At 47.9% G+C, this 115343-nt stretch carries 114 protein-coding genes, 4 tRNA genes and 1 riboswitch (2 of these 119 cut by a window edge); of the genes, 90 read left to right on the top strand and 28 right to left on the bottom strand.

Annotated features, from left to right (window positions below):
• The 8 genes from AC5FXQ_RS10320 to AC5FXQ_RS10285 all read left to right on the top strand — a co-directional run.
• Positions 1-130, top strand: the final stretch of a protein-coding gene (locus AC5FXQ_RS10320) for a DUF2752 domain-containing protein (protein WP_493602355.1). The gene continues 200 nt to the left of window position 1, outside the view; the window shows 130 of its 330 coding nt (coding positions 201-330); its start codon lies off the left edge, out of view; it ends in the stop codon at positions 128-130.
• Positions 131-133: 3 nt separating this feature from the next.
• Positions 134-520, top strand: a complete 387-nt coding sequence (locus AC5FXQ_RS10315) for a TM2 domain-containing protein (RefSeq protein WP_007653518.1) — start codon at positions 134-136, stop codon at positions 518-520.
• Positions 521-849: 329 nt separating this feature from the next.
• Positions 850-3855, top strand: a complete 3006-nt coding sequence (locus AC5FXQ_RS10310) for a SusC/RagA family TonB-linked outer membrane protein (RefSeq protein WP_493602354.1) — start codon at positions 850-852, stop codon at positions 3853-3855.
• A gap of 13 nt (positions 3856-3868) precedes the next feature.
• The gene (locus tag AC5FXQ_RS10305; protein ID WP_493602353.1) at positions 3869-5281 is read left to right on the top strand and encodes a RagB/SusD family nutrient uptake outer membrane protein; all 1413 of its coding nucleotides are present in this window, start codon (positions 3869-3871) and stop codon (positions 5279-5281) included.
• Positions 5282-5433: 152 nt separating this feature from the next.
• Positions 5434-7113, top strand: a complete 1680-nt coding sequence (locus AC5FXQ_RS10300; RefSeq protein WP_493602352.1) for an amidase — start codon at positions 5434-5436, stop codon at positions 7111-7113.
• Between the two features lie 107 nt (positions 7114-7220).
• Positions 7221-9623, top strand: coding sequence for a prolyl oligopeptidase family serine peptidase (locus tag AC5FXQ_RS10295; RefSeq protein WP_493602351.1), 2403 nt, complete (start codon positions 7221-7223; stop codon positions 9621-9623).
• A 581-nt stretch (positions 9624-10204) separates the two neighbouring features.
• Positions 10205-13348, top strand: a complete 3144-nt coding sequence (locus tag AC5FXQ_RS10290) for a SusC/RagA family TonB-linked outer membrane protein (protein ID WP_493602350.1) — start codon at positions 10205-10207, stop codon at positions 13346-13348.
• 22 nt (positions 13349-13370) lie between these two features.
• The gene (locus tag AC5FXQ_RS10285; RefSeq protein WP_493602349.1) at positions 13371-14870 is read left to right on the top strand and encodes a RagB/SusD family nutrient uptake outer membrane protein; all 1500 of its coding nucleotides are present in this window, start codon (positions 13371-13373) and stop codon (positions 14868-14870) included.
• Between the two features lie 219 nt (positions 14871-15089).
• Here AC5FXQ_RS10285 and AC5FXQ_RS10280 read toward each other — a convergent pair whose 3' ends face one another.
• Positions 15090-15908: a phosphatase PAP2 family protein gene (locus AC5FXQ_RS10280; protein WP_493602348.1), complete on the bottom strand. Its 819-nt coding sequence runs from the start codon at positions 15906-15908 to the stop codon at positions 15090-15092.
• A gap of 310 nt (positions 15909-16218) precedes the next feature.
• On the opposite strand from AC5FXQ_RS10280, the gene metK reads away from it, so the two are divergent.
• Positions 16219-17523 (top strand): methionine adenosyltransferase, encoded by a 1305-nt coding sequence (gene metK, locus AC5FXQ_RS10275; RefSeq protein WP_493602347.1) that lies wholly within the window; start codon positions 16219-16221, stop codon positions 17521-17523.
• Between the two features lie 93 nt (positions 17524-17616).
• On the opposite strand, the gene hpf is transcribed toward metK, so the two are convergent.
• From hpf to AC5FXQ_RS10255, 4 genes are all read right to left on the bottom strand, one after another.
• Positions 17617-17919 carry a ribosome hibernation-promoting factor, HPF/YfiA family gene (gene hpf / locus AC5FXQ_RS10270; RefSeq protein WP_493602346.1) on the bottom strand — a complete coding sequence of 101 codons (303 nt, stop codon included), beginning with the start codon at positions 17917-17919 and terminating at the stop codon, positions 17617-17619.
• A gap of 25 nt (positions 17920-17944) precedes the next feature.
• Positions 17945-18823 carry a tyrosine-type recombinase/integrase gene (locus AC5FXQ_RS10265; RefSeq protein WP_493602345.1) on the bottom strand — a complete coding sequence of 293 codons (879 nt, stop codon included), beginning with the start codon at positions 18821-18823 and terminating at the stop codon, positions 17945-17947.
• A 74-nt stretch (positions 18824-18897) separates the two neighbouring features.
• Positions 18898-19092 carry a 30S ribosomal protein S21 gene (gene rpsU / locus AC5FXQ_RS10260; RefSeq protein WP_007653500.1) on the bottom strand — a complete coding sequence of 65 codons (195 nt, stop codon included), beginning with the start codon at positions 19090-19092 and terminating at the stop codon, positions 18898-18900.
• A 163-nt stretch (positions 19093-19255) separates the two neighbouring features.
• Positions 19256-20395 carry an acyl-CoA dehydrogenase family protein gene (locus AC5FXQ_RS10255; RefSeq protein ID WP_493602344.1) on the bottom strand — a complete coding sequence of 380 codons (1140 nt, stop codon included), beginning with the start codon at positions 20393-20395 and terminating at the stop codon, positions 19256-19258.
• 327 nt (positions 20396-20722) lie between these two features.
• On the opposite strand from AC5FXQ_RS10255, the gene AC5FXQ_RS10250 reads away from it, so the two are divergent.
• The 14 genes from AC5FXQ_RS10250 (at position 20723) to AC5FXQ_RS10185 (ending at position 34783) form a co-directional block, all read left to right on the top strand.
• Positions 20723-21469 (top strand): tyrosine-protein phosphatase, encoded by a 747-nt coding sequence (locus tag AC5FXQ_RS10250; RefSeq protein ID WP_493602343.1) that lies wholly within the window; start codon positions 20723-20725, stop codon positions 21467-21469.
• Between the two features lie 22 nt (positions 21470-21491).
• The gene (locus AC5FXQ_RS10245) at positions 21492-22502 is read left to right on the top strand and encodes an NAD-dependent epimerase/dehydratase family protein (protein WP_493602342.1); all 1011 of its coding nucleotides are present in this window, start codon (positions 21492-21494) and stop codon (positions 22500-22502) included.
• Between the two features lie 70 nt (positions 22503-22572).
• Positions 22573-23970 carry a tetratricopeptide repeat protein gene (locus tag AC5FXQ_RS10240; protein ID WP_493602341.1) on the top strand — a complete coding sequence of 466 codons (1398 nt, stop codon included), beginning with the start codon at positions 22573-22575 and terminating at the stop codon, positions 23968-23970.
• Positions 23970-24758: a phosphosulfolactate synthase gene (locus AC5FXQ_RS10235; protein ID WP_493602340.1), complete on the top strand. Its 789-nt coding sequence runs from the start codon at positions 23970-23972 to the stop codon at positions 24756-24758. The genes AC5FXQ_RS10240 and AC5FXQ_RS10235 overlap by 1 nt, the downstream gene beginning before the upstream one ends.
• A gap of 83 nt (positions 24759-24841) precedes the next feature.
• Positions 24842-25789 carry a polyprenyl-phosphate transporter gene (locus AC5FXQ_RS10230; protein WP_493602339.1) on the top strand — a complete coding sequence of 316 codons (948 nt, stop codon included), beginning with the start codon at positions 24842-24844 and terminating at the stop codon, positions 25787-25789.
• A gap of 2 nt (positions 25790-25791) precedes the next feature.
• Positions 25792-26535 (top strand): shikimate dehydrogenase family protein, encoded by a 744-nt coding sequence (locus tag AC5FXQ_RS10225; protein ID WP_493602338.1) that lies wholly within the window; start codon positions 25792-25794, stop codon positions 26533-26535.
• A gap of 90 nt (positions 26536-26625) precedes the next feature.
• Entirely contained in the window at positions 26626-27027 is a 402-nt protein-coding gene (locus AC5FXQ_RS10220; RefSeq protein ID WP_493602337.1) for a YkvA family protein, read from the top strand.
• A 232-nt stretch (positions 27028-27259) separates the two neighbouring features.
• Entirely contained in the window at positions 27260-27838 is a 579-nt protein-coding gene (locus AC5FXQ_RS10215) for an RNA polymerase sigma factor (RefSeq protein ID WP_493602336.1), read from the top strand.
• Positions 27822-29528, top strand: coding sequence for an outer membrane beta-barrel protein (locus tag AC5FXQ_RS10210; RefSeq protein ID WP_493602335.1), 1707 nt, complete (start codon positions 27822-27824; stop codon positions 29526-29528). The genes AC5FXQ_RS10215 and AC5FXQ_RS10210 overlap by 17 nt, the downstream gene beginning before the upstream one ends.
• A 90-nt stretch (positions 29529-29618) precedes the next feature.
• Entirely contained in the window at positions 29619-29786 is a 168-nt protein-coding gene (locus AC5FXQ_RS10205; RefSeq protein ID WP_493602334.1) for a hypothetical protein, read from the top strand.
• A gap of 19 nt (positions 29787-29805) precedes the next feature.
• The gene (locus AC5FXQ_RS10200) at positions 29806-30264 is read left to right on the top strand and encodes a hypothetical protein (RefSeq protein WP_493602333.1); all 459 of its coding nucleotides are present in this window, start codon (positions 29806-29808) and stop codon (positions 30262-30264) included.
• 125 nt (positions 30265-30389) lie between these two features.
• Entirely contained in the window at positions 30390-30758 is a 369-nt protein-coding gene (locus tag AC5FXQ_RS10195) for a hypothetical protein (RefSeq protein WP_493602332.1), read from the top strand.
• Positions 30759-30945: 187 nt separating this feature from the next.
• Positions 30946-32973 carry an excinuclease ABC subunit UvrB gene (gene uvrB / locus AC5FXQ_RS10190; RefSeq protein WP_493602331.1) on the top strand — a complete coding sequence of 676 codons (2028 nt, stop codon included), beginning with the start codon at positions 30946-30948 and terminating at the stop codon, positions 32971-32973.
• 136 nt (positions 32974-33109) lie between these two features.
• Positions 33110-34783 carry a M28 family metallopeptidase gene (locus tag AC5FXQ_RS10185; RefSeq protein WP_493602330.1) on the top strand — a complete coding sequence of 558 codons (1674 nt, stop codon included), beginning with the start codon at positions 33110-33112 and terminating at the stop codon, positions 34781-34783.
• A 186-nt stretch (positions 34784-34969) separates the two neighbouring features.
• Here the strand turns inward: AC5FXQ_RS10185 and AC5FXQ_RS10180 are convergent, their stop codons facing one another.
• The 3 genes from AC5FXQ_RS10180 to AC5FXQ_RS10170 form a co-directional block, all read right to left on the bottom strand.
• Positions 34970-37174: a B12-binding domain-containing radical SAM protein gene (locus tag AC5FXQ_RS10180; protein ID WP_493602329.1), complete on the bottom strand. Its 2205-nt coding sequence runs from the start codon at positions 37172-37174 to the stop codon at positions 34970-34972.
• Positions 37175-37589: 415 nt separating this feature from the next.
• Positions 37590-37823, bottom strand: coding sequence for a DUF2798 domain-containing protein (locus tag AC5FXQ_RS10175; protein WP_493602328.1), 234 nt, complete (start codon positions 37821-37823; stop codon positions 37590-37592).
• A gap of 51 nt (positions 37824-37874) precedes the next feature.
• Entirely contained in the window at positions 37875-38051 is a 177-nt protein-coding gene (locus AC5FXQ_RS10170) for a hypothetical protein (RefSeq protein ID WP_159439839.1), read from the bottom strand.
• A 143-nt stretch (positions 38052-38194) separates the two neighbouring features.
• Here AC5FXQ_RS10170 and AC5FXQ_RS10165 point away from each other — a divergent pair, with 143 nt between their 5' ends.
• Entirely contained in the window at positions 38195-38479 is a 285-nt protein-coding gene (locus AC5FXQ_RS10165) for a hypothetical protein (RefSeq protein WP_493602327.1), read from the top strand.
• An 81-nt stretch (positions 38480-38560) separates the two neighbouring features.
• On the opposite strand, the gene AC5FXQ_RS10160 is transcribed toward AC5FXQ_RS10165, so the two are convergent.
• The gene (locus tag AC5FXQ_RS10160) at positions 38561-39688 is read right to left on the bottom strand and encodes a DUF5074 domain-containing protein (RefSeq protein WP_493602326.1); all 1128 of its coding nucleotides are present in this window, start codon (positions 39686-39688) and stop codon (positions 38561-38563) included.
• A gap of 22 nt (positions 39689-39710) precedes the next feature.
• Positions 39711-41624, bottom strand: coding sequence for a TonB-dependent receptor plug domain-containing protein (locus AC5FXQ_RS10155; RefSeq protein WP_493602325.1), 1914 nt, complete (start codon positions 41622-41624; stop codon positions 39711-39713).
• Between the two features lie 103 nt (positions 41625-41727).
• Positions 41728-41930, bottom strand: a riboswitch (cobalamin riboswitch).
• A 247-nt stretch (positions 41931-42177) separates the two neighbouring features.
• On the opposite strand from AC5FXQ_RS10155, the gene AC5FXQ_RS10150 reads away from it, so the two are divergent.
• Positions 42178-42777: a DNA-3-methyladenine glycosylase gene (locus tag AC5FXQ_RS10150; RefSeq protein WP_493602324.1), complete on the top strand. Its 600-nt coding sequence runs from the start codon at positions 42178-42180 to the stop codon at positions 42775-42777.
• Positions 42778-42817: 40 nt separating this feature from the next.
• Here AC5FXQ_RS10150 and AC5FXQ_RS10145 read toward each other — a convergent pair whose 3' ends face one another.
• From AC5FXQ_RS10145 to AC5FXQ_RS10120, 6 genes are all read right to left on the bottom strand, one after another.
• Complete coding sequence (locus AC5FXQ_RS10145) at positions 42818-45484, bottom strand: TonB-dependent receptor plug domain-containing protein (protein ID WP_493602323.1); 2667 nt, start codon at positions 45482-45484, stop codon at positions 42818-42820.
• 230 nt (positions 45485-45714) lie between these two features.
• On the bottom strand, positions 45715-46449 hold the full coding sequence (locus AC5FXQ_RS10140) for an EcsC family protein (protein WP_493602322.1): 735 nt from the start codon (positions 46447-46449) through the stop codon (positions 45715-45717).
• Positions 46450-46551: 102 nt separating this feature from the next.
• A complete protein-coding gene (locus AC5FXQ_RS10135) occupies positions 46552-46737 on the bottom strand; it encodes a hypothetical protein (RefSeq protein WP_493602321.1) in 186 nt (61 codons plus the stop codon).
• 85 nt (positions 46738-46822) lie between these two features.
• Positions 46823-47026 (bottom strand): hypothetical protein, encoded by a 204-nt coding sequence (locus tag AC5FXQ_RS10130; protein WP_493602320.1) that lies wholly within the window; start codon positions 47024-47026, stop codon positions 46823-46825.
• 147 nt (positions 47027-47173) lie between these two features.
• Complete coding sequence (locus tag AC5FXQ_RS10125) at positions 47174-47608, bottom strand: hypothetical protein (protein WP_493602319.1); 435 nt, start codon at positions 47606-47608, stop codon at positions 47174-47176.
• A gap of 292 nt (positions 47609-47900) precedes the next feature.
• A complete protein-coding gene (locus AC5FXQ_RS10120) occupies positions 47901-49097 on the bottom strand; it encodes a THUMP-like domain-containing protein (RefSeq protein WP_493602318.1) in 1197 nt (398 codons plus the stop codon).
• A gap of 134 nt (positions 49098-49231) precedes the next feature.
• Between AC5FXQ_RS10120 and AC5FXQ_RS10115 the strand changes: the two genes are divergently transcribed.
• Both AC5FXQ_RS10115 and ahcY read left to right on the top strand, forming a co-directional pair.
• The gene (locus AC5FXQ_RS10115) at positions 49232-49921 is read left to right on the top strand and encodes a DUF4397 domain-containing protein (protein ID WP_493602317.1); all 690 of its coding nucleotides are present in this window, start codon (positions 49232-49234) and stop codon (positions 49919-49921) included.
• A gap of 162 nt (positions 49922-50083) precedes the next feature.
• A complete protein-coding gene (gene ahcY, locus AC5FXQ_RS10110; RefSeq protein ID WP_076420904.1) occupies positions 50084-51391 on the top strand; it encodes an adenosylhomocysteinase in 1308 nt (435 codons plus the stop codon).
• A 61-nt stretch (positions 51392-51452) separates the two neighbouring features.
• Here ahcY and AC5FXQ_RS10105 read toward each other — a convergent pair whose 3' ends face one another.
• From AC5FXQ_RS10105 to AC5FXQ_RS10090, 4 genes are all read right to left on the bottom strand, one after another.
• Positions 51453-52190 (bottom strand): glycosyltransferase family 2 protein, encoded by a 738-nt coding sequence (locus AC5FXQ_RS10105; RefSeq protein WP_493602316.1) that lies wholly within the window; start codon positions 52188-52190, stop codon positions 51453-51455.
• Between the two features lie 114 nt (positions 52191-52304).
• Positions 52305-53045, bottom strand: a complete 741-nt coding sequence (locus AC5FXQ_RS10100; protein ID WP_493602315.1) for a LytR/AlgR family response regulator transcription factor — start codon at positions 53043-53045, stop codon at positions 52305-52307.
• 30 nt (positions 53046-53075) lie between these two features.
• Positions 53076-56048, bottom strand: coding sequence for a two-component regulator propeller domain-containing protein (locus AC5FXQ_RS10095; RefSeq protein WP_493602314.1), 2973 nt, complete (start codon positions 56046-56048; stop codon positions 53076-53078).
• 229 nt (positions 56049-56277) lie between these two features.
• Positions 56278-57819 carry a glycosyltransferase family 2 protein gene (locus AC5FXQ_RS10090; RefSeq protein ID WP_493602313.1) on the bottom strand — a complete coding sequence of 514 codons (1542 nt, stop codon included), beginning with the start codon at positions 57817-57819 and terminating at the stop codon, positions 56278-56280.
• 270 nt (positions 57820-58089) lie between these two features.
• Between AC5FXQ_RS10090 and AC5FXQ_RS10085 the strand changes: the two genes are divergently transcribed.
• From AC5FXQ_RS10085 to nadD, 4 genes are read left to right on the top strand one after another with little or no spacing between them, the layout of a single operon-like run.
• Entirely contained in the window at positions 58090-58683 is a 594-nt protein-coding gene (locus AC5FXQ_RS10085; protein ID WP_007653448.1) for a sigma-70 family RNA polymerase sigma factor, read from the top strand.
• A 25-nt stretch (positions 58684-58708) separates the two neighbouring features.
• On the top strand, positions 58709-58990 hold the full coding sequence (locus tag AC5FXQ_RS10080; protein WP_007653447.1) for a zf-HC2 domain-containing protein: 282 nt from the start codon (positions 58709-58711) through the stop codon (positions 58988-58990).
• A 6-nt stretch (positions 58991-58996) separates the two neighbouring features.
• Positions 58997-59581 (top strand): guanylate kinase, encoded by a 585-nt coding sequence (gene gmk, locus AC5FXQ_RS10075; RefSeq protein ID WP_493602312.1) that lies wholly within the window; start codon positions 58997-58999, stop codon positions 59579-59581.
• Positions 59578-60150 (top strand): nicotinate (nicotinamide) nucleotide adenylyltransferase, encoded by a 573-nt coding sequence (nadD, locus tag AC5FXQ_RS10070; RefSeq protein WP_493602311.1) that lies wholly within the window; start codon positions 59578-59580, stop codon positions 60148-60150. The genes gmk and nadD overlap by 4 nt, the downstream gene beginning before the upstream one ends.
• 81 nt (positions 60151-60231) lie before the next feature.
• Here the strand turns inward: nadD and frr are convergent, their stop codons facing one another.
• The 3 genes from frr to AC5FXQ_RS10055 all read right to left on the bottom strand — a co-directional run bounded on the left by frr (position 60232) and on the right by AC5FXQ_RS10055 (position 62222).
• On the bottom strand, positions 60232-60795 hold the full coding sequence (gene frr, locus AC5FXQ_RS10065) for a ribosome recycling factor (protein WP_493602310.1): 564 nt from the start codon (positions 60793-60795) through the stop codon (positions 60232-60234).
• Positions 60796-60854: 59 nt separating this feature from the next.
• A complete protein-coding gene (gene pyrH / locus AC5FXQ_RS10060; RefSeq protein WP_493602309.1) occupies positions 60855-61640 on the bottom strand; it encodes a UMP kinase in 786 nt (261 codons plus the stop codon).
• Between the two features lie 84 nt (positions 61641-61724).
• Positions 61725-62222: an acyl-CoA carboxylase biotin carboxyl carrier protein subunit gene (locus AC5FXQ_RS10055; protein ID WP_076420894.1), complete on the bottom strand. Its 498-nt coding sequence runs from the start codon at positions 62220-62222 to the stop codon at positions 61725-61727.
• Positions 62223-62309: 87 nt separating this feature from the next.
• Between AC5FXQ_RS10055 and AC5FXQ_RS10050 the strand changes: the two genes are divergently transcribed.
• From AC5FXQ_RS10050 to hscA, 53 genes are all read left to right on the top strand, one after another.
• On the top strand, positions 62310-64862 hold the full coding sequence (locus AC5FXQ_RS10050) for a M1 family aminopeptidase (RefSeq protein ID WP_493602308.1): 2553 nt from the start codon (positions 62310-62312) through the stop codon (positions 64860-64862).
• Between the two features lie 154 nt (positions 64863-65016).
• A tRNA-Tyr gene (locus tag AC5FXQ_RS10045) sits at positions 65017-65099 on the top strand.
• A gap of 40 nt (positions 65100-65139) precedes the next feature.
• A tRNA-Gly gene (locus AC5FXQ_RS10040) sits at positions 65140-65212 on the top strand.
• Between the two features lie 112 nt (positions 65213-65324).
• A tRNA-Thr gene (locus AC5FXQ_RS10035) sits at positions 65325-65396 on the top strand.
• A 69-nt stretch (positions 65397-65465) separates the two neighbouring features.
• Entirely contained in the window at positions 65466-66653 is a 1188-nt protein-coding gene (gene tuf / locus AC5FXQ_RS10030) for an elongation factor Tu (protein WP_493602307.1), read from the top strand.
• Between the two features lie 108 nt (positions 66654-66761).
• Positions 66762-66834, top strand: a tRNA-Trp gene (locus AC5FXQ_RS10025).
• Positions 66835-66862: 28 nt separating this feature from the next.
• On the top strand, positions 66863-67054 hold the full coding sequence (gene secE / locus AC5FXQ_RS10020) for a preprotein translocase subunit SecE (RefSeq protein WP_007654324.1): 192 nt from the start codon (positions 66863-66865) through the stop codon (positions 67052-67054).
• A gap of 9 nt (positions 67055-67063) precedes the next feature.
• Positions 67064-67621, top strand: coding sequence for a transcription termination/antitermination protein NusG (nusG, locus tag AC5FXQ_RS10015; protein WP_493602306.1), 558 nt, complete (start codon positions 67064-67066; stop codon positions 67619-67621).
• Between the two features lie 12 nt (positions 67622-67633).
• Positions 67634-68077: a 50S ribosomal protein L11 gene (gene rplK, locus AC5FXQ_RS10010; RefSeq protein WP_007654322.1), complete on the top strand. Its 444-nt coding sequence runs from the start codon at positions 67634-67636 to the stop codon at positions 68075-68077.
• Between the two features lie 16 nt (positions 68078-68093).
• Positions 68094-68786, top strand: coding sequence for a 50S ribosomal protein L1 (gene rplA, locus AC5FXQ_RS10005; protein WP_007654321.1), 693 nt, complete (start codon positions 68094-68096; stop codon positions 68784-68786).
• 4 nt (positions 68787-68790) lie between these two features.
• A complete protein-coding gene (rplJ, locus tag AC5FXQ_RS10000; RefSeq protein WP_493602305.1) occupies positions 68791-69315 on the top strand; it encodes a 50S ribosomal protein L10 in 525 nt (174 codons plus the stop codon).
• A 42-nt stretch (positions 69316-69357) separates the two neighbouring features.
• Complete coding sequence (gene rplL, locus AC5FXQ_RS09995) at positions 69358-69738, top strand: 50S ribosomal protein L7/L12 (protein WP_007654319.1); 381 nt, start codon at positions 69358-69360, stop codon at positions 69736-69738.
• A gap of 151 nt (positions 69739-69889) precedes the next feature.
• Entirely contained in the window at positions 69890-73768 is a 3879-nt protein-coding gene (rpoB, locus tag AC5FXQ_RS09990; RefSeq protein ID WP_493602304.1) for a DNA-directed RNA polymerase subunit beta, read from the top strand.
• A 102-nt stretch (positions 73769-73870) separates the two neighbouring features.
• Positions 73871-78196 (top strand): DNA-directed RNA polymerase subunit beta', encoded by a 4326-nt coding sequence (gene rpoC / locus AC5FXQ_RS09985; RefSeq protein WP_493602303.1) that lies wholly within the window; start codon positions 73871-73873, stop codon positions 78194-78196.
• A gap of 6 nt (positions 78197-78202) precedes the next feature.
• Positions 78203-78520 carry a DUF3467 domain-containing protein gene (locus tag AC5FXQ_RS09980; RefSeq protein WP_116541570.1) on the top strand — a complete coding sequence of 106 codons (318 nt, stop codon included), beginning with the start codon at positions 78203-78205 and terminating at the stop codon, positions 78518-78520.
• A 105-nt stretch (positions 78521-78625) separates the two neighbouring features.
• Complete coding sequence (rpsL, locus tag AC5FXQ_RS09975; RefSeq protein ID WP_007654317.1) at positions 78626-79042, top strand: 30S ribosomal protein S12; 417 nt, start codon at positions 78626-78628, stop codon at positions 79040-79042.
• A 19-nt stretch (positions 79043-79061) separates the two neighbouring features.
• Positions 79062-79529 (top strand): 30S ribosomal protein S7, encoded by a 468-nt coding sequence (gene rpsG / locus AC5FXQ_RS09970; RefSeq protein ID WP_007654316.1) that lies wholly within the window; start codon positions 79062-79064, stop codon positions 79527-79529.
• 3 nt (positions 79530-79532) lie between these two features.
• Entirely contained in the window at positions 79533-81635 is a 2103-nt protein-coding gene (gene fusA, locus AC5FXQ_RS09965) for an elongation factor G (RefSeq protein WP_493602302.1), read from the top strand.
• Positions 81636-81647: 12 nt separating this feature from the next.
• Positions 81648-81953: a 30S ribosomal protein S10 gene (rpsJ, locus tag AC5FXQ_RS09960; RefSeq protein WP_007654312.1), complete on the top strand. Its 306-nt coding sequence runs from the start codon at positions 81648-81650 to the stop codon at positions 81951-81953.
• 174 nt (positions 81954-82127) lie between these two features.
• Positions 82128-82745: a 50S ribosomal protein L3 gene (gene rplC / locus AC5FXQ_RS09955; RefSeq protein ID WP_493602301.1), complete on the top strand. Its 618-nt coding sequence runs from the start codon at positions 82128-82130 to the stop codon at positions 82743-82745.
• Position 82746: 1 nt separating this feature from the next.
• Complete coding sequence (gene rplD / locus AC5FXQ_RS09950) at positions 82747-83373, top strand: 50S ribosomal protein L4 (RefSeq protein WP_493602300.1); 627 nt, start codon at positions 82747-82749, stop codon at positions 83371-83373.
• A gap of 1 nt (position 83374) precedes the next feature.
• Positions 83375-83662, top strand: a complete 288-nt coding sequence (rplW, locus tag AC5FXQ_RS09945; RefSeq protein ID WP_493602508.1) for a 50S ribosomal protein L23 — start codon at positions 83375-83377, stop codon at positions 83660-83662.
• Positions 83663-83672: 10 nt separating this feature from the next.
• Positions 83673-84497, top strand: coding sequence for a 50S ribosomal protein L2 (rplB, locus tag AC5FXQ_RS09940; RefSeq protein ID WP_493602299.1), 825 nt, complete (start codon positions 83673-83675; stop codon positions 84495-84497).
• 3 nt (positions 84498-84500) lie between these two features.
• The gene (rpsS, locus tag AC5FXQ_RS09935) at positions 84501-84779 is read left to right on the top strand and encodes a 30S ribosomal protein S19 (protein WP_076420878.1); all 279 of its coding nucleotides are present in this window, start codon (positions 84501-84503) and stop codon (positions 84777-84779) included.
• Position 84780: 1 nt separating this feature from the next.
• Positions 84781-85176: a 50S ribosomal protein L22 gene (rplV, locus tag AC5FXQ_RS09930; RefSeq protein ID WP_493602298.1), complete on the top strand. Its 396-nt coding sequence runs from the start codon at positions 84781-84783 to the stop codon at positions 85174-85176.
• Positions 85177-85180: 4 nt separating this feature from the next.
• Positions 85181-85933: a 30S ribosomal protein S3 gene (gene rpsC / locus AC5FXQ_RS09925; RefSeq protein WP_007654291.1), complete on the top strand. Its 753-nt coding sequence runs from the start codon at positions 85181-85183 to the stop codon at positions 85931-85933.
• Between the two features lie 30 nt (positions 85934-85963).
• Positions 85964-86386: a 50S ribosomal protein L16 gene (gene rplP, locus AC5FXQ_RS09920; RefSeq protein ID WP_493602297.1), complete on the top strand. Its 423-nt coding sequence runs from the start codon at positions 85964-85966 to the stop codon at positions 86384-86386.
• A gap of 3 nt (positions 86387-86389) precedes the next feature.
• Positions 86390-86590 carry a 50S ribosomal protein L29 gene (gene rpmC / locus AC5FXQ_RS09915; RefSeq protein WP_076669271.1) on the top strand — a complete coding sequence of 67 codons (201 nt, stop codon included), beginning with the start codon at positions 86390-86392 and terminating at the stop codon, positions 86588-86590.
• Between the two features lie 15 nt (positions 86591-86605).
• Positions 86606-86863, top strand: coding sequence for a 30S ribosomal protein S17 (gene rpsQ / locus AC5FXQ_RS09910; RefSeq protein WP_493598041.1), 258 nt, complete (start codon positions 86606-86608; stop codon positions 86861-86863).
• 1 nt (position 86864) lies between these two features.
• A complete protein-coding gene (gene rplN, locus AC5FXQ_RS09905; protein ID WP_076420876.1) occupies positions 86865-87233 on the top strand; it encodes a 50S ribosomal protein L14 in 369 nt (122 codons plus the stop codon).
• Between the two features lie 20 nt (positions 87234-87253).
• Positions 87254-87577, top strand: a complete 324-nt coding sequence (gene rplX, locus AC5FXQ_RS09900) for a 50S ribosomal protein L24 (protein ID WP_493602296.1) — start codon at positions 87254-87256, stop codon at positions 87575-87577.
• 1 nt (position 87578) lies between these two features.
• Complete coding sequence (gene rplE / locus AC5FXQ_RS09895; RefSeq protein ID WP_493602295.1) at positions 87579-88133, top strand: 50S ribosomal protein L5; 555 nt, start codon at positions 87579-87581, stop codon at positions 88131-88133.
• 5 nt (positions 88134-88138) lie between these two features.
• Entirely contained in the window at positions 88139-88408 is a 270-nt protein-coding gene (gene rpsN, locus AC5FXQ_RS09890; RefSeq protein ID WP_007654283.1) for a 30S ribosomal protein S14, read from the top strand.
• Positions 88409-88497: 89 nt separating this feature from the next.
• Complete coding sequence (rpsH, locus tag AC5FXQ_RS09885) at positions 88498-88896, top strand: 30S ribosomal protein S8 (RefSeq protein WP_493602294.1); 399 nt, start codon at positions 88498-88500, stop codon at positions 88894-88896.
• 14 nt (positions 88897-88910) lie between these two features.
• Positions 88911-89465: a 50S ribosomal protein L6 gene (gene rplF / locus AC5FXQ_RS09880; RefSeq protein ID WP_493602293.1), complete on the top strand. Its 555-nt coding sequence runs from the start codon at positions 88911-88913 to the stop codon at positions 89463-89465.
• A gap of 8 nt (positions 89466-89473) precedes the next feature.
• Positions 89474-89824, top strand: a complete 351-nt coding sequence (gene rplR, locus AC5FXQ_RS09875) for a 50S ribosomal protein L18 (protein ID WP_040573759.1) — start codon at positions 89474-89476, stop codon at positions 89822-89824.
• 5 nt (positions 89825-89829) lie between these two features.
• Positions 89830-90348: a 30S ribosomal protein S5 gene (gene rpsE, locus AC5FXQ_RS09870; protein WP_040573757.1), complete on the top strand. Its 519-nt coding sequence runs from the start codon at positions 89830-89832 to the stop codon at positions 90346-90348.
• Positions 90349-90353: 5 nt separating this feature from the next.
• Entirely contained in the window at positions 90354-90533 is a 180-nt protein-coding gene (gene rpmD / locus AC5FXQ_RS09865; protein WP_007654273.1) for a 50S ribosomal protein L30, read from the top strand.
• Between the two features lies 1 nt (position 90534).
• A complete protein-coding gene (gene rplO, locus AC5FXQ_RS09860; protein ID WP_007654272.1) occupies positions 90535-90981 on the top strand; it encodes a 50S ribosomal protein L15 in 447 nt (148 codons plus the stop codon).
• 5 nt (positions 90982-90986) lie between these two features.
• On the top strand, positions 90987-92303 hold the full coding sequence (gene secY, locus AC5FXQ_RS09855) for a preprotein translocase subunit SecY (protein ID WP_493602292.1): 1317 nt from the start codon (positions 90987-90989) through the stop codon (positions 92301-92303).
• A gap of 3 nt (positions 92304-92306) precedes the next feature.
• A complete protein-coding gene (gene map / locus AC5FXQ_RS09850; RefSeq protein ID WP_493602291.1) occupies positions 92307-93080 on the top strand; it encodes a type I methionyl aminopeptidase in 774 nt (257 codons plus the stop codon).
• Entirely contained in the window at positions 93081-93299 is a 219-nt protein-coding gene (infA, locus tag AC5FXQ_RS09845) for a translation initiation factor IF-1 (RefSeq protein ID WP_007654265.1), read from the top strand.
• A gap of 5 nt (positions 93300-93304) precedes the next feature.
• The gene (gene rpmJ, locus AC5FXQ_RS09840; protein WP_007654264.1) at positions 93305-93421 is read left to right on the top strand and encodes a 50S ribosomal protein L36; all 117 of its coding nucleotides are present in this window, start codon (positions 93305-93307) and stop codon (positions 93419-93421) included.
• Between the two features lie 9 nt (positions 93422-93430).
• A complete protein-coding gene (rpsM, locus tag AC5FXQ_RS09835) occupies positions 93431-93808 on the top strand; it encodes a 30S ribosomal protein S13 (RefSeq protein WP_007654263.1) in 378 nt (125 codons plus the stop codon).
• A gap of 9 nt (positions 93809-93817) precedes the next feature.
• Positions 93818-94210 (top strand): 30S ribosomal protein S11, encoded by a 393-nt coding sequence (rpsK, locus tag AC5FXQ_RS09830; protein WP_007654262.1) that lies wholly within the window; start codon positions 93818-93820, stop codon positions 94208-94210.
• 22 nt (positions 94211-94232) lie between these two features.
• Positions 94233-94838, top strand: coding sequence for a 30S ribosomal protein S4 (gene rpsD, locus AC5FXQ_RS09825; protein WP_493602290.1), 606 nt, complete (start codon positions 94233-94235; stop codon positions 94836-94838).
• A gap of 37 nt (positions 94839-94875) precedes the next feature.
• Positions 94876-95865: a DNA-directed RNA polymerase subunit alpha gene (locus AC5FXQ_RS09820; RefSeq protein WP_493602289.1), complete on the top strand. Its 990-nt coding sequence runs from the start codon at positions 94876-94878 to the stop codon at positions 95863-95865.
• A 70-nt stretch (positions 95866-95935) separates the two neighbouring features.
• The gene (gene rplQ / locus AC5FXQ_RS09815; RefSeq protein WP_493602288.1) at positions 95936-96448 is read left to right on the top strand and encodes a 50S ribosomal protein L17; all 513 of its coding nucleotides are present in this window, start codon (positions 95936-95938) and stop codon (positions 96446-96448) included.
• Between the two features lie 76 nt (positions 96449-96524).
• A complete protein-coding gene (gene carA, locus AC5FXQ_RS09810) occupies positions 96525-97631 on the top strand; it encodes a glutamine-hydrolyzing carbamoyl-phosphate synthase small subunit (protein ID WP_493602287.1) in 1107 nt (368 codons plus the stop codon).
• 20 nt (positions 97632-97651) lie between these two features.
• Positions 97652-98929 carry a phosphopyruvate hydratase gene (gene eno / locus AC5FXQ_RS09805; protein WP_493602286.1) on the top strand — a complete coding sequence of 426 codons (1278 nt, stop codon included), beginning with the start codon at positions 97652-97654 and terminating at the stop codon, positions 98927-98929.
• A gap of 101 nt (positions 98930-99030) precedes the next feature.
• On the top strand, positions 99031-99330 hold the full coding sequence (locus AC5FXQ_RS09800) for an FtsB family cell division protein (protein WP_493602285.1): 300 nt from the start codon (positions 99031-99033) through the stop codon (positions 99328-99330).
• Between the two features lie 168 nt (positions 99331-99498).
• A complete protein-coding gene (locus AC5FXQ_RS09795) occupies positions 99499-100065 on the top strand; it encodes a helix-turn-helix domain-containing protein (RefSeq protein ID WP_493602284.1) in 567 nt (188 codons plus the stop codon).
• 111 nt (positions 100066-100176) lie between these two features.
• Positions 100177-102036: a Fe-S protein assembly chaperone HscA gene (gene hscA, locus AC5FXQ_RS09790; protein WP_493602283.1), complete on the top strand. Its 1860-nt coding sequence runs from the start codon at positions 100177-100179 to the stop codon at positions 102034-102036.
• Positions 102037-102101: 65 nt separating this feature from the next.
• Here the strand turns inward: hscA and AC5FXQ_RS09785 are convergent, their stop codons facing one another.
• Both AC5FXQ_RS09785 and AC5FXQ_RS09780 read right to left on the bottom strand, forming a co-directional pair.
• A complete protein-coding gene (locus AC5FXQ_RS09785; protein WP_493602282.1) occupies positions 102102-102443 on the bottom strand; it encodes a hypothetical protein in 342 nt (113 codons plus the stop codon).
• Between the two features lie 3 nt (positions 102444-102446).
• Complete coding sequence (locus AC5FXQ_RS09780) at positions 102447-103514, bottom strand: Ldh family oxidoreductase (RefSeq protein WP_493602281.1); 1068 nt, start codon at positions 103512-103514, stop codon at positions 102447-102449.
• A 189-nt stretch (positions 103515-103703) separates the two neighbouring features.
• Between AC5FXQ_RS09780 and AC5FXQ_RS09775 the strand changes: the two genes are divergently transcribed.
• Positions 103704-106091, top strand: coding sequence for a hypothetical protein (locus AC5FXQ_RS09775; protein ID WP_493602280.1), 2388 nt, complete (start codon positions 103704-103706; stop codon positions 106089-106091).
• Positions 106092-106168: 77 nt separating this feature from the next.
• Here AC5FXQ_RS09775 and AC5FXQ_RS09770 read toward each other — a convergent pair whose 3' ends face one another.
• From AC5FXQ_RS09770 to AC5FXQ_RS09760, 3 genes are all read right to left on the bottom strand, one after another.
• Positions 106169-107107: a Ppx/GppA phosphatase family protein gene (locus AC5FXQ_RS09770; protein WP_493602279.1), complete on the bottom strand. Its 939-nt coding sequence runs from the start codon at positions 107105-107107 to the stop codon at positions 106169-106171.
• Positions 107108-107194: 87 nt separating this feature from the next.
• Positions 107195-108058: a hypothetical protein gene (locus AC5FXQ_RS09765; protein ID WP_493602278.1), complete on the bottom strand. Its 864-nt coding sequence runs from the start codon at positions 108056-108058 to the stop codon at positions 107195-107197.
• A 90-nt stretch (positions 108059-108148) separates the two neighbouring features.
• Complete coding sequence (locus AC5FXQ_RS09760; RefSeq protein WP_493602277.1) at positions 108149-109039, bottom strand: class I SAM-dependent methyltransferase; 891 nt, start codon at positions 109037-109039, stop codon at positions 108149-108151.
• A gap of 101 nt (positions 109040-109140) precedes the next feature.
• Between AC5FXQ_RS09760 and dapF the strand changes: the two genes are divergently transcribed.
• The 5 genes from dapF to AC5FXQ_RS09735 all read left to right on the top strand — a co-directional run.
• Entirely contained in the window at positions 109141-109926 is a 786-nt protein-coding gene (gene dapF, locus AC5FXQ_RS09755) for a diaminopimelate epimerase (RefSeq protein WP_493602276.1), read from the top strand.
• A gap of 2 nt (positions 109927-109928) precedes the next feature.
• Positions 109929-110447 (top strand): GNAT family N-acetyltransferase, encoded by a 519-nt coding sequence (locus AC5FXQ_RS09750; RefSeq protein WP_493602275.1) that lies wholly within the window; start codon positions 109929-109931, stop codon positions 110445-110447.
• 235 nt (positions 110448-110682) lie between these two features.
• Positions 110683-114048, top strand: coding sequence for a preprotein translocase subunit SecA (gene secA / locus AC5FXQ_RS09745; protein WP_493602274.1), 3366 nt, complete (start codon positions 110683-110685; stop codon positions 114046-114048).
• A 137-nt stretch (positions 114049-114185) separates the two neighbouring features.
• Complete coding sequence (gene deoC / locus AC5FXQ_RS09740; protein WP_493602273.1) at positions 114186-114857, top strand: deoxyribose-phosphate aldolase; 672 nt, start codon at positions 114186-114188, stop codon at positions 114855-114857.
• Positions 114841-115343 carry the 5' portion of a sporulation protein gene (locus tag AC5FXQ_RS09735; RefSeq protein WP_493602272.1) on the top strand. Its footprint extends 10 nt past the window's final position, so only the first 503 of its 513 coding nucleotides appear in the window; its start codon is at positions 114841-114843; the stop codon falls past the right edge of the window. Before deoC ends, AC5FXQ_RS09735 begins: the two co-directional genes overlap by 17 nt.

The following is a 115343-nucleotide window of genomic DNA, read 5'->3' as shown; positions in this document are numbered from 1 at the left end:
CAGAGGCGACCTGGCGTCTTCCTGGGAGGCCCACCCGCTGGGCTTGCCTGCTCTGCTTATGTTGTGCTGGCGTGTGTTGGAGCTGTTAGTGCAATCGCGCAAGTTTTACCTGTATCATTCTAAACTATAAACTATGGCCAATGTATTTAATTTAATGCCTGAGCTTGAGCCCGATGAAATGGCTTATGTGCAAGGCCTGCTGAACGCTATGTCGGACTACGAAGCGCAGCAGTTCGTTTCTGTTTACAGATCCCGTCGACGTGAACCGTTGCTTGTGCTCATTACTGCTGTTATCGGGTTTTTTGGAGTAGCCGGCGTGCACCGTTTTGTATTAGGGCACATAGGGATGGGGCTGCTATACCTGTTCACAGCCGGTCTGTGTTTTATAGGTACCATTGTAGATGTGATAAATTACAAGCGGCTGGCATTTGAGTATAATATCAAGGAAGCGCAGCAGGCACATGCGATCGTGATGGCGCAATCAGGCAACTACGGGGGCTCCGGCGGATACGGAGTTTAGCTTTTGTTACGGTTGCTACTATTGTTGTTATAACACCTTCCGTATGAAGCAAGCTTTTTACTAAAAAAAAGAGACCACCTGGAGAGGTGGTCATGCATTGGTTATTCCTTCCAAAGACTACTGTTTTATCAAATGATGTGGCCTTCAATGTGTTGTAAGCGTCATTTTGTGGCTTTCAACGCTGTCTGAAGGCTTTTAAAGGGCAGAAAAAAATATTACGAAGAATCTTTGTTAAGGTTTTGTTAAATGTTTTTAATGCCTATATTTGGAGATAAAACTATTCTATTATCTAATCTATTTTCAACAACCTAACAAAACAAGTGTAGTTTATGAAGAAAGTATTACTACTTAACTTCTTGTTTTTGTTTGCGCTTTTGGGCCAAGTAGCGGCACAGAGTCGGACAATAACAGGTAAAGTTACAGGGGCAGGGGACGGAGCACCTCTACCTGGTGTATCTGTAGCTGTAAAAGGTACCACTACCGGTACAGCTACAAATGGGGATGGTACCTTTAGTGTTAATGTATCAGGAGATGCAAATACTTTGGTATTTCGTTATATTGGTTACATTACAAAAGAAGTTGCAGTAGGATCTGGCAATACGGTAAACGTATCCTTGGATCTGGACAATAAGCAATTAGCTGAAGTTGTAGTGACTGGTTACGGTACCCAAATTAAAAGTGAAGTAACGGGGGCTGTAACAACAGTAGGTGCTGCTAAATTGGAAGACAGACCAGTTGCATCTGTTGATCAGTTGTTGCAAGGTCAAGTTGCTGGCCTACAGTCGGTTACAGGTTCTGGTCAGCCAGGTGCAAACCAGCAGATCCGTATCAGAGGTATTGGTTCAATCAACGCTGGTTCGAACCCGCTTTATGTAATTGATGGTGTGATTGTTAACTCTGGTGACGTATCCCGACTAACCACTTCAGCTAACCAGCTTGCGGGTCTTAACCCAAATGATATCGAAAGTGTGACAGTATTGAAAGATGCTGCTTCTACTTCAATCTACGGTTCTAGAGGTGCAAACGGTGTAATCGTAATCACAACGAAAAGAGGTAAGGCTGGGAAAACAAAGTTTAACTTCTCAACTGAGCGTGGTTATACAGACATTGCCAAGAGACCAGAAGCTGGTGAATTCCTGAATGCTGAAGAGTGGTTAGCTTTGACGCGTGAGGGCCTGGTGAACGCAGGTTATAACCAAGCTACTATTGATGGTTTTATGCCAGGTTTGGGTGAAGGTTCAGGTGTAGACACTGATTGGTTTGACTTGGTTACAAGAAGAGGAAACCAGCAGACTTATAACCTTTCTGCTTCAGGTGGTAATGAGAAAACTCAGTTCTTTATTTCAGGTAGCTTATTTGAACAGGAAGCTCCGGTAATCGCTTCAGATTTCAGAAGAATCTCTGGCTCTTTGAACCTGAACCACAAGATAAATGAGAAAATCTCTTTCTTCAATACCCTCAACATCTCTAACATCAACCAGAAGTCGCCATCTAACGGCGGTGCTTTTGCAAACCCTGTGTTAGCAACGGCATTCTTGTTCCCTACAAAAAATCCTTATAATGAGGACGGAACATTGAACATCAGCCGTGACGGTAACACAAACTTCAACAGTGTATTTAACCCGTTGTACCTGGCTGAGAACGATAGCAGAGACCTGAGAAACACAAAAGTTATCGGTTCCATTGGCGCTGAATACAACATCATCAAAAACCTGAAGTACACTAGCCGTGTAGGTATAGATTACTTTAACATTGAAGAATCTCTCTACAGAAATCCTTTCCATGGTGACGGTAGAACATCTTCTGGTGGTGGTTTCGATTACTATACCCGTGTATTCAACTGGATTACAACAAACCAGTTAAACTACCGCTTCCAGGTTCCTGGCGTAGAGAAGCTTACAGCAGATGCAACAATAGGCTACGAAGCTCAGAAATCACGTCAGTATAACCTGTCAGCTTATTCAACAGGTTATCCTCCAACCACAGCATTACCATCTTCTGTAGTAGCAGCAACGCCTGTCACTGCAAGTGCTTCTGGTAGTGACTATACGTTTGCCTCTGTTCTGTCTAGCTTAAACCTGAGTTATGCAGATAAATACATCCTGAGCGGTACTTTCCGTAGAGATGGTTCTTCAAGATTTGGTTCTAATAACAGATATGGTAACTTCTGGTCAATAGGTGCTAGCTGGAATGTGCATGAGGAAGCATTCCTGCAGAATCTTGATATCTTGTCTACATTGAAACTGCGTTCTTCTTATGGTGTGAACGGTAACGGTGATATAGGTAACTATACTTGGAGACCTCTGTTCGGTTACGGTATAAACTACAACCAGCAGCCTGGTGGTGCATTCAACAACATTGGTAACATCGACCTTACTTGGGAGTTGAACAAGCCTTTCAACGTTGGTGCAGACTTTGGTTTATTCGGTGAGAGATTCACTTTCACAGCTGACTATTATGTAAGAACGACAAGTGACTTGTTGCTAAATCGTCAGATATCCAGAACTTCTGGTTTCAACTCAATCCTACAGAATATTGGTGAGATGAAGAACAGTGGTTTTGAATTAAGCATTGGTGGTCATCCAATCGACGGTGCTTTCAAGTGGAACACGAACTTCAATATAGCCTTTAACAAAAACGAAATCACAAAGCTTCCTGATGGCAATGATATCATCGATGGAGCCTTCATGATTAGAGAAGGTGAAGACTACAGAAGTTTCTATGTGCGCCAATGGGCAGGTGTAGATCCGACAACGGGTAACCCACAGTGGTGGAAGGATGCTGAGAAGACTGAGAAAACATCTGATTACAATGCAGCTGAGCGTGTACTTTATAACAGCGCTACGCCTAAATTCTTCGGAGGCTTTAACAATACCTTCTCTTTCAAAGGATTCACGCTAGATGCCTTGATAGTTTACAACTTTGGAAACTATGTACGTGATGGATGGGAGTTCTATCTACAGGATGGTTCATACCCACTTGCTAACAAGTACCGCAAGAACCTTGATAGATGGCAGAAAGAAGGAGACATCACCGATGTGCCTAAGTACGCCTACAACGTTCAGAACAACTCAAACGCATTCTCTACAAGATTCCTTTATAAAGGTGACTACCTTCGCCTAAGAAACGTAACGCTCGGATATGATTTGAAAAACGAGTGGGTACAGAAGGTTGGTCTGACAAGAGCTAACGTTTATGTTCGTGGTACTAACCTTTGGACCAAAATCTATGACGATAACTTGCCAATCGATCCTGAAGCAGGTGTGAACAGTTCTAGTAACGCAGATATTCCGATTTCAAAATCTGTTACATTCGGTTTAAATGTTAACTTTTAATTTTTAGTAAGTCATGAATAAGAAATTAATATATATGTCTTTGCTTTCAGCAACTATGTTGCTGGGGTCTTGCAAAGATGAATTCCTTGACCAAACGCCATATACAGCTGTACCGGTTGCAACAGCAATAACAAATGCTGAAGAGTTGCAAGCAGCTGTGAATGGTATGTATGCATCTATGCGTTCTTTCGAAGGACTGGGACGTAATATTCCGATATTGGGTGACCTGAAAGCTGATAACATCTGGATATCTACGCAAAACAGAGGAAGTTACCTAGGACAGAATGCATATACAATGACCGGCTCTGCAGCTGAAGCTACAGAAATGTGGAGAACTTTGTATACTTCAATTTTGAGGGCGAACACTGTTATAAACGCAGAGTTAGTAGCAACATCTCCTGCAAACCAGACAACAATAAATCAGTTGAAGGGAGAAGCATTGGCAGTAAGAGCACTTAATCACTTTGAACTTGTAAAGCATTTTGCACAACCTTACACTGTAAATCCTAACGCAGAGGGTGTGCCAATTGTAACAGTTTTTGACCAGAATGCTAGCCCAAGCAGAAACACTGTGGAGCAGGTGTATGCTCAAATCATAGCTGATTTGAACGAAGCCTTCACACTCATGACTGCTAACAAAAACGCTTCATATATGACAAAATATGCTGCTAAAGCCTTGCAGGCGAGAGCATATTTGTATATGGGAGATTATGCAAAAGCTCGTGAAGCTGCATTAGAGGTTGTGACCAATGGAGGTTTCACGCTTGTGCCTGCAGCTAGCTATGTAGGATATTGGGCAAACCCTGCTCCAGTGACTAACAAAATGGAGACCATTTTTGAAATCTCTAATGATGGAGTTAACAACCAAGGGACAAATGCTCTAGCATACTTCTATGACCAAGCTGGTTATGGTGACATGTTGGCAACAACAGAACTTTATAATCTTTATGAAGAAACTGATGTTAGAAAGAGTGTAATTACAGCTGGTAAGCGTGGTAATGATAACCCTGCTTATATTGTTACAAAGTATTCTAACACAGCGAATGCAGCCAATAAAGACAATGTTAAGATCATTCGTTATGCTGAAGTACTGTTGACACTTGCAGAAGCTCAAGCAAGAACTGGCAATGAAGATTTAGCGTTAGCTCGTTTGAACCAAGTAGCAACTGCTCGTGGCGCATCAGCTTATGCATCTTCAGGCCAGCAACTAATCGAGGATATCCTTACTGAAAGACGTAAAGAACTTGCTTTCGAAGGGCATCGCTATTGGGACTTTATGCGCCTCAATCGTGTAATATCTCGCACAAACCAACATCCTGATGGAGCAAGATTAATCGAGCTTGGTAACTACAGACGTATTCAGCCTATCCCACAAGGGGAGCTGGATGCGAACCCTAATATTACGCCTAACCCAGGATATAATTAGGATGTAATAATTCTTTAATTAACTCCCAGCCCATTTAATGGGCTGGGAGTTTTTTTTATATTTAAAGTAAGAATCTTTTGAATCAGATATGGAAGTTCTATTTAATTTGATTTTGAGAAAAAGATCTAAGGAAAGTATACCAATTATAAGTTATGATGCGTCAAAAAAATAAATCCCGGTATCTTGTGCTAGGTGTAGTTTGCTTCATGTCAGGTGCTTTTGTTACGAAGCTTTCTGATGATAAAATCACAGTGGATATACTTCGGAATGCGCAGCAAATGATTGGGCTGAAGTTTACAGATGCACAGCTGGATTCAGCTACAGCCAGCGTCGCTGAGTTCAGGAGCAGTTACCAGCGCATCAGAGAACAACCCTTGTCAAACGATGTAGCCCCTGCTTTACAGTTTAATCCTATACCTGTGGGGTTTGAGTTTGAGCAGAAGCGGGAGAAGTTTGAAGTAGAGCGTCGGAAAGGCATAAAGCTGCCTGCCAACAGAGAGGAGCTTGCTTTTTATTCGGTACCACAGTTGGCAGAATTAGTGCGTACACGGCAGATCAGCTCAGAGGAACTCACCAGATTCTTCCTAGATCGGTTGAAGCAGCACGGGCCTACCTTGCAATGTGTGACCAGCCTGACAGAGGAATTGGCACTGGAGCAGGCCCGACGTGCTGATCAGGAGATTAAAGCAGGAAAGTATAAAGGCATGTTACACGGTATACCTTATGGCGTGAAGGACCTGCTGGCTACGAAGAGGTATAAGACCACATGGGGCTCTGTTACTTACAAAGATCAGCAACTTGACCTGGACGCTACTGTTGTGGAGCGGCTCGAGCAGGCTGGTGCTGTGTTGGTAGCTAAACTGACATTAGGCGAACTGGCCATGGGCGATGTATGGTATGGCGGTAAAACGCGATCTCCCTGGGATTTGAATAAAGGTTCAAGCGGCTCCTCAGCCGGATCAGCAGCAGCAGTGGCCGCAGGCTTACTGCCCTTTGCTATCGGAACCGAGACACTGGGTTCTATTGTGTCGCCCTCGACCGCCTGCGGTACCACAGGACTGCGCCCTACCTTTGGTCGTGTGAGCCGACATGGTGCCATGGCGCTGAGCTGGTCTATGGATAAGATCGGGCCAATCGCCCGCTCCGCCGAAGACTGCGCCATCGTGTTCAATGCCATTCACGGTCCAGACGGAAAGGACCTGACCATCGTGAATGCTCCTTTTAACTACAATAAGAACATTGATGTGCGAAAGCTGCGGGTAGGATATCTGCAAAAAGACTTTGAACGAGACTATCCTTTCAAGGAGAATGATAAAGCCACACTGGAAGCACTTCGAAAAGCAGGTATAGAGCTCGTGCCGATTGAACTGCCAAACCTGCCAGCGCGTGATCTGACCATGACGATCTCGGTGGAAGGGGCAGCCGCCTTTGACGAACTAACCCGTAGCGGCCGTGACAGCATGATGGTGCAGCAGCACAAAAATGCCTGGCCAAACATTTTCAGAGCTGGACGCTTTGTTACCGCCGTAGAGTATCTGCAGGCTCAGCGGGTGCGCTCACTCATCATACAGCAAATGCACGAGAAGCTGAAAGGTATAGATGTATACCTGAGCCCATCTTATGCAGGTAGTAACCTGGTGATGACAAACCTGAGCGGCCATCCATGTGTCGTGCTGCCGAATGGTTTCCAGAAAAATGGAATGCCTACCACAATCACCTTTATGGGACAGCTCTATGGCGAAGCGAAAGTGCTGGCTTTGGCCAAGCTATACCAGGACCTGACAAACTTTGACGAACAACGCCCACCTATGGCGCTTAGCAGCAATAAGTAAGGTATAGTTCCTCGTCTGCAAGAAGAGGATGCTTCGTTTGGCATGTTTAAGATTTATAGCTTAATTTTAGCTTTAACTACAACCTAATCTAAAACACAACATCTATTATGCTTCTTAAGAAGAAAGCCCTCCTCCTGATGACCTGGCTTGTACTGGCTGGTGGTACCGCTGTACAGGCGCAGGAGAACAGCAGTAAGCTGAGTGTGGAGAAGATCATGCGTGACCCTACCTGGATCGGCACCTCGCCCAGCAATGTGTTCTGGTCGGAGGACGGCAAGAAGATCTATTTCAGCTGGAATCCTGATGCCAACCGCAGAGACTCACTTTACAGTGTGTCAGCAAACGGTGGCAACCTGCAGAAGGTAAGCCCGCAGGAACGCCGTGCCTTGCCAGGCACCTGGAATGCACGCTATAACAGAGCCAAAACACAGAAGGTATACGAGAAGAACGGTGACATCTATTTGCTTGATATCAAGAGCGGTAAAGCGCAGCAGATCACCAATACGGTAGAGCGCGAGAATAGCCCATCGTTCAGCCACGACGAGAAAAAGGTAGCCTTTGTGAAAGACGGCAACCTATACCTGTGGACGATTGCCAATGGCCAGCTGGCGCAGCTTACCGACTTCAAAAAAGGTAACAAACCAGGAGAGGAGGGCAAGAACCCGCAGCGTGAGTGGCTGAAAGAGCAGCAGCTGGCTTTACTGCAGATCGTGCGCGAGCGTGAAGCAGACAAAGAGGCAGCCAAAAAGCAGCAGAAAGCTGACAGTCCGGCCCGACCAAAAGAAATTTATATCGGTGATAAATCGGTTGATAACATCGTGCTGAGTCCGGACGAGCGCTACATCAGCTACCGCATGGCTACAAGACCTAAAAATGCTAAGGTCGCAATCGTACCTGATTTTGTCACTTCATCAGGGTATACCGAAGATATCAACACACGCACAAAAGTTGGAGATGCGCAGGCAACCTATGAGTCGTTTGTGTATGACATCAGCCGTGACACTACTTATGCGCTGCAGGTAGGTGGCATTGAAGGTATAAACGACCAGCCAGCTTACATCCGCGACCGCGATATGAAGGCGAGTACAGCTAAAGAGCCTGCCACCAAGGCTGCTAAACCAGAAGCACGAGCCGTGACCATGTTTGGCCCTATCTGGTCAGACAACGGCAAGCATGCCGTGATGGTAGCCCGCGCAGCCGACAACAAAGACCGATGGATACTGAAAGTAGACCCTGCCACGGGCAAACTGAGCACACTCGACCGCCAGCGCGATGAAGCCTGGATCAATGGACCAGGTATAGGCTATGGCACCGGGGATATCGGTTTCATGCCAGACAATGAGCATGTATGGTTCCAGTCAGAAGAAAGCGGTTACTCGCACCTGTACACTGTGAACCTGAACAATGGCAGCAAGAAAGCCCTTACAAGTGGTAAGTTTGAGGTTTCCGGTCCTCAGATCTCTAAAGACAAAAAGAGTTGGTATTTCACAGCGAACAAGGTACACCCAGGCGAGAAGCATTTCTACAAGCTGCCGCTCAATGGCGGGGAGATGACCCAGCTGACTTCTGGAACAGGTGCACACGAAGTAACCCTGTCACCGGACGAGAAGACAATGGCCATACGCTACTCTTACAGCAACAAGCCATGGGAGCTGTATGTGCAGGACAACAAAAAAGGAGCTAAGCCGCGCCAGGTGACATCTTCGCTTACTGAGGAGTTCAAGGCCTACAACTGGCGCGAGCCGGAGGTGATCAGCTTCAAAGCAAGTGATGGGGAAGACGTGTATGCCCGACTGTATCGTCCGGAGAAGGCGGTGGCTAACGGACCTGCCGTAATCTTTGTACACGGTGCAGGCTACCTGCAGAATGCGCACAAGTGGTGGAGCTCTTACTTCAGAGAGTACATGTTCCACAACTTCCTGGCCGACAATGGCTATACCGTATTGGATATCGATTACCGCGGCAGCGCCGGCTACGGCCGTGACGTGCGCACTGGCATCTATCAGTTTATGGGTGGTAAAGATTTGAGCGACCATGTAGATGGTGCCAAGCTGCTAGTGGACAAGTATAACGTGGATCCGAAGCGCATCGGCATTTACGGTGGTTCTTATGGCGGTTTCATCACGCTGATGGCGATGTTTACGGAGCCGGATGTATTTGCAGCCGGTGCAGCCTTGCGATCAGTTACAGACTGGGCTCACTACAACCATGGCTATACCTCCAACATCCTGAATGTACCGCAGCTCGATAGCCTGGCTTATGCCAAGAGCTCGCCGATCTACTATGCGGAAGGCTTGAAAGGAGCGCTCCTGATCTGCCACGGTATGGTGGATACGAACGTGCACTTCCAGGATGTGGTACGCCTGACGCAGCGCCTGATCGAGCTAGGTAAAGACAATTGGGAACTGGCTGTATATCCGGTAGAGGATCACGGCTTTACGGAGCCAGCCAGCTGGACCGACGAATACAAGCGTATCTACAAACTCTTCGAGGAGAATCTGAAGAAGTAAAGAGATTGTTTCAGCTAATTAAAAGCGTGAAGTGCGAAAGTGCTTCACGCTTTTTTTATGGCATCTGGTCTGCTTTTCTAAATGCGCAACTAATGTGATTTTGCACGGGCTTTATACATGCAGTAAGCAATTCAAGTAGTGTAAGTATATCAGGATAAATGAAAAAGGTAGCTGGTTCCAACAACTATTTCCTATGCTGCAGGCATCCTAAATAGGCAGCAAAAAGTTGCGCAGGTAAAAAATATCCAATTGGGTTTTAGGCTTATTGTAGGTATACGAGAGGTTTTCGGTCGTTTTTTCAATTTAGAGATGAAGGTAAAAGTGCAGGTAGTTCTTATTTAAATGTAATGAGGTGATTTTGAGTTGGAAAATTTATATTTGAATGATGTTTGTATAGGGTTTTTGTATATTATTTAATATTAGGTGTTTACATTCTTGTTAGGCGTGGTAAAAAGGTAAAAAATGTGTTTAGTAAAGATAGGGCCATGTTTTTTTTAATGTCAGTTTACATTAAGTATTTGATGTTGTAACTTTAGGTATCTAATCAAACACAATTTTACCAATTTACCTAATCTTACTTTATGAGAAAAGTTCTATTTATGGGCTTGGTGATGTTGTTCGCCCTGGTGAACCAGGCGTGGGCGCAAAGCCGAACCATCTCAGGTCGGGTAACCGATGCTGGGACAGGACAACCACTACCAGGTGTAGGTGTGGCAGTGAAAGGTACTACCGTAGGAACGTACACTGGAGTTGAAGGTGACTTCACCGTGAACGTGAACGGAGACGATGCTACCCTGATAGTTTCCTACTTGGGTTATGTTAAGCAGGAAATCAGCACGACTGGTCGAACTACAATCAATGTGCAGCTACAGGAAGACAGCAAAACGCTGTCGGAAGTAATGGTGGTTGCATACGGTACTGCGGATCAGAAATCATTTACGGGTTCCGCTTCCGCTATCAAGTCTGAGTCGATTGAGAAACTACAGGTAAACGACGTGACCAAAGCGCTGGGTGGTTTAACACCAGGTGTACAGGTTGTGCAGAACAGCGGTCAGCCAGGTTCTACTGGTCAGATCCGTATCCGTGGTATTGGTTCAGTTGCCTCTTCTTCTACTCCGCTTTACGTTGTGGATGGTGCACCTTACTCTGGTGACCTGAATGCCATCAACCCGAACGACATCGAGTCGATGACAGTGCTGAAAGATGCGAGTGCTGCTGCTCTTTACGGTTCACGTGCAGCCAACGGTGTAGTGGTGATTACTACAAAAGGCGGCAATGCTCCTAAGAAGCCAACCATCACTTTTGGTGCCACCTATGGTATCTCTGACTTCGCTGTAAAAGATTACAAAACAGTTAATCCACAGCAGTTCTATGAGTTAACCTGGGAAGCCCTGCGTAACGATGCAAAGGCAAACAAAACCCTGTGGGAAGGCAAGTTTGCTTCTCCTGAAGAGTACGCCTCAAAGAACGTTGTAAGCCAGATTGCAGGCGGATCGGCAAACGGCCAGCAGTACAACCCTTACAGCGATGCAGAGCCAATTGGCCTTGACGGTAGACTGAAAGGAGGACTTACACCAGCCTGGGAAGACGACTGGAGAGACGCACTTTACAGAAAGGCTACCCGTCAGGAGTACGATTTCGGTATTCAGGGTGGTAACGAAAAAACCAACTACTACTTCTCCGGTAACTACCTGAATCAGGAAGGTGCTTTCATTACTTCCGGCTTTAAGCGCTATACTTCCCGTCTGCGCGTAAGCTCACAGGTTACCGACAGAATCAAGTTTGGGGTGAATGCCCTGATCGCTAATACAGACCAGAATGCCCCTACTTCTAGCGGTACCTCTTTCAGAAACGTGGTATCATGGGGTAGAAACATTGGATCTGTTTATCCAATCTACAGAAGAAGAAGTGCTGATGGTACGTTTATTTCTAACCCATCTGAGTTCGACTTTAACGCAACCCGTCCTTACGGAGGTAACAGCAACCCGGTAGGTACAACAGAACTGGACATGCTGAAGCGCAATGTGCTTACCTGGAGCCTGAACACTTTTGGTGAAGTTACACTTCCGCTTGACCTGAAATACAAGACTACTTTTGCGCTGACAGGCGACAACACCAAAGACTTCACGTTCTACAACCCGAACTTTGGTGACGGTGCGGGTGTAGGTGGTCGTGGTACGCAGTGGAGAAGCTCTTTTGTAGAGTACACCATCAACCACATCCTAAGCTACAGCAAAGCATTTGGTCAGCACCAGATCGACGCCTTGGGAGGTTTTGAGGCGTTCAACTACCAGTACGACTACATGTATGGTCAGAAGACCAACTTCCTGGCACTGCCTGGCTATACTGAGCTGGACAATGCTTCTACTATCACTGATCTGAGCAGCCAGTCTGACAGACGCTCACTGTTGAGCTACCTGGGTCAGGTGAACTACAACTTCATGGACAAGTACTACCTGTCTGGCTCTTTCCGTCGTGACGGTTCTTCACGCTTCCACACTGACCACCGTTGGGGTAACTTCTTCTCTATCGGCGGTTCTTACAGAATCTCGCAGGAAGACTTCATGAGCGCACTGCCTTGGGTAAACGATGCGAAACTGCGTGCCAGCTACGGTACTTCCGGTAACGAAGGCCTGTTGACTTCTGGTGGCGGTGTTGACTACTACGCTTACAGAGGCTTGTATACCTCAGGCTACAGCGACCTGGGTGCTCCTGGTATCATCCTGGACAAACTGGAGAACCGTATCCTTTCATGGGAAAAGCAGGCTGCCTTTAACGTAGGTATCGATGCAACAATCTTCGACAAACTGGATGTTTCCTTCGACTACTACAGCAGAACTTCCGAGGACCTGTTGTTCAACAAGCCGCTGGTTCCTTCAAGTGGCTTTACGTCAGTGTTTGACAACCTGGGAGCCATGCGAAACAGGGGTGTGGAACTGAACGTGGACGCGAGAATCATTGACGGAGACAACTTCAAATGGTCTGCCAACGTGAACGCTGCACACAACAGAAACGAGCTGACAGAGCTGCCACAGGAAACTATCCTGATGGGTACAAAGCAGCTGAAAGTAGGTCGTTCTATCTACGACTTCTTTATCCAGGATTTCGCTGGTGTTGATCCAAATACTGGTCTGAGCCTGTGGTACAAAGACGTAAAAGACGCTGAAGGCAACGTGGTTGATAAAGTGACTACATCCAACTACAACGAAGCGAGCCGTTACTATGTAGGCACAGCGCTGCCTGATTTGACGGGTGGTGTAACCAATAACTTTGCTTACAGAAACTTCGACCTGAGCGTGTTCTTCACTTACAGCGTTGGTGGCGAGATATTAAACACGGACTACAGCAACCTGATGCACGGTGGCGACAGACGCGGAACCAACTGGCACGCAGACATCCTGAACAGATGGACACCTGAGAACACCAACACAGATGTGCCAAGAATGGGAACTTCTCAGGCGCTGAACACGAACGCTACCTCATCCAGATTCCTGGTAGATGCTTCGTACCTGCGTCTGCGCAACGTGACGCTGGGCTATACACTGCCTCAGAACCTGCAGGATAAAGTTGGCCTGAAGAATGCCAGAATCTTTGTACAGGGCGACAACCTGTGGACGCTGTTCAAAACGCCAGGTCTGGACCCAGAGCAAAGCATTGATGGTATCACAAACAGCCGCTTCCCAACACAGAAAACTGTATCGGTAGGTGTGCGTGCAACTCTGTAAGAACTTATTTTAGTAGAGAAAAATGAAGATTAAGAACATAAAGTTTGTTGCAGCTATTCTTGGAGCCACACTGAGTTTAACTGCATGCGAGAAAGATTTCCTGGAGGCTGTGCCTTCTAACAGTGTGCCTGCTGAACAGGTAAACACTACCAAAGAAGGTATGGAGGCTGCGCTGACAGGTATCATCCGTTTGATGCGCCAGGCACCGGTAAACCAGGGAGCCGTGAGCCACGACAGCTACGGTGTGCCGTCGCTGATGCTGACCTTCGATGTGATGGGGCAGGACATAATGGCCAATACCAACTGGTATGTGTATCAGTATGAGCTTGATAACAAGCTGGTTACTTACCGTGGTACCCGTATTCTTTGGGGCCATTCCTACAACCTGATCGCCAACGCGAACAGCATCATTGCTAACGCTAAAAACCTGGGCGATGCTACTGAGCAGGAGAAAGCAAGATTTGAGGCAGAGGCAAAAGTGATCAGAGCGTTTTCGTACTTCAACCTGGCGCGTGTGTATCAACACACTTACCTGAAGGATAAAAATGCACCGGCTGTTCCGCTGATGCTGGAGCCTACTACGCCATCGGTACAAGGTAAAGAAAGAGCAACGCTCGAGCAGGTATACACCCAGATAGTGACTGACCTGACTGAAGCCGAGCAAGCGCTGACCAGCGCGAGACCAAGCAAGAGCCGCATCAACAAGAATGTAGCGCAGGGTATGCTGGCCAGGGTATACCTGGAGATGGGTCAGTGGGATAAAGCAGCTGAGTTTGCCCGTAAGGCACGCACTGGCTATCCGCTGATGACGCCTACTGAATACCAGGCTGGTTTCAACAACTATGGCAACGCAGAGTGGATCTGGGGCTTGCCGCAGTCTGCTGACCAGAACAACGCCTATGCATCATTCTATTCTTTCATCGATGGCCGCTATACGGTGCTGGATGACGGAAGCCGCGAGTACGTTCGCAGAGGGTATAATAATTTCCGTGCAAACGACAAATTCGTAGAGCTGTTTGATGAGAATGACGCACGCCGCGAATTCCAGGAAGACACAGAAGCCTTCACACTTAACAACAAAGGTGAGAAGATCTGGAGCTACGACCGCTTCACGATCACCAAGTTCAAGGACCTGGCTAACCTGGGCGGACACATTCCATTGATGCGTTCTGCAGAGATGCTATTGATTGAAGCAGAGGCGCAGGCAAGGCTGAACAATCCGGTGGAAGCGCAGTCGCTACTGCTTGAGCTGCGTCAGCAGCGTTACGAGGCAGGTACAGTTGTGCTGCCTACGCTGGCTATCGGCGATGCGCTGCTGGAAGAGATTTTTGTGGAAAGAAGGAAAGAGCTGTATGGCGAAGGCTTTGGCTTGTTTGACATCAAGCGTCTGCAGAAGCCACTGGTGCGTGAGGGTAACCACACCGCTGTGCTAGGTGTAACGCCTGCCAACTCTGATCTGTTTATCCACCAGCTTCCGCAAGGCGAGATGGATGCGAACCCGAATGCTGAGCAGAACCCATAGTTCTCGCTCTTGATAAAAAGAAAGGCTGCCTCAATCGAGGCAGCCTTTTTTATTTCGGGTGTTTTGCTTCGTGTGCAGCTGCGGCAAATTACACCTTTGCATGCTCTAAAGTATTGTAGGTCAACGTGTCACTGAGTAAGTGTTCGCCGACCCGCATACGCAGGTAGCCTGCTGCAGTGGCGTAATACCGGGCCTCTGAGGGAATCTTTATGTTGCAGTTTAGAAGGTATAGCTCAGGTTGGCCCCCTGCGAGGCAGTTCCGGCAAAGGTCGGAATAATGGTTGGGCTAAGCGATAGGCCGCTGCTGTTGGACTTCTTGTGAAGTTGTGGTACCAGCACACCAACCGCTGCTCCCACTGCATAGCCTAGCAGGTTATCGCTCAGAAAATGTTTACCCGCTCGCAGGCGCAGATAGCCAACAGCTGCAGGCACTGCGGCCGCTCCCAGCCACACATAGGTACGGGCAGGCGAGTCTGGGTTGAAATCATGATATACTTTGGCGAAAAAGAATGAGGCCGCCGCCGCTGCTGTCGTATGGCCAGCATAAAAGGAGTTACGGGCATTGGCGCGCATTTTTTCGCCCATCTCTACATCCGGACTGTACACCAAGGGGCGTGTACGGGGGGCAAAGGCACTGGTCATCGTGAAGATTGCACCTGTCACAGCCATAGTCTGCACGTAGAGTCCAAACACCTGGCCGGCATTGCTGCGTACATCGTCATCAAAAGCTAGGAGAAAAGGAAGCGCAAATGATCCGTAGAAAGGAAAATCACTTATTTTCTTTGCCTGCTCTGAATCATACCCGACTGAAAAGCGATCGAAGCTGTTCACCTGGTTTCTGTTCAGGTTAGCGATTTGTTGCTCTGTCAGCCCCTCTTTGTCCTGCATGCGGGTGAGGCCGTAATAGCTGAGGCCCATACCTGCAGCCGTTATAGGGGCGTCTACTGCAAATTTGGTTTTATAAGGAGAGTTATCTTGAGCCAGGCTGACCTGTGTTGTCATGGCCAGGCACCATATCATCAGAATATACTTTTTCATCGTTGAGTCTTAAATGTGCAATTTTAATGAATGAAACGAGGCTATATATAAAAGGTTTTCTATAGCTATTTTTAAGTTGCAGTGCCTTGTGACTATATTTTTTCTTCCTGCAGACACTGTGACAGATCAAATACTTTTTATATGTTAGATACAATTTACAGAGAGGATTGTTTAGTAGCGCCAATAGATTCCAAATGCAAGTATATCTTGTGTAAATGATCGTTTTTATTGTGGCGGAATTGGCGTAGCTTTGCAATCGCTGTCGTTGCCGGCAGTTGGTTTATACTTTGTACCTAAACCCACTATTGAGATGCCATATTTGTTCACCTCCGAGTCTGTATCAGAAGGACACCCGGATAAAGTAGCGGATCAGATTTCTGATGCCCTCCTAGATGAATTTTTGAAGCAGGACCCACAGTCTAAAGTGGCTTGCGAAACGCTGGTAACGACAGGACTTGTTGTGCTGAGCGGCGAAGTGAAGACCGAAGCATACGTGGATGTGCAGAAGGTTGCCCGTGATGTTATTAAGCGCATTGGCTATACCAAATCAGAATATATGTTCGATGCCGACGCCTGTGGTGTTATCTCGGCTATACACGAGCAGTCCCCAGACATCAACCAGGGTGTGGAGCGCACCAATCCTGAAGACCAGGGTGCTGGTGACCAGGGTATGATGTTTGGCTATGCCACCAATGAAACTGACAACTACATGCCTCTGGCGCTGAGCATTTCGCATCTGCTGCTGGAGGAGCTTTCTGCTATCCGCAAGGAAGGCAAAGAGATGACCTACCTGCGTCCGGATGCAAAGTCTCAGGTGACCATTCGCTACAGCGATAACCACGTGCCGGAGAAGATCGATACAATCGTTATCTCCACGCAGCACGACGAATTTGTTTTGCCGGAAGGCGACAGCAACGAGGCCAAACTATCAGCTGAGAAGCAGATGGTGCAAAAGATCAAAGAAGATGTGGACAGCATCCTGATCCCGCGTGTACTGAAGCAGTTGCCGGAGCGCATCCAGAAGCTGTTCAACAACGAGATCACTTACCACATCAACCCAACAGGTAAATTCGTGATCGGCGGCCCACATGGCGACACAGGTCTGACTGGTCGTAAGATCATTGTGGATACATACGGAGGCAAGGGAGCACACGGTGGTGGAGCTTTCTCGGGTAAGGACTCTTCTAAAGTAGACCGCTCTGCAGCGTATGCAGCACGCCATATCGCCAAAAACCTGGTGGCTGCCGGTGTAGCTGATCAGGCGCTGGTGCAGGTAGCTTACGCAATCGGTGTGGCCAAGCCGGTTGGTTTGTATGTGACTACTTATGGTTCTACCAAAGTAAAAGACGCCAGCGGTAGCGTGATGAGCGACGGCGAGATTGCTGAGAAGGTGAACAAGCTGTTCGACATGCGTCCATACGCCATTGTGCATCGCTTTGGACTGCAGAACCCGATATTCTCTGAAACAGCTGCTTATGGTCACATGGGCAGAACGCCAGGTATGAAGAAGGTGGAAGTTTCGGTGAACGGCACCAAAGAAGTAAAAGAGTTCGAAACCTTTACGTGGGAGAAACTTGACTACGTGGATAAGATCAAGGCAGAGTTCGGTTTGTAATGCTTATACCTTAGATCATAAAAAAGGCCTGCTGAGCGATCAGCAGGCCTTTTGCTTTATACCCGGATCAGGTATAGCAAGTAGCAGTATGGCTTAATGATGGGCCATTTGTTTCTCCTTGAATTTTTTCAGTTGTCTGCGCATCGCTTCAACAGCTGCATCGGCGGCCGCTTCAAAAGATGGAGCATCTTCTTTTGAGAAGAGGGTGGAGCCTGGCACAAATAGTTTGATCTCTACTGTTTTATTGTCTGTTCCGTCGTTGTTGTTATGTTTAAGAAACACCTCGCCTTCTACAATGCGGTCGTAGAATGTTTCCAGTTTGTCTACTTTCTGCTGGATGAAATCGGTCAGCTGTCTGTCAGCCTCGAAGTGGATTGAATGCATCTGTAGCTTCATAATCGTAACATTTTATGGTTAAACTTTATGCTTTTGGATGAGCCTTCTCGAAAATCGATTTCAGCTTCTCTATCGAATTGTGTGTGTATACCTGTGTAGCGGCCAGGCTGGCGTGCCCCAGCAGGTCTTTGATGGCATTCAGGTCTGCACCATTGTTTAGCAGGTGGGTGGCGAAGGAATGTCGCAGCACATGTGGGCTGTTATGTTCGGAGGTGGTGACCAAGCTGATGTACTTTTTAGCGACACGATAAACGAACTTCGGATACAGTGGACGTTCTTTATTAGTAACGAGCAGCCTTTCCGAATTGTTATTGCCAAACAGGCTTTTCTTGTGCTCCAGATACTGCCTGATAGCAGCTACCAGCGTATCGTTCAGCGGGATGATGCGCACCTTGTTTCCCTTGCCGAGTACACGCACTGTTTTGGCGTGCAGGTCTACGTCTTCGTGGTCTATACCAATCAGTTCAGCGAGTCGCATGCCGGTGCCATACAGGAACTCCAGTATCAGGCGGTCGCGCTGCCCTTCAAAGGTGTCCTCAAAGGTAAAGCTGTCCAGGAAGTGGTTAAAAGGCTCTTCTGGCACAAAGGCAGGCAGCTTTTTCGAAACTTTGGGAGCTTTGATGCGCAGCATCGGGTTGGCGCTGATGCGCTGCTGGCCTAACAGGAATTTATAGTAGGAGCGGAGGCAGGCAATTTTGCGGTTAACAGAACGTGCCTCCAGGTTTTTGTGCACGAGCGTGAGTATCCAGGATCGTATGATGGTATGGTCTGCCTCGGCGGGATCAGTGATCTGGTAGGTGTCCTGCAGGTACTGCGCGAACTGCCCCAGATCGGTGTGATAAGAAGTAAGAGTGTGCGGACTGTACCGCTTTTCGTACTCGAGATACTTAAAAAATAATTCCATACCTTGGTGTAAAGGACAGATGTGCCTGCCATTTATACCAAGGTATGGAAAAATAAAATATCTTTAAAGAAAGACTAGTAGTTTTCGTTAGCGAAAAGCTGCTGCTTGTACTTCGCTCTTTCTTTTTGCTTTCTCTTAGAAACAGATGGTTTTTCGAAGAACGTTCTCGCTCTCAGCTCTTTCAGAACACCAGTTCTCTCGAATTTCTTCTTGAATCTCTTCAAGGCACGGTCTACAGACTCGTTATCTTTTACGTTTACAATAATCATATTTTTGCTCGCTTCTTCTGATATTTAGGGTTGCAAATTTAATCAATGTTTATCTTAAAAATCAATAGGTTGAGCAAAATATTTACGCAACCCAGTGAAAAAAAGGTGCCTGCATAGCCAAAACAGCTTGCAGGCACTATTTTGTTCGGGCAAAGATAGCCTTTTATTTCAGGATAGCTCTGGAGATAACAAGCTTTTGGATCTCACTTGTTCCCTCACCGATGGTGCAAAGCTTGGCATCGCGGTAGTATTTTTCGGCCGGGTAGTCTTTCGTGAAGCCGTAGCCACCAAAGATCTGCACACCTTCGTTTGCCACACGCACTGATACCTCAGAGGCATACAGTTTCGCCATGGCAGATTCCTTGTTCACATTCAGGCCGCGGTTCTTCATGTCGGCTGCCTGGTAGGTGAGGAGAGCCGCTGCTTCGATCTCGGTAGCCATGTCAGCCAGTTTGAAGGCAATGCCCTGGAAAGCGGAGATTGGCTTGTTAAACTGCTGGCGCTCCTGTGAGTAAGCTAGTGCTGCCTCAAATGCACCCTGTGCTATACCTAGCGAAAGCGCTGCGATGGAGATACGGCCACCGTCCAATACTTTCATCGCCTGGATAAAGCCTTCGCCCACATTGCCCAGGATCTGGTCTTTGTGTACACGGCAGTCTTCAAAAATCAGCTCAGTGGTTTCAGAGGCACGCATACCCAGTTTGTCTTCTTTGCGGCCAGCGCTGAAGCCCGGTGTGCCTTTTTCAATGATAAACGCTGTCATGCCATGGGAGTCACCTACCTCGCCAGTGCGCACAATCACCACAGCCACATTGCCGGTTTTACCGTGTGTGATGAAGTTCTTGGCACCGTTGATCACATAATAGTCGCCGTCCTGTACCGCCACGGTACGCATGTTACCGGCGTCAGAACCAGTGTTCGGCTCCGTCAGGCCCCAGGCACCGATCCACTCGGCTGTGGCCAGTTTTGGAAGGTATTGCTTCTTCTGCGCTTCGTTGCCGAACTGCAGGATATGACCGGTGCAAAGCGAGTTGTGCGCCGCCATGGAAAGACCGATAGAACCGTCGATTTTGGAAAGCTCCGCAATAGCGGTCACATATTCCAGGTAGCCAAAGCCGGAGCCGCCGTACTCGGTTGGCACCAGCACGCCCATGAGGCCCAGTTCGCCCAGCTGCTTGAACACCTCCACCGGAAACTCCTGACTCTCGTCCCACTCCATCATTTTCGGTTTGATGTTCTTGGCGCCGAAGTCACGGATCATATCGGCAATCATGCGCTGGTTTTCTGTATAGTTAAATTCCATTTAAGTTTTTTGTGTTAAAGTCGCGTGTATTAAACTGAAATTTGAATAAAGGGTTTACAAAACTAAACAAATAAGCCTGATTGGCAAATTCGGAGTTTTAGTTTGAATTAACCGATGTCAGAACAGTGGTTGTGTCTTAAGCCTGGATCAACTCAAGTAGCTCAAGCCCATCAGGAATTGGTGCGTTCAGCGTGATCTTCTTTTAATAAACCCAAACGCGCTGCGTTTATTTTGATAGCGTATAATATTTGCGTTATTTTGATGTTGCGTTGCCGTGTTTGGCAACGTTTGTGTTTTGTGCCGGGTACATACGGTTGAATTGAGCAAATGATAAAGTTTTTCCAGAATCTGTTTGGCAAGGAAGAAGTGCAGGTCGAAACGATGAGTACCATCGGCGTGGACATGCACTCCCATATACTGCCAGGTATAGACGACGGCGCCGCCACCGTGGAGCAGTCGCTGGAGCTGGTGCGCGGCATGCAGGAACTAGGCTACCGCAAGCTGATCATGACGCCCCACATCATGAGCGACTTCTACCGCAACACACCCGAGATTATCCGCACCCAATTGAAAGTGCTGCAGGATGCCGTAACGGCCGAAGGCATCGAAATGGAACTGGCCTGCGCTGCCGAGCACTACCTCGACGAGGCCCTGCTGCAGAAGCTCGAGGACAATGAGGAGCTGCTCACGTTTGGCGACAACTACCTGTTGTTCGAAACCTCTTTCCTGAACGAGCCGCTCAACCTGCGCGAGGCCATCTTCCGGATGCAGTCGCTGGGCTACAAGCCGGTACTGGCCCACCCCGAGCGCTATACCTATTTCTATGGCAAGTTCGACGACCTGGTGAGATTGCGTGAACAGGGTGTGCTGTTGCAGCCAAACCTGAACTCACTCACCGGCTATTACTCGCCGGGCGCCAAGATGGTGATCGAAAAACTTATTGACGCCGGCCTGGTTGACTTTCTGGGTTCCGATGCGCACAGCCTGAAGCACGTTGCCAACCTGCAGAAAGTGCTTTGCTCGAAGTACCTGGTGAAAGCTCTCGAGCTTCCGCTACTCAACAGTAAATTATAATCCCTTAACTTCTCCTATACCCATGTCGATGGTTTTCGTGACAGGCGGCAGTGGCCTGATTGGCAGCTATCTTATACCGGCACTCGTCGCGCAGGGCCACCGTGTGCGTGCGCTGTACCGGGGGCAGGTGCCGGCTGTCGCGCAGGCCGGCCAGGTAGACTGGGTGGAGGGCGACATACTGGATATTGCCTTGCTCCGGAAAGCGCTTAAAGGAGTAAGCTATGTGTTTCATAGTGCTGGTTTGGTGTCCTATGCGCCACAGGATGCCGAGCTACTGCAACACGTGAACGTAGAGGGTACCGCTAACATAGTAGATGCCTGTCTGGATGCGGAGGAGGAAGTTAAGTTGTGCCATGTAAGCTCGATCGCGGCTATCGGCCGAAGCAAGGAAGCGACTTTGCTAAACGAAACCAGCAAGTGGAGCGCCGGTGAGAAGCAGTCAGCTTACGCCGAGTCGAAGCACTATGGCGAACTGGAGGTATGGCGAGGTATAGCGGAAGGCCTGCAGGCCGTGATCGTGAACCCCTCCGTCGTACTGGGCCCAGCCGACTGGAACCGCAGCAGCACACGCCTCTTTAAGTATGTATACCAGCAACGACCTTTCTATACCCCGGGCAGCGCCAATTTTGTAGATGTGCGCGATGTGGTGGAAGCCATGCTGCGCCTAACATTCTCAGATGTTTCAGGTGAACGGTTTATATTGAATGCGGGGCAGCTCACTTATAAGGAGTTCTTTGCGGAGGCTGCCCGATGCTTCGGTAAAAAGGCTCCCTCCTTCAGAGTCTCTCCGGCACTGGCCGAAGTGTTGTGGCGGCTGGAGCATGCCCGCGCCTGGCTCACAGGAGGCCGCCCACTGATTACCAAAGACACGGCACGCGTCACTGCCAAGAGCCACTTGTTTGACAACCAGAAAGTTCGGGAAACAACAGGTATGGAGTTCAGGCCACTGACCGAGTCCATCACCTGGACGTGCCAGGGTTTGCTGCAAATAGCACAGAATCAGAGAGGTCCGGAACTGACCCGCGCAAACTAAACTATTTGCAGATTATAAATGTAGTTAAAAGACAAGAGCTGCCGTTTTTGCAGTTTGTGGGATATAGGAGATGAAAGAGAATTTTGACGAGCACAGCGAGGATTCTGAACTGATCATCCGGTTCGAGCAGATGCTGGGGACAAACGAGACCGTTTTTTTTGACCTGACCGATTTTGAATATATCATAGACCACTATACCGCCAACTTTGATTATAAGAAAGCGTTGCTGGCCTGTGATTCTGCTATAGCACAATATCCTTTTTCGACAGGGCTTCAAATAGACAAGGCGCAGTTGCTGGCAATGTCCGGCAACTTCGATGATGCTATGGTGCTCATCGATCAGGTAGCCGAGGTGGAGCCGCAGAACCCTGACGTGCTCCTGACCCGGGGCATCATATTCACGCAGCGCGGCGAGTACCGTGATGCCGTAGACCATTTCAAAAAAGCGCTGGCCTTTGCTGAGGACCGCGACGATATATACTTCAACATTGGCCTGACCTACCAGAGTTGGGGCAAGTTCAGCTCGGCTGTAAAGTACTATAAGAAGTGCATTGAGCTGAACGTGGAGAACGAAGCTGCCATGCAGGAGATCATCTACTGCATGGAGATTACAGGCACGATGCGTGAAGAGCTTCCCTTCTTCCAGGCGTTTATCGATAAAGACCCCTACTCATATGTTGCCTGGTTTAACCTGGGCAATGTGTACAACAAGCTGGGGTCTTACGAAAAAGCCATCGCCGCCTACGATTATGCCACTATCATCAAGCCCGATTTTATCACGGCCTATAACAATATGGCCAACGCTTATGTGTTTATAGGCGAGTACACCAAAGCCATTGAAGCCTTTAACGGTATGCTGGAGCATGGATCGCCATCGGCAGAGGTGTTCTGCAACATCGGCGAGTGCTACGAGAAAATGCAGCAGTGGGACCTGGCACGCCGCTATTACCAGAAGGCCATTGACCTGGATCCTGAGATGGATGAGGCCTGGTTTGGGATAGGTGTAGTACTGGATGCGCAGGGCAAATGGTATGAATCGGTGCACTTCTTTAAGAAGGCTGTTACGCTTTACGACGACAGTGTAGACTATTGGGTGGCCCTGGCTTCAGCAGAGTATCATGTAGGCCATGTGGTGTCGGCGCTGGAGAGCTATGCGCGTGCCGCCGAGATTCAGCCGGAGGACAAAGACATTTACCTCAACTGGTCGATCATACTGTACGAACAGGGGAATTTCGAAGAAGCGACAGAAATTATTCTCAATGCGATAGAATTGCAGCCTGACGAGGCTGAGCTGTATTATAGGGCTTGCGCCTATATGCTTTCGGCAGGAAAATACCGCGAAGCATACAATTATTTGGAAAATGCGTTAATTTTGGACTTCGATAAACATAAGCTGTTGTTTGAGTTCTTCCCTGAGCTGGAGTCGCAGCGCGCATTATCCCGATTAATTGACCAATACCGCAAGTAATGAACAGCAACTATATTTTAAATGGCCTGCCGGAGCGTGAAGTGAAACCTCGTGACCGTGGTTTCACCATGGCGATGGACAAAGGCCTGAGTATACGTGAAGTAGAGGATTTCCTGGATGTAGCAGGTGAGTACGTAGACATTGTAAAACTGGGCTGGGCTACTTCATATGTAGTGCCTAATCTTCAGAAGAAGCTTGATGTTTACCGTGCAGCCGGTATACCAGTATACTTTGGCGGCACTTTGTTTGAGGCGTTCATCGCCCGCAACCAGTTCGACGATTACCGCCGTGTGCTCGACAAGTATAACATGACGTTTGCTGAAGTATCGGATGGGTCGATTGAGATGAATCACGAAAAGAAGTGCGGTTATATCCAGACGCTTTCAGAGCAGGTGACTGTATTGTCAGAAGTCGGTTCTAAAGACGCAGAGAAGATTATCCCGCCGTACATGTGGATCAGACTGATGCAGGCTGAGCTCGATGCAGGTGCTTGGAAAGTGATCGGTGAAGCCCGTGAAGGTGGTAACGTAGGTCTGTTCCGCTCTACCGGTGAGGTACGCAGCGGTCTGGTAGAAGAGATTCTGACCAAGATTCCGTTTGAGAAAATCCTGTGGGAAGCTCCTCAGAAAGCACAGCAGGTATGGTTTATCAAGCTGTTGGGAGCTAACGTGAACCTGGGCAATATTGCCCCAAGTGAAGTTATTCCGCTCGAAACAATCCGTTTGGGCCTGCGCGGCGATACGTTCAACCACTTCATCAACAACGGACAGCCAATAATAGACGCTTAATACATAACAGATAGTGAAAAATTGCCCATTGGTAACCCCGGCGGGCAATTTTTTTGTGCTTAGCCAAACCAGTTACAAAAAGCATGAGACGACGATCTTTAAAAGAATACCTGTTGCTGTTTTCGAAAGGTATGGGCATGGGGGCTGCGGATGTGGTGCCAGGGGTGTCAGGCGGCACGATCGCCTTTATCACGGGCATTTACGAAGAGCTGCTTAACTCCATCCGCTCCGTCAACGGCGAGGCGCTACGCCTGCTGGCCCGCTTCGACTTCAAAGGTTTCTGGCAACATATCAATGGCACCTTCCTGGTGGTATTGGTGGGAGGTATCCTGTTTTCGATCGCATCACTTTCACGTTTGGTGGTATACCTGCTCGAGAACCACACCATTTTGCTTTGGGCATTCTTTTTTGGACTGATCGTGGCCTCGGCCCTGGTGGTGGGCAAAAAGATTACTAAGTGGCGCCCGATTGTGGTGTTGTCAGGTATGGTGGGCGTGGCCATTGCCTACTGGGTCACCATTGCGGTGCCTATGCAGACGCCGGAGGCTTACTGGTTCATCTTCCTTTCGGGTGCCATTGCCATTTGCGCCATGATCTTGCCCGGACTTTCCGGCAGCTTTCTGTTGCTGCTGATGGCCAAGTATGAGTTCATGATGAATGCGCTGAAAGAGCTCAAGCTTGATATGATTGCAGTGTTTGGTATAGGTTGTGTAACAGGCTTGCTGGCTTTCTCGCATGTGCTCAACTGGATGCTCAAGAACTACTACAACATCACAGTAGCTATGCTCACGGGCTTTATGGTTGGTTCGCTGAACAAGGTATGGCCCTGGAAGGAAACTGTGCAGACCTACACAGACCGCCATGGAGTAGAAAAACCGCTCCTGCAGGACAACGTGCTGCCGTCGACTTTTGCTGAGCTAACTGGTGAGGAGCCATACCTGCTCTATGCCATAGCCCTGGCTATCTTCGGCTTCCTGCTGGTATACCTGATCGACCGCCTCACCGACGACAATACAGTAGACAGAGTATAGCCATGCGCAAATTCGGACTGATCGGTAAAAAGCTCGGGCACTCTTTCTCAAAGCGCTTCTTCACTGCGAAGTTTGCAAAGGAAGGTATAGCAGATGCTGCCTATGAGCTATATGAACTACCCGATATAGCTGAGTTTCCTGATCTGCTTTCCCGCGAGCCTGAGCTGGTCGGGTTGAATGTAACGGTGCCATACAAGGAAGTCGTTATCCCATACCTGCACGAGCTAGACGAAAGCGCTGCCCGTATTGGCGCCGTGAACACCATCAAAATAGAGGATGGCAGAACAAAAGGCTATAATACTGACTTTATTGGCTTTCGGGATACGCTGCAGCAGTTCTATCCGGCTGGTGAAGGCACCAAAGCACTAGTGCTGGGCACGGGCGGTGCTGCAAAGGCAGTGTGGGCAGCCCTGAATGCACTGGCTATACCTTATACCTCGGTTTCACGGAATCCCGCTGAAAATCAGCTGCATTACGACGCTATAACACCGGAAGTACTGCAGGTTTATACCTTGATCATCAATACGACCCCGCTCGGTATGGCCCCTGAAACGGATAGCGCCCCCGCTATACCTTACGAGGCACTTACTGCGGGGCACTATCTCTACGACCTGATATACAATCCTGAAGAAACCCGTTTTTTGCTAAATGGTCGATTGGCTGGGGCACATACGATTAATGGCCTGCCTATGCTCTATGCACAGGCCGATGCTGCCTGGGAAATCTGGGCAAACGAAAAGTTCTAATAAAATATTGCGTTTATTTCATGTTATCGTGAAACTTTCTGGTGGGGCTGCTGCGTAAGGAGAATTAAATCACTCCCTTACCTTACACCCATGATGCAGTTGACCTACCTTCGCCAGAAAGCGCATGAGATAAATGCGGAGATATACGCTTTATACCTGTCTGCCCGTCACCCGGAGGTGAGATGGTATGTACCCCTTCTGTTGGCTTTTGTCATCGGCTATGCAATCTCGCCCATTGATCTGATTCCTGACCTGGTGCCGGTATTTGGCTTCCTGGATGATGTGGTATTGGTGGTGCTAGGTATACATACTGCCTACCAGTTAGTGTCCAAAAATATACTGGGGCAGGCCCGCCTGCAGGCTTATGAAGTATTGAGTCAGGAAGGCGAGGGGGCTACAGGTGCTTACCAGATCATTGGTTATACCTGGGTGCTGATCGCTGCGCTTGTTTCCATCATACTCTACAAACTTTTGTTTTTAACACTGCTTTAAACCTTCTCTCACCTTGAACAAACCCAGCGAAGGCCTTCCCAATTCGGGGAGGCCTTCGCTGTTTATACACTGTTTTACTGTTGTTAGAATAATTAATTTTAATATATTTACCATGCAATTGTTATTGGTGCGCTTTTATGCCACTCACCAGAGGTGAAAAAATTATTTTTTTGTGCTTGCAACCATTGCCTCGCTATGGGAATCATAGGAGTGAAGCTAAAAGAAGAGGCGTTTGAAGCTTTTTACAAAACCCAAATCAGAAGAGGATAAACTCATAGAGGGATGCATTGCCGGCAAGCGGGACATGCAGCGACTGCTCTATGACCTTTACTCCCGCAAGATGATGGCAGTTTGTATGCGATACGCCCCTACGAGCTTTGAGGCAGAGGATATGATGCAGGAAGGTTTTGTAAAAGTGTTTGCCAACATTCAGAATTTTAAGCGGGACTGTCCGTTGGAGTTCTGGGTGCGTCGCATCATGATTAACACGGCCCTGAAACAGCTGCGGCAGAAGTCGCTCATGACCGTTTCACATGAAACGGAAGAAGCGGGTAATATCGCGTCGGAGGACGTCAACCTGACGGGTTACTCGATGGACGAACTGCTCAGCATGATCCAAAGCCTCGCTCCACGCTACCGCATGGTGTTCAACCTGTACGCCATCGAGGGTTACAATCACAAAGAAATAGGGGAGATGCTCGGCATTTCCGAAGGTACATCTAAGTCACAGTATTCACGTGCACGGGCCATACTGCAAGGTATGCTCGAGCGCCAGGATAAAACATATCAAGAGCATGTCATCAGCCAATAACCATAAGCGAAACACCCTGGAAGACGAATTCCAGCGTCGCCTTTTCGATGCGGAGGCCAGGCCTGCACCGGACCTTTGGGCCCGTATAGACCACGACCTGACAGTGCAGGAAAACAAAGATTACAAGAAGCGGGCACTGTTCTACCGGCAGCTTGCCGCAGCCTGCTTCGTACTGTTTGCACTAACTGGTGCATTGCTGGCCTATTATTATAATGGCAGCCTGAATCAGGGAGGTGTACAGCCAGGTATAGCCGCTTTGCCGGCAACGAAGCCCGCTAATGCACCCGTAACCGTAGAGGAAGCCATGAGCGCCTATGCAGCACAGCAGGAAGAGGCTTCTGCCATGGCTTATACTCTTCAGGAAACCACTACTAAGAGAGTGACAGATGCAGCTGGTATGCGCCAGGGCAAACAGCCAGTTACTGCTGAAGCCTCCGAATTCAGCAACGAACCCCAGGCCGGTGACTACTTCAATGTGGCACCGGGCTACAGTCCATACCTGGGCTACACACCAATGCCAGGCCGTAGCAGAGGCTATGTGTCAGGAGGTTTTCCTGGCAACAACTCTGGCGCTACACAAGGAAGTCTTTTTGCCCCCGGCAACCGCTACACCCAGATCATTACTTGGGAGAGCGTGACCATTACATTCGGCAACAATACACCAGCTACAGGGCAGCAGTTTCCTTCAGGAAATCAATCAATGGCAGCCAAGCCAAAGTCTTTTGCTGAAATGAGCGAAGCTTATCAGACCAGTCGTCAGCAAGCGCAACAGTCAGCAGAGGCAGCACAGGGAGCACTTGCCAGCCAAACAACGAAAACTGTGGATGCATCAACAGGAGCAAATAGCCGCTGGAGCCTGAACCTGGCCTACGCACCATCTGTGTTCGAACAGAACATCGGCCTGCCGGATCCACTTGCCATGCCAAGCTCCAACAGAAGGGATATGTTCAGCATCGCAGCGTCAGGACCAAGTGTGAACGCTTCACAAGAGTCTTTCCAGAATATGACAGCTGCACGCGAAGAGTTTGAGGAGAGCACGCAACCGGCTTACTCGTATGCGGTAGAGGCCAAAGCGGGTTTCAAATTGAAAGAAAAACTGAAGCTGCTGACAGGTATAGGGTATAGCGAGAGCAGGACACGCTCTAAGTCGAATTACATCGTGCGCCAGTTCTGGGTGAAGCCCCGCTCCAACGAGCGCTATGAGCTCAGCCCATCCACTTTCTTTGTGTCTTCGCTGAACGACGGCTTCTCTTCTGACTCAGTGAGTGTGGCCCGCACAGGGGATGCATATGCTACCGAGTACAAGTACCGCCACCTGACAGTACCATTGGGCCTACAGTACGAGCATGGTATCAACAAAGACTGGTTTATGTATGTAGCTGCAGGTGCGGCTGCCAACTTCCTGCTGGAGTCCAGCGTGACGTCTTCTAACCAGGAGGTGCAGTCGGTAAGCTACGCTGCCAACGACAGCGAATCCCCTTTCCGCAACGTGCAGTTTTCCGGCAATGCTTCTGTGGGTGTAGGCAAGCGCATCACGCCAAACCTGACGCTGGCACTCGGACCGGAATTGCGCCACTACTTCAGCACCCTGGTAGCTGACCCTGACAAAGCCGCCGCGCCGCAGGGCAGGCCTTATGCGATCGGTATGAACATGAGCCTGAACTACCAGTTGAACAGCTCCCGAAAATAATTTCTGATTTTTTTTGAAGCCTTGCAACCCTTCGGCTCCAATGGGAATCATGTAAGTGTAGAGTGATTGGTTGATTTAAATAAAAGCGCTATGCAAATGATGCTGTTCATGAGATCCGTTCTTCAAACACTGTTGGCCCTGGTGGCTGCCGGCCGCGAAAATATATCTGGGTGGTATGTATTGCTGGCGCTCTTATTTCTTTCTGTGCTGCTTTCGGGCTGTGCAATTCAAGACAATTCCTTTTTAGGCGGCTTATAAATCAGCGCCTTTCCACGCTATGAAAAGAGTATTAGGGCTTGCGGCGATGGCCACTGTCCTGTTGGGGCTGGCGACAGGCTGCGCTAAATCAGATGAAGACATGCAACCGGTTACAAAGGAGAGCGGGCTCCGCGAGTCCGTGCAGGGCAAGTGGCGAATAGAGCGCGTGAACAACAAACTATGTCGCAGCGGTACTTGTACCTCTGTGATGTATACAGGCACTGCGAACGATTACTTTGAGTTTAAGCCTGACAGTGCTTATCTGCAGCGGGCGAGCATGCAGAGTTCCAACAGTGTGTACCGCGATAGTTTCAAAGCGGACTATTCACAGCCAAACTCGTTTGTGTTGAGCAACTTTGGGTGGTCGGCCCGTTTCAGGCTTATACACCGCGATCAAAGTTTGCTGGTGCTGGAGGGAATCTATTACGGTTCTGACCCAAGTGCCATATTTACAGATACTTACTATTTATACAGATAAAGGGGCTCCTAACATGGGGCATAGGTGCTGGCAAATGAAGAAGACTACTCCATTGACTAGTCCGGCAACCAGTGCCCGTGTTGGGTAGCCCTGCTCACCAAGCACCATTAGTACAACATAAAACTATGAAGAGTGTCCTGTCCATCATTGTGCTATACCTGCTGCTGGCGCTGCTGCTTGTAAGCTGTGCTGACCAGGAAGAGGCAGTTCCGGCCTGCCTGCAGGTAGAGGTGGTAGGACCTGACTGCGAAGCCGGTTGGTATGTGCTCCAGATCATGGATGCCGACGGTACAGGCGAACAGCGCAGGAACCAGTACATTGGGCAACTGCAGAGCGGCTTTGTCACCACCGATAACCTGCCCGAAGACTTAAGGCACTCGGGTAAAGTAACCTACTTATCACTTGAGCGCAACACTGAATACGGACCGCGTTGCACCGCAATCTACATGATGTTCCCTCCGGTGCGGGTAAAGCAGGTTTGCTCAGATGAATAGAACAGTTTTTACAGTGCCTAATTTTTATTAATTGTTAGGAATAGTTAAACATGCAAAAGCCTGCTCTCAGAGCAGGTTTTTTGTTTTCAGAGAAATCCTGCTCTGCCTGCTATTATATTGACAAAAGCTAAACTTACAGCCCATTTTTCATGTTATAGTATATCTTTACAAGTTGTAAAACCAACGAATGGATTTTAAGCTAACATCAGAATTTCAACCAACCGGCGATCAGCCAAAAGCGATTGCCCAACTCACAGAAGGTGTCAACAAAGGGGAGCCCGCACAGGTGCTGCTGGGTGCCACGGGTACGGGCAAAACCTTTACCATGGCCAATGTGATCAAAAATACAGGTAAGCCAACACTGGTGCTGTGTCATAACAAGACCCTGGCTGCGCAGCTTTACGGCGAGTTCAAGCAGTTCTTTCCGGACAATGCCGTCGAGTACTTTATTTCCTACTACGACTACTACCAGCCGGAGGCCTACATCGCTTCTTCGGATGTGTTCATCGAAAAGGACCTGCAAATCAATGAGGAAATCGAAAAGCTGCGTCTGCACACTACTTCCGCTTTGCTTTCGGGGCGCCGCGATGTGATCGTGGTGGCCTCGGTGTCGTGTATCTACGGTATCGGTAATCCGGAGGAGTTCGGCAAGAATGTCATCTATCTGGCACCGGGCCAGCGCTACAGCCGAAACAACCTGCTCTATACCTTTGTGCAGATACTTTACAGTCGCACTGAGGCTGAGTTCACACGTGGAACATTCCGTGTGAAGGGCGACACCGTAGATATCTTCCCGGCCTATGCTGACTTCGCCTACCGCCTCTACTTCTTCGGCGACGAACTGGAGCAGATCCACCGCATAGACCCGCAGTCGGGCAAGAAGATAGCCGATGAGAAAGCCATTACCTTATACCCGGCCAACCTCTTCGTGACAGGCAAGGACACACTGCAGCAGGCTATACATGAGATCCAGTACGACATGGTGGCCCAGCACGATTACTTTCTGAAAGAAGATCGTCCGGTCGAAGCAAAGCGCATCAAGGAGCGTACTGAGTTTGACCTGGAGATGATTCGGGAACTGGGCTACTGCTCTGGTATAGAGAACTACTCCCGCTACTTCGACCGCCGTTCGCCGGGTGCGCGTCCTTTCTGCTTGCTCGATTACTTCCCGGACGATTTCCTGATGGTGATCGACGAGAGCCACGTGACGATACCACAGGTACGAGCCATGTGGGGCGGCGACCGCTCCCGCAAGGTGGCTTTGGTGGAGTATGGCTTCCGTTTGCCGGCTGCCATGGATAACCGTCCGCTCACTTTCAACGAGTTTGAGAGCCTGATGCACCAGGTAGTGTTTGTGAGCGCTACACCGGGCGATTACGAGATACAGAAATCAGAGGGCGTGATCGTGGAGCAGATCATTCGCCCGACTGGCCTTTTGGATCCGGAGATCGAGATAAGGCCAAGTGCGAACCAGGTGGATGACCTGCTGGACGAGGTGGACGAGCGTATCAAGCGCAATGAGCGTGTGCTGGTGACGACCCTAACCAAGCGTATGTCCGAAGAGCTGACCAAGTACATGGACCGCCTCAACATTAAGGTGAAGTACCTGCACTCGGAGGTGAAGACACTGGACCGTGTGGAAATTCTGCGCGAGCTGCGACTCGGTGAGATTGACGTGCTGGTGGGCGTGAACCTCCTGCGTGAGGGCCTTGATTTGCCGGAAGTAAGTTTGGTAGCCATCCTTGATGCCGATAAAGAAGGCTTCCTGCGCGATCAGCGCTCGTTGATCCAGACCATGGGCCGTGCTGCCCGTAACGAGCGGGGCCGTGTGATCATGTATGCCGACCGCATTACAGGCTCTATGCAGCGAGCTATTGACGAAACAAACCGTCGCCGCGCTACGCAGATCGCTTACAATATCGAGCATGGCATTACACCACGCACGATTCTGAAGACCAAAGATGAGATATTTGAGCAGACATCAGTAGCCGATTCAAAGAAGAAAGAGGTGAAGATGTACGCTGGTCCGGAGGAGGTTTCGCTGGCGGCAGAACCGGTGATTCAGATGATGAAGCGCGACGAACTCGAGAAGCTGATCAAGAAAACCGAGAAGCAGATGGAAGCTGCCGCCAAAGACCTGGACTTCCTGCAAGCCGCCAAGTACCGCGACGAGCTGGCCGAACTAAGGCAGTTGCTTAAGTCGAAGCGGGACTGATAAGTTTTAAAGTCGAAAGGCACTCATGGAGGTAAGTTGTGGGTGCTTTTTTTCTTAAGCAGGATTCTGTACTTTAACACTTCAGTTGCTACTATACCTTAGCCGCTACTGCCAATTCAATCAACCTAAATTCATTATGATAAAAAAGATCAGACCCTTAATACTGCCTGTCCTCATGGCCGGTATGTTTTCTGCCTGCCAGTCTTCCAGCCCTGAAACAGGAGAAGCCGGGGCCGAAACCGTAGCCGCACTTACAACGAAAAGCTACGAGCGATACCTGACAGCCCTTGCCGCCGATGAAATGGAAGGCCGCAAGCCGTTCACTTCAGGTGAGCAGAAAACGCTGGACTACCTGGAGCGGGAGTTCAAGGCGCTGGGTCTGGAGCCGGGCAATGGCAATAGCTATTTTCAGGAGGTGCCGATGGTGGAGGTGAATACTACGGCCAGTCCAAACATGACCATCAAGGGCAAGCAGCAGGAGCTGAAGCTGGAAGGACGTAACGACTACGTGATCTGGACCCGCCGCACCGACGAGGCTATCAATATTGACCCGACTGAGATGGTGTTTGCTGGTTTTGGTATAGTGGCGCCGGAGTATAACTGGAACGACTATACCGGTCTGGATGTGAAAGACAAGATTGTGGTGATCTTAGTGAATGACCCGGGCTTTTATACCCAGGATCCGGCTGTATTCAAAGGCAAAGCCATGACCTACTACGGCCGCTGGACCTACAAATTCGAAGAAGCCGCACGACAGGGAGCAAAAGGAGCCCTGATCATCCACGACACTGAGCCGGCTGGCTATGGCTTTCAGGTAGTGCAGAACAACTGGAACACCTCCAAGATGTACCTTGACAGCCGTGGCCGCGAAACCTACAAGTGCGCCATGGAAGGCTGGATCACCACACCAATAGCTGAGAAACTCTTCGCCGCTGCAGGTATGGATTATAAGTCTGTACTCAGCAAAGCGTCTAAGCCAGGAAACAAACCTTTCCCGCTTAACCTGCAAGCCAGCACTACGCTGAAAGTAAAGACCCGCTACGATAAGACCTCCAACTTCATTGCCAAGATCACCGGCAGCACCCGTCCTGATGAAGCGATCATATACACCGGCCACTGGGACCACTTAGGTATAGGCAAGGCCGATGCAGCTGGCGACAGTATTTATAACGGTGCCGTGGACAATGCAAGTGGTGTTGCTGGTCTGCTGGAGATTGCCAAAGCGTTCAAGGCCCAGCCGGTGCAGCCGGAGCGCACAGTGGTGTTCCTGGCTGTGACAGCAGAGGAGCAGGGGCTGTGGGGCTCGGCTTACTATGCTGAGAACCCGGTGTTTCCGAAAGAGAAAACCGTGGCCAATATCAACATGGACATGATGAATCCTTATGGCAAAACCAAAGATGTGGTGCTATATGGTATAGGCCAATCTGAACTGGAGGACTATATTACAGCGGAGGCTGAGGCGGCAGGGCGTTACATTGCGCCGGAAGAAAATCCGGAGGCAGGTCTGTATTACCGCTCTGACCACTTCAACTTTGCCAAAATAGGTATACCGGCGCTGTTCATCGGTCCGGGGGTGGACCTGGTAGAAGGCGGCAAGGAAGCCGGCAAGAAGAAACTGGACGAGTACTACGCCAACTATTATCACAAAGCAGCCGATCAGGTGCATGCGGATTATAAGATGGATGGTGTGGTAGAAGATCTGAAGCTGCTATACCAGGTGGGCAGCCGTATGGCTGGTTCCTCGGAGTGGCCTCAGTGGAAGGCAGGTTCGGAGTTCAAAGCTGTGCGGGATGGGTATATGAATAAATAAGGGGCTGGCTAGGTATAGCAACTACAGTTTAAGTGCGATATGATAAAACTATCCTTAAACAGAAAAGGCGCTTCATTAGCGCCTTTTCTGTTTTGACTAAATCAGTTATCGCTTATTGTTCCACTGGATTTATTCGCAGTGTAGTACAACTGTTAATGTCTTGCGGTTTATGCCTTGTATCCTGGCCTATAGCAGTAGCAGTCCCTTCTCCCGTAGCTCAAACCACACCGGTGAAGCCAGGAACTCGGTGAAGTTTAGGTGCGCATCCAATGGGTAAGTTTCTTCGAGTTGCTTCAGCGTCATAGCCGGAGCATCCTCAGAAGTCAGCAGCGTGAGTTGCTCCAGCAGCCATTGCCCAATGTTGGCTGTGGTTTTGATCTGGAAATCCTCGGCCTTTTCGTAGAAGGTCAGCACGCAGCGTTCGATGGTCTGGCCCTTCTTGGCGTACATCATAAAATCGATTTCCGGCACGTTGCCCAGCCAGAACACACGGGCTAGCTTGCGTTCACTGTCTGGTTTGGCAGGCTCCTGAATGGCCTTGGCAATCAGGTTACGGTCGGTGGTGACACGCGGGACTTTGAAGTCGAACCAGAAAGAGAGCGGCTCCTCCAGTCCTACGCCGTGCATGTAGTTGTAGATGGCTTTTGCTAAACCTTGACCAAATAGTTCGTGGTCGGTGCCCTGTGGGTCGTCGTGCCAGAGGTCGTTGTTGGCAAAGTCACCTTCCGGTGGACCAACTTTCACCACGCCAAATTTCTCGGGGTGCTTGCCTACCGGGCTATGCGCCGTCATGCTGAAACGGTGCCAGTAGCCGGATTGTATCACGCCATTCAGGAAAAGCTGCCGCACCACTTCCAGTGAATCGATTGTCTCCTGGGCCGTTTGTGTCGGGAAGCCATACATGAGGTAGGCATGCACCATGATGCCAGCTTGTGTGAAGCCATCCGTTACACGTGCCACCTGCGCAATGCTCACGCCCTTCTTCATCAGGTCCAACAGTCGGTCAGATGCCACTTCCAAACCACCCGACACAGCGATACAGCCTGATGCGGCCAGTAAGCGACAGAGGTCGGGTGTGAAGGTTTTCTCAAAGCGGATGTTGCCCCACCAGGTAATCTTTACGCCGCGGCGTAACAGCTCGATAGCCAGGTCGCGGAGAGCAGCAGGCGGAGCAGCTTCGTCAACAAAGTGGAAGCCTGTCTGGCCCGTCTGGGCGATGATCTGCTCGATGCGATCCACCAGCAAAGTAGCCGGGGCTGTTTCGTAGCGGGAAATATAGTCGAGGGTGATGTCGCAGAAGGAACAGCGTTTCCAGTAGCAGCCGTGGGCCACCGTCAGCTTGTTCCAGCGGCCGTCACTCCAGAGGCGGTGCATCGGGTTGATTACGTCGATCACCGACAGGTAATCCTGCAGTGGCAAATCGCTGTAGTCGGGCGTGCCCACTTCAGTATGCGGTATGTCTTTGTCAAGGCAGCCGTTGATGTACTCCACCTGGCCGTTTAGCAGCATGAACGTGCGCTGCAGAAAATCGACCTGGCGCTCGCCCCGAAGGTATTCCAACAGCTTGAGCCAAGGGCCTTCACCGTCATCCAGCGTTACGAAATCGATGTATTGAAACAGGCGCGGCTCGCGGAGGCTGCGCAGTTCCGTATTGGGATAGCCGCCGCCCATCAAGGTATGGATATGCGGATAATTTGCTTTGATGTACTGCGCCAGCCTTAACCCACCGTACAGATTGCCGGGGAAAGGTATAGAGAAGCCCACCACATCCGGCTGCACTTCCTGCAGACGTTCTTCCAGCAGCTCCAGCAGTAGCTGGTCCACCAGGTTTGGCTCCGTCTGCAACGACTCCTCCAGCGGATCAAAAGAAGTAGCTGAGAGGGCTAGCTTTTCTGCGTAGCGGCTGAAGGCGAAATAGGGGCAGATGGTCTCCTTTATCAAGTCACCCAGGTCTTCCAGGTATAGCGTGGCCAGGTAGCGGGCGCGGTCGGTGATGCCCATGCTACCAAAAGCCCAGTCAATGTCCTCCACCTGATCGAAGCGGGAGGCCTCGGGCAGGTAGCGGCTGTAGCTGATCTGCTGAGCCAGGGTGTTGTCCTTGTTCTGCAGAAAACGGATGACCGGCTCAATGGTGTTCAGGTACTCGCGCTTGAGGCGCAGGATGCGCCTGCTGTTGTCTGACAGCTCAAAATCACCTGCCTCAATAGCCTCAAATATTCTGCTTAGCCCCTCTCTCGAGAACATGCGCAGCACCAGCTCAATGCCAAAGTCAGCCTGGGTAACAGTATAGTCTTGCCCTTTCAGAAAGCCCTTGATGTAGGCAGTGGCGGGGTAGGGGGTGTTGAGCTGCGTGAGCGGCGGCGTAATGAGCAGTATGGTTGGCTTTTTCAAGTCTCGGGAATCTTAAAATAAAAACGCCCCATAGGGCGCGGGCTGCAAAACTACTGATTAAGTAGCGCTTTCTAAACAATTACTGCCTGCTTAACACTTCTTGAGCGGGCAGGGTTCAGTCTGGAATTGTTGTAAATGAGCAGCTTAGGAAATGGCAGGTATAACATTGAATAATTTATGCATTAAAGTGATATTTAATTATATAAAACAATACAAATATCCCTATATTTGCATTATTATCATCTATAGTTGAATGCTTCTGGGCGTAAAAGCTAAGGTTAAATCGCTGAAACAAGTTTCACAGATAAAAACCTGAAGCAATGGCTTGTGATGGTGTAAGTGTTTCAATTGTTCCCTAAAACAAAAGGCCCGTGATGCTATCACGGGCTTTTCGTTTATAGAGGTATGGAAGCGCTTATCTGAACAGCTGCGAAGTTTTGTTGACAATGTAATTTGCACCCGGCACAATAGCCAGCACGGTGCCTGCCACCAGGACAAACAGTACCACAAACATGCGCAGCCAGTTACTGAAGAAGTTATCAGCAAAGCCGAAGGTATAGAGCTGCAGGGCTGAGGCTACGAGCAGGCACAGCAGGGAGATAACCAGCAGCTTGCGTTTCAGCGCCGGGTTCATCAGGTTCTTTTTCATGGCAGACCAGGTATAGCCGCAAAGTTAAGGGTTAGGCTGATTGTTGCGCCATCAGGCGTGGCCTTTTTGTGCCTCGGCATCAGAGCTGTCGTCTTTGGTATGGCCAGGATTGTTCGCGCCTGAACCCTGTGGCGGTGGGGTTTGCTTGTCGGTTGCTACTTTTTTCTTATCCGAAGACATTTCCTTGCTGCTCTTTTCCTGATCAGACTTATTTTTCCCGTTCATCATAGCTTCATGTTTTAGTGCACTATGTCATACGGCAAACGGACGAGCTATGTAGCTTTTTTTAACTCTAATTGTAGGCTGGTCGTACATTAAAGAGCTATACCCTGATGTGGATTGGCACTTTGAAAACCTAAAATGAAAGAACTATGAAATCGATAAAGACAACGGCTGCTGTACTGGGTTTGCTTATGGGCGTAGGTATGGCGGCCTGTAACACAGGTACCGACCCCGGTGAGACAAACGTGGAGCGGAGTGAAATAGAATATCCGGAAGAGGATGACCGTGCAGGTACCTACGGTGATACCACTGGTAATTACGAAAAAATATACGAGGGCCGTGAAGGCACCGCCATCGGCGACAGTGCCTACAACCAGGAAGGTGACCGCCAGAAACGTTATGATGAAAATCTGAAACCTAATCCGAAGCAGTAATTCGGCTCAGGTATAAAAGCACAATGCCCGGCTCTCTCAATAGGAGGGCCGGGCATTGTGCTTTTTGGGATAGCGGATTGATTATTTGAATACAAAGCCATTTGGGGCAATCCCAACCCTGAATGAGTCTATAGCTGCTCCGCTCTGTGGGTTGTAGCGCACCACCCAGCCGTTGGAGGCATAGTCTGTCGCCTTGCCCGCGTAAATCGTGCCGCTGCCAGGTTCCACACCAAGGCCATTGAAGCCATAAGGTACATAGGTGCCCCGGTCGATGAGCGGTTGAGTGGCCAGTGTGGTCGCGTTGACATCCTGCACCCATACCTTGTTGTTGAACACATAATAGAGCTTGTCTCCGCTCTGGTTTGGCGTGAGCTTACCCGGAGATGGCGCATTTCTGGTGAAGGTGAGCGTCGTTGCTACAGAATTGCTGCCTGTGTTGATCTTGGCAAGGGAGCCGGGGGTGCTGTTTTCTTCGCTGATAGACCAGTCGGTTGGGTCATAAGACTTGATGCCACTGCTACTTACCCACAGTATATTGTTGCGGTCCAGTGCCAGGCTGTTTGGGCCGTCGTTCACAGTGATAGAAGTTTCTATCGCGTCAGTAGCCGTGTTTATAACCGTTACCGTATTGCCGCCGCTGTTCGCTACGTATAGCTTTCCACCCTGCAGGATAAGTTGCTCCGGCTGCACGCCTACGTTGATCGTTTTGGTAACAGTCAATGTCTTGAGATCCACCACTGCCACACGACCGTTGCCATATACATAAGTAGCCGGGTCGTAGCCGAGCCACTCAGTTACGTAGGCTTTTTCGTCGTTCAGGGCCGCGAAGTAGCGGGGAGCTTCCAGACCGGCGATCTCACCTTCAGCTTTCAGGGTGTGGGCATTAGTCACTACCACCTTGCCGCTATTGTTCATCACCAGGTATAGTCTGTCGCCCTGCTGTACCATGTGCTGCAACACGTCGCCCAGCACAAGCGGAGCATTCACCTTCTTAAAAGACTCGTTCTCCACTGTTTTGCTGTCGTGGCTGTAGAAGCTCATAGAGGCGTTTGATTTGGGCATAGCACCTTCATTGGACACCAGGACACCATTGCGGGCGTACTCACCGGCAGGTCCGTTGTCTTTTTTGTCGCAGGAAGCGATAGTGAGCGCACCAAAGGCAAAGGCAGCTGACAGTAGGTAGCTGCGGAAGCGGGTAATTTTTTTCATGTTATTGGGGTATGTATATAATTTAAGGTATGATAAAGCGCAGGCTAGCCGCAAAGCTGCGGGGTGGCATGGGCACATTTTCGAGCACGGTATACTCGCGGTCGGTTACATTATCGCTGCGGATTGAAGTAACAAACTGATACTGGCCGAGGCTGAACTTCCTGTGCAGTGCCAGGCTAAGCAAGGTATAGCCGGGCAGGCTGCCGGTATTGCTGTTGTCAGTATAGCGGAGGCCGGTGTGCGTGATGTTGCCGAGTAACGTCCAGGAGCGGAAGGTAAGGTCGGCTCCCAACTGGGCTTTGTGCAATGGTACGTGCGCAAGCTGTTGGTTCAGCTCCTGGTTTCCTTCGTAGGCCTTTACCTGCTCGGAGGAGGTATAGGTATAGGCGCCCGTAGCAGCCAGTTGCCAGTCGCCTATTATGGTACTGGCACGGCTGCTGAGTTCTATACCCTGTGAGCGAACCTTCTGCAGGTTGCGGGGAGACCAATAGCTGGAAGTGATCGGCATCCATTGTATCCAGTTGTCCACTAGCATGCGGTAGACCGATAATTCGGAATCCAACTGCACACTGCCTAGGGTATAGCGGTGACGCAGTCCGGTTTCGTAACTCCAGCCCTGCTCCGGTTTGATGTCCGGATTGCTACCTGGTTGCCAGAAGCGCTCGTTCAGCGTCGGTACCCGGTAGCTGCCCGACACGTTGCCCTTCAGGTATAGCTGGTGGTCACCCTGCTGCAGCATGAGCCAGTTAGCGCCCAGGGTGGGGGCCGGAGTGGGGTTGTAGCCTTTTACAAATGCCTGTCGCAGGTTCAGACTCAGGTCGAGCCGCTTGCTGGGGTCGTAGCGGAAGAGCAGAAAAGCCGAAGCACGGTCTTCCGTTACCTGTTTGCCGTAGCCCTGCACATCGGCATCGAAATGCTGCAGGTTCAGGCCGCCTCGCAAACTCCAGCGGCGGGCATAGGTATAGGTCTGCTCGGCCTGCACCTGGTACGTATTGATATCGGTGGTAGAATAATTGCTGTTGTCAGTGAAGCGGAGGTAGTCGTTGAAGATGGCGGCTTTCACGGAGGTTTCGCCCCAGTTGCTGCTGTGGCCGAGTTCCGTCATCAGGCGCAGGTTCCGGTCGAGTTGTTCGGCATTGGTGTTGGCAGCGCCCAGCGTCGGTGCTACTTCCCGGTCGGCAAAGGTATACCAGCCATGCAAGGCAAGCCGGGTATTGGAAGAGAGCTGCCAGCTCAGGTCCTGCGTAAAGCCATGCTGTGCTACCTGTGCCTGGTCCTGACGACGAGCCGGTGCTCCAATGCGACCGTAGTCCCGGTAAGAGAAGTCATTTTCTGCTGCCAGACGATAGCCACTCAATGCGACAGAAAGCTTCTGGCCACTGTAGCGGACGCCTGCGCTGGAGAAGTACCGGCCGAAGCTGCCAACCTCCTGCATCACATCTGCTCCAAAGCCAGGTTCTTGCTGCGTTGGGGAGTTGAGCAAGACAGCCCCGCCGATTGCGCCACTGCCATACGTAGCACCTGCCGCACCATGCTGCACCGCAATGCTTCCGATACTGCTCAAAGGCAATAAGGACATGTCGCTTTGCCCAAGGGCAGGCTGACTGATGTTGAGACCGTTCCAAAGCACGGCAGTATGGGTAGCGCTGGTGCCTCTAAACGATGGGGTGGAGATGCCGCTCGGGCCGTTTGTTTTCAGAAATGCCGGCGTGCGGGCCTGCAGAGCATCTGCTATGGTGCCGGAAGCATAGGTGCGAATAAAAGTGCTGTCGAGTGTACTCACACGGCTGCCGGAGGCAAACACCTCGGCAGGCTTGCCAAAGATTTCGACTGTGCGCAGCTGATACAGCGTGGTATCCTGCTGCGCCACGGCAGCCGGTGCTATGCCCAGCAAAAGGGCCAGGCATGATAAAAGACGGTAATGAAACTTTGCCACGTATACGCTTGCTTAGATCCCGAAGCATGCAGGCAGGTATGGGCAGGAACAGCGCGCGCAGGTATAGCGAAGGCCGTGCAGCTTTTTACCCGAAAGCATACGACTAAATGTTGTCGGACTGGCAGGTCTCCTGGCTCTCTTCAGGTTAGCCAGCCTTCCCATGCGTCGTGCGGCACAGTGGCGGTGGTTTTGGCTAACCCTTTTTAAGAAGATCACAGTTGCGGGAACAGCATAGGTATCTCACCTATTTCCCTTTTAAGGCTTTGTTGCAGAAACAACAAGGCCACCAATCTGAGGGCAAAGGTAAGGATTAATTGTGAATGAATAGTGAATAATGCTAAATGAAAAGTGACGATGGATAGTGCGGATTGGACTATGAGGGATGGGTATCAGGTATTGGTTGACAGGAATGATAAGCCAGATGCGGCATCAGGGGCAAATCCAGGTTGGTAGCTTTTGGACTGACAGCAGGTTGTGCTACCTCCTCTCAATTCGCACGTAGTACATGATTAAACTTAATCTTACAAAAAAATTGCTCATTATTCATTCATAAGTGAAGCTCAGGAAAGACTTTTATACCCGACCGGATGTGGTGCAGGTGGCGCAGGACCTGCTGGGGAAATACCTCTACACGAACCACGACGGAATCCTTACCGGTGGCATCATTGTGGAAACGGAGGCATACTCCGGCTCAAACGACAAAGCTTGCCATGCGCATATGAACCGCCGCACCCAGCGCACCGAGATTATGTATCACGAGGGCGGGGTGGCTTATGTATACCTGGTGTATGGCATGTACAACCTGTTCAACATCATTACCAATGTCGAAGGGCAAGCCGACGCTGTATTGGTGCGGGCCATCGAGCCAACAGAAGGTATAGAAGAAATGCTGCTGCGCCGCAACATGACCACTCCCAAGCCTAACCTGACGGCCGGGCCGGGAGTGCTCAGCATTGCCCTAGGTATAGACCGCAGCCACTATGGCGAACCGCTCACCGGCGACACCATCTGGATAGAAGACAAAGGTATAGACCTACCTGCCGAAGGTATAGCCATTGGCCCTCGTGTAGGTATAGACTATGCCGGGGATGATGCGCTGCTGCCCTGGCGCTTCTGGCTGAAAGGCAACAAATGGGTGAGCCGGAAAAAGTAGGAGCAGAGCCTGGCGTTGACAGCAGGCTCCGCTAAGCAGGCTACGGCTGCTCTACACTTTGACTGTTAAACCTATGGGCTGCCGTTCCGACAACTCCTCCTGTGGAGATGCCCTCGCAGATGGAGACAAATTCTGTCACCACATCAGAGGTATAGAACGTGATTTCTGCTTTGCCGGAAGCGTCTGTGGTGATCATGTGTTGCCAATGCAGTGTGCTACGGTAGTCGGGCAGGTTGTGACGGTCGTTGGGCACATTATAGCGCGGTATATAGAATTCAGTAGCTCTGTTGTAGCCGGGCAACCGGAAGCTAATCACACCGGGCGCTGCCTCATTAGCGTAATTTGCATCGCCTCTCCTTGTATAAAACGCAATCACACCGTTACCAGATAAAGCACCATAAATGGCTGCATTAGCTCCTTTTAATACCTCTATTGATTCTATTTCAATCGGATGCACCATGTTAATCTGGTCTATACCTATTGGCATGCCATCGAGCAAGAGCAAAGGAGTTGTGCCGGACTCAATACTATTTATTCCTCTTACAGTCACTTGCATATTATTTCCGGTGCCTGTTACCTGCACACCTGCCACTCTGCCATCCAAATACTGAAGCACATTATTAAATGGCGGCCGGTCTAGTGGAATAGTGATTATAGCGTCAGCGGTTTTCTTGTCGTGAATTCTAAACTGGCCATTTGGTTCTGATTTCTCTGTGATTACATTCACCTGCCTCAGCAGAATAGAGCCTTTGGAAATCAAATATTGTTTTTCTGCTTTTGCCCAATCACTCATCATACTCCGGTAGGCGACTCGTTGATTGACATCTAGCAGGTCATCTTGGAGCGGTGAGAAATCTGGTGTTGGTGGACTGATGATGTTTCTCTTTATTGCCTGATTGCTGCCACCCTTTGGTGTCCGGGCCTGAAGGAAGACCTTGAGCGTATCTTCAAAGTCGAGGCCAACAAAGTTGAAGCTTCCGTTCGGGTTAGTTTCAGCGGTTACAACATGAGGAAAGGCTGCGGCTGCCACAGAATCGGCGCCTGCATTTGGACGGAAGATGGCAGTAAGACTACTTTTCTGTTGAGTTTTCTTGCCAGTTGATTTCTCCACATGGCCTGAGAACGAGATACTCTGCTCCATTGGGTAAGCAATGGTCGGAAATCTGTCCTGCAGCATATCATCCCAGGTGAATCGGCGCCAGCCTTGGGTCAGCAGCAGCAGGTCCAGGTGCTGGCTTGCTTTGGGTTGGCTCTTGTCGAAGTAATAGGCCGGCTGCTCTACATGCCCTTTTAAGTCGCTGCTTAAGAAGAGGCTGGTATAGATATTCTCTTCATACAAAACTAATTCTGACGCACTCAGGGCATCCCGTACAGTCAAGGAGAAATTCCCCGCTACTGGCTTCCCTGCTTGATCTTTGGCCTCTATTAGCATTTTTACCTTTTCGCGTTTGCCATAGGTCGCCTTATCAGTAGAGATGGACAAGTTCAATTGACGCGGTTGGTTGACCAGAGCCAGCCTTTCGCAGAGCGGTGCACCGTTGTTGTCGAACAGAGTGAAGTGAATTAGCCCCTCCGGGAATCGTGAGACAGGAATGTCGGACTCCAGCAACTTCTTTTCGGTATTTGCTCGGATAGCGAAGATAACGCTGTCTCCGGCATGAGCGATTAGGTATAGCGGACCAACAGAATTGCTGCTACTAAAGTTGTTGGTCAGCCTGAAGTTGATGGCATGCGCATTGCGGCGATTGATATGCAGGACAACGCCTTCTTTCCTGGCGACTGGCAGGTCAAACGCTTCTGTGGAGCCGTCTGCGTGCTGCACACGGGCTATGTAGGTTTTGCCAGGTTCAGGAGTCAGTGTAATTGCTCCCATGCCCAGGTGCTCACTTTGGAACGGCTGAACAAATTTGCCAACCTGGTCGTAAATCGCGCCTGTTACCTCTTTCCCTTTGCCGTTGATATCAATGGCTTTGAACGCCACTTGTGATGCTATACCTTCCACCAGATAACCGCCCTCCGGGAAAAACTGTAAATCAAGGTTTGCCTTGCCAACTGGAAGCCTTAACGCCTTCTTAAAGCTGTCCTGTTTGCTGTCGGACTGTACCAAAAGTATGGCCTCCTTCCAGTTGCTTGTCTGTGTTGGGTCGAGGTTCAGATATATCCGGGCTTTTCCTTCCTGGTCAGTTTCGAGGTTAAGCTTTTGGATGGTTTTACCGTTTGCGATCAGTTGGGCCTTCAATTTAAGTTGTTTCACCGGCTCGAAGGGATGCTTGTACAACTGTAGTGTAGTAGTAACCGAATCGCCCTTTGGGTGTGAGGCCGTCCGGAAAGCAACGCTCGCTTTCGTCTCCCGTAGGTTGGGGTTCGTGATTTTTATCTCCCTCGAAAAGAAGTACTGCTGGTCAAAGTTCCGCATCCAGTTGGTATAGGCCCTCACTTGATACAGACCTTCCGGTAACGTGTCGGGCAGGTAAAAATCACCTGGAGCCACACCCCTTTTTACTTTCAGTCTCCTCGTGAACAGTACCTTGTTGTCTGGGCTGATGAGGTCGGCGTATAGTACTGTGCTGAGGGAATCGGGGTGTGACTTGGGCAGCTTCAAGTATGCCTTGAACCATATGGTCTCGCCCAGACTATACAGCGACTTGTCCTGGTGCAGGTATATTTTCTCTTGCGGGAATAAGGTATAGAACTTCTGTAATTGCATGGTTAGCCTCTGAACAAGGTCGTTGTTACCTTGGCTAGGCTTAAGATTGAAAGAAAGCAGAAGTAATGAAAGCGAGAGGAGGAAAACGAGGTAAACTCTTTTCATATGTTTGGGCTTAAGTTTGTTTATAAACAGGTATAAAGAGTTATACCTGTGCACTTAGACGCAGCGCCTGTAGTAAATATTTCATGAACAAATATTACGCCACTAATATATAAAAACGAAAATATTTAGAAAATTTCCATTTTCTCCTCCAGCCACCGCATGCGGTAAGCGTTCATGGCAGTTGTGCCTAGTTTGTTGATGAGTCGGTAGTTAACCACAGCTCCGATCGGTGCTCCTACAATAGGTATGAGCTGCGCCATCTTAGCCAGGTCTATGTGGTCGCGGTACTCCTGCTGAAACGTGCGCCAATCAAATTGGTGGATGTCTTCGGGAAGGTGCTGTGCCTGCTGCTGCCAGTGCTCGATTTGTAGGTATACCTCCCGGCGGCGCTCCTGGCTGCTAAAGGCAAGCTGAAAAATGTGGAGCAGGTATACGCGCTCCCGGTAATCATCGGCAGAATAGCCGTAGAGTGCAGCTATCTCAAAGAGCATTTTCAGCTTCAGGCCCAGCAGGAGCGGGAAGTCCGCTAAACCTAGCAGAAAGCCGCCTGCTCCGGTAATGCCTCCTTCTGCGGCAGCTGCCTTTCTGTAGAAATTAATGCGTTTCAGCACTATGGATTCACTGAGCTGCAAAGAAGAAAAGGGGTAAGGCTTCCTGGTGATGAGCTCTGAGCCAAAGAGTACGGCCCGCACCATCTGCTTTATGGTAGCCGTAACAGCCTGATGCACCTTCTCCGGAATGTAGCTGTTAATCTTGTCCTGCATGCGCTTTGCCAGCTTATTTACGAAGGTAGGTCTGCCGCACATCTCATGCTGCCAGTTTCTGAGTTCATGGATAGCGTGCTGTTCGTATGCAGTCATAGAATGGTAGATGTAGGCAGTATATATACGAAATGGCCAGCCACAACATGAAACTGCTGTGGCTGGCCTAATATACAGATTATCATTCTGTTTTTTGTTCTACTACTCTTGGTTCTGCTGCTCGTTGTCGGTGCGGGCCTGTGGCGTTGGGTTGTTAGAACCTGTTTTCCCTACCGCATCACGATGCAGGCTATTGCTGGTGTCTGAACTGTTACTCTTATTTTTCTTGTCCAGTTCTGATTGCTTCTGGCCTTTTGCCAAGTCTTTATTTTCTTTTTCGTTATTCATAAGTTAAGTTCTTTTAAGTTAATAATCTATCCTGCCCTACAGGCTGCCTGGTATTCGGATAATGTTGCTTATCAGCTTTTGTTTGTTACGGCTTGTCCTGTTTGCTCTCCTTGGAATTATTCCCCTCTGAAGAGTCTGCATTACCTACAATTTTGGAGGCATTCAGTACATTAGATGCCTGTCCAGTGGTATCTGTAGATGGCTTACCGCCCTTTTTGCCGTCCTCAAACGACTTCTCCGGGTTGCTTACTGATTCATGGTGTTTTCTTGGATCTTTTTCGTTTTTCATAGCTTTCCTGTTTCTATTCTATTGATACAAATCATTTATAATGTTTTTACGGCACCCCATGGTACTGGTTGGGCATGTGACATATACAACAGAGAAGCCCGCAGCATCTGCCACGGGCTTTTCTGTAATATATTCAGCTAAACTATATTAGGAGTTATTGCTGCCGGAGCCTGAGTTGTTGTCATTCTTGTTACTTTGGCGTCCTGCTTCTGCATGTCCCTCAGAGTCACCGTGCCAGCCTCTCCCCTGGCTTTGGCTGCTACTGCCTTGCGACTGGTTGCTGCTTCTGGCCTGTGACTGACTACCCTGAGATGAACTGTTGCTGATAGATGACGATGAGCTGTCATTCTTATGGCTCTGTCGGCCGGCTTGCGCATGACCTTGCGAGTCGCCATGCCAACCCTGGCCCTGGTTGCTGTTGCTGCTCTGTGATCGCTGACCACTCTGACTCAACGGGTTGCTTTGAGAGCGGGAAGTGCTTTCAAACTCACCAGATTCATTTCTAGGTTGATTCTGACTATTATTTCGATTCTGGTTCAGGTTATTGCTCTGATCCTGATTTTCTTCATTATTGCGTTTCATAGCTTTCGTGTTATATGTTTAACATAGTGTCTCCGTACCAGACGGGACCCTCTGTTTTACGGACTAAGATTCTTGCAGTTAGTAATTTAGCCAGGTCAGTGTTGGAACAGGTATAGCAATAAAACCGACTGGCAAAGCCATGGTTATATAGGGCTATGTAAGTATAACAACAGGTATATGTGCTTGTGCCTGAATATATTGAGAGGCTGATCTGAAAGGGCTAAACGGAAAGGCGGTAGGATTTTATAAAGAGCTGCAAAAACTAAAGCGCCATAAAAAAACTGAAAAAAAATTACATGGTAGGGGATGTTGCCTTCCGGCAGAAGATCGCAATTGGCTTCTGGTGCATATCAGTAGTGAAGAAAAGGTAGTCTTCGCCCCCTTCCTTTATACCTGTCTTTTTGCGAATGTCAGCCACTGACTCTGGGAAATTGCGCACTGTGATGTTGGCTTTGCGTTGCGGGAGTCTGGCAAGGATCTCTTTCTTGTTATAGCGGCCCGTACCCAGGCAGGCAAAGGTTCGGCCCGGGAAATCAGGTATAAGCTGCTCAGAGGTATAAAGGTGGCTGTTAGGGTGCAGCTTCTGTAGCCCAAACTGACTGGCCACACTGCGGTAGGCTCCTGATTTGAGTATAGCGGAGTTAGGCTCGTAAAGGTAGGCCTTTGGATCGGCGAAGCTGACAAAAGTCTGCTCTTCCTGCTCTTTGTTGAAAGTAAGCGTTTGTATGCTACCGTCCGGCATCAGATTGATCGCATATCGGGTGGGGTTTGCCTTTGCATGGGGCTGAAGCAGGTATAGCACTTCTTTGCACTCGTTGTGCAGTGCAACCACCCATACCCTGGCCACTGAGCCCAGTTGCGCTAGCGCCAGTTCTATGTCGAGCATAGGGGAGGTCTTAAGGAGCACAGCATCTGCTTTCTCAAAGAGTACCGGCAGCAGCTGCAGCACATCCGGCTCACAGTCTTGCAGCAGGTGCACCTTTTCGTGCCTTTCGCCGCGCCGTGCCGGATCCAGGTATAGCATATCGGCTTTACCAGTAAACTGTTGAAGGAAATCTTCTGCGGAGGCATTAACAGCATCAATATTGGTAACGCCCAGCAATTTGAAATTATAGGCGGCTATTTCTGAAAGTTCGCTGTTCTGCTCCACGTGCACCACCTGCTCAAACTGCCTCGCAAAATAGAAACTGTCTACCCCAAACCCGCCAGTCAGGTCAACAAGCAGCTTGCCTTTTACCAGTGAAGCCTTAAAAGCAGCTGTTGCCTCTGAAGAAGTCTGCTCAACTGATACGGCCGTTGGAAATATCACATCCGGGTGTGCTACCCAGGTCGGCAGCTTGTCCGAGGCTTTTTGTCGTGCCTGGATCTGCTTTACCAGTTCAGCCACCGGCAAATGCGGGTAACGGCTTGCCTGCAGCATCAGCTCGGCAGGCTGGCGGTGCTGGTGCTGCTGTATAAAATCTCTCTCTTCCGGGGTATAGTGCTTCATGGTACACGGCAAAGGTACAAATTTAATCAGCCCTGTTTTTCTCATAAAAACTGACTGACCGCAAACAATCCTTATACCTGCTGGTTGTATTCACAGCTAAAAGAAATTTTTTATCAATAATTTATCAGACTACTATGAAGAAATGGATGAAAATCATGATGCTGACAGTGCTGCCGGTCATGGTACTAACAAGCTGTGATGATGACGATGACGACATGACTGTTATCGAAAATGCAAATGTAATGGTAGTGCACGCCTCACCTGACGCACCCGGCGTTGATTTGCTGGTGGATGATGAGAAAGTGAATTCAGCTGCTCTCACTTTCCCGAACAACACAGGTTACTTGGAGGTGCCGGCTGGCCGTCGCAATGTGAAAGTAAACGCTGCTGGCACAAACACATCAGTTATCAATGCCAACCTGGACCTGGAGCGTAACATGAATTACTCTGTGTTCGCGATCAACACGCTGAGCAATATAGAGCCACTGGTTCTAATGGATGACCTGACTGCTCCGGCTTCCGATAATGCGCACGTGCGTTTTGTGCACTTATCACCTGACGCCCCGGCAGTAGACGTTGCCGTAGCGGGTGGACCTGTGCTCTTCAGCAACAGCGAATTTAAAGAGGCGACCCCCTTTACCCCTGTACCGACAGGCTCCTATAACCTGGAAGTGCGACTGGCCGGAACAGAAACCGTAGTGTTGGCTGTGCCAAACGTACAGCTGGCCAGCGGCCGCATCTATACTGTATTCGCCAGAGGTTTTGTGTCGCCACCGGCTGACAACACCAACTCGCTTGGTGCCGAGATAATTACGAACCGATAACCGCGAAGAAGACAGCTACCTGGTTGAGGCCTGTGCCATTGGTACAGGCCTCAGTATTTTAAAGAAATTCAAACTAATTGACTTTCAGTTGAGTAGTGCTATTATGTTGAAGTTGAGTGAGAAATTTTGTAATTTTGTGCTTCCCTAAGAAAAAAGTAAAATATGATCGATACAACACTTAAGTACAAAGTAAAAGATATTTCGCTGGCCGAATGGGGCCGCAAAGAGATCAGATTGGCAGAGGCTGAAATGCCTGGTCTGATGGCCATCCGTGAAGAGTATGGCCCGAGCAAGCCATTGGCTGGTGCCCGCATTGCTGGCTGCCTGCACATGACTATCCAGACGGCTGTGCTGATTGAGACGCTGGTAGAGTTGGGGGCCGAAGTTACCTGGTCTTCCTGCAACATCTTCTCTACACAGGATCACGCTGCCGCTGCTATTGCCGCTGCCGGCATCTCGGTTTATGCCTGGAAAGGTATGACAGCCGAGGAGTTTGACTGGTGCATTGAACAAACCCTGTTCTTCGGCGAAGACCGCAAGCCGCTCAACATGATCCTGGACGACGGTGGTGACCTGACCAACATGGTGCTCGACAAATACCCTGAGCTAGCTCCTGGCGTGAAAGGCCTTTCTGAAGAAACGACAACAGGTGTTCACCGTCTGTACGAGCGTATGAAGAACGGAACACTTCCGATGCCTGCTATCAACGTAAACGACTCTGTAACCAAGTCTAAGTTTGATAACAAGTATGGCTGTAAAGAATCGTTGGTAGATGCGATCCGTCGTGCTACAGACGTGATGATGGCTGGTAAAGTAGCCGTTGTAGCTGGTTACGGTGACGTAGGCAAAGGTTCTGCCGCTTCTTTGCGTGGAGCAGGTGCCCGTGTGATCGTGACTGAGATTGACCCGATCTGCGCCCTGCAGGCTGCCATGGACGGTTTTGCTGTGAAGAAGATGGTTGATGCTATCAAAGAGGCTGATATTGTCGTGACCGCTACTGGTAATAAGGATATTATCACAGAGCGTGAGTTCCGTCTCCTGAAAGACAAGGCGATCGTTTGTAATATCGGTCACTTCGACAACGAGATCGACATGGCCTGGCTGAACAAGAGCTATGGTAATACAAAAGATACCATTAAGCCGCAGGTTGACCTTTACAACATCGAAGGCAAAGACATCATTGTGCTGGCTGAAGGCCGCCTGGTAAACTTGGGTTGCGCAACTGGTCACCCTTCATTTGTAATGTCAAACTCATTCTCTAACCAGACGCTGGCCCAGATCGAACTGTGGACAAACGCTGAGGCCTACGAGAACAAAGTGTATACCTTGCCGAAGCACCTGGACGAGAAAGTAGCCCGCCTGCACCTGAGCAAGATTGGTGTGGAACTGGACGAACTGTCTTCAGACCAGGCTGCTTACATTGGTGTGACAGTAGAAGGCCCTTACAAGCCTGAGTACTACAGATACTAATTTTGAGTATTGCTTTTAAACAGGAAAGCCGGAGCTGATGCTCCGGCTTTCCTGTTTAAACCTATTTCTTAAATTTCCCCATCTTCAGCAGTTTGTAAACCGAGGCTTTGGCCTGCTTAAACTTGTTGTCAAGTTTGAGGTATTTATTGGCTTTGTCCCGGAAGTGGATGCGACGATGCCAGCCCAGGTGATTAGTATAAGGCTCCTCCAGGATGAAAGCGGTATAGCCCAGGTCTGCGTAAAAATCTGAGATCTCCTTTTCAAACTGCCCTGGCGTATACTGCTCAAAGCTGCCCATCAGGCGATAGTCGCTCACACGCTTCAGGCTGGGGTTAAGCGTAAAGATATCTTTTTGGACTTCCCGGTAGCGTATACCTTCAAACTCCTTTACGCCGTGGCTAAAGAAGTCAGCAGGGTACTCGCTGGCACTGCGGCCCCACACTGTGACCAGCTTCGGGAATGCTTCCATCAAAGCAAGAGAGTCTTCAATAAAGCCTTTGCGCAGAAAATCCCAGTCATCCTCGCAATGGAAGATGTACTCGGTATTTACCTGGCTGTAGGCTTTGTCGATGCTCTTCTGCTGGCCTAGCTGCTCCGGGTTCACGATCGTCTCAAACTTGTCATAACTGAATTTGCGCAGCACGCCTTCCAGTCCCTTGCCGTCTCCGCTATCTTCTATGATCAGGATTTTCTCAATGGGGTAGGTGTTGAATCTGAAGAAGCTGTGCAGTGTAGCCTCCAGCAGATCGAAGCGGTTGCAGCTGGTAATAACGACAGTGATTCCCTTAGGCATATTCATTAAAACTGAGTGAATGCACAAAGATAGCGGGAGCGCTAAATTAATTGCCCTGGCTCTGTATATATTTCAGAGTCAGGGCAACCTGTAGCTTTACGTATGACTTGTGAGTTTCTATTAAATGATGTTGAAGCGCGACATCAGGGCCTTCTTGTAGGATTTGCCGATCGGAACCTCCCCTTTAGAAAACACGACTGCGTTCTCTTCCAGCGCCTCTACTTTGTCGAGGTTGGCAATATAGGAGCGGTGCACCCGCACAAAATTACTGGAAGGCAGCTTGTGCTCCATGTCCTTGAGTGTAGAGCTAACCAGGTATTTCTGATCTACAGTAACAATAAAAGAGTAGTTGTCATAGGCTTCTACCCACAAGATGTCACTATACTGTACCTTGATAATGCGGTGCTTTACCTTGACAAAAATGTAATCGGTCTGCGTTTCGGCTTCTTTGGGTGCCTTGCCTGCGCCGTTGTCCACTGCTTTGTGCCCGGAGTCATGCTTGTAAAGGGCAAGTTCAATAGCTGAACGCAGGTTTTTTTCGTCAAAGGGTTTGGCCAGGAACCCATCCGGCTCTGTTTTCTTTGCCCTGTCCAATGTGGCTTTGTCGGCATAGGCGGTCAGGTAGATGAAAGGAATGTCAAACTCCTCCCGTATTTTAGAGCCGATCTCTATCCCGTCTGCATCACCTTTCAGGTTCACATCGAGCAGCACCAGGTCTGGTTGCAAGGTCCGAATCATCTCTAGAGTGTTCTCACCGGAGTCGATGCCACACGTCTGGTAACCTAGCTCTTCCAAACAGGCAGCCAGGTCTTCTGCGATTATAATTTCGTCTTCCGAAATAAGAATTTTTGGTTTTGTCATAGCATTAATCTCATACGTAAAATTAGGGAGTTACGATGCCAAAACAAAATACAATATTGATTTTGTACCATTATTATTTTGGAATTCGATATTACCCCCAAGCTTCCTGGCTAATGAGGACACCAGTTGGAGACCAAACGACTTTTTGCGTCGTTCCCGAAAGTCGGGAGGTAAGCCTACACCGTCGTCATGTACAGTCAAGGTGTAAGCATTTTCCTGTTCTGGCCTTAGGTAAATTGCGATCTGCCCGTACCGGTTGGGGAAGGCATATTTAATGGAGTTGGAAACAAGCTCATTTACAATCAGCCCTAATGAAAGGGCTGTATCTGCTTCCACCATGATAGTAGGTATATCAAGCTTGATTTTGATATGGCGCTCTTTGGTGCCATATGTGGCGCACAAGCCTTCGCATATGTCTTCTATGTAGGCATTCAGATCAATGGAGGCCAGATCTTCGTGCTGGTAAAGGCGTTCATGCAGAATCGCCATCGACCTAACCCGGCCCCTTACAGACTGCATTACTTCGAGTGCATTCGGGTCTTGTACGTGCCGGGCCTGCAGGTTGAGCATACTCATAATGATCTGCAGGTTATTTTTAACGCGATGATGGATCTCCTTCAACAGAATTTCCTTCTCACGGTTTTTCTCTTCCAGCAGCTGCGTGCGATACTGTACCTTATGCTCGAGCAGGGTATTCATTTTTACCAGACTTCTTTCGCGCAGCCTTATCAGGCTGATCGTTGCGCCGGTGGCGATAAGTACCAGTAGCACGATGAACCACTCTCTGCGCCACACAGGGGGTACAATGGTGAAGGTATAGGTAAGTGGGCTAGGCGTCCAGTAGCCGTCACTGTTGGCTGCCAGTAACTGAAAGGTATAGGTGCCCGGGTCGAGGCTGGCATAGGTGGCAAAGGAGTGATCCGTGACAGCAGACCAATGGTCGTCATGACCTTTGAGGCGATAGCGGTAACGCACACGGTCTGGGGCGGTTAGAGATATGCCATGAAAGTCAAAGGTCAGGTGGTTTTGGTGGTGTGGGAGCCGAAGGTTCACAGGGAGCCCGTTAGTTGAGTCGGTGGTGTAGCCCATGCTTGTCCAGTCAGTAGGCTTCAGAAAGAGCATAATATTGGTTAGGATCGTATTGGGGTAAACCTGATTGCGCCGGTCCATGTCGGGCAGGTACATGGTCAGGCCTTTGGCAGTGGCAAACCACACAGTACCGTCTGGGGTCTGAGTGATTCCCCTGTTGCTGACTTCTAGGCCCCGGAACCCCTCCTGATTAGCGTAGGCCCGGATGCTGAGGCGCCCCCGGTCATGGAGCTGATCAAGCTGCACTTTTAGCACGCCCCGACTGGTGCCGACCCAGAGGTGGTTGGTATTATCAACAAACAGGCTCTTTATACCTTCATTGGGGAGTCCGTTCCGGGAGTTGTATACCTTAGGAGCCTTCCATTTGTCATGCCAGGCCATAATGCCGTAGTTGAAACCACCGAAGTACAGAGTGCCCCACTCATCTTCCGTTATGGAGTGTATTTCACGGAATCCAGCTTCTCCCAGTCCCTTAGCAGCGGCTAGGGCATTGTTTTCGTACCGGAATACACCTTTCTCAGCGCCAACCCATATCCTGCCCTGGCTGTCACGGTGCAGGGCATATACGTTGCCCGTGAGCTGTGGCTTGTGCAATGGCCTGATAGATTGCTGATTGGGAGGCAAAATAGCCAATCCGGTAGCAGTGGCGAGTAACAGGTCGCCATTTCGTAAGGGCATGGCCTGAAACACTTCCGCTGAGGGCAGCCCCTGCGCCGTGCTGTAATGAGCTACTTTGCCGGGCCCCAAACGGTACAGCCCTTTGCTGGTACATACCCAAACATCATTTTCATGCGCCACCCACATACTATGCAGGGTAGTGCCTTTTGGCCAAATGTCAGTCTGCAGCCAGTTTAGAATGCCACCCTCCATATAAGCAGCATAGCCGTCATCGGTGCCCAGCCATACCCTGCCTTTAGTATCTTGTGCCAGGGCTGAGATGACAGGCTCTTTCACCTGTCCCATATCAAAGAAGTGTACAAACCAGGGGTTACGGTACTGCATCAGGCCATGACCGGTTGTTCCAATCCAGATATTCCCTTCACGGTCTGTTGTGATGCAGTTAACTCTGTCTGTGCGCAGACCGCTGAAGCGGGTCAGGTGCTGAAACTCCTTGCCATCGTATTTGAGAACACCATTCAGGTTCAGACTTAACCATTGATGACCATAATTGTCGGTTGTGAAGTCTCTTATATTGGGGCTTGTTATGCCTGGCGGTAGCTCAAAGTTCTCCAGCTTGTTCAGCCTGAAAGTTGCCGCACCGTTGGCAGTACCTATCCAGATAGTGCCGTCAGGTGACTGGTTCAATACATTGATGCTGTTATAAGGTAAGGGGCTGTTGGTGGAGGTATAGTTACTTGTTCCCCTGGATGTGATGCTGTACACCCCCTGAGAGTCGCTTCCTGCCCAAAGCTCATTTGTGGCCGTGAAGAGCACATCATTGTAACGGATGGGCGGTAAGTCGGTGTGCTGCACAAATGCGTTCTTGGCCAGGTAGTAAACACCGCTGTCTGTGGCTGCCCAAATAGTACCCTGATTGTCTTCTGATATACTGTAAACCCCTCCAGGTGGCAGACCCGCCTCCAGGTCATAGGCATAAAAGTTGTTGCCTGTGAGCAGCATCAAGCCTTTATCAGTAGTCCCGATCCAGATGCGCTGGCGGCTGTCAAGCAGCAGGCAGCTTATACTGTTGCTGCTCATGCCATCGCGTTTCGTATAGGTATGGAATGCAGACCCGTCAAAGCGGCTAAGTCCCCCCAGTGTGGCTACCCAGAGCTGCCCTTTGTGATCTTGCAGGATGTCATTTACCTGGGATTGCGGTAAGCCCTGCTCAAGCGACCAGTTCCGGAAGTTGAACTGTTGCGCCTGCAGGTTTAGCGAAACTGCCAGTAAGAGTGTTAGAGCAAAAAGGCGCATCCGGAAGCAAGGGCGTTAGAGGTAACAATACAGGAAGCTAATGTATTTTGTAATAAAAAATAGCTTAATATTTACATTACTCTAAAGCAATAATTTTGTTGCCTGCAGGCTATACCTGATGTTATAAAATTACTTTGTGTGCAGGTGGGTTATTAGAAATTCAATGCCTATACCTGTTGCAGAGGTCTTGGGCAACAGGTATAGGCATTGGCAAGACGGGAATGAATACTTATTCTCTGTGAAGGTGCTTATTGATGCCGTTAGGGCAAAAGGTGCTTTTCTCAGAAATGGCCTTCTCAAGGAGTGCATCATTAGCTGCCAGGCTTTGGCGGGAGTTCTCCTGATGATGTAAATGATAGGCTATACCGCCGAAAGCAAGGTTCTGCCGCTTGGTGCCGCTGTTTAGCAGGCGGATGGCAAACTCACTATCCTCTCGCCCCCAGCCTACAAAGTTCTCATTAAAGCCGTTGACGCGCACGATGTCTTCCATCCAGAAACCCATATTGCAGCTCTTGATTGAAGCGATTCCTGCCTTGTCCTTACTGAAAAGCCTTGACAGAAAAGGCGAGTTTGTGGCATTGAACCGATTCTTTATACCTGATGAAAGAGGCGAGATAGGAGAGGGGCCGCGATTGATCAGCTTTTGGCTCAACTCGGGACTCAGGAGTACGCGTTTACCTTGTGTGAAATAACCTTTACGGGCAGCCCGGCGGTGGCCCTTCAAAAAGTCAGGATGAAGCACCATGTCCCCATCAATAATCACCACATACTCACCGGTTGCCATCGCAATAGCCTTGTTGCGGCTCTCCGCTGCTCTAAAACCCAAGTCTTCCTGCCAGCTGTGCAGCACCGGCACCGGCGACTCTTTTGCTAGTTGCGCTACAAGAGCACGTGTGTCTTCGCGGGAGCCATCGTCGGCCACAATGATCTCACGCGGGAGCTCACTCTGCTGAAAGGCGCTGCGCAGCACTGTGCCCAAGGCCTCCTTCCAGTTATAGGTTGTCACGATCAGGCTGACGCCGAGGCGCTGGTTTTCTTCGTGCAGTTTCATGTATTTGTAAAAAGTGCCGTTAGCGTTCGAGAAGGAGATGGCCATACCTTCGTACCCGTACAAAAACCCGCGCTGCAGCACATAGTTCCTGAAGAGAGAGAAAGCCCACTTGAAATAACTGATGGCAGGGGAGGAGCGCTTCCGGAACCGCTTCTCTCTAGCAAAGAGTGTAGTATACTGGTCCATCTTAGCAATCAGCTGCGAAATGCTGTTGAAGGAAAAGTGATTCATGGTGCCGCGCAAAGCCTGTACCTGTAAGCCATCTGTTATAATATACTCGTGCACAGGAAGGTCAGCGAAGCGGGTAGTTTCCTTATGATAGAGGCGCAGCACATAATCATTGTCCCATCCACAGGCTTTGATGTGCTTTTTGCCGTAAAAGTTATGGCGCAGGAAGCTGTATACCTTATACGTATCGTGGAGGTCGAGCTGCAGAATTTCTTCTGTTAGCTGAGGTGAAAGCACTTCGTCACTGTCAATGGAGAGGACCCACGGGTGTGTAGCGTGCTGTGCGGCAAGGTTCTTCATTGGTCCAAATCCGATAAAGGCATGCTGCACGATGCGTACATTCGGAAAGCGGGCCGCAACAGCCAGCGTTTCGTCTGTAGAGCCATTATCCAGTACAATTATCTCAGGAAAGCGCTGCAAGGAATGCAGGCAGTCGGAGAGATGCTGCTGGCTATTTTTAGTCAGGATGGTAACCGATATTGGTTGGCTCATGTATGGGAACTCCCTATGTGGATGGAGCTGCAAAATTAAGCTTTAACACCTAAATCAATGAAAAAAATGCTCAGGAACTGCTGAAAGTTCTGAAAATCCGTATGTTTCTAATAAAGAAAGGAATAAGAGCGGCTCATAAGCTGCCTGTCCTGTGCATACCATTATAGCTCCCGTGCAACCCAAAGGCGGCTAGAAAGGTATGTAATTAAAATTTCTATATTTGCGTATAATTACGCGATTACGACTTTATAAATTACAAAATCAAGTCAAATGAGCGAGCAAACAGGTAAACAGTTGAGTAAAGAGGAAAAAGATGCCCGGTTCGAGGCGGAGCTACTGCCTGTGCTGGATCCTCTGTACAATTTTGCCTACAGGCTCACCCTCGATGAAGATGATGCCAATGACCTGGTACAGGAGACTTACCTGAAGGCCTACCGCTTTTTCGATTACTTTGAGCAAGGAACTAATGCAAAAGCCTGGCTGTTCCGAATCCTGAAGAACTCTTTCATTAATGAGTTCCGGAAAAAGAGCAAACAGCCTGCCAAGGTAGACTATAGTGAGGTCGAGGGGTACTACAATTCGGACGACGTAGAAGGCGAGGGCGGCGTGGCCTCCACCACCGACATGCGCACCGAAAGTGTACAGGACCTGATTGGCGACGAAGTGGCCAGTGCCTTAAACGCATTGCCGGTCGACTTTAGAACCGTGATCATACTTTGTGATCTCGAGGGCTTCACCTACGAGGAAATGGCTAAAATTCTGGATATACCTATAGGTACCGTGCGCTCCAGGCTGCACCGTGCCCGTAACTCTTTGAAAGAGAAGTTGGAAAAGTATGCGAAGAGCATGGGATATAACAGTTAGAATAACCTAAAGAGTTTGAGTTAAGATGGAATCGAAATTTACAGAAGCGCACCAGAAACTTTCTGAAGACGGGCATGAGTCGGAATGCGACAAAATTGCCAAGTTGTTGGACCTGATGATTGATGGAGAGGCCTCCACAGAAGAGCAGTCCTACTTTAATACTCACATCGAAGAGTGCGTTCCCTGCTTCGAAAGCCATCAAAAGCAAAAACTCCTCAAAGGGCTTGTAAGTGGTCATCTTAAGCGCGTAATTGTGCCGGAAAGCTTAGCTTTGTCCATTAAAGCCAGAATTCAAGAAACTGTATAACCTCTGATGCAAGGAAAGATTATCATTTTTTCGGCACCCTCCGGCGCCGGCAAAACTACTATTGTAAAGCACCTCTTACAGGTAAACCCACTACTTGCCTTCTCTATTTCGGCCTGCACACGCGATAAGCGCGGCCGCACCGAAGAAAACGGAAAAGACTACTACTTCATAACACCGGAAGAATTCAAGCAGAAGATCGCAAAAGACGAATTCGTAGAGTGGGAAGAGGTATACGAAGGCGCCTTCTACGGCACTTTGAAATCTGAAATAGAGCGTATCTGGAAAAGTGGCAAACACGTGATACTGGACGTGGATGTAAAAGGAGGATTAAGTATAAAGCATTTTTACAAAGAAAGAGCACTGGCGGTTTTCGTGAAGCCGCCTTCAATAGAAGAACTGGCCAAACGCCTGCAGGCCCGCAACACCGACTCTGCTTCCAGCATTTCGAGCCGCGTATTCAAAGCTGAGTTTGAGCTGAAGTTTGAAGACCAGTTTGACAAGGTGATCGTAAACGACAACCTGAAAGAAGCCTGCGCCAAGGCAGAAAAACTGGTAAACGAGTTTCTGAACGCTGAACCGGCTATTGTATGAAAGTAGGGCTGCTGTTCGGCTCCTTTAATCCCATCCACATCGGGCACCTGATATTGGCTAATTTCATGGCCAATAACACAGACCTGGATACGGTTTGGCTGGTGGTGTCGCCACAGAACCCCTTTAAGCCCAGCAATACGCTGCTGCACGAGTTTGACCGCCTGCACATGGTGTCGCTGGCCGTGGCTGATAACCCTAGCCTGGGTGTGTCGAACATCGAGTTCAACATGCCCAAGCCGAGCTATACCATCGATACGCTTACCTACCTGCAGGAAAAGTACCCAAGCTACGAGTTTGTATTGATCATGGGGGAGGACAATCTGCCGCTCTTCCCGAAATGGAAGAACTATGATCGTATACTGGAATACCACCGTGTGTACGTGTACCCGCGCTCTGGCTCTGTTACCACCGAATTGCCGGCTATGCCTAATGTGACTTTCATCAAAGCTCCTGTGTTGGATATATCGGCTACGTTTATTCGGAAATGCATCAAAGAGGAGAAGTCAATTAAGTATATGGTGCCAGACGAGGTGGCTGAGTATATCAAGTTGCACAAGCTATACCTGTAAATACTGCATAAGCCTATAAAAGGAGAAGCCCGCTGAACGTTCAGCGGGCTTCTCCTTTTTGTAAAGGTATAAGAATGTTATCTACACGGTCATGATCTCAGCTTCCTTCTTCGCCAGAAGCTCGTCAATCTTCACGATATAGGCATCCGTCATTTTCTGGACTTTGGTCTCTGCATCACGCACGGCATCCTCAGAAGTGCCTTCTTTCTGCAGCTTGCGCAGCGATTCATTCACATCTTTGCGAATATTACGGATAGCGATTTTGCCGCTTTCGGTTTCATTTTTTGCCTGCTTTACCAGGTCGCGGCGACGCTCCTCAGTTAGCGGAGGAATATTCAGACGGATAGCATCCGCTTCGTGCTGCGGGTTCAGGTTCAGGTCACTGTTCTTAATGGCTTTGCCAATTTCAGCTAACATGTTCTTTTCCCATGGCTTGATCAGGAGTGTGCGGGCATCTGGCGTGGTAATGCCGGCAACCTGAGAAATCGGTGTTTGTGAGCCGTAATAATCCACACGCAGATCTTCTACCATAGCAGGGGAAGCTTTGCCTGCTCTAATTTTGAGCAGCTCAGAGTTTGTGTGCTGCACTGCTTTCTGCATCGACTCCTCGGCTTCGCTGAGGTAAAACTGAATTTCTTCCGTCATATCAATTTTAGCTTAATAAGGTTCTTCCGTTTTAGTATAATGATTATGCTGCAAAAATATTAATTTTTGTCGGTTGTTCTGGCACTCTCCGATTCCTGGATTTTGTCCACAGCTTCTTCTATTGACTCAGCCAGGTCATCCATTGTCACAAGCGTGCCTATCTTCTCACCTTGCACTAGTCTCTTCAGGTTGCCACCTTTGTTCATGTCAAACACAATGATTGGCAGGCCATTTTCCTTACAGAGCGTAAAAGCTGTCATATCCATTACGTTCAGACCTTTCTCAAACACATCTTTGAAGGATATGTTGGAGTAGAAAATTGCATTCGGGTCTTTCTCAGGGTCAGCAGAGTAAATACCATCTACGCGTGTGCCTTTCAGTACCACATCCGCTTCGATTTCAATAGCACGAAGGCTCGCAGCTGAATCGGTTGTGAAATAAGGGTTGCCGGTGCCGGCCCCAAAAATTACGACACGTCCTTTTTCGAGGTGACGTACTGCACGGCGGCGAATATAAGGCTCACATACCTGCTGAATGTTCAGGCCAGACAGCAAGCGGGTATAGACACCCAGCTTCTCAAGTGCACTCTGCAATGCCATACTGTTGATAACAGTGGCCAGCATACCCATGTAGTCGCCCTGTACACGGTCAAGGCCTACCTGCTCAGCTTGCACACCTCTAAAGATGTTGCCTCCACCTATAACTACTGCTACCTCAACGCCAAGTGCGGCCACTTCTTTAATCTCCTGCGAGTACTGCATCAGCCTGTCAGAGTCAATGCCGTACTGCTGTTCTCCCATTAGCGCTTCGCCGCTTAACTTCAGCAATATTCTTTTATACTTCACGGTCGTTTTATAGTAATGTTAACATTTATGGTGCTCATGTCGCGGCAAGGCACTACGTGCTGCCCATCCGGCAACACAAAAAAATTAAAATTGAATCAGGATCTGATTTTTCTCCACGTTCTGCTTCACGGCTACCTTTATTTCCTTCACCACGCCGTCTCCAGGAGATTTGAGGATGTTTTCCATCTTCATCGCCTCCAATATCATGATAGGGTCGCCTTTCTTTACTTCCTGCCCGGGCTGCACTTTTATTTCAAGTATCAAGCCAGGCATAGGAGCCTTCACATCGTTCACTTTCTGGGCGTTGGCATTGCTCATGCCTAGCTTGTCGAGCAGCAGGTCAAAGCGGTCTTTCGCGCTCACGGTCTGCTTGATGCCGTTTATCTTAAAAGTGAATGTTTTAGCCTGATAGTCAGCTTCTACCAACTCTGCGGTATACGACTTATCGTCTTTTATGATATGATACCTGTTAGGGCCAAGTGGCGAAATATCCCAGTTGAAAGGTGATCCATTAAGGAGAATAGCGTCTTTTTGAATATCAACCTGCCATGTCTTGTCGTTAGCGGTTTTTATCTGGAGCATCTTTGTAAATCAGGTTTTGGAAGCTTAAAGATAATTGATTTATCAGAGTATTTTTAGAAATTGAGCTCAAAATTAAAACATTCCATCATGAATCATAGGTTTCTGAGCATAGTTGGCCTTGCTGCCGCTATGGCTTTTACAGGCGGTTGCAGAGTGAACAAACAAACGAAGGCAACTTCAGCGGTTGAGCCAGTAACAGGCAAACCGACTTTGGAGATTGCCGAGCCTCCTGTGTGGGCCCCAAAGAACCATGCCTTCAATCCCTCCAGAACACGGGTGCACGACTTGCTGCATACCAAACTTCGCGTAAGCTTTGACTGGGACAAGCAGTACCTGCATGGCATCGCAGAGCTTACCCTTAAACCTTATTTCTATCCGCAGAACCAGTTAGTGCTCGATGCCAAAGGTTTTGATGTCCACAGCGTAAACCTGATGAATGGGTTTGATGCGAAGGAGCTTCAGTATACCTACGACGGAATGAAACTGACAATTGACCTGGACAAGACATATACCCGGAACGACAAGTATGTCATTGAAATAGACTACACAGCTAAGCCAAATGAACTGGCAGTAGGTGGCAGTGATGCCATCACCGAAGACAAAGGACTCTACTTCATCAACCCGAAAGGGGAGGAGCCAAACAAGCCGCGTCAGATCTGGACACAGGGCGAAACCGAAGCGAACTCTGCCTGGTTCCCGACCATTGACTCGCCAAACGAGCGCATGACGCAGGAGCTATACATCACCGTGGACCAGCAGTTTACCACTCTTTCTAACGGCACCTTCGTCTACTCACGCAAAAACGCGAATGGTACCAAGACCGATTACTGGAAAATGGAGCAAGCGCATGCGCCATACCTGACCATGATGGCCATTGGGGAATACGCCGTAGTGAAAGACAAGTGGCGAGACCTGGAAGTGAACTACTATGTGGAGCCGGCTTATGAGAAAACTGCTAAGAAGATATTTGGTAACACGCCCGAAATGCTTGAGTTCTTCTCAAAGAAACTAGGTGTGGATTACCCGTGGTCTAAATACTCGCAGGTAGTTGTGCGCGACTTCGTGTCAGGAGCTATGGAAAACACGTCGGCCTCCACCTTCATGGAAGACCTGCAATTGAATGAGCGGGAACTGCTGGATAAAAACTGGGATGGCATCATTGCGCACGAACTGTTCCACCAGTGGTTCGGCAACTATGTCACCACGGAGTCGTGGGCTAACCTGCCGCTTAATGAGGCGTTTGCCAACTATTCTGAATACCTGTGGACGGAGCACAAGTATGGCGCAGATGAGGCCGCCTTTCATCACCTGGACGAACTGGGGCAGTACCTTGATGAAGCCGAAAGCAAGCGTGAACCGCTGATTCGCTATCGCTATGCCGACCGGGAAGATATGTTCGACAGCCACTCTTATGCCAAAGGCGGTCGTGTGCTGCACATGCTTCGCAAGTATGTTGGAGATGAAGCTTTCTTTGCTTCACTTAACCGCTACCTCACACAGAACAAATTCTCAGATGTAGAGGTGGCTGAATTGCGCATGGCCTTCGAAGATACTACTGGCGAAGACTTGATGTGGTTCTTTGATCAGTGGTTCCTGCGAGCCGGTCATCCGGAACTTAAAGTAAGCCATACCTATCAGAACGGTGCGCTTACACTGCAGGTATGGCAGCAACAGGACACGCTTTACCAGCCAGTGTACAGATTGCCTCTGAAAGTAGCAGTCTGGGGAAATGGTAAAAAAGCGGAACATGCCATCGAGATCACTAAAGCCAACCAGGTGTTTAACCTGCCTGTGAGTGCAGAGCCGCAGCTTGTGCTGTTTGATAGCGAGCAGCAGCTACTCGGAACTGTAGAGCATGCGAAGACAGCCGAAGAATTGGTGTTTCAGTTCAACAACGCAGGCGTGTTGGCTGCAAAACTAGAGGCGTTGGAAGAGTTGGAAAAAGAGTTAAGCCAGCAGGAAATGGTCGGCTTGTTGCAGGGCGCTTTGAAAGACGAATTTTGGGCAGTTCGGAATCTTGCTTTGGATGTAGCGGGGCGTTTGCCAGCCAGGCAGACTGAAACGCTGGAGCCAATTGTGAAGCAAATGGCTGAAAGCGATAAGAAAGGGGAGGTAAGAGCGGGTGCTGTCATGCTGCTTTCAGAATGGGGCGATGATGAGTATAGCGAGCTATATAAGAAAGCGATGGCGGATGACTCCTACAAAGTGGCAGCCGCAGGTATACTGAGCTATGCCATGACAGAGGCGCCGGACATTAACCAACGCCTGGCCAGTTTTGAAAAGGAGACAAACGAGGAGATCGTGCTGGCACTGGCATCATACTATGCAGTGAAAGGAGGGGCAGCAAAGTATGATTGGTTTATGAAGCAGATGAAAAGTGCCAAAGGAGTAGGTCTATATTATCTGTTGCAGAGCTATGGCGCATTTATGGCGGTAAACCCGGAAGCCTATACACCGGAAGCAGTAAGTATGCTGGCAGAATTGGCACAGGAGCACCGACTGTATTATGTGCGTATGGCTGCCTTTCAGACACTTATGGTGCATTCAGAGCGTCCAGAGATAGTAGAGTTGCTCAAAGAGATAAGAGCGAATGAGCAGGACAAAAGGCTTTTGGAACTGTACAATCAGGTTTCATTGTAGAGCACCCAGAAAAAAAAGTGAATAATTTTTTAGAGAATATTTGACTGGAAAGAAAAAGCGCTTAATTTTGCATCTCCTTAGAACGAACAGCGGACTGAAAAACAGTTTTGAAGTACTAAGGAAAGGCTGAATAAGTCAGCCAGGTTGAATATTAGGGGAGATTCCAGAGCGGCCAAATGGGACGGACTGTAACTCCGTTGTAGTGATACTTCGCAGGTTCGAATCCTGCTCTCCCCACAATTAAGACCACGCTATTTAATGGTTTGCTTCATTAAAAGCGGGAGTAGCTCAGTTGGTAGAGCGATAGCCTTCCAAGCTATAGGCCGCGAGTTCGACCCTCGTCTCCCGCTCAATAAGCAAACGGCGTGCTGCTTATCAATTATGGGTTGCTTTGTAAGGAATTTCATGAAGATGGATTTCCTTTTTAGTATAAACTCATTTTTAAGATAAGTGATGGCAAAAGCCGACGTAGCTCAGGGGTAGAGTACTTCCTTGGTAAGGAAGGGGTCGTGGGTTCAATTCCCATCGTTGGCTCAAAGTCCGTTACGTGTATAATTAACGCAACATACTTAAACGTTTTAACCTTAATTTAATTATCATACAATGGCTAAAGAAACATTTGACCGTTCCAAACCGCACGTAAACATCGGTACTATCGGTCACGTTGACCACGGCAAAACAACTTTGACTGCTGCCATTACTACAGTTTTGGCTAAGAAAGGTCTTGCTGCACTTCGCGACTTCTCTTCTATTGATAACGCTCCAGAAGAAAAAGAAAGAGGTATTACAATCAATACTTCTCACGTAGAATACGCAACTGAGAACCGTCACTATGCTCACGTTGACTGCCCAGGTCACGCTGACTACGTGAAGAACATGGTTACTGGTGCTGCCCAGATGGACGGTGCTATCCTTGTGGTTGCTGCAACTGATGGTCCAATGCCACAGACTCGTGAGCACATCCTTCTTGCTCGTCAGGTAGGTGTACCTCAGCTGGTAGTATTCATGAACAAAGTGGACATGGTGGACGATCCAGAGCTTCTTGAGCTTGTTGAGATGGAAATCCGTGAGCTTCTTTCATTCTACGAATTCGACGGCGACAATATTCCAGTTATCCAGGGTTCTGCTCTTGGTGGCTTGAACGGCGACGACAAGTGGGTGAAGACTATCGAGGAACTGATGGATGCAGTAGATAGTTGGATTCCACTTCCGGAGCGTCTGGTTGACCTTCCATTCCTGATGCCAGTTGAAGACGTGTTCTCTATCACAGGTCGTGGTACTGTAGCAACAGGCCGTATCGAGCGTGGTGTGATCAACTCTGGCGAGGCAGTAGAAATCCTTGGTATGGGTGCTGAGAACCTGAAGTCAGTAGTAACTGGTGTAGAGATGTTCCGCAAGATCCTTGACAGAGGTGAAGCTGGTGACAACGTAGGTCTACTTCTTCGTGGTATAGAGAAATCTGATATCCGTCGTGGTATGGTTATCTGTAAGCCAGGTTCTGTGAAGCCTCACACGAAGTTCAAGGCTGAGGTTTACGTTCTTTCTAAAGAAGAAGGTGGCCGTCACACGCCATTCTTCAACAAGTACCGTCCACAGTTCTACTTCAGAACGACAGACGTTACTGGTGAGATCATGCTGCCAGAAGGTGTAGAAATGGTTATGCCTGGTGATAACATCACGATCGAGGTAAACCTGATCAACGCTGTAGCAATGGAAAAAGGCCTGCGTTTCGCTATCCGTGAGGGTGGTAGAACAGTAGGTGCCGGTCAGGTAACTGAAATCCTTGACTAATAATATATAAAACTGACCCGTTTCTGGAATCTTTTTCGGAAACGGGTTTGTTTTTAATATTCTTTTAAATAAATTTGCACTCCAATTAAAATTGGTGTGCATTTTTTTACGGGTGTAGCTCAATTGGTAGAGTAGTGGTCTCCAAAACCATTGGCTGGGAGTTCGAGTCTCTCCACCCGTGCAATTTAAATACTATTAAAGCGAAGGCGATGAGCAAAGTAAAAGGCTACATAGACGAGACAGTGGAGGAAATGAAAAACAAAGTTTCATGGCCTGCATATTCTGACCTGCAGAATAGCTCTGTATTGGTGTTGATCGGGTCTTTAATATTTGCTCTGGTAGTTGGAGCTATGGATTTCGTTTTTGATTCGTCGTTGTCTTGGTTTTACAACCAGTTTTAATTTGAGTCTATGGCTGATTTAAAATGGTATGTGGTTCGCGCTGTAAGCGGACAGGAGAAAAAGGCAAAGGCTTATCTTGAGAACGAAGTAGTTAGACAGAATCTTGGAGAGTACGTTCCTCAGGTTCTCATACCAGCTGAGAAGGTGTATGAGATGCGAGGTGGAAAGAAAAAGATCAGAGAGAGAAACTTCTTCCCAGGATATGTACTGGTACAAGCTGATCTTTCACATGGTGAAGCTGAGCACATTATCATCAGCACTCCAGGTGTTATTGGTTTCCTCGGTTCAAACGAGGGAGGTCAGAATAAAAAGCCGGTTCCACTGCGTCAGTCTGAAGTAAACAGAATACTGGGTACTGTAGACGAAGCTGAAGAACAGGCAGAAGTATTGGATACTCCATTCTTAGTTGGAGAAATGGTGAAAGTGATGGATGGTCCTTTCAGTGGATTCTCAGGTACTGTAGAAGAAGTGTTCGAAGAACGTAAGAAGCTTAATGTTATGGTGAAGATATTCGGCCGTAACACACCAGTTGAGCTGAATTACATACAGGTAGAAAAAGAATCGTAGTAAATACAAATAATGGCAAAGGAAATAAAAGGTTACCTGAAACTTCAGGTAAAGGGAGGTGCCGCGAACCCATCGCCACCGATTGGACCTGCACTTGGTTCTAAAGGTCTTAACATCATGGAGTTCTGTAAGCAGTTCAATGCTAGAACCCAGGATAAGCCAGGACAAGTGTTACCAGTGTTGATTACAATATACGCAGATAAGTCCTTCGACTTCGTTATTAAAACGCCTCCTGCTCCGGTATTGTTAATGGATGCTGCTAAGATTAAGGGTGGTTCTAAAGAGCCAAACCGTAACAAAGTAGGTTCAGTTACATGGGATCAGGTAAGAGAGATTGCAGAGCTGAAAATGCCTGACTTAAATGCTTTCAAATTGGAGGCCGCTATGAAGATGGTAGCTGGTACAGCTAGAAGCATGGGTATTACAGTGTCTGGAAACGCTCCGTGGAACGAATAATTAGAGTTAAAGGATAATGGCGAAGATTTCAAAGAACAGGAAAGCAGCCTTAGAAAAGGCTGACCTGACAAAAGAGTATTCTTTAACAGATGCGGCTTCAGTTGTAAAAGATATCACTTTTACAAAGTTTGATGCCTCTGTTGATATTGATGTACGCTTAGGCGTTGACCCTCGCAAAGCCGACCAGATGGTACGTGGTATTGTTACCCTTCCACATGGCACCGGTAAAGACGTAAAAGTACTGGCATTGGTAACACCTGACAAAGAGCAGGAAGCCAAAGATGCAGGCGCTGACTTCGTAGGTCTGGATGACTATATCCAAAAGATTGAAAAAGGCTGGACGGATGTAGACGTGATCATCACGATGCCAGCTGTAATGGCTAAAGTAGGTCGTTTAGGTAGAATCTTAGGTCCACGTAACCTGATGCCAAACCCTAAGTCTGGTACAGTTACACAAGACGTTGCTAAAGCAGTAAAAGAAGTTAAAGCAGGTAAGATCGACTTTAAAGTTGACAAGTATGGTATAATCCATACAAGTGTTGGCAAAGTTTCTTTCTCACCAGAGCAGTTAGCTGCTAACGCTGCAGAAGTGATTGCTACACTGAACCGCCTGAAGCCATCTTCAGCAAAGGGTACTTACATTAAGAGCATAACATTGTCTAGCACAATGAGCCCGGCCGTAATCGTTGACAAGAACGCAACTATCTAAGAACATGACCAGGGAAGAAAAAGAGATAATTGTTAAAGACCTGAGCGAGAAGTTAGCGAACACTAGCTATTTCTATATCACAGATGCGTCTACTATGACTGTAGCCAGCATCAATCAGTTCAGGAGAATGGCCTATGATAGAGGCCTGGAGTATAAAGTTTACAAAAACACTTTCATTAAGAAAGCATTAGATACCCTAGAGGCAGACACTACTAGTTTAGAGACTGTACTGAAAGGCTCATCTGGTATTGTGTTTTCTGCTGAGTCAGGTAATGCACCTGGTAAGCTTCTGAAAGACTTCAGAAAGAAAGGCAGTGCACTTCCATTGTTGAAGGGTGCCTACATTGATGGCGGTATCTACGTTGGTGAGAACCAGCTTGACACACTCGCTAGCATCAAGTCTAAGAACGAGCTTATCGGTGAAATCATTGGCTTGCTTCAGTCTCCAGCTAAGAATGTTGTTTCTGCTCTCCAGAGCAGCGGTGGCAAACTGGCCGGCATCCTGAAAACCCTATCTGAAAAAGAATAATTTTAAAAACGTAATCAATAAGTAACTTTTAATTTCAATAAAATGGCAGATTTGAAAGCATTCGCTGAGCAGTTAGTAAACTTAACTGTGAAAGAGGTTAATGAACTAGCTACAATTCTTAAGGATGAGTATGGTATCGAGCCAGCTGCTGCTGCTCCAGTTATGATGGCTGGTGGTGGTGCTGCTGAAGGAGGAGCTGCTGCAGAAGAGAAAACTTCTTTTGACGTAATCCTTAAGTCAGCTGGTGCATCTAAGCTTGCAGTTGTTAAGCTTGTAAAAGAATTGACTGGTCTTGGCCTGAAAGAAGCTAAAGAACTGGTAGACGGCGCTCCTAAGCCTTTGAAAGAAGGTGTGGATAAGAACGAAGCTGAATCACTGAAGAAGTCTTTGGAAGAAGCTGGCGCTGAAGTAGAGGTTAAATAATCTCACTTACCAACATACCGAGAACAGGTAGACCTGGCAGTTTCGTCAGGTCTTTTCCTGTTTGTATACGGATTCAAATTTGAATCCTTTTTTTGCCCATGGCTATACGAATGGCTGTGTGCTGGAATCATATTGTAAACGTTAAAATTCCATGGCTTTGGCTAAGAATAAAACGACAGAGCGAATCAATTTTGCCTCTATAAATCCGGTTATTGACTACCCTGACTTCCTTGATGTTCAGCTGCAGTCATTCCAGGACTTCTTCCAGCTGGAGACTCCTGCTGAAAATAGGGCTCAGGAAGGTTTGTTCAAGGTGTTCGCTGAGAACTTTCCGATTTCCGATTCACGAGAAAACTTTGTACTAGAGTTTATCGACTACCATATAGACCCGCCAAAATACTCAGTAGATGAGTGTATTGACCGTGGTCTTACATATTCGGTTCCGCTAAAGGCTAAGCTTCGTCTCATCTGTAATGATGAAGACAACGAGGACTTTGAGACAATCGAGCAGGAAGTGTTTTTGGGAAACATCCCATACATGACCGAGAAAGGCTCTTTTGTTATCAACGGTGCTGAACGTGTTATTGTATCTCAACTTCATAGATCTCCGGGTGTATTCTTTGCGCAAAGCAAGCATACAAACGGTACAAAACTTTATTCTGCCAGAATTATTCCTTTTAAAGGATCTTGGGTTGAGTTTGCAACAGACGTGAATAACGTTATGTACGCCTACATCGACCGTAAGAAGAAGTTTCCGGTAACAACGCTCCTGCGTGCTATCGGTTATGGTACAGATAAGGATATTCTGGATCTTTTCGGTCTTTCTGAAGAGTTGCCTGCTACAAAGACAAATCTGAAGAATGCGATCGGCAGAAAACTGGCTGCACGTGTGCTACGCACTTGGACAGAAGACTTTGTGGATGAGGATACAGGTGAAGTAGTGTCAATAGACCGTAACGAAGTGCTTCTGGAGCGTGATTCAGAAATTACGCAGGACGATATCGATGTTATCCTGGATTCTGGTACCAAGTCTATCATTCTTCACCGTGAAAACGTGAACATTGCAGACTATGCCATTATCTACAACACACTTCAGAAAGATAACTCAAATTCTGAGAAGGAAGCTGTAGAGCAGATTTACCGTCAGCTTCGTAATACTGAGGCGCCAGACGAGGAAACTGCACGTGACATTATCCAGAAGCTGTTCTTCTCAGATAAACGTTACGATCTGGGTGAAGTTGGGCGCTACAGAATCAACAAGAAGCTCGGACTTGATACAAACTGGGATGCGAAAGTGCTAACAAATGAGGACATCGTTCTTATTGTAAAGTACCTGATCGGTTTGATCAACTCCAAGGCTGTAGTAGACGATATTGACCACTTGAGCAACCGTCGTGTAAGAACGGTAGGCGAGCAGCTTTATGCGCAGTTTGGCGTTGGTCTTGCCCGTATGGCAAGAACAATCAAGGAGCGTATGAACGTGCGTGACAACGAAGACTTCAAGCCTGTTGACCTGATCAACGCGCGTACCTTGTCTTCTGTGATCAACTCGTTCTTCGGAACTAACCAGCTGTCTCAGTTTATGGACCAAACCAACCCGCTGGCAGAAGTGACGCACAAGCGTCGTGTGTCTGCACTCGGGCCAGGAGGTCTATCCAGAGAGCGCGCTGGTTTCGAGGTTCGTGACGTTCACTACACGCACTATGGTCGTCTGTGTACAATTGAAACACCGGAAGGTCCGAACATCGGTCTGATTTCATCACTATGCGTGCATGCTCGTGTTAACCACATGGGCTTTATCGAGACACCTTATCGTAAGGTGAGCGATGGTATAGTAGAGATGGATGGGGCTGTTGAATACCTGACAGCAGAAGAAGAAGATACCCACCACATCGCGCAGGCTAATGCCATAATCGATGACAAAGGTAACTTCATCAATGATAGAGTAAAAGGTAGATTCGAAGGTGACTTCCCTGTGGAAGAACCTAAGACATATACTTATATGGACGTTGCGCCGAACCAGATCGTGTCCGTAGCGGCTTCGTTGATTCCGTTCCTGGAGCACGATGACGCCAACCGTGCTTTGATGGGTTCAAACATGCAGCGCCAGGCTGTTCCACTTTTGAAAGCTGAAGCTCCGATTGTAGGTACAGGTCTGGAAAGAAGAGCGGCTATTGACTCAAGAGCACTTGTTATCGCTGAAGGTGACGGTGTAATAGACTTTGTAGACGCAAACAAGATCGTGGTAAAATACGATCTGACAGAAGAAGAGAAGTTGGTTGCCTTCGATGCAGAGTATGTGACATACAACCTGATTAAGTTCAGAAGAACGAACCAGGATACCTGTATCAATCTGACTCCGATCGTTTATACAGGTCAGCGTGTAACGAAAGGTCAGCCGCTTTGCGAAGGTTATGCTACTAATAATGGTGAACTCGCAATCGGTCGTAACATGCAGGTGGCTTTCATGCCTTGGCAAGGTTACAACTTCGAGGATGCTATTGTTATCTCTGAAAAAGTAGTAAGAGATGATATCTTCACTTCTATCCACATCGAGGAATTCGAGCTTGAGGTTCGTGAGACCAAGCGTGGTGAAGAAGAACTGACCTCTGAAATTCCAAACGTAAGCGAGGAAGCCGTAAAGAACCTGGACGAAAACGGTATTATCCGTATCGGTGCTGAGGTTCGTGAAGGTGATATTCTGATCGGCAAGATTACACCAAAAGGTGAGACTGACCCGACTCCGGAAGAAAAACTTCTGCGTGCCATCTTCGGTGACAAAGCCGGAGATGTGAAGGATGCATCGCTTAAGGCGCCGCCATCACTGAACGGTGTAGTTATTGAAACAAAGCTTTTCTCAAGACCTAAGAAAGACAAAAACCTGCGGGCTAAGTCTAAGAAAGAGGTTGAAGAGTTAAAAGTAAAATACTCGAAAGACCTCAACGCCATTAAGAACGTGATGGTTGATAAGCTGGTGGCTTTGCTGGAAGGCAAAACGTCTCAGGGTATCAAGCACAAGTTTGGTGACGAGATTCTGTCTAAAGGAGTTAAGTTCAGCAGAAAGAACATCATTGAGGCACTGTTCCCTGAGAAGAACCCATATAAGGACGAGAGTAACTATGCGGTTCCTGAGGAAGTGAACATGTTCAAGGATCTGATTCTGGAGAACTGGACGACTGATGAGAAAACCAACAATATGCTGGTGGAGCTTGTTAAGAACTATAACAAGCGCCGCAACATTACATCTGCACACTTTAAGCGTGAGCGTTTCACACTGGAGGTTGGAGATGAGTTGCCAGCAGGTATCGTGCAGCTAGCCAAAGTATACATCGCTAAGAAGCGTAAGCTGAAAGTAGGTGACAAGATGGCTGGTCGTCACGGTAACAAAGGTGTGGTTGCCCGTATCGTGCGTGAAGAGGATATGCCGTTCCTGGAAACAGGTGAGCCTATGGATATCGTGCTAAACCCACTGGGTGTACCTTCAAGGATGAACATCGGTCAGATTTATGAAACCGTTCTTGGGTGGGCTGGCAAGAAATTGGGTAGAACTTATGCTACTCCAATCTTCGACGGTGCTACAGAGGAGCAGGTACAGTCTGAACTAAGAGAAGCTGGATTGCCTAGCTTTGGCCGTACATACTTGTTCGATGGTCTGTCAGGTGATCGTTTCGATCAGCCGGTAACAGTAGGTGTGATTTACATGCTTAAACTGGGCCACTTGGTTGATGATAAGATGCACGCGCGTTCTATCGGACCATACTCACTTATTACACAGCAGCCATTGGGTGGTAAAGCCCAGTTCGGTGGTCAGCGTTTTGGTGAAATGGAGGTGTGGGCACTTGAGGCATTCGGTGCTTCGAACGTACTGCAGGAGATACTTACAGTGAAATCTGACGACGTGATCGGCCGAGCGAAAGCCTACGAGGCAATCGTAAAAGGTGATGTGTTGCCTAAGCCAAATATCCCGGAATCATTCAACGTATTGATTCACGAGCTAAGAGGTCTGGCACTCGAGATCACCTTAGAGTAGTAAAGTATAAGCTAAGCGTCCTGGCAGAAGTCAGGGCGCTTAGCGCACTTTATACAGATTAGCTGTAAGGCATATTCATTGTATCGACATTATTGTAATAATATGGCATTTGCAAAAAACAAAAAGCTAACTCAGGACTTCTCCAAAGTAACGATAAGCCTGGCTTCTCCAGAGTCGATTCTGGAGAGATCAAATGGCGAGGTTACAAAGCCTGAGACAATCAACTATAGAACCTATAAGCCTGAAATGGGTGGTCTATTCTGCGAAAGAATATTCGGACCTGTAAAGGACTGGGAATGCCACTGCGGAAAGTATAAGAGAATCAGATATAAAGGTATCATCTGCGACCGTTGCGGTGTAGAAGTTACTGAGAAGAAAGTGCGCCGCGAGCGCATGGGCCACATCGAACTGGTAGTTCCTGTAGCACACATCTGGTACTTCAAATCTCTTCCTAATAAAATTGGTTATCTGCTAGGCTTACCTACAAAGAAGCTAGACCAGATAATCTACTACGAAAGATATGTAGTTATCCAGCCAGGTATTTTGGCAGAAGACGGTGTGAACACACTCGACTTCCTGACAGAAGACGAATACCTGGATATGATAGACAAGCTCCCACGCGAGAACCAAATGTTGGACAACAACGATCCAAACAAGTTCATCGCGAAAATGGGTGCTGAAGCATTACAGATGTTGCTTGAGCGTACGAACCTGGACGACTTGTCTTATGAGCTTCGTCACGCTGCAGCGCACGAAACGTCGCAACAGCGTAAAGCTGAGGCTTTGAAGCGTCTTCGTGTGGTGGAAGCATTCCGTGATGCAACAACAAGGATTGAAAACAGACCAGAGTGGATGATCATCCGCATGGTGCCTGTTATTCCGCCAGAGCTTCGTCCGCTTGTTCCATTGGATGGTGGCCGCTTTGCAACTTCGGATTTGAACGACCTATACCGTCGTGTTATCATCCGTAACAACCGTCTGAAGCGTCTGATCGAGATCAAGGCTCCTGAAGTAATCCTTCGTAACGAGAAGCGTATGCTGCAGGAAGCGGTTGACTCCCTGTTCGATAACTCACGTAAAGTGAACGCTGTTCGTGCAGAAGGTAACCGTGCGCTGAAATCACTTTCTGACATGCTGAAAGGTAAGCAGGGACGTTTCCGTCAGAACTTGCTTGGTAAGCGTGTTGACTACTCTGGCCGTTCGGTAATTGTGGTTGGTCCTGAATTGAAGCTGCACGAGTGCGGTCTGCCTAAGAACATGGCGGCTGAGCTCTTCAAGCCGTTCATCATCCGCAAGCTGATCGAAAGAGGTATTGTGAAGACTGTGAAGTCAGCGAAGAAAATCGTTGACCGCAAGGACCCTGTTGTTTGGGACATCCTGGAGAATGTGCTGAAAGGCCATCCAGTACTCCTTAACCGTGCTCCTACGCTCCACAGATTAGGTATACAGGCGTTCCAGCCGAAACTAATCGAAGGCAAGGCGATTCAGCTGCACCCACTGGTGTGTACGGCATTCAACGCCGACTTTGACGGTGACCAGATGGCGGTGCACGTTCCACTTGGACCTGCTGCTGTTCTGGAAGCCTCTATGCTGATGCTTGCTTCGCACAACATCCTGAACCCTGCTAACGGTGCTCCAATTGCGGTACCTTCTCAGGACATGGTACTAGGTTTATACTATGTATCTAAAGGAAAGCGTAGCACTGAAAACGAAAAGATACTTGGTGAAGGCATGAGCTTCTACTCTGCGGAGGAAGTGATCATCGCCATCAACGAAGGCCGTCTTTCTAAGCAGGCCTATATTAAGGTAAGAACAAGAATAAGAGACGAGAAAGGTGAACTGGTAACGAAGTCAATTGAGACCGTTGCTGGCCGCGTAATCTTCAATCAATTTGTTCCGGAAGAAGTTGGATACATTGATGAACTGCTAACGAAGAAGAAACTTCAGCAGATTATCTCCAGAGTATTCAAGGAGACGGGTATGGCCCGTACTGCTCACTTCCTGGATGATATCAAAACACTCGGATTCCAGTCTGCCTACAAAGGCGGTCTATCAATGGGTCTCGGCGATATCCAGATCCCAGCAGAGAAAGACATTCTGGTAGCTCAGGCTAAGAAAGATGTAGACGCTGTATGGCAGAACTACTCCATGGGTCTAATCACTGACAACGAGCGTTATAACCAGGTAATCGATATCTGGACCCGTATCAACAACCAGATCACTGAAACGTTGATGCGTCGCCTGGAGAATGATGATCAAGGCTTTAACTCGATCTTCATGATGATGCACTCTGGTGCTCGTGGTTCGAGAGAGCAGATCCGTCAGCTGGGTGGTATGCGTGGTCTGATGGCCAAGCCTCAAAAGTCATTGCAAGGTTCAGTAGGTGAAATTATCGAGAACCCGATCCTTTCTAACTTTAAGGAAGGACTGGATGTAATCGAGTACTTTATCTCTACACACGGTGCTCGTAAAGGTCTTGCCGATACAGCCCTTAAGACTGCGGATGCTGGTTACCTGACACGTCGTCTGGTAGACGTATCGCAGGACGTAATTGTGAACGAGGAAGACTGCGGTACACTACGTGGTCTGGAAGTAAGTGCACTGAAGGACAATGAAGATATCGTGGAATCGCTTTCTGAGCGTATCCTTGGTCGTGTGACGGTACACGATGTATACGATCCGATCACGAATGAACTGATTGTTGAATCAGGTTCAGAGGTGACAGAGGAAGTAGCACGTGCTATTGAAAACACTGCGATCGAGACAGTAGAGATTCGTTCGGTATTGACTTGCGAGTCGAAGCGCGGTATCTGTGCTAAGTGCTACGGCCGTAACCTGGCAACAGGATTTATGGTGCAGAAAGGTGAGGCTGTTGGTGTAATCGCCGCACAGTCAATCGGTGAGCCTGGTACACAGCTGACACTCCGTACATTCCACGTAGGTGGTACAGCGTCAAACATCGCTGTAGATGCTATGATTCGTGCGAAGTTCGCTGGTAAGATCGAATTCGAAGATGTTCGTACGATCGAAACCATCAACAACGAAGGTGAGCCAGTAAAAGTAGTAATGGGTCGTTCAGGTGAGATTAAGATCGTTGATCCGGCCACTGGGAAACTATTAATAAGTAACCACGTGCCTTACGGTTCATTCATTACTGTAAATGACGGGCAGCTTGTAGAGAAAGGTGACCAACTGTGTATGTGGGATCCATACAACGCAGTAATCCTTTCAGAGTTTGACGGTGAAATTGCTTACGAGTCAATCATAGAAGGTATAACTTACCGTGAAGAGTCGGACGAGCAGACAGGATACCGTGAGAAGGTAATTATTGATACAAAAGATAAGACCCAGAACCCGGCTATCATTGTGAATCCGAAGAGTGGTGAGTCGAAAGGCTACAATATCCCGGTAGGAGCACACTTGACAGTTGAGAACGGAGAAAAGATCAAAGCTGGTCAGATTCTAGTGAAGATCCCACGTGCGATTGGTAAAACACGAGACATTACAGGTGGTCTTCCACGAGTTACTGAATTGTTCGAAGCGCGTAACCCGTCAAACCCGGCAGTTGTTTCTGAAATTGACGGAGTGGTGACTTATGGTAGCGTGAAGCGTGGTAACCGTGAAATCTTCATCGAGTCTAAGGACGGTGTGAAGAAGAAATATATGGTGCCGCTTTCCAAGCACATTCTGGTACAGGACAATGACTTTGTTCGTGCAGGTATGCCGTTGTCAGATGGAGCCATCACACCAACAGACATTCTGAATATTCAAGGCCCTGGTGCAGTACAAGAGTACCTGGTAAACGAGATTCAGGAAGTATACCGTCTGCAGGGTGTGAAGATCAACGATAAGCACATTGAGGTGGTAGTTCGCCAAATGATGCAGAAAGTTGTGATCATCGATGCTGGTGACACAAGCTTCCTGGAGCACCAGGTGGTGGACAAGGTTAACTTCATGGAAGAAAACGACCGCATCATCGACATGAAAGTAGTAGAAGATGCTGGTGACTCAACTAACCTGAAGCCAGGACAGATCGTGACAGCGAGAAGACTGCGTGACGAAAATTCAAGCCTGAAGCGGCGTGATTTGAAACTGGTGACTGTGCGTGATGCATCTCCAGCCGTTTCGCGTCCTACCCTGCAAGGTATTACACAGGCTTCATTGGGTACACAAAGCTTTATTTCTGCAGCGTCGTTCCAGGAAACTACAAAAGTACTGAGCGAAGCAGCGATCAAAGGTAAAGCCGATGAACTGTTAGGTCTGAAGGAAAACGTGATCGTAGGTCACCTGATCCCGGCTGGTACAGGTCTGCGCGATTACCAAAACCTGATTGTTGGAAGCCAGGAAGAATACGATTCATTAGTAGAATCAAAAAGATCTGGAGTTGGAAGCCGCGCCAAGCAGCAGGAACTACAGAACAATAGATAAGCAGGTATGGCAGAGGAACTGAAAAATCAAAATCAAATAAACATCGAGTTATCAGAAGAGATAGCAGAGGGGGAATATGCCAATCTGGCAATGATTGCCCACTCAAGTGGTGAATTTGTGATTGATTTTATAAGACTGATGCCAGGATTGCCTAAAGCAAAAGTGAAATCAAGGATAGTTATCACGCCAGAGCATGCCAAGAGATTATTGGCGGCTCTGGCCGATAACATTCAAAAATTTGAGAACAGCTTTGGGGAAATCAAACCGGCAAATGAAGCACCATCTTTCCCAATGAACTTTGGAGGAACAGTAGGCGAAGCCTAAGGTGCTAATAATTAATGAATTAAAATTTTGAATTTGCAAAATGGTTTTCCTACCTTTGCAGACCAAATTTTAGAGTGAAAAATATCTATAATTAACAAATTATAAATGCCTACTATACAGCAATTAGTAAGAAAGGGAAGAGAGAAGTTAACTTCAAAGTCGAAGTCTCCAGCCCTAGATTCATGCCCACAACGTCGTGGTGTATGTACAAGAGTGTATACAACCACTCCTAAGAAGCCAAACTCAGCTATGCGTAAGGTAGCCAGGGTAAGGCTTACAAACGGTAAAGAAGTGAACGCTTATATCCCAGGTGAAGGTCACAACCTTCAGGAGCACTCTATTGTGCTTATCAGAGGTGGTAGAGTGAAAGACCTTCCAGGTGTTCGTTATCACATCGTACGCGGTGCACTGGATACAGCCGGAGTTAACGGCCGTTTGCAGTCACGTTCGAAGTACGGTGCTAAGAGACCTAAGCCAGGCCAGCCAGCCGCTGCTGCAGGTAAAGGTGGTAAGAAAAAATAATTGATAGAATTATATTACAATGAGAAAAGCAAAGCCTAAAAGTAGAGTTCTCCTTCCTGATCCAAAATTCAAAGAGACCTTGGTAACACGTTTCGTAAACTATCTGATGGAAGATGGTAAGAAAAGTATTGCTTATGGTATCTTCTATGATGCTGTAGAATTAGTAGAGCAAAGAACGAAAGAGAACGGCCTTGAGACTTGGAAAAAAGCATTGAACAATGTAATGCCAAGCGTAGAGGTAAAAAGCCGCCGCGTAGGTGGTGCTACTTTCCAAGTGCCGACTGAGGTTCGTCCGGACCGCAGAGTATCTCTTGGTATCAAGTGGATGATTTCTTACGCTCGCAAGAGAGGTGAGAAGACAATGAAAGACAAATTAGCTGGTGAGATTATCGCAGCTGCAAAAGGTGAAGGTGCTGCCGTTAAGAAGAAAGACGACACGCACAGAATGGCCGAGGCAAACAAAGCATTCTCACACTTTAGATTTTAATTAATGGCAAGGGACTTAAAATACACACGTAATATTGGTATTGCCGCTCACATTGACGCTGGTAAAACAACGACAACAGAGCGTATACTTTACTATACAGGTAAATCTCACAAATTAGGTGAGGTTCACGAAGGTGGCGCTACCACTGACTGGATGGAGCAGGAACAAGAGCGTGGTATCACAATCACTTCCGCAGCTGTTACTGTAAACTGGCCTTACAGAGGTAACGACTACCATATCAACATTATCGATACTCCAGGTCACGTAGACTTTACAGTAGAGGTGAACCGCTCACTGCGTGTACTGGACGGTCTGGTATTCCTTTTTAGTGCAGTTGATGGCGTTGAGCCTCAGTCTGAAACTAACTGGAGACTTGCTGACAACTATAAAGTGGCGCGTATCGGTTTTGTTAACAAAATGGACCGCTCAGGTGCTGACTTCCTGAATGTATGCCGTCAGGTGAAAGAAATGCTTGGTAGCAATGCCGTTGCACTTCAGTTACCAATTGGTTCTGAGGACAACTTCAAAGGTGTGGTTGACCTGGTAAACTTCAGAGGTATTGTTTGGAATGAAAGTGATAAAGGCATGACCTTTACTGAAGTTCCAATTCCAGATGATATGCTAGAAGAAGCTGAAGAGTACAGAGAAAAGCTTCTGGAAGCCGTTGCTGAATATGATGAATCTTTGATGGAGAAATACTTCGAAGATCCTAATTCAATCACGGAAGCAGAGATTCTGAATGCTCTTCGTGCTGCAACAATTGACATGGCGATCGTGCCAATGCTATGCGGTTCATCTTTCAAAAACAAGGGTGTGCAAACAATGCTGGATTATGTAATGGCGTTGCTTCCATCACCAGTTGATAAAGAAAGCATTATTGGTACAAACCCTGACACGGGCGCAGAAGTAGCAAGAAAGCCATCAGAAACAGACCCGTTTGCAGGTCTGGCTTTCAAAATTGCTACAGACCCTTATGTAGGTCGTCTGTGCTTCGTTAGAGCCTACTCAGGTGTGCTTGATTCAGGTTCGTATGTATATAACTCTCGTTCTGGAAACAAAGAGCGTATCTCTCGTATTTTCCAGATGCATGCAAATAAGCAAATCCAGATTGACAAGCTGCAAGCTGGTGACATTGCTGCGGTAGTAGGCTTTAAGGATATTAAGACTGGTGACACGCTGTGTGCACAAGAAGCTAAAATCGTACTGGAATCAATGGAGTTCCCAGAGCCAGTAATTGGTTATGCTATTGAGCCAAAGACACAGGCTGACTCTGATAAAATGGGTATGGCGATTGCCAAACTTGTTGAAGAGGATCCAACTCTGCAGGTAAACACTGACGAGGAAACTGGTCAGACGATCCTTAGAGGTATGGGTGAACTTCACCTGGAGATCATCATCGACCGTATGAAGCGTGAGTTCAAGGTTGAATTGAACCAAGGTGCACCACAGGTAGCTTACAAAGAGACAATCACCAAGGCTGTTGAGCACAGAGAAGTGTTTAAGAAGCAGTCAGGTGGTCGTGGTAAGTTTGCCGATATCGTGTTCACAATGGGACCACGTGAAGATGGCAAGCAAGGGCTAGAGTTTGAGAATGCAATTGTAGGTGGTGTGATTCCAAGAGAATTTATCCCGGCAATTCAGAAAGGATTCGAAGAAGCAATGAAGAATGGTATTCTGGCAGGCTTCCCGATCGACTCTATGAAAGTTCGTCTGTTCCATGGTTCATTCCACGACGTTGACTCTGACTCACTTTCTTTTGAACTGGCTGCACGTCAGGGCTTCAAAGAAGCAGGCAAGCAGTGTGCTCCGAAACTACTTGAGCCAATCATGGCAGTGGATGTAGTAACTCCGGACGAGTACACAGGTCCTGTAACTGGTGACTTGAACAGAAGAAGAGGTATCATGAAAGGTATGGATACGAAAGGAACATCAACAGTAGTTAAGGCAGACGTTCCGCTTTCAGAACTGTTTGGTTACGTAACTGACCTTCGTACCATTACCTCAGGTAGAGCGACGGCTTCTCTTACTTTCTCTCATTATGAGCAAGTACCACAAAACCTGGCCGATGGCATCATTGCTAAATTAAAAGGAACTGCAGCTAAATAGTAGTAAAAGATAATGAATCAGAAAATTAGAATTAAGCTTAAGTCTTACGACCATAACCTGGTAGACAAATCTTCTGAGAAGATTGTGAAAGCTGTAAAGGCTACTGGAGCAATCGTAAGCGGTCCTATTCCTCTTCCTACAGAGAAGGATAAATTCACAGTTCTTCGTTCACCACACGTGAACAAGAAATCCAGAGAACAGTTTCAGCTTTGCACTTACAAGCGCCTGGTTGATATCTACTCTACAAGCTCTAAAACAGTAGACGCATTGATGAAGTTAGAACTTCCTAGCGGTGTGGATGTTGAGATCAAAGTTTGATAAAAACGGATCGAATATTAAAAAGAGAACCTTAGGGTTCTCTTTTTTTATGCGCTGATTAATAATATTTTAGACAAAAGTTGCTAAAGCATTTTAAATTTTATTAACTTTGCACTCCCTTAGCGAGAGCTGTGGGATAAAATCATTATATCCATCTTTTAAAAAACAAGTTGAATGCCTGGAATTATCGGTAAAAAAATCGGAATGACAAGCCTCTTCACTACAGATGGTAAATACACTCCAGTTACGCTTATTCAAGCAGGACCATGTGTAGTTACTCAAGTGAAGACGGTTGAGACTGATGGCTACGCAGCTGTGCAGCTTGGCTACGGCGACAAAAAGCTTAAAAGAGTAACGAAAGCAGAAGCTGGTCATTACAAAAAAGCTAATACGTCAGCTAAGAAAAAAGTTGCTGAGTTCGATGTAGAAGGAGTGTCACTGAATCTTGGAGATACAGTTGATGTGAATCTATTCGAAGAAGGAGAATTTGTTGATGTAGTTGGTACATCAAAAGGTAAAGGTTTTCAGGGTGTTGTAAAGCGCCACAACTTTGCCGGTGTAGGTGGACAGACTCACGGTCAGCATAACAGAGCAAGACACCCTGGTTCAATTGGTGCCGCATCATGGCCATCAAGAGTATTCAAAGGAATGCGTATGGCCGGTAGAATGGGTGGTAACAGAGTTAAGATTCAGAACTTAACTGTGATACGTGTTATTGCAGACAAAAATCTGTTGGTAGTTAGTGGCTCTGTACCAGGTGCCAAAAATTCTTACGTGTTAATTGAGAAATAAAATGGAGCTTTCTGTATTGAATATCAAAGGTGAAGATACAGGTAGAAAGGTGACCCTTTCTGATGCTGTATTTGGTGTTGAGCCAAATGAGCATGCAATGTATCTTGACGTGAAACAGTACCTGGCTAATCAGAGACAAGGTACGCACAAGTCAAAGGAGCGAGCTGAAATAGCAGGTTCTACCAAAAAAATCAAAAAGCAAAAAGGAACCGGTGGCGCTCGTGCAGGTAGCATCAAGTCGCCTTTGTTCTATGGTGGTGGTAGAGTATTTGGACCTAAGCCAAGAAACTACAGTTTCAAGCTGAACAAGAAACTTAAAGAAGCTGCCCGTATTTCAGCTCTATCGTTGTTAGCGAAAGATAATAAAGTTTCTCTTGTTGAGTCTTTTACATTTGAGGCTCCTAAGACAAAAGAGTTTAAGAACATGCTAAGCAACTTAAAGGTAGAGGGCAAAACTTTGCTAGTGCTTCCTCAAGTTGATAAGAATGTAGTTCTTTCAGGACGCAACTTGAATAAAGTGAAGATTTCTACTGCTAGCGATCTAAACACATATGATCTGTTAAATACTGATCGTGTTTTGCTGGTTGAAGACTCTGTAAACATTATTGAAAACCTCCTAAGCGCATAATATTATGATTTTGAAAAAACCGCTTCTGACGGAAAAATTCGCTGCCATGAATGAGGTCGGAAAGTATGCTTTTGAGGTAAATATCAAAGCCAACAAAGTAGAAATCAAGAAGGCAGTTGAGAAGCTTTATGGTGTTACTGTAGAGAAGGTAGCAACCATGAAAACACAAGGCAAAGTGAAAAGTAAATACACTAAGTCTGGCGCTGTAACAGGCCGTACAGCTTCTAAGAAAAAGGCAATCGTTACCTTGAAAGAGGGCGAAGTAATCGACTTTTACAGCAGCATATAATTAAATAACAATGGCTTTAAAGAAGTTAAGACCAACAACACCAGGTCAAAGATTCCGTGTAGCGCCAGCGTTCGATGAGATCACAACAGCTACTCCCGAGAAATCTTTGTTGGCACCGAGTAAAAAATCTGGTGGACGAAACAACTCAGGTAAAATGACTATCCGCTATGTGGGCGGTGGTCACAAGCAGAAGTACAGAGTTATCGACTTTAAGCGTACGAAGCACGGTGTGCCAGCTACGGTTAAAACGATCGAGTACGATCCAAACAGAACCGCCCGTATTGCATTGCTTTATTATGCAGACGGTGAGAAGAGCTATATAATTGCTCCTTCTGGAATCCAGGTTGGAACTGAAATAATTTCAGGACCTGGTAGTGCTCCAGAAGTAGGTAACTGCCTTCCTTTATCTGATATTCCTCTAGGTACAATCGTTCACAACATCGAATTGCAGCCGGGCCAAGGTGCAACACTTGCAAGAAGTGCAGGTTCATATGCTCAGCTAGTTGCAAGAGAAGGACGCTATGCAACAATCAAGTTGCCATCTGGCGAACTTCGCATGGTACTTGTAAACTGCTATGCAACTGTAGGAACAGTTTCTAACTCTGACCATATGAATGTTAAAATCGGTAAAGCCGGTCGTAACAGATGGTTAGGTAAGCGTCCAAGAGTACGTGGTGTTGCTATGAACCCTGTCGATCACCCTATGGGTGGTGGTGAAGGTAAGTCATCAGGTGGTCACCCACGTTCACGCAAAGGCTTATTAGCGAAAGGTCTAAAGACACGCAGCAAGAAAAAGCATTCAGAGAAACTTATAGTTAATAGAGGAAAGAAATAGTAAATGGCTAGATCATTAAAAAAAGGGCCTTATATTGACTATAGGCTCGAGAAGAAAGTAGACGTGATGAACGAGTCTGGTAAGAAGACTGTTATCAAGACTTGGTCACGTAGATCTATGATTTCTCCAGATTTCGTAGGTCACACATTCGCAGTTCATAACGGGAATAAATTTATCCCAGTTTATGTGACAGAGAACATGGTAGGACATAAACTTGGTGAGTTTGCCCCAACCAGAAACTTTAGAGGTCATATTGCTAAAAAAGATAAAGGCAAGCGATAAAATGGAAGCAGTAGCAAGACTTAAAAACGTACCTACTTCTCCTCGCAAAATGCGATTAGTAGCAGGTCTGGTGCGCGGCAAAAGCGTAAATAAAGCCCTAGGTTTATTGAAATTCGAAGCTAACTCAGGTGCCGAAAGAATTGAAAAACTTTTATTATCAGCTCTTTCTAACTGGCAGCAAAAGAATGAAGATGCCCGCATAGAAGATGCCAATCTTTATATCAAAGAGATTTTTGTTGATGAAGGTAAGATGCTGAAGCGTCTGCGTCCTGCACCACAGGGCCGAGGTTACAGAATCAGGAAAAGATCTAATCATGTGACTCTTGTGATTGACAGCATGACTGAAGAGCAACTAGAGCAACAGCAATCAAAGAAATCTAAAAAAGCCAATAAGTAAGAACATGGGACAGAAAGTAAATCCGATCGGTTTTCGCCTAGGAGTTATCAAAGGTTGGGATTCTAACTGGTATGGTGGCAAAGATTTCGCTGAGAAACTGGTTGAAGACGAGAAAATCAGAAAATATATTTTAGCGCGTATTCCTAAAGGTGGTATTTCTAAAATTATCATTGAGAGAACCCTTAAGCGCATCACTATCACTATCAACACAGCCAGACCAGGTGTAGTAATCGGTAAAGGCGGTCAGGAAGTAGATAAGATTAAGGAAGAGCTTAAGAAGCTTACTAACAAAGATGTTCAGATCAACATTTTTGAAATTAAGCGCCCAGAGCTTGATGCAAAGCTGGTAGGTGAATCTATCGCTCAGCAGTTGCAGGCCCGTATCTCTTTCCGTCGTGCCATGAAGCAAGCGATTGCTTCTGCGCTGCGTGTTGGTGCTGAAGGTATCAAGGTTCAGGTTTCAGGTCGTCTTGGCGGTGCTGAAATGGCAAGAACAGAGCACTACAAAGAAGGCAGAACTCCACTGCACACTCTTCGTGCTGATATCGACTATGCATTGTCTGAAGCTCAGACTGTATATGGTAAGCTGGGTATCAAAGTATGGATCTTCAAAGGTGAGGTTTACGGTAAAAAAGACCTTACTCCGAATGCAGACATGGATACCAAAGGTGGAGCAGGTGCACAGGGTGGCGATAGAAGAGGCCGCGGTGATCGCAAGAAAACTGACGGAGCTCCTAAGCGTAAGCGTCGCCAATAATTGATTGATAACATTATTAAGTTTTAGAAAATGTTACAGCCGAAAAGGACTAAATATAGAAAAATGCAAAAAGGCCGTGTGAAAGGTCTGGCTCATAGAGGCAGTACTATTTCATTTGGTTCTTTTGCGATCAAATCACTGGAGGCTTCTTGGATTACAAGCCGTCAGATTGAATCTGCTCGTATCGCCATGACAAGAGCGATGAAACGTGAAGGTCAAGTATGGATTCGAATTTTCCCTGACAAACCAATTACGAAGAAGCCTGCAGAGGTTCGTATGGGTAAGGGTAAAGGTTCTCCTGAATATTGGGTAGCCGTAGTTAAACCAGGTACCATCATGTTTGAATCAGATGGTGTACCTATGGAAGTGGCGAAAGAGTCACTTAGATTAGCTGCACAGAAGCTGCCAGTTAAAACAAAGTTTGTAGTACGTAGAGATTACGTTGAGAAATAGTATATGAAAAATTCAGAGATTAAAGCTTTGTCTTTAGAAGAGCTGAAAGAGAAGCTTAATACGGAGCAAACAACAATGCAGAACCTGCGTTTTGCACATGCTATTTCTCCGTTGGAAAATCCGATGAAAATCCGTGAGACGAAAAAATCAATTGCTCGTCTGAATACTGAGATCCGTCGCCGTGAAATTGAAGCTAACTCTTAATACTTAATAGAAATCATGGAAGAGAGAAATCTTAGAAAAGAAAGAAGTGGTAAGGTTGTTAGCAACAAGATGGACAAGTCTATCACTGTGTTAGTGGAAAGCAGAATGAAGCACCCTATGTATGGAAAATTCGTTAGCAAATCCACCAAATTCATGGCTCATGACGAGAATAACGAATGCAATATTGGTGATACCGTACGCATTCAGGAGACACGTCCTCTAAGCAAGAATAAAAACTGGCGTTTAGTTGAAATAATAGAAAGGGCGAAATAAAATGATACAGCAGGAATCAAGATTGAATGTAGCCGACAACAGTGGTGCTAAAGAAGTTCTTTGCATCCGTGTTCTAGGTGGTACAGGCAAAAAATATGCTTCTATCGGTGATAGAATCGTTGTAACTGTAAAGTCAGCCCTTTCTTCTGGAAACGTTAAAAAGGGAACTGTTTCTAAAGCAGTTATTGTAAGAACAAAGAAAGAGATCAGAAGAAAAGACGGATCTTATATTCGTTTCGACGACAATGCTGCCGTGCTTCTGAACGCTAACAACGAGCCACGTGGTACACGTATCTTTGGACCAGTTGCACGTGAGCTACGTGAAAAGCAATTCATGAAAATTGTTTCGTTGGCACCTGAAGTTCTTTAATCATTAATTCAGACATCAAGATGAATAAGAAAAAACTTCACGTAAAAACTGGCGATACAGTTAAGGTGATTGCCGGTGACGACCGCGGAAAAACAGGCCGCATAACAGCTGTTAATATTGAGAAGCAAAGAGTAACTGTAGAAGGTATAAACATGGTGACTAAGCATTCAAAGCCTAGCGCTCAAAATCCTCAAGGCGGTATCTCTAAAATGGAAGCTCCTATTCATGCCAGCAATGTAGCTATAGTTGATCCCAATTCAGGTGAGACTATCAAAGTTGGCAGAAGAAAAAACAGCGAAGGTAAAACAGAGCGTTATTCTAAAAAATCAGGAGAAGTAATCTAATATGGCAACTGCAAGATTTAAAGAAAAATATCAGAAGGAGGTAATACCTGCCCTGAAAGAGAAGTTCCAGTACAAGAACGTAATGCAGGTGCCTAAGATCACAAAGATCTCTATCAACAAAGGTATCGGTGCTGCTGTAGCAGATAAGAAGCTTGTTGACATCGGTGTAGAAGAGCTTACTACCATTACAGGCCAGAAAGCTGTTGCAACCATCGCTAAGAAGTCAGTTTCAAACTTCAAACTTCGTGAAGGCATGCCAATCGGTGCACGCGTTACACTAAGAGGTGAGCGTATGTACGAGTTCATTGACCGTCTGTTGACAATTGCTCTGCCGCGTGTACGTGACTTTAGAGGTGTAAGTGATAAAGGTTTTGATGGTCGTGGAAACTATACACTTGGTGTAAAAGAGCAGATCATTTTCCCTGAGATCAGCATTGATAAAATTAAAGCCATTAGTGGTATGGATATTACCTTCGTAACAACTGCTCAGACTGATGAGGAGAGCTACGAGTTGCTTAAAGCGTTTGGTATGCCTTTCACTAATATTAAGAAATAAGAAAAATGGCTAAAGAAGCAGTAAAAGCGAGAGAGCTTAAAAGACAGAAGTTAGTAGCAAAGTACGCTGCGAAGCGTGCTGAACTGAAAGCAAAAGGAGATTACGAAGGACTTGATAAGCTTCCTAAGAATTCATCTCCAGTAAGGTTACATAACCGTTGCAAGCTGTCTGGAAGACCACGTGGTTACATGAGAAAATTCGGTATCTCACGTGTAGTATTCAGAGAACTAGCTGTTATGGGTAAAATTCCTGGTGTAACAAAATCGAGCTGGTAATTTTTTCTTAACATATTAAGAAAGAAGAAAAGATATTCTTATCTTTGCCGCTCGCTTAGAAAAAGCGTTCAAGATTTAAGTGATTCATAATGAACTCAGATCCAATAGCAGATTATTTAACTAGAGTGCGTAATGCCATCAAGGCAAACCACAGAGTAGTTGAAATACCATCTAGCAATATCAAGAAAGAGATTACAAAAGTATTGTACGAAAAAGGATACATTCAAAGCTACAAATTTGATGACTCCTCTGTACAAGGTACAATTAAGATCGCTCTGAAATATAATCCTACCACTAAGCAATCTGCTATTGTGAAACTAGAGAGGATTAGTAAACCAGGGCTTCGTAAGTATACCGGGAATGACAGCCTGCCACGCGTTCTGAACGGGTTAGGCATTGCTATTTTGTCAACTTCCAAAGGTGTAATGACTGAAAAAGAAGCCAAGTCACTTAATGTAGGTGGTGAGGTATTGTGTTACGTTTACTAATAGGAGGATAGACAATGTCACGTATAGGAAAATTGCCAATCACTCTGCCGACAAATGTTGAATTTGCTATTGCAAAGGATAACGTTGTTACTGTAAAAGGTCCTAAGGGAACACTAACTACTCCGGTAGATAAAGACATTATTGTAAAGCAGGAAGAAAACCAAATTGTGGTTGAGCGACCTACTGAGCAAAAGCGTCATAAAGCGATGCATGGTCTTTACCGTTCACTTATCAACAATATGGTGGTAGGTGTAAGTGAAGGCTATAAAGAGCAACTGGAGTTAGTGGGTGTAGGTTACAAAGCAACTGTACAGGGAAATGTGCTGGAGCTTGCTCTTGGATACTCACATAATATCTTCATGACCATGCCTGAAGAAGTTTCTGCAACCGCAGTAACAGAAAAAGGTAAAGCACCAGTTATCACGCTTGAAAGTAATGACAAGCAACTGATCGGTCAGGTAGCTGCTAAAATCAGATCACTTCGCAAAGTAGAGCCTTACAAAGGTAAAGGTATCCGTTTTGTAGGAGAAGTTGTAAGAAGAAAAGCTGGTAAGACAGCGTCTAAATAATCATCATCATGTCTGTTAATAAAGTATCAAGAAGACTTAGAATTAAGAGAAGTATCAGAAACAAGATTTCTGGTACTTCTGCCAGACCAAGATTATCTGTTTTTAGAAGCAACAAAGCTATCTATGCACAGCTGATCGATGACACTACAGGAAAAACTTTGGCGGCTGCCTCTTCTGTGAAGCTTGATGGTGTATCCAACGCTAATATTTCAGTGTCCAATCAGGTTGGAAAAGAAATAGGAGCTAAAGCTCTCGAGATGGGTATCACGCAGGTGGTGTTTGACCGTTCTGGATACCTTTACCATGGTAATGTAAAATCATTGGCTGAAGGCGCACGCGAGGCAGGCCTTAAATTCTAAGAATTATGTTGAAAAATAATATTCGTAGTGTAAAGGCTAGCGAGATCGAACTCAAAGAAAAAGTTGTTGCGATCAATCGTGTAGCTAAAGTTGTAAAAGGTGGTAGAAGATTTAGCTTCGCTGCCATCGTTGTAGTAGGTGATGGTAACGGAGTTGTTGGATACGGCCTTGGTAAAGCAAATGAAGTAACTGATGCTATTGCAAAAGGTATTGACGATGCAAAGAAGAACCTGGTGAAAGTGCCTCTTTATCATCATACCGTTCCTCATGCAATGGAAGGAAAGTACTCTGGTGGCTTTGTTCTTGTTAAGCCTGCTGCTCCAGGTACTGGTGTAATCGCCGGTGGTGCAATGCGTGCGGTACTGGAAAGTGCTGGTATCAAAGACGTACTTTGTAAGTCTAAAGGTTCTTCTAACCCACACAACGTGGTGAAAGCAACATTTGACGCGCTGTCTAAAATGCGTGATCCTTTGGCCGTAGCTCAGCAGCGTGGTGTTAATTTGCAGAAAGTATTTAACGGTTAATTGAGATGGCTAAAGTAACAATCACACAAGTTAAAAGCATTATTGATAGACCAAAGAACCAAAAGCTTACAATTCAAGCACTAGGTCTTGGTAAGATCAATAAATCAGTAACTGTTGAGAAAACACCTCAGATTGCTGGTATGATTAACAAGGTTCACAATTTAGTAGAAGTAAAGGACATTTAATATGTATTTGAATTCATTAAAACCTGCAGAAGGGTCTGTTAAGACTAGAAAGAGAATAGGCAGAGGAACTGGCTCAGGTAGAGGTGGAACTTCTACTAGAGGTCACAAAGGTGCCAAGTCTCGTTCTGGCTACTCTCAGAAGTCAGGCTTTGAAGGTGGTCAGATGCCACTTCAGAGACGTGTGCCTAAGTTTGGTTTCAAAAACTTCAACAGAGTAGAGTATAAAGGAATAAATTTAGATGTTCTGGAGTCTTTGGCTGCAGAAACTAATGAAAAAGTTTTTAACTTTGATTTCTTCAAGGCGCACGGTTTAGTGTCCAAGAATGACAAAGTTAAGATCTTAGGTAGAGGAGAGATATCTAAAGCTGTAGAAGTACACGCTCACGCTTTTTCTCAGACTGCCATTTCATCCATCGAAAAAGCAGGCGGTAAAACAGTAGCCCTTTAATTTTTATGAAGAAGTTTATAACAACAATTAAGAACATTTTTGCTATTGATGATCTAAGAGTACGAATACTCAATACCTTAGGTTTTATAGCTATTTTTAGATTAGGTTCTTATGTTGTTCTTCCTGGTATAGATCCTAACCAGCTCAAGGCCAACACCGAAGGTATATTTGGTCTTTTGGATACGTTTTTAGGTGGAGCATTTAGCAATGCTTCCATCTTTGCGTTGGGTATTATGCCATATATTTCAGCTTCTATCGTATTACAGCTACTTACTATAGCCGTTCCGTATTTTCAAAAAATGCAGAAGGAGGGTGAGTCTGGTAGAAAGAAAATCAACCAAATCACCCGAGTTCTTACTATTATCATTACGCTAGCTCAGGCAGTAGGCTTTGTTGCTACTATCAACAGTGAAGCAATTGTAGTAAACACAACACTGTTCACCATAAGCTCCATGATTGTGTTGACATCCGGGACAATCTTCTGTATGTGGCTTGGTGAAAGAATAACTGATAAAGGTATAGGAAATGGTATATCAATGCTGATTATGATTGGCATTATCTCACGTTTCCCTGGTGCCATTGTTGCAGAAGCCTTGTCTAAAGAGTTAAATGGTGCATTGCTGTTTATCTTTGAGTTAGTTGTTCTCTTCTTTGTAGTAATGTCTGTTGTTATGCTTACGCAGGCAGTAAGAAGAATCCCAGTACAATATGCCAAGCAGGTTGGCGGCAGCTCCCTATACAGTGGTCAGCGTCAGTTTATTCCTTTGAAGGTAAATGCTGCAGGTGTTATGCCTATCATTTTCGCTCAATCACTTATGTTCCTCCCTTCTATGATTGCTTCAATCTGGGCGGATTCAAATGAAACAGCGAGTTATATAGGAGCGACATTCTCGGACTTCACCTCATGGCAGTACAATGTAGTATTTGGATTAATGATCCTGATATTTACTTACTTCTACACAGCGATTACTGTTAATCCGAATCAAATTGCTGATGACTTGAAGCGTAGTGGTGGCTTTGTCCCTGGTGTTAAACCTGGTCGTTCTACCTCAGAATATATTGATAATATTCTTACAAAAATCACGCTGCCAGGTGCTATTTATCTAGCGCTTGTAGCAATCTTTCCTGCTATTGCCATGCTATTTGGAGTGACAAGAGAGTTTGCTCAGTTCTATGGAGGCACTTCCCTGATTATTATGGTGGGTGTTGTTCTTGACACGTTGCAGCAGATTGAAAGTTATTTACTAATGCGTCACTATGATGGCATGATGAAATCTGGTAAGCTTAGAGGCAGAACAGAGAATATTGCCATGGTATCCTAATAAATGGTTTTTTACAAGACTGAAGAAGAAATAGAGCTAATTCGCCAGAGTGCTTTAATATTAAGTAAAGCACATGGCGAAATAGCTCTTCTTATAAAGGAGGGGGTGTCAACCCTTACTCTAGATAAAAGAGCTGAAGAGTTTATCAAAGATCATGGAGCTGTTCCATCTTTTAAGAACTACAATGGGTTTCCTTTTAGCCTCTGTATCTCGGTAAACTCTACTGTTGTCCATGGGATGCCAAGTAATTACGTTTTGAACGATGGCGACGTGATATCTGTTGACTGTGGAGTCTATTATAATGGTTTTCACAGCGATTGTGCATTTACACATGCTGTCGGTAATGTTTCAGACGAGGTTTCTCATCTGTTAGAGGTTACAAAAGAGTCCTTGTACAAAGGTATCGAAAAGGCAGTTGTGGGGAATAGACTAGGTGATGTTAGCCATGCTATACAGACACACGCTGAAGCTTTTAAGTATGGTGTCGTACGGGAACTAGTAGGACACGGTATAGGGCGTAACTTACACGAATCTCCTGAAGTGCCTAATTATGGAAAACGTGGACAGGGATTAAAGCTTCAGGATGGGTTAGTACTTGCGATTGAACCAATGGTTAACCTCGGTACCAGGTATATTATTCAAGAGGAAGATGGGTGGACAATCCGAACCCGTGATAATAAACCTTCTGCTCATTTTGAGCATACAGTGGTTATAAGAAAAGATCAAGCAGAAGTATTAACAACTTTTGATTACATAGATAAAGCTAAACAACAATAAATGGCGAAGCAGTCCTCTATCGAGCAAGACGGTACTATCATCGAAGCATTATCAAATGCAATGTTCCGGGTAGAGTTAGAAAATGGTCATCAGGTGATCGCACATATCTCAGGTAAAATGAGAATGAATTACATCAAGATTCTGCCAGGTGACCGAGTTAAATTGGAGATGTCTCCTTATGATTTAACTAAAGGAAGAATTGTTTATCGATATAAATAACTACAATGAAAGTCAAAGCATCAGTAAAAAAGAGAAGTGCTGAATGTAAAGTTATCCGCCGCAAGGGGAAACTTTATGTGATCAACAAAAAAAATCCAAGATATAAACAAAGACAAGGATAATTATTAATTATGGCAAGAATAGCAGGAGTTGATATTCCGGACAACAAAAGAGGAGAGATCTCTTTGACGTACATCTATGGTATAGGTCGTAATCTCTCTGTGCAAATCCTAAACAAAGCCGGGGTGGATCTTGACAAAAAGGTGAAAGACTGGACCGAAGATGAAGCTAATGAGATCAGAAATGTAATCGCAGCTGAGATCAAAACAGAAGGTGTTTTGAGATCAGAAGTGCAATTGCATATCAAGCGTCTTCTTGATATTGGCTGCTACCGTGGTTTGAGACACCGTAAAGGTCTACCTGTACGAGGTCAGCGCACGAAGAATAACTCGCGCACAAGAAAAGGTAAGCGTAAGACAGTAGCAAACAAGAAGAAAGCTTCTAAATAATTTTTGATCATGGCTCAGAAAAGAAAAGACAAAGCTAAGAAGCGTGTTGTAGTTGTTGAATCAACAGGCCAGGTACACATCAAAGCTTCTTTCAACAATATCATTATCTCAGTAACCAACAACGCAGGACAAGTTATTTCTTGGGCTTCTGCTGGTAAAATGGGTTTCAAAGGTTCTAAAAAGAACACTCCTTACGCTGCACAAATGGCTGCTGCAGATTGCGCGAAGGTCGCTTATGATCTAGGTATGCGCAAAGCTGAAGTATTTGTAAAAGGCCCTGGTGCAGGTAGAGAGTCCGCCATCCGTACTGTACAGAACACTGGTATCGAAGTAACAACCATCAAGGATGTTACACCACTTCCTCACAACGGATGTCGTCCTCCTAAACGCAGAAGAGTTTAATTAGTAAATTAGATTAAATACAATGGCAAGATATACTGGTCCTAAAAGCAAAATCTCCAGAAAATTTAACGAGGAGATTTTTGGCCCAAGCAAAGCACTAAAAAAGAAAAGCTATCCTCCAGGACAGCACGGCCGTGGCCGTCGTAAGAAGCAGTCTGAATATGCAGTTCAGCTTGCTGAAAAGCAGAAAGCAAAATATATCTATGGTATGCTGGAGAAGCAGTTTGCTAACCTGTTTGAAAAAGCAGCTCGTAAAGGCGGTATCACTGGTGAAAACCTGTTGATCCTTCTTGAGTCTAGACTTGACAACACAGTTTACAGATTAGGTATTGCTCCAACACGAAGAGCTGCCCGTCAGCTGGTTTTGCATAAGCATATCACTGTTAACGGCGAGATCGTTAACATTCCATCCTATAGCTTGAAAGTTGGTGATACGGTAGCCGTAAGAGAGAAATCAAAGTCTCTTGAGGCAATTACAACTAGCCTGAGCGTACGTAATGCACGTGCATTTAGCTGGTTAGAGTGGGATGCAGCTGAGATGGTTGGTAAATTTGTGTCTGCGCCACAGCGTGACCAGATTCCTGAGAAAATTCAGGAGCAGCTGATCGTCGAGCTTTACTCTAAGTAAGCCGCTTAATCAATTTTTAACCTTTAACACTGCAAGTATGTCAATATTAGCATTTCAAATGCCAGAGAAAGTTGTAATGGAAAAAGCCGACGACTTTCATGGTTTATTTGAATTCAAGCCGCTTGAAAAAGGTTACGGAGTAACCATCGGTAATGCTTTGCGAAGAATTTTGCTTTCTTCTCTGGAAGGTTACGCAATTACTAGCGTTCGCATACCTGGTGTACTGCATGAGTTCTCGTCTGTTGAAGGCGTAGTGGAGGATGTATCTGATATCATCCTCAACTTGAAAATGGTTCGCTTTAAGAAAATTAGCGAAGTTATTGATGACAAGGTCACTGTATCTATCTCAGGTCAGGATAAATTTGTAGCTGGTGACATCAGCAAATTCTCTACAAGCTTTGAGGTGCTTAACCCAGAGCTTGTAATCTGCAACCTGGACAAGAACATGACACTGGAAGTTGAGCTTACTATTCAGAAAGGACGAGGCTACGTTCCTGCTGAAGAAAACAAGCCAGCAGATCAAGTTTTTGGTCTTATTCCAATTGATGCCATTTTCACGCCTATCAAGAATGTAAAGTTCAGTGTAGAAAATACACGCGTTGAACAGAAGACTGACTATGAAAAGCTATTGCTTGACATACAGACTGATGGTTCTATACATCCTGAGGATGCCTTGAAAGGTGCTGCCAATATTTTGATTCAGCACTTCATGCTCTTCTCTGACAACACAATGACTTTCGAAACAGCTAAGCCTGAAGAAGAAGAAGCTGTGGATGAAGAACTGCTGCACATGCGCAAAGTACTGAAGACTTCACTTCAGGATATGGATCTTTCTGTAAGAGCTTACAACTGCCTTAAGGCTGCCGACATCAAAACGCTTGGCGACCTTGTACAGTTGGATATCTCTGACATGATGAAGTTCCGTAACTTCGGTAAGAAGTCTTTGACAGAGCTTGAGAACCTGGTGCAAGAGAAAGGCCTGACTTTTGGCATGGACCTTTCTAAGTATAAATTAGAAGAAGATTAATAATCCTACGGCATAATTCCCGATCCCCGGGTGGGTTGATCGACGGTATGCCCGTGCACAATTCAAAATAATGAGACACGGTAAAAAAATCAATCACTTAGGAAGAACCGCTTCGCACCGTAAAGCAATGCTGTCAAACATGGCTGCTTCGCTTATCCTGCACAAGCGTCTTTCTACAACAGTAGCTAAAGCGAAAGCACTACGCAAGTATGTCGAGCCTCTACTGACAAAATCTAAAAACGACACTACTCACTCCAGAAGAACTGTTTTTGCTTACCTGCAGGACAAAGATTCTGTGAAAGAGCTGTTTGACGAAGTATCTGTAAAGATCGCTAACAGACCAGGTGGTTACACTCGTATTCTGAAGACTGGTTACAGACTTGGTGACAACGCTGAAATGTGCGTTATCGAGCTTGTTGACTACAACGAGGATATGCTGACAACAACTGGTACTGCCGGTGGTGCTAAGAAAACTCGTCGTCGTTCTTCTTCTAAGAAAAAAGGTGCTGAGTCTACTGAGGCTTCAGCTCCAGCAACTCCAGAAGCAGAGGGCACTAAAGATGAAACAAAAGATGCTGAATAAGCTTCATTTGTGAAATATTGCAAAGGGACATGACGGAAGTCGTGTCCCTTTTTTATTTTTGTATCAAATTATTAAAATGAAGAAACACACAACTTCCGAAGCTATTCTTTTATTGCAAGATGGTACCGTCTTCACAGGTAAGAGCCTGGGGCGCATCGGTACAACAGGTGGTGAGTTATGCTTTAACACAGGTATGACTGGCTATCAGGAAATCTTCACGGATCCATCCTACTATGGTCAGTTAGTTGTCACTACTTTTTCGCACATAGGAAATTACGGTGTGCAGTCCGATGAAGTAGAATCAGAAAAAGTACAGATCAATGGTCTTGTATGTAAAGAGTTCTCGCACTTCTTCTCCCGTAAGCGTGCAGAAGGTTCTTTGCAGGATTACTTTGAAAAAGCAGGTATAGTTGGCATCTGTGAGATTGACACTCGTGCCCTGGTGCGTCATATACGTGACAAAGGTGCCATGAACGGCATTATTTCTTCTGAGACTGCGGATATAGCAGCTTTGAAGCAGAGATTAGCTGAAGTACCATCAATGGCTGGGCTTGAGCTATCTTCGCATGTGAGCACACCAGAGGTATACCACATGAAGCCTGAGGAGGTGAAGTATAAAGTGGCTGTGCTGGATCTTGGTGTGAAGCGAAACAGCCTGAACAATCTAGTGGCGCGTGGTTGTGAAGTAAAGGTGTTCCCTTATGATACGCCGTTTGAGGAAATGGAGAAGTGGAACCCAGATGGTTACTTTATTTCAAATGGTCCTGGCGATCCTGCAGCAACTACAGTGGCGATAAACAGTGTGAAGCAAATCCTTGATAAGAACAGACCGATGTTCGGAATTTGTATGGGGCACCAGATGCTGGCACAGGCTAATGGCATTGCTACCTACAAAATGCACAATGGCCACAGAGGACTGAATCATCCAGTGAAGAACCTGATTACAGGTTTAAGCGAAATTACTTCACAGAACCATGGATTTGTGGTAGATGCTGAACAACTGAAGAACCATCCGGACGTAGAAGTGACGCATATCAACCTGAACGATAATACTGTCGAAGGTATACGTATGAAGTCTAAGCCGGCTTTCTCGGTACAGTATCACCCGGAATCTTCCCCTGGACCACATGATTCCGTTTACCTATTCGATGATTTTATCGACCTGCTAGAGCAAAACAAGTAAAACTATATAAAAACAAACCGATGAGCTTAATTACAGATATTAAAGCCCGCCAGATCTTTGATTCAAGAGGCAACCCGACAGTAGAAGTTGATGTGTTTACAGAGAGCGGCGTTTTAGGCCGTGCTGCTGTTCCGTCTGGCGCTTCTACAGGTGTGCACGAGGCGGTAGAACTTCGTGACGGCGACAAAGGCAAGTACATGGGCAAAGGTGTGCTGCAGGCCGTTCAAAATGTAAACGAGAAGATAGCTGAAGAGCTTGTCGGATTTCCGGTGTTCGAGCAGAACCTGCTTGACAAGATCATGATCGAGTTGGACGGTACGGAGAACAAAGGCAACCTGGGCGCTAATGCAATCTTGGGTGTGTCATTGGCGATTGCTCGTGCTGCTGCGCAGGAACTAGGTATGCCGCTTTACCGCTACGTAGGTGGCGTAAATGCTAACACCCTTCCTGTACCAATGATGAACATCCTGAACGGTGGTAGCCATGCTGACAACGCCATCGACTTCCAGGAGTTCATGATCATGCCGGTTGGTGCGCCTTCTTTCTCAGAAGCGCTTCGTATGGGCTCTGAAGTGTTCCATCACCTGAAGAACGTACTGAAGAAGAAAGGACTTTCTACGAACGTAGGCGACGAGGGTGGCTTTGCTCCTAATATCGCTTCCAATGTAGAGGCAATCGAGGTGGTACTGCAGGCAATCGAAGCAGCTGGTTACAAGCCGGGCGACGACATGATGATTGCCATGGACGCAGCCAGCTCGGAATTCTACGACAAGTCTACCGGCCTGTATACCTTCAAGAAGTCGACCGGCGACAAGCTGACTTCTTCTGAAATGGTAAGCTACTGGAAAGAGTGGACGGAGAAGTACCCGATCGCCTCAATTGAAGACGGTATGGACGAAGACGACTGGAAAGGCTGGAAAGAGCTGACTGAGTCAATCGGCAGTAAAGTACAGTTGGTTGGCGACGACCTGTTCGTAACGAACGTGAACCGTCTGCAGCAAGGTATAGACCAGGGCGTAGCCAACTCTATCCTGATCAAGGTAAACCAGATCGGTACATTGACGGAAACCATCAACGCCATCAACTTAGGTCTGCGTCATGGGTATAAGAGTGTGATGTCGCACCGCTCTGGTGAGACAGAAGACAACACAATTGCTGACCTGGCAGTAGCGTTGAACACAGGACAGATCAAGACAGGTTCGGCTTCCCGCTCTGATCGTATGGCCAAGTATAACCAGTTGCTTCGCATTGAGGAGGAGCTTGGCGAAGTGGCTTATTATCCTGGAAAGAAGTTCTAAAGAACATCAAGAAAATATTTTAGGCATAAGGCTGTGGGTTTATGACTCACAGCCTTATTTTTGTGTAAAGCCCTCAGAATAATATCTATAGTTTTTTATATATGCTTAATCGTATACCTAAGTTTGTTCGCAGTTTTTATTTTATAACAGGTATGCTGTTTTTGGTGTGGATGTTATTTTTTGATTCGAATGACTTTATCACGCAGTACCGCATGAGCAGAGAGTTGCGCGATAAAGAAATGGACAAAGAGTACTACCTGGAAAAAATGGCCGAGGTACAGCAGGACCGTGAGGAATTGATGGGTAATCCGGAGCTGCTCGAAAAATTTGCCAGGGAAAAATACCTGATGAAGCGCCCGGGAGAGGATGTGTTTATCGTTGTGCCGAAGAAGGAGAAGTAAGATATAGGTCCATCGATGGATGTGCAGAAAGCTGTTTTGACGAACAGCTTTCTGCATTTATAGCCCTTGGGAGCCTAAAAGTCATAAATGTCGTAGGAATGACATAGAAACACCGGCAGCTCAGATGATACTTTTGATGTAGTATTGAGAAACAAATCTGTAGACACGATGAAGCAGTTAGGAAACAAGATTATCGGAATACGAAAGAGAAAGGGCCTGAGCCAGGAGGAGCTGTCAGAAATGGCAGGTATAAGCCTGCGGACTCTGCAGCGTATAGAAAAAGGGGAGACCGAGCCACGAGGCTATACCTTAAAATCCATCTGCCAGGCACTAGACGTTGATGTGGAGGAAGTGTATGACTACGGCAAAGAGCCAGATAAAGGTGTGTTGCTGTTGATGCATCTGTCGGTGCTATCTTATCTGTTAATGCCTCTTGGGAATCTCGTTTTCCCGCTGATCATCTGGATTACACAGAAAAAGAAAGTGCTCCATGTGCACGAACAGGGCATCAGCCTACTGAACTTTCAGATTACCTGGTCTTTAGTCACCTATCCACTGGTTATGCTTTTTGCCTGGATGAAGATCATGCATTATCCTGGTTCGTGGTATGTGTTGGGCGCCTATCTGGTGCTATACTTCCTGAATGCACTCCACGTGATTAGGGTTTGCTGGCTGGTCATCAAAGACGCTACACATGATCCGTACCCTGTTTCGTTGGCTATATTAAAGGTATGAGCCGGGCTACCAGGTATAAAGCATGACCATCCCCACACCTCCCCTTATTTTTTCGTAACTTTGCGTATAGCGCTGCCCAGGTATAGGGCGGCCTCACTAACGTATAAGAACATGGCAAAAGTTGCGATAAACCTTTCTACGGGAGCCCTTCAGCAGGAAGAGGTGATCGTAGGTATAGATCTTGGGACTACCAATAGCCTGGTAGCCTATATACATCCTGAAACCAAAAAACCGGTAGCTATAAATGACCTTGGTCGTGGTACGATCGTGCCTTCTGTGGTGCACTTCACCCAGAACGGCGAGACGATTGTGGGCAACGAGGCAAAAGAATACCTCACCACTGACCCGGGCAATACCATTTATTCTGTAAAACGCCTGCTGGGTAAATCTTACAAAGACCTGGGCGAACACAAAGACTATTTCGGCTATAAGATCATCGACGATGACAGCGAAGGACTCGTGAAGATCAGGGTAGGAGACAGGTTCTATTCCCCGATTGAATTATCTGCAGAGATTTTGAAAGAGCTGCGTGAGCGTGCTGAGCATGCCCTCAAAACGCCTGTGAACAGAGCGGTGATCACAGTGCCGGCTTACTTCAATGACTCGCAGCGTCAGGCTACCCGCGATGCCGGTAAACTGGCAGGGCTGGAAGTGCTGCGCATTGTTAACGAGCCGACTGCAGCTTCGCTTGCCTACGGTATAGGTATAGATCCTTCAGAAGAGAAGACGATCGCTGTATACGACTTGGGCGGTGGTACTTTTGATATTTCTATTCTGAGTCTGCACCAGGGTATATTTGAAGTGCTCTCTACACACGGCGACACCTACCTGGGCGGCGACGACATGGACCGGGCTATCATCAATTACTGGATCCAGGAAAATCAATTGGTGGCAGATACGCTGAACGAGGACAAAAACCTGCAGCAGGAATTGCGTTTGAAGGCAGAGGAGGCCAAGAAGGCGTTGAGCCAGCAGCAGATCTATACCAGCAAGGTGAATGATATTGAATGCGGTATTACGCGTCACAAATTTGAAGAGCTAATTGCCCCGATCGTGGCCAAGACCATCGACAGCTGCCGACAGGCGATGGGCGATGCCAAACTGAAGCCGGAGCAGATCGATGCCGTGATCATGGTGGGTGGCTCTACCCGTGTGCCAATGGTATACGAGGCAGTGTCGGAGTTCTTCGGAAAGCCTGCCAACAATACCCTCAATCCGGATGAAGTAGTGGCCCTCGGCGCTGCCATTCAGGCCGATATCCTGTCGGGCAACCGCAAAGACATCCTGCTGCTGGACGTGACGCCGCTTACGCTTGGCATAGAAACCATGGGCGGACTGATGGACTCGATCATCCCGCGTAACTCCAAGATACCCACCAAGGCAGGTCGCCAGTACACGACTTCGATCGATGGACAGGTGAACATGAAGATCTCAGTTTACCAAGGCGAGCGTGACCTGGTGAAGGAAAACCGCAAGCTGGCTGAGTTTGACCTGAAAGGTATACCGGCTATGCCAGCAGGTTTCCCGAAAGTAGATGTAAACTTTATTCTGAACGCCGACGGCATCCTGAAAGTGGAGGCAATTGAATTGCGCTCAGGAGTACGCCAGGAGGTGGAGGTGAAGCCACAGTACGGCCTGACAGATTCTCAAGTGGAGCAGATGCTGATGGACTCTATTACCCACGCCCGTGAGGACGTATCGGCGCGTATGGTGATCGAAGCCCGCACCACGGCTGAGCAGATGCTGTACCAGGTGGAGCGGTTCCTGGAAAAGAACAACCAGCACCTAACCGAAGACGAGATAAAGCTGACGCAAGAGAACTTACAGAAACTGCGCGACGTGCTGCCAAGTGGCGACAAAGATCAGATTCTGAAAGCCGTGGATACCTTGGAAGAGCAGACAAGCCCATTTGCGGAGCGTGTCATGCAGATTTCCATTAAGCAGGCGATGGCAGGCAAGAAAATAGAGTAGGCTATACCTGCTGCTTATACCCGAAAACAAGAAGAGCTGACCGTGATGGCCAGCTCTTCTTGTTTTTACGATCGGCTAAGGGAAAGCAGGGCGTCAAGCAAGGTATAATTCAGGTATAGCAGTGTAATCGCCACGATCACCCCGACCATGATGTTGGCATACGGTTCGTCCTGTTCGCGTACGCCTTTCACGCCCCAATATACATAGGCTATGAGGGCGAGCAGGCCGTAGAGCAGCAGGAGCACAGGTATAGCAATCAGCACCGACTCCGGAACGAGCCGCCAGAAATAGTTGAACCCCAGCCAGGCCACATTGAGGATCCAGGACAGCACCAGCATCATAATGCTGCGCCGCGTGGAACCCAGGCCAAGCACCCGGAACAGGGTTATACCTTTGTCCGTCGCCATGGCTTAGAATTTTACGCCGAACTTCTTGCCAACTTCTGCCAGGTCTTTTTCAACAGGTGGCAGCAGCGGTATACCCTTCTGAAGGCGTTTGGCTGTCATGATGCGCTCCGGATCACCCGGTATAAGCACGGCTTTTTCACCTCGTTTTACCTGGGCGTTGCGGAAGGCGTTGATCCAGTTGTCCATGTGGTGCTTAAACTCGTCGGCAGGGCGGAAGGCGTCGATGCGCATGGCACCGAAGAAGTGTCCTATACCTTGCCCCACCGGATCGGCGGGAGGAGCCAGGAAACTTACGAACGGTGGCACCCAGGGGCCGTAGTTGGCACCCGACAGCACACCTGAGAAAATATCGACAATAGAACCCAGCGCATAGCCTTTGTGACTGCCGCGGTTCTTGGTGCTACCCAAAGGAAGCAGCGCACCGCCAGCCTGTACCTCAAAAGCGTTGGTAGAGCCCAGCCCTGTAGCTGTCTGCACCCATCCGCTCGGCGTTTTCTTTTGCTTGCGCTGCAGGATCTCTAACTTGCCATTAGCGGCAGTGGTGGTGGCCAGGTCGGCTACAAAAGGAGGCTGCTCGTTGGCTGGCACGGCTACCGCAATCGGGTTGGTGCCCAGCATGCGCTGCGTCGAGTGGGTTGGTGCCACCAGCGGACTGGCGTTGGTCATGGCCATGCCGATCATGTCGCGCTGCAGGGCCTGCATGGCATGGTAACCGGCTATACCGAAGTGGTTCGAGTTGCGCACCGACACCCAGCCTGAGCCAACATTCTCTGCTTTCTTCATAGCGATCTCCATTGCACGAGGCGCGACCACCAGACCAAGTCCGCTATCGCCATCCACTGTGGCGGTGCTAGGCGTTTCGTGCACGATGGAAATGGTGGGCTTTGAGTTGATGCGTCCGGCTTCATAGAGGCGAATATAGCCACTCAGTCGGGCCACGCCATGGGAATCGACGCCGCGCAGGTCGGCTTCCAGCAATACCTGGGTGGCTAGCTGTGCATCTTCCAGGGAGCAGCCTATGTTCAGAAATATCTCGCGGGTGAAGTCGAAGAGGTGTCGGTATGGGTACATAGCAATCTTGTTAGTGCCGCAAATTAAAAAAATATCAGGCCAATGCCTCGCAATTCCTCAAGCGATTGTCCTTCACGGAAATTATACCTTTGAGCATCATTTATATACCCTTTTTTCTATACTTTCGGGATTCATTAGAAAAGTGGAATGGATTTTGACTTGGCCAATATAGGCTAAAACGATACGACTATGAAAAGAGCATTACTTCTGATCTGGATACTCACAGCGGCTGTCGCGGTACAGGCACAGAGCCGGCTTGTGTTTAATGAAGCTATACCTGTTTCTTTCCTGATCAGGCAGGAGGCAGCTGGCAACAGCAGTCAGGTAAACAGCAACAAGCTGATACAGCTGCTAACCGAAGGAGGCACGACTACCAATAAATCTGGCGGGCGCCCGAGCCGCAAGCCTGAGTTTGTGGTGCGCCTGGAGCAGCAGGCCCGCATTGCCAAAGCCGGTGATCAGCTGCAGATCAAAGTGCAGCTGCAGCAAATAGGCGTGAGCGGCAATGTGCATTATCGCGGCTTCGACCTGGGCAGCGTGCTCTTGCCGGAGCACACCAAGATGACGGTGCGTTTACTTAACAGTCAGCAGAAAGAAGTAAAGCGCTATAGCCTGCCTGCCCTGAACCTAAAGCCGAATGGCATTGTGGCACTCGAAACCACCGTGCCAGACACCGCCAATGGCCAAGGCTATACCTTGAAAGTGGAAGGGCTGGAGTTGGTGTATACCCATGCAGATGTGCAGGAACTGGAGGAACGGATCAGCCTGATCAAAGACTACTATGCTGCTGATGCCACCCTTAATAAGATGCTGCAGGATGTCACCCTGATCAAGCACGACGACGTGGACCGCATTAAGCAGCAGGACCAACGCCTGCGTGATATGGAAGAAATGCTGAAGAAGCTGCAGGACAAGCGCTTCTCTGATAAACTGAGCCTGAACCAGTACGACCCGCAGCGCTATGTGGCCAAGTCGAACCAGCTGAATCAATTGCTGAAAGAGCGTCGCAAAGCAGTGAACCATACCTTGGCTACGCTCGACCAGCAGTTCTACAACAGAGGCATCAGCCTAATGGCCCGCAACAATCTGGCGGCTGCCAGCACTTATTTTGTCAAGTCGCTGGAGGTGAACCCACGTTTCGCGCCTGCGCACCTGCAACTGGCCCGTCTGGATTTCATGAGTGGCAACGTGCACGAAGCGGCTGGCCGTACCCGCGACATCCTCACTCAAATGCGTGTAGACCCTGAAACCCAGCAGATGGCTTTGGGGCTGGCGCACGACATTTACAGCTCGTTTATGGCAGAAGGTCATGCTCATAACAGCCGTGGCGACTATCGCAGTGCCGTAGCAGCATACGCCGATGCCCGCACTTTGTGCAGCACCCTGGGCGGACTGCGCTGCAACATGCCTGCCCTGAATGACGGTGAAGGCCGTGCCGTGTTTGGTTATTACCGCAGTATAGTGGAGGAGGGAAAGCGCTCTCTGAGCCGTGGCGACCTGGCACAGGCTGAGCAGATGGCTGACGATGCCTATACCTTCCAGCGCCAGTACGACTACCTGCTGCACGACGCCACTGAGGCGGCTGAGCTGCAGGGACAGGTGAAGTACCAGTACTATGTGCAGCACATTGACAAAGGTCGTCAGGCCATGAAGTCAAAAGATTACCGCAATGCACTGGAGCAGTTCGAGTCGGCATTGGCGTTAGAGCAAAGCTATACCTTCCAGCCTGTGCGTGAGCTTAATAGTTTGTTGCAGCAGGCTGCCAAACCAGTGCTGCTGAGTCAGCTGGCTGAGGGCTATACCCTGGCCATGGGCAACAGGCTCGCCGATGCCAGAGCAGTAGCCAGCTCAGCTGAGAATATGCGCAGCCGCTATGCCCTGGAACGTGACACTGAGGTGCAGGCCAAGTATATCGAATTACGCGATCGCATTTTTACGCAGGAGTGTCTGAACGTGCAAGCTGAATACGACCGCCATTATGCCGCTGCACAATCGCTTGTGAAGGAGAAGAAGTTCATCGCTGCTGACCAAGCTTACCAGGCTGCTCTTAATGCGGCCGGATCAAAAGCTACTTGCACCATCGCTACGTTCACGGCAGAAGACGGACGTGCCACCATTGCCGACGCAGCAGCCTACCAGCGCATGCTCGAGGAGGCGAACCGCATGGTAGCAACAGGTCGCTATACGGATGCCATACAACGTTACAACGATGCCGAACAGCACTACCTTAATAAGTCGATTGCTCGTTTCGGATTAGATCACATTTCGCTGTACAACTTTGCCCGGGAGCAAAGCAAGCTGGCCTTCACTGCTACTGTGGTAGATCATTTTACAAGTATCCATCAGGAAAAAGCAGCACTGCAACTTCTGGCTAAGCTGCTCAACAGTGGTTATGCCAAGGGCAAAACCAAGAAGACACAGCAGCAGCTAGGTATACAGTTGGCTATAAAAGACGTGAGCAGCGGCCAGACCGAAACGGCCAAGGTGATGGCAGCCACCTATACTCAAGGCGACAAGAAACTGAAGCACCTGGGCAAGGCCTATGAAAAGGAGCGTAAGAAGCTGGCGAAAGGATAAGTATAGTGATAGCCCCTAAACAGATCGAGCCTGCTAATTAAAGCAGGCTCGATCTGTTTTAATGTATATAGTTGCGACTACATCGATTCGAGTGCCTGCGCCAGTACACCTTCTTTTAGGGCATAAGCCGACACCCGAATCTCCTTTAGGCTATAAGTTTCGAGTATGAAGTCCACCAGTATACTGGCCAGCACAATCATATCGACCCGCATCTCCAGCATGCCAGGTATAGCCAGGCGTTCGTCATGCGTTTTGTGCAGGAGTTCCTGGTATATCTTGTAGAAGTCGGAGACCTGCAAGGAAGAAATTGCAGGCTGCGAAAGCTGTCGGGTATTGTCGCCACGGTTCAGCGCGTCGATATCACACAGGGTGTCGAACGTGCCGGACGCACCTACCAGTCGAGTGGGCTTATACCTTTCCACAGCTTCGGTGAGCGGCTGCAGTTTCTGCGCCAGAAACTGCTTCTCTGCTGCGACCTCTGCTACAGGTATAGGATCGTCTGTGAAGAACTTATCCATCAGGCGCTGGGCACCTACTTCAAAGCTTTGTTTCCAGAAGATCTCCTGGTTGTTGCAAAGAATAAACTCTACGCTACCCCCGCCAATATCCATGATCAGGGAGGTCTGTTCATCCAACACGCTGGCCGAGCGCACACCGTAGTAAATCAACTCCGCTTCCCGGGCACCGTCAATTATTTCTACCTGTATGTCGGTCTCCTTGAACACGTCCTTTACAAAATCTTCGCCGTTGCTGGCGTTGCGTACCATACTGGTCGCCATGGCCCGCACTGTTTCCACGTTATACTCGTCGATCTGCTTCCGGAAATCCTTCAGTGTTCTCAAAGCCCGTTCATAGGCCTCCGGCGCAATTGCCCCCTTGCTGATGCCTCCCTGGCCTAATCGTACGGGCAACTTGGTTTTCACGAAATCCGTGCGGTTACCATTGGCATCTACCTCCGTGATGAGGAGGTGAAAGGTGTTGGTGCCCATGTCGATGAGTGCGAGGCGTTTGGTCATAGGAGGAGAGAGTTGCTTTTTGTTATCAAGTATTTATAATCTATTAATTAGCGCATCTACCGATTTATGTAGGCTTTATAAGTAACTTTATCTTAATCTTTGTGTTTCAGTATCGTAGTAAAAGTTCTTGTCAATATACTTCTTGTACTTATTTAAAGCCGAAAGTGAGATAAAATTTGATTTTACTTCTTTCAGGGGAACAACATAAAGGCTTTCTGGGCTTTCTCCTTTTCCTCCAATACCTATAGCGATATAAACAGGCGTTTTTTTCTTTTTCTCAAAAGCCCTATATCTCTCAAGTTGTTCAGCAGTCGAAAATTCAACTCCACCTTTGTACAAGGTGCTTCGCCATTTGCATTCAACAGCAAATTCTGCTGACTCTTTTTGTAATGCAAACTCTACTAGCAAATCAGGGTGCTGGTTAGTTTTAGCATATCTGCCATTTACGTACTTGTCACCCGCCCACTCCTTGATTTTAAAGAACCTACTATCAAACTTCTGTACTACGAACTTTTCAAAATCGTCACCATTCCTTTTGTTAACATCTATTATTTCTGTTTCTGATGAACCTGATGCTGCAATTCTACTCTCAACATCTTGTATGATAGCATTATAATCGAGGCCATTTGAGTTTGCGATTTCCTTGATAAGACTTCGCTCGTTAGGAGTAAGTACACCGTCAGCGATAGCCATATCAACAACTCTGGCTAACTCATTTGAGTTAAGGGAGGAATTGCTAGAATTGGAGGAGCTTAATGAATTATCTGTGTCTGCTGTAGAAGTAGAAGGTGCGACCTCGCTTACATCTGTTGAAGTGTAAATCGTATTATTTTTCTCTAAAAATTGATTTGCAGTATCAGTAACATTCTTCGATTTAGAATAGAATATAAATCCTGTTATGAAGCATAATACTCCAATTACCATTAATGACATCCCCATTTTTCGCCCCATCTTTTATTTGTAAATACTGGTCTAATTTTAATTAAACCTTGGTTAAATTTAGACTGCTAAACAGTTTATATATGAAATAGATTCAAGCACCTACCCCTCCGAACTAAACCTAAAGAAAGTACCCAGCGGCAGCTTCCGCTCTCCTCTGTCGTGCAGGTATATCTCGCCCAGTTCTTCATTCTGAATCTGCTCCCCAAACGTCAGGCGCATCAGGTTGTCTAATATCAAAGCTGAGAAGCCGAGGGAGTAGAGGTTAATCACTAAAAAGTAGTCGGTTTTGTCGAGCATCTGGTGGCAGAGTTTGATGAGCTCGTTCAGCTCGTTTTCCAGCTGCCACTTCTCACCATTCGGGCCGCGCCCGTAGGCAGGAGGGTCCAGGATGATGCCGTTGTAGGTGTTGCCACGCTTCACTTCGCGGCGGGCGTACTTCATGGCGTCTTCCACGATCCAGCGCACATTATCCAGGCCGCTGGCCTCCATGTTGTCGCGGGCCCAGAAGTTAACCTGCTTCACCGAGTCGAGGTGCGTTACGTCGGCGCCGGCGGCTTTGGCGGCCAGGGTGGCGGCACCGGTATAGGCGAACATGTTGAGCACCTTTGGCGTTTTAGTCTTCAGCGAGCGGGTCTTGTTGTAAATGAATTTCCAGTTGCTGTCCTGCTCCGGAAACAGGCCCACGTGCTTGAACGAAGACAGGCCCAAACGGAAACGCAGTTTCAGGTCGCTGTACTGGTAATCGATGTACCACTGCTCCGGCATTTCTTTTTTGAGTTTCCACTGGCCTTTTTCCTGGCTGCCCTTGTCGCGGGTGAACACGGCATTGGCCATGCGCTGCCACTCTGACTCGGGCAGGTGCTTGTCCCAGATGGCCTGTGGCTCGGGACGGGCCACGTAGTACTGACCAAAGCGCTCCAGCTTTTCAAAATTACCTGAGTCAACGAGTTCGTAGTCAGACCAGTTTTCTGTTGTTAAAAAGGAATACATATATTTGCTGTTTATATCCGGCTGTGTAAGGTTGGCAAATTACGAATTATATGCCGTGCCTGAAAATTGCACGCAAGAGCTGGTTTAATTGTTTCTACTATATGGCACTTAGCTTTTATAAATACCAGGGCACTGGCAACGACTTCGTGATGATCGACAACCGGAAGCTGACCTTCCCGGCAGACGACGAGCATTTGATCAGGAACCTCTGCAACCGCCGTACAGGTGTAGGAGCTGATGGACTGATCCTGCTGCAAAATCACGACGACTATGACTTCGAGATGGTGTACTACAACGCCGACGGTCGCTTGGGGTCCATGTGCGGAAACGGTGCCCGCTGTACGGTTCGCTTTGCGAAACAACTGGGTGTGATCGAAGATGTAGCCTACTTTCTGGCCGCTGACGGCGAGCACCAGGCCACAATCGAGCGGGAAGAAATTCAACTGAAGATGACCGATGTGGTAGGAGTAGAGCGCATCGAAGACGACTTTTACCTTAATACCGGATCGCCGCATTATGTGCGTTTCGTGGAGAATATCGATAACCTGGATGTGTACGCCGAAGGCCGCCTTGTCAGGTATAGCCCTCGCTTCAACGCAGTGGGTACCAATGTAAACTTTGTGCAGCGCCTATCGGATAACAGTATTTATGTGCGCACTTACGAACGTGGTGTGGAAGACGAAACCCTTTCCTGTGGTACCGGCGTAACGGCTTGTGCCCTGGTAGCAGGCATGACGGGTATGGAAAGCCCGGTTTCAGTAAAGACACTCGGCGGCAACCTGAAAGTAGCTTTTGAGCAGCACGGTATAGGTTTCCGCTACATCTACCTGATCGGCCCTGCTAAGCTGGTGTTCACAGGTACAGTACCGGTGCCGGAGAAGGTATAGCCATGTTTCTTCGCTCCGAACATATCTACCTACGGGCTCTTGAACCCACTGACCTGGATTTCCTCTATACCTTGGAGAACGATACCTCCACGTGGCAGGTGGGCAATACGCTCACGCCCTACTCCAGGTTTGTGCTGGAAGCTTATCTAGAAAACGCCGCCCTCGACATCTACACTGTCAAGCAGCTCCGGCTGGTCATCTGCAACCGTGATCAAGAGCCCATCGGCGCCATCGACCTCTTCGACTTCGACCCCCTGCATCGCCGCGCAGGTATAGGCATTGTGGTAGCGGCTGCATACCGCGGGAAAGGCCACGCCTCCGAAGCGCTGAAACTATTGCTTGATTACTGCCAGCATACCCTGCAACTGCACCAGGTATACTGTAGCATCACCGCCAGCAATCATAGCAGCATTAAGCTTTTTAAGGGTGCTGGTTTTGAAGAAGTAGGCGTCCGCCGTGAGTGGCTGCGCAAGTCTGATGGGGGTTGGGATGACGTGGTGGAGATGCAGCGGGTGTTTTAAATCTCCTGTCACAATGCCACAACCCATTCCACAACTTTCCCTTTCTGACACAGGAATTTACACTGCCTGAGCTTTGTTGAGAAAATAAGTATAGCCTATCGGCAAATATGGCAGAAACGCCATGCAGCTGTCATTCTGGTATTGTTTTAGTGCATTGCCTTAGATATCTCAGAAAAACAGCTTATTTTTGACGATATTGCAAACGCAGGATTTCATTTAAGAACAACCAATACAGATGTTTGATTTTTTCGGTAAAACCGTTGCGAAACTATTCGGAACCAAGTCCGACAGAGATATAAAGGAGGTAGTGCCTTACGTATCCAAAATTAACGAGGAGTACGCAAAGCTTAATAGCCTCACCGACGACCAGCTTCGTCAGAAGACACTCGAGATAAAAGGCATCATTGATGAACGTCTCAAGCCTATCGACGAGAAAATAGCCGCTCTGCACAAGCGTGTGGCTGATGAGTCGGAGCTGAACATTGTGCAGAAAGAGAACATCTTCTCAGAGATCGACGAACTGGAGAAGGACCGCAATAAAGAGCTGGAGGTAGTGCTGATGGAAGTACTGCCTGTTGGTTTTGCCATTGTAAAGGAAACTGCCCGCCGCTGGAAAGAGAACGGTCAGCTGGTGGTAACCGCCAACGACATGGACCGCGACCTGGCTACCCGCAAGCCAAACGTGCAGATTGACGGCGACAAAGCCATTTGGGCAAACAAGTGGATGGCTGCCGGCAACGAAATTACCTGGGAAATGCTGCACTATGATGTGCAATTAATCGGTGGTATCGTACTGCACCAGGGTAAAATCGCGGAGATGGCTACAGGTGAAGGTAAAACATTGGTGGCAACGCTGCCTGCCTTCCTGAACGCTCTGTCGAAGCGCGGGGTGCATGTGGTAACCGTGAACGACTACCTGGCTCGCCGTGACTCCGAGTGGATGGCGCCTTTGTTCGAGTTCCATGGCATCACCATCGACTGTATCGACAAGCACCAGCCTAACTCTGAGGCCCGTCGCAACGCCTACCGTGCGGATATCACCTACGGTACCAACAACGAATTTGGCTTTGACTACCTGCGCGACAACATGTCACGCGAAATAAAAGACCTGGTACAGCGCAAGCACCACTACGCTATGGTCGATGAGGTGGACTCTGTGTTAATTGACGACGCCCGTACGCCATTGATCATATCCGGTCCGGTGCCACGCGGCGATGAGCACGAGTTCTACCAACTGAAGCCACGCATCGCCACCCTGGTAGATGCCCAGCGCAAAGTAGTAATGAACTTCCTGACGGAGGCCAAGCGCCTTATCAAGGAGGGGAATACACAGGACGGTGGTCTGGCTTTGTTCCGTGCCTACCGTGGTCTGCCTAAGAGCAAGCCGCTGATCAAATTTCTGAGTGAGACTGGTAATCGCGCCATCATGCAGAAGGTAGAGAACTACTACCTGCAGGACAACTCGCGCATGATGCCAGAGGCCGACGAGCCGCTTTACTTCACTATCGATGAGAAGCACAACCAGATCGAACTGACTGAGAAAGGCATCGACCTGATCACTGGTCAGGGCGAGGATCCGCAGCTGTTTATCCTCCCGGACATCGGAACGGAGATCGCTAACATCGAGAACGACAAGTCGCTCAACGAAGAGGAGTTACTGCACGCAAAAGAAAAACTGATCGCTGATTTCCAGGAGAAGACCAAGCGTGTGCATACCATCAACCAGTTGCTCAAGGCCTATACCCTGTTCGAGAAAGACACGGAGTATATCGTGACGCCGGACAATAAGGTGAAGATTGTTGACGAGCAGACAGGTCGTGTGATGGAAGGCCGTCGCTACTCTGACGGTTTGCACCAGGCCATCGAGGCGAAAGAAAACGTGAAAGTAGAGGATGCTACGCAGACTTACGCCACGGTTACGCTGCAGAACTACTTCCGTATGTACCACAAACTGTCAGGTATGACAGGTACAGCCGAGACAGAAGCAGGCGAATTCTGGGACATCTACAAACTGGACGTGGTGGTGATCCCAACCAACCGTCCGATCCAAAGAAAAGACGAGCACGACAAGGTATACAAGACCACGCGTGAGAAATACAATGCTGTAGCCGACGAGATCGTAGAGCTGACAGAGAAAGGCCGTCCGGTATTGGTAGGTACTACTTCTGTAGAGATCTCGGAACTCCTGAGTCGTATGCTGACCCTTCGCAAGATCAAGCACCAGGTACTGAACGCCAAGCAGCACCAGCGGGAAGCCGAGATTGTGGCTGAAGCCGGTAAGCCGGGCACGGTAACCATCGCCACCAACATGGCCGGTCGCGGTACCGACATCAAGCTTGCTCCTGAATCGAAAGCTGCTGGTGGCCTGGCCATCGTTGGTACGGAGCGCCACGAGTCTCGTCGCGTTGACCGCCAGTTGCGTGGTCGTGCCGGTCGCCAGGGTGACCCGGGTTCTTCGCAGTTCTTTGTGTCGCTGGAAGATAACCTGATGCGTCTGTTCGGTTCTGATCGTATCGCCAAACTTATGGACCGCATGGGTCTGGAAGAAGGCGAGGTGATTCAGCACTCGATGATCACGAATTCAATTGAGCGTGCGCAGAAGAAAGTGGAGGAAAACAACTTCGGACAGCGTAAGCGTCTGCTCGAGTACGATGACGTGATGAACGCACAGCGTGAAGTGGTGTACAAGCGCCGCCGCAACGCCCTGTATGGTGAGCGTCTGGAGCTTGATATCTGGAACATGATCTACGATATCAGCGAAGACATGGTGGTGAACTACAAAAACATTGGTGACTATGAGAACTTCCAGCTCAACATCATCCGTGTATTCGGTATCAACACTGCTATTACAGAAGATGAGTTCAAGTCGGTGCAGGCGAACCAGTTGGCGGAGCGACTCTACAACGAGGCGCTGAACCACTACCTGACGAAGAACAAGCAGACTGCCGAGCAGGCTTACCCGATCATCGAGAACATCCACCTGAACCGTGGACCGATGATCGAGAACGTAGCTGTGCCATTCACAGACGGCAAGCGCCAGTTGGCCGCCGTGGCTAACCTGACCAAGACGTATGAAAGTCATGCCATGGAGCTGATCCGTGCGATGGAGAAAGTAATTACACTGGGCACGATCGACCAGGCCTGGACCGACCACCTGCGCCAGATGGACGACCTGAAGCAAGTGGTGCAGAACGCAGTGTATGAGCAGAAAGACCCGCTGTTGATCTACAAGTTCGAATCGTTTGAGCTGTTCAAGCGTATGATCGGCAAAGTGAATGAAGAGACGGTATCCTTCCTGTTCCATGCCTACATCCCGGTGCAGGCGCCAGAGCACGTACAGGAACCACGTCCGCAGCAAATGCCGAAGCCACCTGTATTGCACGAGCAGAAAGAGGAGGTGCACTCGTCGCTGGAGCATAACAGCGGCCCGATGCACGCTCCGGAGCCGGAGAAGATCATGCCTGCACATTCACAAAAAGTGGCCGGCCGCAATGACCGCGTAAGCGTGCAGTACAACGACGGCCGTGTGCTCAAGGACGTGAAGTTCAAAACGGTAGAGGAGGATTTGCTCCACAACCGATGTGTACTGATTGAAGACTAATCGCAGATAGCCGCCTTCTGAAAAGTCTGGCGGCTATTCTTTTACATGATCATCTGAAAGCAAAGGATATAAGAACGGGTGCAGTGCCCAGGCATTATATCCTTTGTCTTTGTTTAAAACATCTTTTGTCAAGAATTATGTCAGGAGAAGATCTTGCTACTTATATAGACCACACCATTTTGCGCCCCGATGCCACAGCTGAGCAGGTGATGCAATTGTGTGACGAGGCCCGCAGCTATGGTTTCGCGGCAGTGTGTGTGCCACCGTGCTACGTGCAGGCTGCTGCCGAGCGACTGGGGCCAGGCGCAAGAGTGAAAGTAGCCACGGTGGTGGGCTTTCCGCTGGGTTACCAGCATCCAAAAGTAAAGTTTCTGGAGACTCACCAAGCCATAGCAGACGGCGCAAATGAGATTGATGTGGTCATGAACGTGTCGTTCTTTAAGTCTGGCAGGTATAGCGAGATACAGAATGAGCTGAGCGACCTGGCGAACTTCTGCCATCTGAAAGAGGCGGAGCTGAAAGTGATTATCGAGACGGCTTTGCTTTCGCAGGACGAGATTGCCAAAGCCTGTGAGATCTGCGCGGCGGCCGGTGTGGACTTCGTAAAAACATCGACAGGCTTTGCTTCAGGTGGCGCCCGGGTGGAGGATGTGCAGCTGATGCGCCGCGTGCTGCCGAGCCAAATCAAAATAAAAGCATCAGGTGGCATTAAAACATACGCAGATGCCCTGGCGTTAATTGAGGCGGGAGCCGACCGGTTAGGTTGCTCTGCCAGTATTCAAATTGTAAAGCATGAACAGAGCGCTTAGTTTTCTTTTTATTATTGCCCTAATAGTATCATCGGCCTGCAAGCCTTCAGCAGAGGCCCGTAAAAGTTCACCGGACAGAACCACTACCAGTGCCCGTGTAGTAGATGACATCAGCGTATACCGTCCGACTTACCCGGCTGAAGCGGCCAATTCCCCGGCAGTTGCCAGGGTAGAGCCGACTAACCACGCAAATGCCAAGGTCGCCGTGTTGTTGGATTCGGTGGCCAGTGTGAACAAGAACATCCGCTATGCACAGGGCTACCGCATACTGGCCTATAACGGCTCTGAGCGTCAGACGGTGATGGACCTGCGCAAAGCGATCATCGCCCGCGTGCCGGAGGAGAAGGACTACCTGACTTACCAGCAGCCAAACTTCAGACTAAAGATAGGCGACTATTTTACACGCATGGAGGCGCAGCAGGTGCTCAACCAGATCAGTGATCTTATACCTAATGCCCACATTGTGCAGGAGCAGATCAACATACC

It is taken from the genome of Pontibacter sp. LHS1 (assembly GCF_058932855.1).
This window is presented reverse-complemented; position numbering and strand designations above follow the sequence as displayed.

What these genes read in the sequence shown, in the direction of transcription:
- AC5FXQ_RS10315 (WP_007653518.1), top strand. Translation starts at nt 134, where the DNA reads ATGGCCAATGTATTTAATTTAATGCCTGAGCTTGAGCCCGATGAAATG.
- AC5FXQ_RS10310 (WP_493602354.1), top strand. Translation starts at nt 850, where the DNA reads ATGAAGAAAGTATTACTACTTAACTTCTTGTTTTTGTTTGCGCTTTTG.
- AC5FXQ_RS10305 (WP_493602353.1), top strand. Translation starts at nt 3,869, where the DNA reads ATGAATAAGAAATTAATATATATGTCTTTGCTTTCAGCAACTATGTTG.
- AC5FXQ_RS10300 (WP_493602352.1), top strand. Translation starts at nt 5,434, where the DNA reads ATGATGCGTCAAAAAAATAAATCCCGGTATCTTGTGCTAGGTGTAGTT.
- AC5FXQ_RS10295 (WP_493602351.1), top strand. Translation starts at nt 7,221, where the DNA reads ATGCTTCTTAAGAAGAAAGCCCTCCTCCTGATGACCTGGCTTGTACTG.
- AC5FXQ_RS10290 (WP_493602350.1), top strand. Translation starts at nt 10,205, where the DNA reads ATGAGAAAAGTTCTATTTATGGGCTTGGTGATGTTGTTCGCCCTGGTG.
- AC5FXQ_RS10285 (WP_493602349.1), top strand. Translation starts at nt 13,371, where the DNA reads ATGAAGATTAAGAACATAAAGTTTGTTGCAGCTATTCTTGGAGCCACA.
- AC5FXQ_RS10280 (WP_493602348.1), bottom strand. Translation starts at nt 15,908, where the DNA reads ATGAAAAAGTATATTCTGATGATATGGTGCCTGGCCATGACAACACAG.
- metK (WP_493602347.1), top strand. Translation starts at nt 16,219, where the DNA reads ATGCCATATTTGTTCACCTCCGAGTCTGTATCAGAAGGACACCCGGAT.
- hpf (WP_493602346.1), bottom strand. Translation starts at nt 17,919, where the DNA reads ATGAAGCTACAGATGCATTCAATCCACTTCGAGGCTGACAGACAGCTG.
- AC5FXQ_RS10265 (WP_493602345.1), bottom strand. Translation starts at nt 18,823, where the DNA reads ATGGAATTATTTTTTAAGTATCTCGAGTACGAAAAGCGGTACAGTCCG.
- rpsU (WP_007653500.1), bottom strand. Translation starts at nt 19,092, where the DNA reads ATGATTATTGTAAACGTAAAAGATAACGAGTCTGTAGACCGTGCCTTG.
- AC5FXQ_RS10255 (WP_493602344.1), bottom strand. Translation starts at nt 20,395, where the DNA reads ATGGAATTTAACTATACAGAAAACCAGCGCATGATTGCCGATATGATC.
- AC5FXQ_RS10250 (WP_493602343.1), top strand. Translation starts at nt 20,723, where the DNA reads ATGATAAAGTTTTTCCAGAATCTGTTTGGCAAGGAAGAAGTGCAGGTC.
- AC5FXQ_RS10245 (WP_493602342.1), top strand. Translation starts at nt 21,492, where the DNA reads ATGTCGATGGTTTTCGTGACAGGCGGCAGTGGCCTGATTGGCAGCTAT.
- AC5FXQ_RS10240 (WP_493602341.1), top strand. Translation starts at nt 22,573, where the DNA reads ATGAAAGAGAATTTTGACGAGCACAGCGAGGATTCTGAACTGATCATC.
- AC5FXQ_RS10235 (WP_493602340.1), top strand. Translation starts at nt 23,970, where the DNA reads ATGAACAGCAACTATATTTTAAATGGCCTGCCGGAGCGTGAAGTGAAA.
- AC5FXQ_RS10230 (WP_493602339.1), top strand. Translation starts at nt 24,842, where the DNA reads ATGAGACGACGATCTTTAAAAGAATACCTGTTGCTGTTTTCGAAAGGT.
- AC5FXQ_RS10225 (WP_493602338.1), top strand. Translation starts at nt 25,792, where the DNA reads ATGCGCAAATTCGGACTGATCGGTAAAAAGCTCGGGCACTCTTTCTCA.
- AC5FXQ_RS10220 (WP_493602337.1), top strand. Translation starts at nt 26,626, where the DNA reads ATGATGCAGTTGACCTACCTTCGCCAGAAAGCGCATGAGATAAATGCG.
- AC5FXQ_RS10210 (WP_493602335.1), top strand. Translation starts at nt 27,822, where the DNA reads ATGTCATCAGCCAATAACCATAAGCGAAACACCCTGGAAGACGAATTC.
- AC5FXQ_RS10205 (WP_493602334.1), top strand. Translation starts at nt 29,619, where the DNA reads ATGCAAATGATGCTGTTCATGAGATCCGTTCTTCAAACACTGTTGGCC.
- AC5FXQ_RS10200 (WP_493602333.1), top strand. Translation starts at nt 29,806, where the DNA reads ATGAAAAGAGTATTAGGGCTTGCGGCGATGGCCACTGTCCTGTTGGGG.
- AC5FXQ_RS10195 (WP_493602332.1), top strand. Translation starts at nt 30,390, where the DNA reads ATGAAGAGTGTCCTGTCCATCATTGTGCTATACCTGCTGCTGGCGCTG.
- uvrB (WP_493602331.1), top strand. Translation starts at nt 30,946, where the DNA reads ATGGATTTTAAGCTAACATCAGAATTTCAACCAACCGGCGATCAGCCA.
- AC5FXQ_RS10185 (WP_493602330.1), top strand. Translation starts at nt 33,110, where the DNA reads ATGATAAAAAAGATCAGACCCTTAATACTGCCTGTCCTCATGGCCGGT.
- AC5FXQ_RS10175 (WP_493602328.1), bottom strand. Translation starts at nt 37,823, where the DNA reads ATGAAAAAGAACCTGATGAACCCGGCGCTGAAACGCAAGCTGCTGGTT.
- AC5FXQ_RS10170 (WP_159439839.1), bottom strand. Translation starts at nt 38,051, where the DNA reads ATGATGAACGGGAAAAATAAGTCTGATCAGGAAAAGAGCAGCAAGGAA.
- AC5FXQ_RS10165 (WP_493602327.1), top strand. Translation starts at nt 38,195, where the DNA reads ATGAAATCGATAAAGACAACGGCTGCTGTACTGGGTTTGCTTATGGGC.
- AC5FXQ_RS10160 (WP_493602326.1), bottom strand. Translation starts at nt 39,688, where the DNA reads ATGAAAAAAATTACCCGCTTCCGCAGCTACCTACTGTCAGCTGCCTTT.
- AC5FXQ_RS10145 (WP_493602323.1), bottom strand. Translation starts at nt 45,484, where the DNA reads ATGCAATTACAGAAGTTCTATACCTTATTCCCGCAAGAGAAAATATAC.
- AC5FXQ_RS10140 (WP_493602322.1), bottom strand. Translation starts at nt 46,449, where the DNA reads ATGACTGCATACGAACAGCACGCTATCCATGAACTCAGAAACTGGCAG.
- AC5FXQ_RS10135 (WP_493602321.1), bottom strand. Translation starts at nt 46,737, where the DNA reads ATGAATAACGAAAAAGAAAATAAAGACTTGGCAAAAGGCCAGAAGCAA.
- AC5FXQ_RS10130 (WP_493602320.1), bottom strand. Translation starts at nt 47,026, where the DNA reads ATGAAAAACGAAAAAGATCCAAGAAAACACCATGAATCAGTAAGCAAC.
- AC5FXQ_RS10125 (WP_493602319.1), bottom strand. Translation starts at nt 47,608, where the DNA reads ATGAAACGCAATAATGAAGAAAATCAGGATCAGAGCAATAACCTGAAC.
- AC5FXQ_RS10120 (WP_493602318.1), bottom strand. Translation starts at nt 49,097, where the DNA reads ATGAAGCACTATACCCCGGAAGAGAGAGATTTTATACAGCAGCACCAG.
- AC5FXQ_RS10115 (WP_493602317.1), top strand. Translation starts at nt 49,232, where the DNA reads ATGAAGAAATGGATGAAAATCATGATGCTGACAGTGCTGCCGGTCATG.
- ahcY (WP_076420904.1), top strand. Translation starts at nt 50,084, where the DNA reads ATGATCGATACAACACTTAAGTACAAAGTAAAAGATATTTCGCTGGCC.
- AC5FXQ_RS10105 (WP_493602316.1), bottom strand. Translation starts at nt 52,190, where the DNA reads ATGAATATGCCTAAGGGAATCACTGTCGTTATTACCAGCTGCAACCGC.
- AC5FXQ_RS10100 (WP_493602315.1), bottom strand. Translation starts at nt 53,045, where the DNA reads ATGACAAAACCAAAAATTCTTATTTCGGAAGACGAAATTATAATCGCA.
- AC5FXQ_RS10095 (WP_493602314.1), bottom strand. Translation starts at nt 56,048, where the DNA reads ATGCGCCTTTTTGCTCTAACACTCTTACTGGCAGTTTCGCTAAACCTG.
- AC5FXQ_RS10090 (WP_493602313.1), bottom strand. Translation starts at nt 57,819, where the DNA reads ATGAGCCAACCAATATCGGTTACCATCCTGACTAAAAATAGCCAGCAG.
- AC5FXQ_RS10085 (WP_007653448.1), top strand. Translation starts at nt 58,090, where the DNA reads ATGAGCGAGCAAACAGGTAAACAGTTGAGTAAAGAGGAAAAAGATGCC.
- AC5FXQ_RS10080 (WP_007653447.1), top strand. Translation starts at nt 58,709, where the DNA reads ATGGAATCGAAATTTACAGAAGCGCACCAGAAACTTTCTGAAGACGGG.
- gmk (WP_493602312.1), top strand. Translation starts at nt 58,997, where the DNA reads ATGCAAGGAAAGATTATCATTTTTTCGGCACCCTCCGGCGCCGGCAAA.
- nadD (WP_493602311.1), top strand. Translation starts at nt 59,578, where the DNA reads ATGAAAGTAGGGCTGCTGTTCGGCTCCTTTAATCCCATCCACATCGGG.
- frr (WP_493602310.1), bottom strand. Translation starts at nt 60,795, where the DNA reads ATGACGGAAGAAATTCAGTTTTACCTCAGCGAAGCCGAGGAGTCGATG.
- AC5FXQ_RS10055 (WP_076420894.1), bottom strand. Translation starts at nt 62,222, where the DNA reads ATGCTCCAGATAAAAACCGCTAACGACAAGACATGGCAGGTTGATATT.
- AC5FXQ_RS10050 (WP_493602308.1), top strand. Translation starts at nt 62,310, where the DNA reads ATGAATCATAGGTTTCTGAGCATAGTTGGCCTTGCTGCCGCTATGGCT.
- tuf (WP_493602307.1), top strand. Translation starts at nt 65,466, where the DNA reads ATGGCTAAAGAAACATTTGACCGTTCCAAACCGCACGTAAACATCGGT.
- secE (WP_007654324.1), top strand. Translation starts at nt 66,863, where the DNA reads ATGAGCAAAGTAAAAGGCTACATAGACGAGACAGTGGAGGAAATGAAA.
- nusG (WP_493602306.1), top strand. Translation starts at nt 67,064, where the DNA reads ATGGCTGATTTAAAATGGTATGTGGTTCGCGCTGTAAGCGGACAGGAG.
- rplK (WP_007654322.1), top strand. Translation starts at nt 67,634, where the DNA reads ATGGCAAAGGAAATAAAAGGTTACCTGAAACTTCAGGTAAAGGGAGGT.
- rplA (WP_007654321.1), top strand. Translation starts at nt 68,094, where the DNA reads ATGGCGAAGATTTCAAAGAACAGGAAAGCAGCCTTAGAAAAGGCTGAC.
- rplJ (WP_493602305.1), top strand. Translation starts at nt 68,791, where the DNA reads ATGACCAGGGAAGAAAAAGAGATAATTGTTAAAGACCTGAGCGAGAAG.
- rplL (WP_007654319.1), top strand. Translation starts at nt 69,358, where the DNA reads ATGGCAGATTTGAAAGCATTCGCTGAGCAGTTAGTAAACTTAACTGTG.
- rpoB (WP_493602304.1), top strand. Translation starts at nt 69,890, where the DNA reads ATGGCTTTGGCTAAGAATAAAACGACAGAGCGAATCAATTTTGCCTCT.
- rpoC (WP_493602303.1), top strand. Translation starts at nt 73,871, where the DNA reads ATGGCATTTGCAAAAAACAAAAAGCTAACTCAGGACTTCTCCAAAGTA.
- AC5FXQ_RS09980 (WP_116541570.1), top strand. Translation starts at nt 78,203, where the DNA reads ATGGCAGAGGAACTGAAAAATCAAAATCAAATAAACATCGAGTTATCA.
- rpsL (WP_007654317.1), top strand. Translation starts at nt 78,626, where the DNA reads ATGCCTACTATACAGCAATTAGTAAGAAAGGGAAGAGAGAAGTTAACT.
- rpsG (WP_007654316.1), top strand. Translation starts at nt 79,062, where the DNA reads ATGAGAAAAGCAAAGCCTAAAAGTAGAGTTCTCCTTCCTGATCCAAAA.
- fusA (WP_493602302.1), top strand. Translation starts at nt 79,533, where the DNA reads ATGGCAAGGGACTTAAAATACACACGTAATATTGGTATTGCCGCTCAC.
- rpsJ (WP_007654312.1), top strand. Translation starts at nt 81,648, where the DNA reads ATGAATCAGAAAATTAGAATTAAGCTTAAGTCTTACGACCATAACCTG.
- rplC (WP_493602301.1), top strand. Translation starts at nt 82,128, where the DNA reads ATGCCTGGAATTATCGGTAAAAAAATCGGAATGACAAGCCTCTTCACT.
- rplD (WP_493602300.1), top strand. Translation starts at nt 82,747, where the DNA reads ATGGAGCTTTCTGTATTGAATATCAAAGGTGAAGATACAGGTAGAAAG.
- rplB (WP_493602299.1), top strand. Translation starts at nt 83,673, where the DNA reads ATGGCTTTAAAGAAGTTAAGACCAACAACACCAGGTCAAAGATTCCGT.
- rpsS (WP_076420878.1), top strand. Translation starts at nt 84,501, where the DNA reads ATGGCTAGATCATTAAAAAAAGGGCCTTATATTGACTATAGGCTCGAG.
- rplV (WP_493602298.1), top strand. Translation starts at nt 84,781, where the DNA reads ATGGAAGCAGTAGCAAGACTTAAAAACGTACCTACTTCTCCTCGCAAA.
- rpsC (WP_007654291.1), top strand. Translation starts at nt 85,181, where the DNA reads ATGGGACAGAAAGTAAATCCGATCGGTTTTCGCCTAGGAGTTATCAAA.
- rplP (WP_493602297.1), top strand. Translation starts at nt 85,964, where the DNA reads ATGTTACAGCCGAAAAGGACTAAATATAGAAAAATGCAAAAAGGCCGT.
- rpmC (WP_076669271.1), top strand. Translation starts at nt 86,390, where the DNA reads ATGAAAAATTCAGAGATTAAAGCTTTGTCTTTAGAAGAGCTGAAAGAG.
- rpsQ (WP_493598041.1), top strand. Translation starts at nt 86,606, where the DNA reads ATGGAAGAGAGAAATCTTAGAAAAGAAAGAAGTGGTAAGGTTGTTAGC.
- rplN (WP_076420876.1), top strand. Translation starts at nt 86,865, where the DNA reads ATGATACAGCAGGAATCAAGATTGAATGTAGCCGACAACAGTGGTGCT.
- rplX (WP_493602296.1), top strand. Translation starts at nt 87,254, where the DNA reads ATGAATAAGAAAAAACTTCACGTAAAAACTGGCGATACAGTTAAGGTG.
- rplE (WP_493602295.1), top strand. Translation starts at nt 87,579, where the DNA reads ATGGCAACTGCAAGATTTAAAGAAAAATATCAGAAGGAGGTAATACCT.
- rpsN (WP_007654283.1), top strand. Translation starts at nt 88,139, where the DNA reads ATGGCTAAAGAAGCAGTAAAAGCGAGAGAGCTTAAAAGACAGAAGTTA.
- rpsH (WP_493602294.1), top strand. Translation starts at nt 88,498, where the DNA reads ATGAACTCAGATCCAATAGCAGATTATTTAACTAGAGTGCGTAATGCC.
- rplF (WP_493602293.1), top strand. Translation starts at nt 88,911, where the DNA reads ATGTCACGTATAGGAAAATTGCCAATCACTCTGCCGACAAATGTTGAA.
- rplR (WP_040573759.1), top strand. Translation starts at nt 89,474, where the DNA reads ATGTCTGTTAATAAAGTATCAAGAAGACTTAGAATTAAGAGAAGTATC.
- rpsE (WP_040573757.1), top strand. Translation starts at nt 89,830, where the DNA reads ATGTTGAAAAATAATATTCGTAGTGTAAAGGCTAGCGAGATCGAACTC.
- rpmD (WP_007654273.1), top strand. Translation starts at nt 90,354, where the DNA reads ATGGCTAAAGTAACAATCACACAAGTTAAAAGCATTATTGATAGACCA.
- rplO (WP_007654272.1), top strand. Translation starts at nt 90,535, where the DNA reads ATGTATTTGAATTCATTAAAACCTGCAGAAGGGTCTGTTAAGACTAGA.
- secY (WP_493602292.1), top strand. Translation starts at nt 90,987, where the DNA reads ATGAAGAAGTTTATAACAACAATTAAGAACATTTTTGCTATTGATGAT.
- map (WP_493602291.1), top strand. Translation starts at nt 92,307, where the DNA reads ATGGTTTTTTACAAGACTGAAGAAGAAATAGAGCTAATTCGCCAGAGT.
- infA (WP_007654265.1), top strand. Translation starts at nt 93,081, where the DNA reads ATGGCGAAGCAGTCCTCTATCGAGCAAGACGGTACTATCATCGAAGCA.
- rpmJ (WP_007654264.1), top strand. Translation starts at nt 93,305, where the DNA reads ATGAAAGTCAAAGCATCAGTAAAAAAGAGAAGTGCTGAATGTAAAGTT.
- rpsM (WP_007654263.1), top strand. Translation starts at nt 93,431, where the DNA reads ATGGCAAGAATAGCAGGAGTTGATATTCCGGACAACAAAAGAGGAGAG.
- rpsK (WP_007654262.1), top strand. Translation starts at nt 93,818, where the DNA reads ATGGCTCAGAAAAGAAAAGACAAAGCTAAGAAGCGTGTTGTAGTTGTT.
- rpsD (WP_493602290.1), top strand. Translation starts at nt 94,233, where the DNA reads ATGGCAAGATATACTGGTCCTAAAAGCAAAATCTCCAGAAAATTTAAC.
- AC5FXQ_RS09820 (WP_493602289.1), top strand. Translation starts at nt 94,876, where the DNA reads ATGTCAATATTAGCATTTCAAATGCCAGAGAAAGTTGTAATGGAAAAA.
- rplQ (WP_493602288.1), top strand. Translation starts at nt 95,936, where the DNA reads ATGAGACACGGTAAAAAAATCAATCACTTAGGAAGAACCGCTTCGCAC.
- carA (WP_493602287.1), top strand. Translation starts at nt 96,525, where the DNA reads ATGAAGAAACACACAACTTCCGAAGCTATTCTTTTATTGCAAGATGGT.
- eno (WP_493602286.1), top strand. Translation starts at nt 97,652, where the DNA reads ATGAGCTTAATTACAGATATTAAAGCCCGCCAGATCTTTGATTCAAGA.
- AC5FXQ_RS09800 (WP_493602285.1), top strand. Translation starts at nt 99,031, where the DNA reads ATGCTTAATCGTATACCTAAGTTTGTTCGCAGTTTTTATTTTATAACA.
- AC5FXQ_RS09795 (WP_493602284.1), top strand. Translation starts at nt 99,499, where the DNA reads ATGAAGCAGTTAGGAAACAAGATTATCGGAATACGAAAGAGAAAGGGC.
- hscA (WP_493602283.1), top strand. Translation starts at nt 100,177, where the DNA reads ATGGCAAAAGTTGCGATAAACCTTTCTACGGGAGCCCTTCAGCAGGAA.
- AC5FXQ_RS09785 (WP_493602282.1), bottom strand. Translation starts at nt 102,443, where the DNA reads ATGGCGACGGACAAAGGTATAACCCTGTTCCGGGTGCTTGGCCTGGGT.
- AC5FXQ_RS09780 (WP_493602281.1), bottom strand. Translation starts at nt 103,514, where the DNA reads ATGTACCCATACCGACACCTCTTCGACTTCACCCGCGAGATATTTCTG.
- AC5FXQ_RS09775 (WP_493602280.1), top strand. Translation starts at nt 103,704, where the DNA reads ATGAAAAGAGCATTACTTCTGATCTGGATACTCACAGCGGCTGTCGCG.
- AC5FXQ_RS09770 (WP_493602279.1), bottom strand. Translation starts at nt 107,107, where the DNA reads ATGACCAAACGCCTCGCACTCATCGACATGGGCACCAACACCTTTCAC.
- AC5FXQ_RS09765 (WP_493602278.1), bottom strand. Translation starts at nt 108,058, where the DNA reads ATGGGGCGAAAAATGGGGATGTCATTAATGGTAATTGGAGTATTATGC.
- AC5FXQ_RS09760 (WP_493602277.1), bottom strand. Translation starts at nt 109,039, where the DNA reads ATGTATTCCTTTTTAACAACAGAAAACTGGTCTGACTACGAACTCGTT.
- dapF (WP_493602276.1), top strand. Translation starts at nt 109,141, where the DNA reads ATGGCACTTAGCTTTTATAAATACCAGGGCACTGGCAACGACTTCGTG.
- AC5FXQ_RS09750 (WP_493602275.1), top strand. Translation starts at nt 109,929, where the DNA reads ATGTTTCTTCGCTCCGAACATATCTACCTACGGGCTCTTGAACCCACT.
- secA (WP_493602274.1), top strand. Translation starts at nt 110,683, where the DNA reads ATGTTTGATTTTTTCGGTAAAACCGTTGCGAAACTATTCGGAACCAAG.
- deoC (WP_493602273.1), top strand. Translation starts at nt 114,186, where the DNA reads ATGTCAGGAGAAGATCTTGCTACTTATATAGACCACACCATTTTGCGC.